At 60.0% G+C, this 104,258-nt stretch carries 97 protein-coding genes (1 of these 97 running past the window's edge); 53 read left to right on the forward strand and 44 right to left on the reverse strand.

What is annotated here, in order from left to right:
* Window positions 1–296, forward strand: partial view of an MltF family protein gene (locus CLV41_RS12245; RefSeq protein ID WP_103222639.1) — the end only. Its footprint begins 985 nt before the window's first position; only the last 296 of its 1,281 coding nucleotides appear in the window; its start codon lies beyond the left edge, outside the window; it ends in the stop codon at window positions 294–296.
* A 270-nt stretch (window positions 297–566) separates the two neighbouring features.
* Window positions 567–764, forward strand: a complete 198-nt coding sequence (locus tag CLV41_RS12250; RefSeq protein ID WP_103222642.1) for a lysozyme family protein — start codon at window positions 567–569, stop codon at window positions 762–764.
* 30 nt (window positions 765–794) lie between these two features.
* Here CLV41_RS12250 and CLV41_RS12255 read toward each other — a convergent pair whose 3' ends face one another.
* Window positions 795–1,376, reverse strand: coding sequence for an NAD(P)H-dependent oxidoreductase (locus tag CLV41_RS12255; protein ID WP_103222786.1), 582 nt, complete (start codon window positions 1,374–1,376; stop codon window positions 795–797).
* Window positions 1,377–1,485: 109 nt separating this feature from the next.
* Between CLV41_RS12255 and CLV41_RS12260 the strand changes: the two genes are divergently transcribed.
* Window positions 1,486–2,103 (forward strand): TetR/AcrR family transcriptional regulator, encoded by a 618-nt coding sequence (locus CLV41_RS12260; protein ID WP_103222644.1) that lies wholly within the window; start codon window positions 1,486–1,488, stop codon window positions 2,101–2,103.
* Between the two features lie 35 nt (window positions 2,104–2,138).
* On the opposite strand, the gene CLV41_RS12265 is transcribed toward CLV41_RS12260, so the two are convergent.
* Window positions 2,139–2,618 carry a YcgN family cysteine cluster protein gene (locus tag CLV41_RS12265; RefSeq protein ID WP_103222787.1) on the reverse strand — a complete coding sequence of 160 codons (480 nt, stop codon included), beginning with the start codon at window positions 2,616–2,618 and terminating at the stop codon, window positions 2,139–2,141.
* Between CLV41_RS12265 and CLV41_RS27535 the strand changes: the two genes are divergently transcribed.
* The 4 genes from CLV41_RS27535 to CLV41_RS12280 all read left to right on the forward strand — a co-directional run bounded on the left by CLV41_RS27535 (window position 2,592) and on the right by CLV41_RS12280 (window position 6,384).
* Window positions 2,592–2,912: a hypothetical protein gene (locus tag CLV41_RS27535; protein ID WP_146048559.1), complete on the forward strand. Its 321-nt coding sequence runs from the start codon at window positions 2,592–2,594 to the stop codon at window positions 2,910–2,912. The genes CLV41_RS12265 and CLV41_RS27535 overlap by 27 nt on opposite strands.
* A gap of 96 nt (window positions 2,913–3,008) precedes the next feature.
* On the forward strand, window positions 3,009–5,144 hold the full coding sequence (locus CLV41_RS12270; protein WP_235867125.1) for a transglycosylase domain-containing protein: 2,136 nt from the start codon (window positions 3,009–3,011) through the stop codon (window positions 5,142–5,144).
* Window positions 5,141–5,827, forward strand: a complete 687-nt coding sequence (locus tag CLV41_RS12275; RefSeq protein ID WP_103222649.1) for a DUF1214 domain-containing protein — start codon at window positions 5,141–5,143, stop codon at window positions 5,825–5,827. The genes CLV41_RS12270 and CLV41_RS12275 overlap by 4 nt, the downstream gene beginning before the upstream one ends.
* Window positions 5,824–6,384, forward strand: a complete 561-nt coding sequence (locus tag CLV41_RS12280) for a DUF1254 domain-containing protein (RefSeq protein ID WP_103222651.1) — start codon at window positions 5,824–5,826, stop codon at window positions 6,382–6,384. The genes CLV41_RS12275 and CLV41_RS12280 overlap by 4 nt, the downstream gene beginning before the upstream one ends.
* Before the next feature lie 147 nt (window positions 6,385–6,531).
* Here CLV41_RS12280 and CLV41_RS12285 read toward each other — a convergent pair whose 3' ends face one another.
* Complete coding sequence (locus tag CLV41_RS12285; protein ID WP_208987471.1) at window positions 6,532–7,323, reverse strand: hypothetical protein; 792 nt, start codon at window positions 7,321–7,323, stop codon at window positions 6,532–6,534.
* A 679-nt stretch (window positions 7,324–8,002) separates the two neighbouring features.
* Between CLV41_RS12285 and CLV41_RS12295 the strand changes: the two genes are divergently transcribed.
* Complete coding sequence (locus CLV41_RS12295) at window positions 8,003–8,989, forward strand: DUF2336 domain-containing protein (protein ID WP_170107175.1); 987 nt, start codon at window positions 8,003–8,005, stop codon at window positions 8,987–8,989.
* 69 nt (window positions 8,990–9,058) lie between these two features.
* Here CLV41_RS12295 and CLV41_RS12300 read toward each other — a convergent pair whose 3' ends face one another.
* The 3 genes from CLV41_RS12300 to CLV41_RS12310 form a co-directional block, all read right to left on the reverse strand.
* On the reverse strand, window positions 9,059–9,436 hold the full coding sequence (locus CLV41_RS12300; RefSeq protein ID WP_103222658.1) for a DUF1491 family protein: 378 nt from the start codon (window positions 9,434–9,436) through the stop codon (window positions 9,059–9,061).
* 90 nt (window positions 9,437–9,526) lie between these two features.
* Window positions 9,527–10,276 carry a peptidoglycan-binding domain-containing protein gene (locus CLV41_RS12305; RefSeq protein ID WP_103222660.1) on the reverse strand — a complete coding sequence of 250 codons (750 nt, stop codon included), beginning with the start codon at window positions 10,274–10,276 and terminating at the stop codon, window positions 9,527–9,529.
* A gap of 8 nt (window positions 10,277–10,284) precedes the next feature.
* Window positions 10,285–11,910 (reverse strand): ATP-binding protein, encoded by a 1,626-nt coding sequence (locus CLV41_RS12310; RefSeq protein ID WP_146048560.1) that lies wholly within the window; start codon window positions 11,908–11,910, stop codon window positions 10,285–10,287.
* A gap of 420 nt (window positions 11,911–12,330) precedes the next feature.
* Here CLV41_RS12310 and CLV41_RS12315 point away from each other — a divergent pair, with 420 nt between their 5' ends.
* Both CLV41_RS12315 and CLV41_RS12320 read left to right on the forward strand, forming a co-directional pair.
* Window positions 12,331–12,816: a DUF5330 domain-containing protein gene (locus CLV41_RS12315; RefSeq protein WP_235867119.1), complete on the forward strand. Its 486-nt coding sequence runs from the start codon at window positions 12,331–12,333 to the stop codon at window positions 12,814–12,816.
* 269 nt (window positions 12,817–13,085) lie between these two features.
* A complete protein-coding gene (locus CLV41_RS12320) occupies window positions 13,086–13,517 on the forward strand; it encodes a SufE family protein (protein ID WP_103222665.1) in 432 nt (143 codons plus the stop codon).
* Between the two features lie 127 nt (window positions 13,518–13,644).
* On the opposite strand, the gene CLV41_RS12325 is transcribed toward CLV41_RS12320, so the two are convergent.
* The 8 genes from CLV41_RS12325 to CLV41_RS12360 form a co-directional block, all read right to left on the reverse strand.
* Window positions 13,645–14,061, reverse strand: coding sequence for a MucR family transcriptional regulator (locus CLV41_RS12325; protein ID WP_103222666.1), 417 nt, complete (start codon window positions 14,059–14,061; stop codon window positions 13,645–13,647).
* 316 nt (window positions 14,062–14,377) lie between these two features.
* Window positions 14,378–14,728 carry a monovalent cation/H(+) antiporter subunit G gene (gene mnhG / locus CLV41_RS12330; protein WP_103222668.1) on the reverse strand — a complete coding sequence of 117 codons (351 nt, stop codon included), beginning with the start codon at window positions 14,726–14,728 and terminating at the stop codon, window positions 14,378–14,380.
* Entirely contained in the window at window positions 14,725–15,081 is a 357-nt protein-coding gene (locus CLV41_RS12335; protein WP_103222670.1) for a cation:proton antiporter, read from the reverse strand. Before CLV41_RS12335 ends, mnhG begins: the two co-directional genes overlap by 4 nt.
* A complete protein-coding gene (locus CLV41_RS12340; protein ID WP_103222672.1) occupies window positions 15,078–15,554 on the reverse strand; it encodes a Na+/H+ antiporter subunit E in 477 nt (158 codons plus the stop codon). The genes CLV41_RS12335 and CLV41_RS12340 overlap by 4 nt, the downstream gene beginning before the upstream one ends.
* The gene (locus tag CLV41_RS12345; RefSeq protein ID WP_103222673.1) at window positions 15,551–17,149 is read right to left on the reverse strand and encodes a Na+/H+ antiporter subunit D; all 1,599 of its coding nucleotides are present in this window, start codon (window positions 17,147–17,149) and stop codon (window positions 15,551–15,553) included. The genes CLV41_RS12340 and CLV41_RS12345 overlap by 4 nt, the downstream gene beginning before the upstream one ends.
* A 5-nt stretch (window positions 17,150–17,154) precedes the next feature.
* A complete protein-coding gene (locus CLV41_RS12350) occupies window positions 17,155–17,532 on the reverse strand; it encodes a Na+/H+ antiporter subunit C (protein WP_103222675.1) in 378 nt (125 codons plus the stop codon).
* Window positions 17,532–17,951: a Na(+)/H(+) antiporter subunit B gene (locus CLV41_RS12355; protein WP_103222677.1), complete on the reverse strand. Its 420-nt coding sequence runs from the start codon at window positions 17,949–17,951 to the stop codon at window positions 17,532–17,534. The genes CLV41_RS12350 and CLV41_RS12355 overlap by 1 nt, the downstream gene beginning before the upstream one ends.
* Window positions 17,951–20,335 carry a putative monovalent cation/H+ antiporter subunit A gene (locus CLV41_RS12360; RefSeq protein WP_103222679.1) on the reverse strand — a complete coding sequence of 795 codons (2,385 nt, stop codon included), beginning with the start codon at window positions 20,333–20,335 and terminating at the stop codon, window positions 17,951–17,953. Before CLV41_RS12360 ends, CLV41_RS12355 begins: the two co-directional genes overlap by 1 nt.
* 402 nt (window positions 20,336–20,737) lie before the next feature.
* Between CLV41_RS12360 and CLV41_RS12365 the strand changes: the two genes are divergently transcribed.
* The 3 genes from CLV41_RS12365 to CLV41_RS12375 all read left to right on the forward strand — a co-directional run bounded on the left by CLV41_RS12365 (window position 20,738) and on the right by CLV41_RS12375 (window position 23,269).
* A complete protein-coding gene (locus CLV41_RS12365; protein WP_103222680.1) occupies window positions 20,738–21,715 on the forward strand; it encodes a sensor domain-containing diguanylate cyclase in 978 nt (325 codons plus the stop codon).
* A gap of 171 nt (window positions 21,716–21,886) precedes the next feature.
* The gene (gene msrB, locus CLV41_RS12370; RefSeq protein WP_103222682.1) at window positions 21,887–22,357 is read left to right on the forward strand and encodes a peptide-methionine (R)-S-oxide reductase MsrB; all 471 of its coding nucleotides are present in this window, start codon (window positions 21,887–21,889) and stop codon (window positions 22,355–22,357) included.
* A gap of 162 nt (window positions 22,358–22,519) precedes the next feature.
* Window positions 22,520–23,269 carry a substrate-binding periplasmic protein gene (locus CLV41_RS12375; RefSeq protein ID WP_208987472.1) on the forward strand — a complete coding sequence of 250 codons (750 nt, stop codon included), beginning with the start codon at window positions 22,520–22,522 and terminating at the stop codon, window positions 23,267–23,269.
* A 37-nt stretch (window positions 23,270–23,306) separates the two neighbouring features.
* On the opposite strand, the gene CLV41_RS12380 is transcribed toward CLV41_RS12375, so the two are convergent.
* Window positions 23,307–23,726 carry a winged helix-turn-helix transcriptional regulator gene (locus tag CLV41_RS12380; RefSeq protein ID WP_103222684.1) on the reverse strand — a complete coding sequence of 140 codons (420 nt, stop codon included), beginning with the start codon at window positions 23,724–23,726 and terminating at the stop codon, window positions 23,307–23,309.
* A 162-nt stretch (window positions 23,727–23,888) separates the two neighbouring features.
* On the opposite strand from CLV41_RS12380, the gene CLV41_RS12385 reads away from it, so the two are divergent.
* Window positions 23,889–24,758, forward strand: a complete 870-nt coding sequence (locus CLV41_RS12385) for an SDR family oxidoreductase (protein WP_103222686.1) — start codon at window positions 23,889–23,891, stop codon at window positions 24,756–24,758.
* 155 nt (window positions 24,759–24,913) lie between these two features.
* Window positions 24,914–26,152, forward strand: coding sequence for an MFS transporter (locus tag CLV41_RS12390; RefSeq protein ID WP_103222688.1), 1,239 nt, complete (start codon window positions 24,914–24,916; stop codon window positions 26,150–26,152).
* A 427-nt stretch (window positions 26,153–26,579) separates the two neighbouring features.
* Here the strand turns inward: CLV41_RS12390 and CLV41_RS12395 are convergent, their stop codons facing one another.
* Window positions 26,580–28,451 carry a methyl-accepting chemotaxis protein gene (locus CLV41_RS12395; RefSeq protein WP_170107176.1) on the reverse strand — a complete coding sequence of 624 codons (1,872 nt, stop codon included), beginning with the start codon at window positions 28,449–28,451 and terminating at the stop codon, window positions 26,580–26,582.
* A 412-nt stretch (window positions 28,452–28,863) separates the two neighbouring features.
* Here CLV41_RS12395 and CLV41_RS12400 point away from each other — a divergent pair, with 412 nt between their 5' ends.
* From CLV41_RS12400 to CLV41_RS12410, 3 genes are all read left to right on the forward strand, one after another.
* A complete protein-coding gene (locus tag CLV41_RS12400; RefSeq protein WP_103222789.1) occupies window positions 28,864–30,948 on the forward strand; it encodes a S9 family peptidase in 2,085 nt (694 codons plus the stop codon).
* Between the two features lie 147 nt (window positions 30,949–31,095).
* Complete coding sequence (locus CLV41_RS12405; RefSeq protein ID WP_103222692.1) at window positions 31,096–32,670, forward strand: ABC transporter substrate-binding protein; 1,575 nt, start codon at window positions 31,096–31,098, stop codon at window positions 32,668–32,670.
* Between the two features lie 236 nt (window positions 32,671–32,906).
* Window positions 32,907–33,290, forward strand: a complete 384-nt coding sequence (locus tag CLV41_RS12410; RefSeq protein WP_103222694.1) for an ATP-binding protein — start codon at window positions 32,907–32,909, stop codon at window positions 33,288–33,290.
* Between the two features lie 272 nt (window positions 33,291–33,562).
* Here the strand turns inward: CLV41_RS12410 and CLV41_RS12415 are convergent, their stop codons facing one another.
* The 4 genes from CLV41_RS12415 to CLV41_RS12430 form a co-directional block, all read right to left on the reverse strand.
* Entirely contained in the window at window positions 33,563–34,060 is a 498-nt protein-coding gene (locus tag CLV41_RS12415) for a GNAT family N-acetyltransferase (protein ID WP_103222696.1), read from the reverse strand.
* Between the two features lie 30 nt (window positions 34,061–34,090).
* Window positions 34,091–35,023, reverse strand: coding sequence for a cytochrome c (locus CLV41_RS12420; RefSeq protein WP_103222699.1), 933 nt, complete (start codon window positions 35,021–35,023; stop codon window positions 34,091–34,093).
* Window positions 35,024–35,065: 42 nt separating this feature from the next.
* Window positions 35,066–35,527, reverse strand: coding sequence for a c-type cytochrome (locus CLV41_RS12425; RefSeq protein ID WP_103222702.1), 462 nt, complete (start codon window positions 35,525–35,527; stop codon window positions 35,066–35,068).
* A 266-nt stretch (window positions 35,528–35,793) separates the two neighbouring features.
* Window positions 35,794–36,396 carry a superoxide dismutase gene (locus tag CLV41_RS12430; protein ID WP_103222703.1) on the reverse strand — a complete coding sequence of 201 codons (603 nt, stop codon included), beginning with the start codon at window positions 36,394–36,396 and terminating at the stop codon, window positions 35,794–35,796.
* Window positions 36,397–36,841: 445 nt separating this feature from the next.
* Between CLV41_RS12430 and CLV41_RS12435 the strand changes: the two genes are divergently transcribed.
* Window positions 36,842–37,177, forward strand: coding sequence for a hypothetical protein (locus CLV41_RS12435; RefSeq protein ID WP_103222705.1), 336 nt, complete (start codon window positions 36,842–36,844; stop codon window positions 37,175–37,177).
* A gap of 207 nt (window positions 37,178–37,384) precedes the next feature.
* The gene (locus tag CLV41_RS12440) at window positions 37,385–38,560 is read left to right on the forward strand and encodes a YbfB/YjiJ family MFS transporter (RefSeq protein WP_103222790.1); all 1,176 of its coding nucleotides are present in this window, start codon (window positions 37,385–37,387) and stop codon (window positions 38,558–38,560) included.
* Between the two features lie 21 nt (window positions 38,561–38,581).
* Here the strand turns inward: CLV41_RS12440 and CLV41_RS12445 are convergent, their stop codons facing one another.
* Window positions 38,582–39,439, reverse strand: coding sequence for a branched-chain amino acid aminotransferase (locus CLV41_RS12445; RefSeq protein WP_103222791.1), 858 nt, complete (start codon window positions 39,437–39,439; stop codon window positions 38,582–38,584).
* Between the two features lie 269 nt (window positions 39,440–39,708).
* On the opposite strand from CLV41_RS12445, the gene CLV41_RS12450 reads away from it, so the two are divergent.
* From CLV41_RS12450 to CLV41_RS12475, 6 genes are all read left to right on the forward strand, one after another.
* Complete coding sequence (locus CLV41_RS12450) at window positions 39,709–40,143, forward strand: VOC family protein (protein WP_103222708.1); 435 nt, start codon at window positions 39,709–39,711, stop codon at window positions 40,141–40,143.
* 125 nt (window positions 40,144–40,268) lie between these two features.
* Window positions 40,269–40,931: a haloacid dehalogenase type II gene (locus CLV41_RS12455; RefSeq protein WP_103222709.1), complete on the forward strand. Its 663-nt coding sequence runs from the start codon at window positions 40,269–40,271 to the stop codon at window positions 40,929–40,931.
* 345 nt (window positions 40,932–41,276) lie between these two features.
* Window positions 41,277–42,383: a TRAP transporter substrate-binding protein DctP gene (gene dctP, locus CLV41_RS12460; protein WP_103222710.1), complete on the forward strand. Its 1,107-nt coding sequence runs from the start codon at window positions 41,277–41,279 to the stop codon at window positions 42,381–42,383.
* A gap of 223 nt (window positions 42,384–42,606) precedes the next feature.
* Complete coding sequence (locus tag CLV41_RS12465; RefSeq protein WP_103222711.1) at window positions 42,607–43,929, forward strand: TRAP transporter small permease subunit; 1,323 nt, start codon at window positions 42,607–42,609, stop codon at window positions 43,927–43,929.
* A gap of 4 nt (window positions 43,930–43,933) precedes the next feature.
* Window positions 43,934–45,289 (forward strand): TRAP transporter large permease, encoded by a 1,356-nt coding sequence (locus CLV41_RS12470; RefSeq protein WP_103222712.1) that lies wholly within the window; start codon window positions 43,934–43,936, stop codon window positions 45,287–45,289.
* Window positions 45,290–45,411: 122 nt separating this feature from the next.
* Window positions 45,412–45,717, forward strand: coding sequence for a hypothetical protein (locus tag CLV41_RS12475; protein ID WP_103222713.1), 306 nt, complete (start codon window positions 45,412–45,414; stop codon window positions 45,715–45,717).
* Window positions 45,718–45,738: 21 nt separating this feature from the next.
* Here CLV41_RS12475 and CLV41_RS12480 read toward each other — a convergent pair whose 3' ends face one another.
* From CLV41_RS12480 to CLV41_RS12490, 3 genes are read right to left on the reverse strand one after another with little or no spacing between them, the layout of a single operon-like run.
* The gene (locus CLV41_RS12480; RefSeq protein ID WP_208987473.1) at window positions 45,739–46,158 is read right to left on the reverse strand and encodes a GFA family protein; all 420 of its coding nucleotides are present in this window, start codon (window positions 46,156–46,158) and stop codon (window positions 45,739–45,741) included.
* A gap of 23 nt (window positions 46,159–46,181) precedes the next feature.
* Window positions 46,182–48,347, reverse strand: coding sequence for a methylmalonyl-CoA mutase (gene scpA, locus CLV41_RS12485; protein ID WP_103222714.1), 2,166 nt, complete (start codon window positions 48,345–48,347; stop codon window positions 46,182–46,184).
* Entirely contained in the window at window positions 48,344–50,365 is a 2,022-nt protein-coding gene (locus tag CLV41_RS12490; protein WP_103222715.1) for a methylmalonyl-CoA mutase family protein, read from the reverse strand. The genes scpA and CLV41_RS12490 overlap by 4 nt, the downstream gene beginning before the upstream one ends.
* A 500-nt stretch (window positions 50,366–50,865) precedes the next feature.
* On the opposite strand from CLV41_RS12490, the gene CLV41_RS12495 reads away from it, so the two are divergent.
* Window positions 50,866–51,576: a helix-turn-helix domain-containing protein gene (locus CLV41_RS12495; RefSeq protein ID WP_235867120.1), complete on the forward strand. Its 711-nt coding sequence runs from the start codon at window positions 50,866–50,868 to the stop codon at window positions 51,574–51,576.
* Window positions 51,577–51,730: 154 nt separating this feature from the next.
* Here the strand turns inward: CLV41_RS12495 and CLV41_RS12500 are convergent, their stop codons facing one another.
* Window positions 51,731–52,138, reverse strand: coding sequence for a DUF4332 domain-containing protein (locus CLV41_RS12500; protein ID WP_103222716.1), 408 nt, complete (start codon window positions 52,136–52,138; stop codon window positions 51,731–51,733).
* A gap of 45 nt (window positions 52,139–52,183) precedes the next feature.
* Window positions 52,184–52,576, reverse strand: coding sequence for a DUF2780 domain-containing protein (locus CLV41_RS12505; protein WP_103222717.1), 393 nt, complete (start codon window positions 52,574–52,576; stop codon window positions 52,184–52,186).
* 244 nt (window positions 52,577–52,820) lie between these two features.
* Here CLV41_RS12505 and CLV41_RS12510 point away from each other — a divergent pair, with 244 nt between their 5' ends.
* From CLV41_RS12510 to CLV41_RS12535, 6 genes are all read left to right on the forward strand, one after another.
* Entirely contained in the window at window positions 52,821–54,380 is a 1,560-nt protein-coding gene (locus tag CLV41_RS12510) for a helicase HerA-like domain-containing protein (protein ID WP_103222718.1), read from the forward strand.
* An 8-nt stretch (window positions 54,381–54,388) separates the two neighbouring features.
* The gene (locus CLV41_RS12515; protein WP_103222719.1) at window positions 54,389–55,357 is read left to right on the forward strand and encodes a cation transporter; all 969 of its coding nucleotides are present in this window, start codon (window positions 54,389–54,391) and stop codon (window positions 55,355–55,357) included.
* Window positions 55,358–55,514: 157 nt separating this feature from the next.
* Complete coding sequence (locus tag CLV41_RS12520) at window positions 55,515–57,368, forward strand: mechanosensitive ion channel family protein (RefSeq protein ID WP_208987474.1); 1,854 nt, start codon at window positions 55,515–55,517, stop codon at window positions 57,366–57,368.
* Window positions 57,369–57,518: 150 nt separating this feature from the next.
* Window positions 57,519–58,907, forward strand: a complete 1,389-nt coding sequence (locus CLV41_RS12525; protein WP_103222721.1) for a dipeptidase — start codon at window positions 57,519–57,521, stop codon at window positions 58,905–58,907.
* 148 nt (window positions 58,908–59,055) lie between these two features.
* Complete coding sequence (locus tag CLV41_RS12530) at window positions 59,056–59,637, forward strand: LOG family protein (protein WP_103222722.1); 582 nt, start codon at window positions 59,056–59,058, stop codon at window positions 59,635–59,637.
* A gap of 154 nt (window positions 59,638–59,791) precedes the next feature.
* Window positions 59,792–60,382: a DUF1131 family protein gene (locus CLV41_RS12535; protein ID WP_103222723.1), complete on the forward strand. Its 591-nt coding sequence runs from the start codon at window positions 59,792–59,794 to the stop codon at window positions 60,380–60,382.
* A 385-nt stretch (window positions 60,383–60,767) separates the two neighbouring features.
* Here the strand turns inward: CLV41_RS12535 and CLV41_RS12540 are convergent, their stop codons facing one another.
* Window positions 60,768–61,805 (reverse strand): phytanoyl-CoA dioxygenase family protein, encoded by a 1,038-nt coding sequence (locus tag CLV41_RS12540; protein ID WP_103222724.1) that lies wholly within the window; start codon window positions 61,803–61,805, stop codon window positions 60,768–60,770.
* A 178-nt stretch (window positions 61,806–61,983) separates the two neighbouring features.
* Between CLV41_RS12540 and meaB the strand changes: the two genes are divergently transcribed.
* From meaB to CLV41_RS12560, 4 genes are all read left to right on the forward strand, one after another.
* The gene (gene meaB, locus CLV41_RS12545) at window positions 61,984–62,982 is read left to right on the forward strand and encodes a methylmalonyl Co-A mutase-associated GTPase MeaB (protein ID WP_103222725.1); all 999 of its coding nucleotides are present in this window, start codon (window positions 61,984–61,986) and stop codon (window positions 62,980–62,982) included.
* A gap of 19 nt (window positions 62,983–63,001) precedes the next feature.
* Window positions 63,002–63,598: a pyroglutamyl-peptidase I family protein gene (locus CLV41_RS12550; protein WP_208987475.1), complete on the forward strand. Its 597-nt coding sequence runs from the start codon at window positions 63,002–63,004 to the stop codon at window positions 63,596–63,598.
* A gap of 100 nt (window positions 63,599–63,698) precedes the next feature.
* Entirely contained in the window at window positions 63,699–65,069 is a 1,371-nt protein-coding gene (locus CLV41_RS12555) for a TIGR03808 family TAT-translocated repetitive protein (protein ID WP_103222727.1), read from the forward strand.
* Window positions 65,070–65,214: 145 nt separating this feature from the next.
* Window positions 65,215–66,438, forward strand: coding sequence for a hypothetical protein (locus CLV41_RS12560; protein ID WP_103222728.1), 1,224 nt, complete (start codon window positions 65,215–65,217; stop codon window positions 66,436–66,438).
* Window positions 66,439–66,611: 173 nt separating this feature from the next.
* On the opposite strand, the gene CLV41_RS12565 is transcribed toward CLV41_RS12560, so the two are convergent.
* The 5 genes from CLV41_RS12565 to CLV41_RS12585 all read right to left on the reverse strand — a co-directional run bounded on the left by CLV41_RS12565 (window position 66,612) and on the right by CLV41_RS12585 (window position 71,637).
* Window positions 66,612–67,412 carry a dimethylarginine dimethylaminohydrolase family protein gene (locus CLV41_RS12565; RefSeq protein WP_103222729.1) on the reverse strand — a complete coding sequence of 267 codons (801 nt, stop codon included), beginning with the start codon at window positions 67,410–67,412 and terminating at the stop codon, window positions 66,612–66,614.
* Window positions 67,413–67,458: 46 nt separating this feature from the next.
* Complete coding sequence (locus CLV41_RS12570; RefSeq protein ID WP_103222730.1) at window positions 67,459–68,487, reverse strand: asparaginase; 1,029 nt, start codon at window positions 68,485–68,487, stop codon at window positions 67,459–67,461.
* Window positions 68,488–68,565: 78 nt separating this feature from the next.
* Window positions 68,566–69,744 carry an aminotransferase gene (locus tag CLV41_RS12575; RefSeq protein WP_103222731.1) on the reverse strand — a complete coding sequence of 393 codons (1,179 nt, stop codon included), beginning with the start codon at window positions 69,742–69,744 and terminating at the stop codon, window positions 68,566–68,568.
* Between the two features lie 162 nt (window positions 69,745–69,906).
* Entirely contained in the window at window positions 69,907–70,650 is a 744-nt protein-coding gene (locus CLV41_RS12580) for a type 2 periplasmic-binding domain-containing protein (RefSeq protein ID WP_103222732.1), read from the reverse strand.
* A gap of 234 nt (window positions 70,651–70,884) precedes the next feature.
* Complete coding sequence (locus CLV41_RS12585; RefSeq protein WP_103222733.1) at window positions 70,885–71,637, reverse strand: substrate-binding periplasmic protein; 753 nt, start codon at window positions 71,635–71,637, stop codon at window positions 70,885–70,887.
* Window positions 71,638–72,022: 385 nt separating this feature from the next.
* Between CLV41_RS12585 and CLV41_RS12590 the strand changes: the two genes are divergently transcribed.
* Window positions 72,023–73,837 carry an adenylate/guanylate cyclase domain-containing protein gene (locus tag CLV41_RS12590; RefSeq protein WP_103222734.1) on the forward strand — a complete coding sequence of 605 codons (1,815 nt, stop codon included), beginning with the start codon at window positions 72,023–72,025 and terminating at the stop codon, window positions 73,835–73,837.
* A 67-nt stretch (window positions 73,838–73,904) separates the two neighbouring features.
* Here CLV41_RS12590 and CLV41_RS12595 read toward each other — a convergent pair whose 3' ends face one another.
* Entirely contained in the window at window positions 73,905–77,732 is a 3,828-nt protein-coding gene (locus CLV41_RS12595) for an AAA family ATPase (protein WP_103222735.1), read from the reverse strand.
* Window positions 77,733–77,932: 200 nt separating this feature from the next.
* Here CLV41_RS12595 and CLV41_RS12600 point away from each other — a divergent pair, with 200 nt between their 5' ends.
* A complete protein-coding gene (locus CLV41_RS12600; RefSeq protein WP_103222736.1) occupies window positions 77,933–79,222 on the forward strand; it encodes a hypothetical protein in 1,290 nt (429 codons plus the stop codon).
* A 3-nt stretch (window positions 79,223–79,225) separates the two neighbouring features.
* Entirely contained in the window at window positions 79,226–80,125 is a 900-nt protein-coding gene (locus CLV41_RS12605; RefSeq protein ID WP_103222737.1) for a histidine decarboxylase, pyruvoyl type, read from the forward strand.
* A gap of 277 nt (window positions 80,126–80,402) precedes the next feature.
* Here CLV41_RS12605 and CLV41_RS12610 read toward each other — a convergent pair whose 3' ends face one another.
* The 3 genes from CLV41_RS12610 to CLV41_RS12620 all read right to left on the reverse strand — a co-directional run bounded on the left by CLV41_RS12610 (window position 80,403) and on the right by CLV41_RS12620 (window position 82,377).
* Window positions 80,403–80,849 carry a protein rhiC gene (locus CLV41_RS12610; protein ID WP_235867121.1) on the reverse strand — a complete coding sequence of 149 codons (447 nt, stop codon included), beginning with the start codon at window positions 80,847–80,849 and terminating at the stop codon, window positions 80,403–80,405.
* 94 nt (window positions 80,850–80,943) lie between these two features.
* The gene (locus CLV41_RS12615; protein WP_103222738.1) at window positions 80,944–81,531 is read right to left on the reverse strand and encodes a phage tail protein; all 588 of its coding nucleotides are present in this window, start codon (window positions 81,529–81,531) and stop codon (window positions 80,944–80,946) included.
* A gap of 156 nt (window positions 81,532–81,687) precedes the next feature.
* Entirely contained in the window at window positions 81,688–82,377 is a 690-nt protein-coding gene (locus tag CLV41_RS12620) for a protein rhiA (RefSeq protein ID WP_103222739.1), read from the reverse strand.
* A gap of 570 nt (window positions 82,378–82,947) precedes the next feature.
* Here CLV41_RS12620 and CLV41_RS12625 point away from each other — a divergent pair.
* Window positions 82,948–83,358: a hypothetical protein gene (locus CLV41_RS12625; protein ID WP_103222740.1), complete on the forward strand. Its 411-nt coding sequence runs from the start codon at window positions 82,948–82,950 to the stop codon at window positions 83,356–83,358.
* Window positions 83,359–83,394: 36 nt separating this feature from the next.
* Window positions 83,395–83,889, forward strand: coding sequence for a hypothetical protein (locus CLV41_RS12630; protein ID WP_103222794.1), 495 nt, complete (start codon window positions 83,395–83,397; stop codon window positions 83,887–83,889).
* A gap of 48 nt (window positions 83,890–83,937) precedes the next feature.
* Here the strand turns inward: CLV41_RS12630 and CLV41_RS12635 are convergent, their stop codons facing one another.
* Window positions 83,938–84,801 carry a MurR/RpiR family transcriptional regulator gene (locus CLV41_RS12635; protein ID WP_103222741.1) on the reverse strand — a complete coding sequence of 288 codons (864 nt, stop codon included), beginning with the start codon at window positions 84,799–84,801 and terminating at the stop codon, window positions 83,938–83,940.
* 276 nt (window positions 84,802–85,077) lie between these two features.
* Here CLV41_RS12635 and CLV41_RS12640 point away from each other — a divergent pair, with 276 nt between their 5' ends.
* Genes CLV41_RS12640 through CLV41_RS12655 form a run of 4 tightly spaced genes read left to right on the forward strand, consistent with a single transcriptional unit; the run spans window position 85,078 to window position 88,937 of the window.
* A complete protein-coding gene (locus CLV41_RS12640; RefSeq protein ID WP_103222742.1) occupies window positions 85,078–86,043 on the forward strand; it encodes a Bug family tripartite tricarboxylate transporter substrate binding protein in 966 nt (321 codons plus the stop codon).
* Window positions 86,040–87,017 carry a BMP family protein gene (locus CLV41_RS12645; RefSeq protein WP_103222743.1) on the forward strand — a complete coding sequence of 326 codons (978 nt, stop codon included), beginning with the start codon at window positions 86,040–86,042 and terminating at the stop codon, window positions 87,015–87,017. Before CLV41_RS12640 ends, CLV41_RS12645 begins: the two co-directional genes overlap by 4 nt.
* Entirely contained in the window at window positions 87,008–87,454 is a 447-nt protein-coding gene (locus CLV41_RS12650) for a tripartite tricarboxylate transporter TctB family protein (RefSeq protein ID WP_103222744.1), read from the forward strand. The genes CLV41_RS12645 and CLV41_RS12650 overlap by 10 nt, the downstream gene beginning before the upstream one ends.
* A 4-nt stretch (window positions 87,455–87,458) precedes the next feature.
* Window positions 87,459–88,937, forward strand: coding sequence for a tripartite tricarboxylate transporter permease (locus CLV41_RS12655; protein ID WP_103222745.1), 1,479 nt, complete (start codon window positions 87,459–87,461; stop codon window positions 88,935–88,937).
* A gap of 85 nt (window positions 88,938–89,022) precedes the next feature.
* On the opposite strand, the gene CLV41_RS12660 is transcribed toward CLV41_RS12655, so the two are convergent.
* Window positions 89,023–89,880: an SDR family oxidoreductase gene (locus tag CLV41_RS12660; protein WP_103222746.1), complete on the reverse strand. Its 858-nt coding sequence runs from the start codon at window positions 89,878–89,880 to the stop codon at window positions 89,023–89,025.
* 100 nt (window positions 89,881–89,980) lie between these two features.
* Between CLV41_RS12660 and CLV41_RS12665 the strand changes: the two genes are divergently transcribed.
* On the forward strand, window positions 89,981–90,880 hold the full coding sequence (locus CLV41_RS12665) for a LysR family transcriptional regulator (RefSeq protein WP_103222747.1): 900 nt from the start codon (window positions 89,981–89,983) through the stop codon (window positions 90,878–90,880).
* Between the two features lie 447 nt (window positions 90,881–91,327).
* On the opposite strand, the gene CLV41_RS12670 is transcribed toward CLV41_RS12665, so the two are convergent.
* Window positions 91,328–92,533: a hypothetical protein gene (locus CLV41_RS12670; RefSeq protein WP_103222748.1), complete on the reverse strand. Its 1,206-nt coding sequence runs from the start codon at window positions 92,531–92,533 to the stop codon at window positions 91,328–91,330.
* A gap of 576 nt (window positions 92,534–93,109) precedes the next feature.
* On the reverse strand, window positions 93,110–94,495 hold the full coding sequence (locus tag CLV41_RS12675) for a homospermidine synthase (protein ID WP_103222795.1): 1,386 nt from the start codon (window positions 94,493–94,495) through the stop codon (window positions 93,110–93,112).
* 214 nt (window positions 94,496–94,709) lie between these two features.
* On the opposite strand from CLV41_RS12675, the gene CLV41_RS27540 reads away from it, so the two are divergent.
* On the forward strand, window positions 94,710–95,372 hold the full coding sequence (locus tag CLV41_RS27540) for a hypothetical protein (protein WP_146048561.1): 663 nt from the start codon (window positions 94,710–94,712) through the stop codon (window positions 95,370–95,372).
* A gap of 85 nt (window positions 95,373–95,457) precedes the next feature.
* Here CLV41_RS27540 and CLV41_RS12685 read toward each other — a convergent pair whose 3' ends face one another.
* Window positions 95,458–96,009, reverse strand: a complete 552-nt coding sequence (locus tag CLV41_RS12685) for a GNAT family N-acetyltransferase (RefSeq protein WP_103222750.1) — start codon at window positions 96,007–96,009, stop codon at window positions 95,458–95,460.
* Between the two features lie 10 nt (window positions 96,010–96,019).
* A complete protein-coding gene (locus CLV41_RS12690; RefSeq protein ID WP_103222751.1) occupies window positions 96,020–97,150 on the reverse strand; it encodes a type III PLP-dependent enzyme in 1,131 nt (376 codons plus the stop codon).
* Between the two features lie 703 nt (window positions 97,151–97,853).
* Between CLV41_RS12690 and CLV41_RS12695 the strand changes: the two genes are divergently transcribed.
* The 3 genes from CLV41_RS12695 (at window position 97,854) to CLV41_RS12705 (ending at window position 99,314) form a co-directional block, all read left to right on the forward strand.
* The gene (locus tag CLV41_RS12695; RefSeq protein ID WP_103222752.1) at window positions 97,854–98,231 is read left to right on the forward strand and encodes a VOC family protein; all 378 of its coding nucleotides are present in this window, start codon (window positions 97,854–97,856) and stop codon (window positions 98,229–98,231) included.
* Between the two features lie 148 nt (window positions 98,232–98,379).
* The gene (locus CLV41_RS12700) at window positions 98,380–98,934 is read left to right on the forward strand and encodes a thioredoxin family protein (RefSeq protein WP_103222753.1); all 555 of its coding nucleotides are present in this window, start codon (window positions 98,380–98,382) and stop codon (window positions 98,932–98,934) included.
* The gene (locus CLV41_RS12705) at window positions 98,934–99,314 is read left to right on the forward strand and encodes a VOC family protein (RefSeq protein WP_103222754.1); all 381 of its coding nucleotides are present in this window, start codon (window positions 98,934–98,936) and stop codon (window positions 99,312–99,314) included. The genes CLV41_RS12700 and CLV41_RS12705 overlap by 1 nt, the downstream gene beginning before the upstream one ends.
* A 116-nt stretch (window positions 99,315–99,430) precedes the next feature.
* On the opposite strand, the gene CLV41_RS12710 is transcribed toward CLV41_RS12705, so the two are convergent.
* Window positions 99,431–101,083: a pyridoxamine 5'-phosphate oxidase family protein gene (locus CLV41_RS12710; RefSeq protein WP_103222755.1), complete on the reverse strand. Its 1,653-nt coding sequence runs from the start codon at window positions 101,081–101,083 to the stop codon at window positions 99,431–99,433.
* Between the two features lie 89 nt (window positions 101,084–101,172).
* Window positions 101,173–101,793 carry a glutathione S-transferase family protein gene (locus CLV41_RS12715; protein ID WP_103222796.1) on the reverse strand — a complete coding sequence of 207 codons (621 nt, stop codon included), beginning with the start codon at window positions 101,791–101,793 and terminating at the stop codon, window positions 101,173–101,175.
* A gap of 170 nt (window positions 101,794–101,963) precedes the next feature.
* Between CLV41_RS12715 and CLV41_RS12720 the strand changes: the two genes are divergently transcribed.
* Window positions 101,964–102,848: a LysR family transcriptional regulator gene (locus tag CLV41_RS12720; RefSeq protein ID WP_103222756.1), complete on the forward strand. Its 885-nt coding sequence runs from the start codon at window positions 101,964–101,966 to the stop codon at window positions 102,846–102,848.
* A gap of 203 nt (window positions 102,849–103,051) precedes the next feature.
* A complete protein-coding gene (locus CLV41_RS12725) occupies window positions 103,052–104,065 on the forward strand; it encodes a hypothetical protein (protein ID WP_146048562.1) in 1,014 nt (337 codons plus the stop codon).
* Window positions 104,066–104,258: the final 193 nt, after the last annotated feature.

Here is a 104,258-nt window from a genome sequence, read left to right on the forward strand (position 1 = left end):
CAAAATACAATTTCGACTGGCTGCTGATCGCCGCCCAGAGCTTCCAGGAATCCAGGTTCGACCCAAAGGCGCGCAGCCGGGCGGGGGCTGTCGGCCTCATGCAGATCAAGCCCTCCACGGCGACGCCCCCCCCGGTCGCAATTGAGGGCGTTGCGTCGGATCCCGATAAGAACGTGCAGGCCGGCGTCAAATATCTGCGCTATCTCGCCGACCGCTATTTTCCCGACCTTGCAGGGGATCGGGCGGTCCAGACGTTTTTTGCCCTCGCCGCCTATAATACCAACCTCCATAAATAGGAACCCATTTGATGGTCTTTTTCCTGTCTGCCGGCAAGGCGCGTTGCACAGAACGGCCTGCTTGGCCGTTCAAGCAGCGCAACGCTGTCCGGCGGGCTGGAAAAAGCCACCGAAGGCCGCGACTGGAGCCTGTTCCGCCACGTCGCGCGTCTTGGCCGATGTCCCACATCGCCCTGCAACACGCTCCTCGCGGAACAGGCTCCAGTCGCGGTCAAATAGGTTCTTATTTATGGAGGTTGGTATAATGCCGGCCCGAGCCGCTTCGACGCCATGCGCAGGAAAGCCGGGGACCGGGGCTATGACCCGGATAAATGGTTCGGCAATGTGGAGTGGGTCGTCGCGTCGGAAATCGGCCGGCAGCCGGTCGATTATGTCGGCAATATCTATCAGTACTACGTGGTCTTTCACAACGGCCTGCAGCAGCAAGACGCCGATGCCGCCGCCAGGAAGGCGGAGGCAGGCAAATGACCGTCACGACACTCGCAACAGGCGTGGTTCTCAGGCTGCTTTGCGGCCGAGGGCTCCGGCCCGCGCGAGCATTTTCGCCCGTTGGCGCTCCTGCGTTCCCCTGATCGGCGAAAACATGTGGTAGCCCTTTGGTTTCAGGCCGCAGAAACCGAGAATCTGCTTTTCGGTCTGCTTCCTGACGCCCGCACCGTAGATCCAGCGGAAATACCAGCCGGGCGTGTCCGAGGTAACCAGCACTTCGGCGGTGCGCCCCTTGAGCAGTTTTTCCGGCAAAGGCTTTCCGGCAACATACTGGAACGCCTTGCCCGGCAGCAGGATCCTGTCGAAAACGCCTTTCAGCTTCGCCGGCAACCCGCCCCACCACAGGGGGTGGGAAACGACAAAATGCTCGCACCAGACAATGTCGTCCCACAGCGCCTGAAGATCGGGTTCCAGCGGCGGTGCATCCTTGAACCGGGAAACGCCGAAATCCGGATTGAAGTCCGTCGCGCAAAGATGCCGCACGCGCACCTCATGTCCTCTCGTTTCGGCATTGCCGGCATATTCGCCCGCAAGGGCGCCGCAGAATGTGCCGCTGGCCGGATGTCCGTCGAGGATCAGAATACGTGTCATTTTAAGTCCGTTTCTGGCAGGAAGTGAAAATTGACCATGGTCATTTTTTGACATCTCCCTGTTGTTGGGTCAAGATATTTTTTGACCGTGGTCATTTTTCGGAGAATGCATGACACGCAAGCCGCAGCAGCGCAGCATTGCCACCCGGGCCCGCGTATTGCAGGCCGCAAGGGACCTGAGCCGGAAACACGGTCTGGAACTGGTCACGGCCGACGCCATCGCCCAGGAAGCCGGCGTTGCGAAAGGAACGGTTTTTTCTCATTTCGGCGACATGGACGGGCTGTTGTCCTATGTGCTTCTGGACAGGCTCAACGCGCTCCGCAGTCCTTCGCAAAATGAAGAGGTCCCGGCTGAAGACCTGTCGGATCCTGTCGGCACACTCCTTCGGCGGATGATGTCCCTTATTGCCGTGATCACCGACAATCCGACAATCCTGCGCCTGTTTCTCGACAATATCGGAGTGACCAAGCCGCATTGCGCTTCGGAGTTCGTCGAAACGCTCGATGCGCTTGACGCGGATCTCGCGGCTTTTCTGCAGGTCTGGCGGGACACCGAAGCCATCCGGCCGGCCTTGCGGCACGACAGGTCACCGGCGGAAATGGTCGACGGTCTGGTTGCTTTCATGGTGCATGGCGCGATCCTGCTGAAAAGTCATCAGCTTACGGATCGCGGGGTGCTGGAGGTCAGGCTTCGTCGCCACGTGGAAGCCTATTTGCTGACTGCCTGAGGACAGCCTCACGGGAGACAGGACGGCTGGGCCCGTCACCGGGTTTCAGGCAATTCCCCGGGCCAGGCGACGACGTGAAATTCGTATTCCTCCAGAGCCATCCCGTCCTCCGGCACGGATCTGCCACGCACGGAAATGCCGGCCTGATGCACCGTTTTCGGATCTTTCGACACAAGCGGATGCCACCAGTAGAGGTCCTCGCCATCGCGCACGAGCCGATAGGCGCAGGTGGGCGGCAGCCAGGTGAGCGTGCGCACCTCTTCCGGTGTCAGACGAATGCAATCGGGGACGGTTGCCGCGCGGTGTTCGTAATCCTTGCACCGGCAACTGTCGCCATCCAGAAGGGTGCAGGCGACATCGGTCCAGACGATTTCTCCCGTGTCCCAGTCTTCCAGCTTGTTGAGACAGCAGCGGGCGCAGCCGTCGCACAGCGATTCCCATTCCGGGCCGCTCATTTCCTCAAGCGTCTTGGTTTTCCAGAACGGAAGATGTCCCTCGGTATCTGCCGGTATCATATTGTCCGCGCCTGTCAGATCGATCTGCCGTTTTTCAATCCCCGCCAAGGCAGCTGGAAATGGAGCATCCTGACCGCAATTGGAAGCATGCGGAACCTCAGGGAAATCCGGGATCTGCCGGTGCGCCTAGCATGCCTTTGCTCCTCCGGCAAGCGCGGCCCGCCCGCCCGCCAGCCTAATTTGCGCAAGTATTACCATCAGGAAGCTGGTATTCAGGATCGATCGGCAAACTCAGAACTTCAAGGACAGCCGTTCGAGACTGGTTTTCACGCGGACAAAAAACCGGTAATTTGAATTGATCCATTTTGATCCGGAGAACCCGTTCGCGTGGCCGACGAACAGCATTCAAGTGACATCGACGGCAATGCGCCGCCGCGCAAGCGCCACCGTATTCGCCGGTTCTTTCTCGGCCTCGATGCGGCTGTCGACACCGCTTTGTGGAAAAGCGGCGCGGCGATACGCCGGACTTTCGAAGGCTATGACGCCTTTTTGCGCCGCTTTCGGGCGAAAGGCATCTGGCGGGCCCTGGCGGAGCTTTCCTCCGATTCCCTCACCTACGGTCTTGCGGGCTTCATCGTCGTCCTGGCCTTCGCCCAGCCGGCCTTCGAGGCCACCCGTTACGCCGATTGGAAAACCACCGACGATTTCGCCGTCACCTTCATGGACAGATTCGGCAATGAAATCGGCCGGCGCGGTATCGTGCTGAATGACAGTGTGCCTCTGGAGGAAATTCCGGATTCTCTCGTGAAAGCCACGCTGGCCACCGAGGACCGCCGGTTCTTCATCCATTTCGGTATCGATTTTGTCGGCACCTTCCGCGCAATGGTCGAAAACGCCCGGGCGGGCGGCGTCGTCCAGGGTGGCTCGACCCTCACCCAGCAGCTTGCCAAGAACCTCTTCCTGAGCAACGAACGCAGCCTGATCCGCAAGATCAAGGAAGCCTATCTGGCGCTGTGGCTTGAGGCCAATCTCTCCAAGCAGGAAATCCTCAAGCTCTATCTGGACCGGGCTTATATGGGGGGCGGCGTGTTCGGGGTAACCGCGGCGGCCGAATTCTATTTCAACAAGAATGTGCGCGAACTGACCCTCGCCGAAAGCGCCATGCTTGCCGGGCTCTACAAGGCGCCCACCAAATATGCCCCGCATATCAACCTGCCCGCCGCCCGCGCCCGCGCCAACGAGGTGCTGACCAACATGGTGCAGGCCGGTTTCCTGACCGAGGGCCAGGTCATCGGTGCCCGCCGCAATCCCGCGGTCGCAGTGGATCGTTCGCAGGAACAGCTGCCGGAATATTTCCTCGACTGGGCGCTTGAGGAAGTCAAAAAGCTCGCACGCCGAAATCCGGCTCTTGCCCGGGACCGCATCGTCACGGTGCGCACGACGCTTGACCCTGCCCTGCAGCGCCAGGCGGATCTGGCCGTGGAAACGATGCTGAGGGAAAACGGCAAGCTGCGCGACGCCAACGAAGCCGCTCTGGTGTCGATAGTACCCGATGGCGCCGTCGTCGCCATGGTCGGCGGCCGGTCTTATGGCGAAAGCCAGTTCAACCGCGCGGTCAATGCCCTGCGCCAGCCCGGCTCATCCTTCAAGCCCTTCGTCTATATCACCGCCTTCATGAACGGCTACGGCCCGGACAGCATCGTGCCGGACCGGCCTGTCTATATCGGCAACTGGACGCCGCGGAACTACGGCAGAAGCTATCGCGGCCCGGTGACGCTGAGAACGGCCCTCACCAAATCGATCAACACCATTCCCGTCCGGCTTTCGCTGGATTTCGGCCGGGAAAAGATCATCGAAACCGCATACGCCATGGGCATTACCCACGAACTTCAAAACGGGATTTCCCTGCCCATCGGTTCATCGGAAGTAACGGTGATCGACATGGCCTCCTCCTATTCCGTCTTCGCCAACGGCGGCCTCAAGGCCACCGCCTATGCCATCCTGGAGGTTCAAAACAGCGCCGGCGAGGTTCTCTACCGCCGGGAACGGGACGAACCGGCACCCAAACGGGTTCTGCCGGAAGACAAGGTGCATCAGATCAATGACATCCTGGTCAATGTGGTCGAGGCCGGCACCGGGAGGCGTGCCCGCATCGACGGCGTGGTCGCGGCCGGCAAGACCGGAACCACCAATGCCTACAGGGATGCGTGGTTCGTTGGGTATACGGGCAATTTCACCACCGCTGTCTGGTTCGGCAATGACGACTTCAGCTCCACCCGGCGCGTGACGGGCGGCAGCCTGCCCGCCATGACCTGGCAGAAATACATGGAATTTGCCCATAGCGGCATCGAGCTGGCCGCCATGCCCGGCGTCGATGCGGACAACCTGCCGAGGCTGGCACGCGCGAGCCCGGCCAAACCGGCGGCGCAGGACGCGCAAGCGCCGCAGCCGCGTGTCCTGAAACGGCGCACACAGGACCTGCTGCTGCGCATCGGCAAGGACTTCCGCCTGCTCCTGGAGCAATCCAACGCCAGCGCCGTCCCTTCACCGGCATCCGTCCCGGCCGACTACGCGGCCGCGCAATGAGTGAGACGTCCCTCAAGCCGCGCCTCACCAGCGGCGAAACCGACTGGTACGAGAACGAACTGCCAAGGGTGATCCGCCCCTATCGCAGCCACCCGCTGCGCACGCTGACGGCAATCGCCCTGGTACTGGTCCTGGCCTCGCTTCTGGGGATCAGTTCCGCCTATCTGGTCATCGAGCGCGAACAGCCACTCGATGCGGTCACGATCGGGCCCTGGCAGGCCTATCCCAAGGCGGGAACGGCGGAAGCGGACCCATATTCCGTGGCCATCTACACGCGCGGTGCGGTCATTCCGCTGGCAAGCGGTGAAGGCCTGGCGCTGGTCGCACGCCAGGACAGCAACGGCCACCAGCTCGACCCGACCTGCGTCTACCGGATAGCCGGACAGACCCCGTCCGCGCGCCTGTGGACCCTGACCGCCGTCAACGGCCGAGGCGACCTCGTTGAAACCCTGCCCGGCCGGGTTCATGTGGTCAGCCAGAACATTCTGCGCGCCCCGGACGGCACCTTCGAGATCGCGGCGGCGGCGGCACCGCACTCCGGCAACTGGCTGCCGCTGGCCGCCGGAGCCAGCGCCAGCGACGGTCTGCGTTTCGTCCTGCGGCTCTACGATGCGCCGGTCACCACAGGCGCGGCTCTGGACGGCGTCAGCATGCCGGTGATCGAAAGGACGGGCTGCCCGTGAGCCTTTCGCCCCGCTTCACCCTGACGGTCGGTATTCTGGCGACGCTCTGCCTTGCGGCCGTCATTCATATTCTGGTGGTGCTCAGCATTCCCCGCAATGTGCAGCATAGCGCCTATGACAACATCGCCACCTACGGCACCGACCGGAAGTTCAACCTGTTGCCCGACGTCAAACGCGGCCAGGAAGCCTTGCCGGATCTCGATCCGGCGATGAAACACGCCACCTGCCGTTTCCAGCTCGCCGACGGGCCGGTGCTTTTCGACGCCAGCATTCCCGTCTCTTTCTGGTCCATCGGATTGTTCAACGCCGCCGGCGAGGCCGTCTACAGCCTCAACAACCGCACCGCCGGCGCCGAACGCCTTTCGATGCTGGTTCTGACCACCCAGCAGCTCTCCATCCTGCGCGAGAACCCGCCGGAAAATCTTGAAGACCTGATCGTCATTGAAACCCCCGAGCCGATCAGCGGCTTTGCGCTTTTGAGGGCCTTTGTTCCGCACTCTTCGAAAGCCGATGAGGTCGACCTGGCACTGAGGGCGGCCCGTTGCGGGACGATTTGACGGCATTCGAATTCCGCCACTTGACCCTCTAAGGGCGAATTCCAGGCTGCCGAAACAGACCGGATGCCGTTGACCGGATGCTTGAAATCGGACCGGATAAGAGTGCTTTCAACTAATGGCTCGTGAAAATGTACAGAGTCGGCTGGCCTACTTCACCACCGGCGCGCGCTCGACTCCCCAGCCCGTGAATATCCGCGACCTTTTGGCAGGCGCCTCGCTGAGGTAGCCGCCGCCGCGTTCGCAGCTTTCCTCGGCCAGCTTCACCTGGCCCTCAAGTTCGCGGATGGCATTGTTGACCTTCCAGACCCTGTTCTGGGTCGGGGTTTCGATCTCCAGCCCCTCAAGCGCCTTCTTGTAGGCGATGATCCGGTAGCGCAGCGCCTGGCCGACCCATTTGGTCATCACCCGGTTTTCCCAGACCCGTGCCTTGGCGCCGTCATAGGTTTCCTCGGTGGTCACCGTCTTGTTGCGCAGAACCCTCAACCGTTCGTCATCCGCCTTCTGGACCCGGATCGCCACCGTGCAGAACGGCATGACCAGTTCCGCGTCGCCGGTGGCATCCGACGCGATCTTGTCGTAGCGGGCGTCTGAAGACTTGAATTTGTCGGAGCGCAGATAGATCAGGTAAAGATCGGGCGGCACCCGGCCTTCGGTTTCCGGCATGACACGCGTGCGCGCCAGTTCCACTATGGTTCCGCCGATCCAGTCCTTGGTCCAGGGCGGCCGGATCAGCGTCCAGCCGCGGTTGCGCAGCAGCTTTTCGTCATTGGTGTAATTGAATTTCGACACCGGATCGCCGCGCAGCCGCGCGGCCTCGTCGCCGGCCTTCGGCATCAGATCGTCATGGATCACGGACGGTCTGGCCCGGTCGAAGTCACCCGTCGGCCGCACGCAGGCGGCCAGGGTGGCTGTCGCGAGAAAAACGGCGGCCAGCGTCAAGGCGCGCCCCCGCCTGTGTCTCCCGCCCCGCGCGGAACCGGAATGTACCGCTTCACATTTGCCCATAGGGCGTTTCTCCAGACCGCTAAAGACGTCGGCAACACGGCTGGAGCGACACGACCGTCAGTCCTTGTCGGAACCGGCTGGTCCAGCAGCCTTCCCGATGGTCGCGATTCGTGCGGCAAGATCAAGGTCATGGCGCTCATACCGGACACCTGGGAAGAGGATAACTTCTCCATAGGCCTCCCGGCTGGTCGAGTGCCGGCTATTGGAATGACGACCCACGCGTGCAGTGGGCCGGTGTGCGGACGCAAAGTCCAACAAATTGCCCATCGTCTCCTCCTTCGGTTCCTGCTGTTCCGGCGGCGTATTACCGGCGGAACACGGTCAAACGGGCGACGCATTACTTCCTGCGAGCTTCATTAAGAAGCCGTCAGGGTTAACAGGATGCTAACGCTTTTAAGGCAATTTGAATGAAACAACTTCAGCCGGTGGTCCGGTCTTCTGTATCTTGTAGACAGGTGTCATGCGTCAAAGGCCTCACTTCAATCAACCCGTTGAGACTTCCGCACCAAGCCGGAAAAAGCCCCCGCAGGAGCGTTGCGTCCTGCTCGCGGCGACAGAACTATTCGTCGGAAAGTCCCGACATGACGTTGAAGAACAAAAGATATTTCTGGAATTGGCGCGCAATCTCCTGCCGGCAACCACACTTCCGGACCGCCGCCGGATTGCCTCCATGCTCGCAGCTCATCCGGAAATACCGGACGATCTGCTGGAAATTCTTGCCTCCGACGAGGACGAACTGACCGCCTATCCGGCGCTTCGTTACACTCAAAGGCTTTCTGTGGATCTCCTCTTACGCAAGGTTAAGTCAGGACCGGAGTCTCTCAGACGGGCAATTGCAAACCGCCCATCGCTGCGCGAATCGGTTCTCAGCGCCCTGTGCGAGCATGGCGGCGCCGACTCCATACGGATTCTCCTGCAAAGGGACGACATCCGCCTTGCGCCCATTCATCACGACAAGCTCAGCCGCCGGGGCGATATCGTCGCCGCGCTCGGCATGGAACTGGCCGGCCAGGACGCGCTGAGTCCCGACGGTCTCATGGGCCAGTACCTGCACCTTCCGGCCCCGCTCAAGGCAAAAGCCATTGCCGCGGCCGAGATGGCCAGCCTGGTCAAACAGGCCCGGACGCCCGGTCCCGTTGCGGTTCACCGCCAGGATAGCGCCGGCCTCCACCTTTGCGATGCCCTTGTGGCCGAAGCCCTTGTCAGCGACCGGCCGCGCTTCGCCGATCTCCTCTGTCAGGGCTTGAGCCTGCCGCAGCCGGTGTGCGACCTGCTGCTGCAGACGGACCAGAGTGACGGTCTGACGATTGCCCTGAAAGCTCTCGGCATGTCCGCCTCACAGACCGCCACGGTGTTGATCCGGCTGTTCGGAGAACATATGCCGTTGGCGGATCTGCGCGGTCTGCTGCGCCTCCACCGGACGCTGAGCGTCGGCGCCGCCGGGGTTCTGGCAGGTCAGTGGATGCTGCAGGACCAGACTACGGAAACCCCATCCCCCCGGCATGTGCCCCAGTATCAGGAGAGCAGGCGCCGCACGGAATCCGCACGGACAGCCACGAACAGCGAAATCAGCCCCGCGCGCCAGAAAACCGGCGGCTGACCCGGGAACCACCCGGTTTGCACCTCCTGTTCCAGGTCATGATGCTGAATTCCTGCGAACGCAAAACGCTTAAAAACGGAACACGCCCTTGCCGGGATCGGTTTCGGGCTCCTCCCCGGCGAGCGGCAGGTCCACCTGCCCGTCCCGCGCCTCAATCTCCACCAGCCAGTAATCCGGGTCCATCCGGCGTTCCTTTTGAAGGCGGTCGGCCAGCATGTCCCGGTCTGCCTGCAGGAGAACACGCTCGAACAGGCGTCCGTCAGGCAGGTCGCTGAACATGGATTGCGGTGCGGGGCCGTAAAAATCGTAGGTTCCATCCAGCCGGTCGACGCTTACGAAAACAGCACCCGCTTCCGGCGCTCCGCGTTTCGAAACAGCCGCGAAGCCACCGGCGTTGAAGATCCGGCGGACAAGCGCGCTGACAAAGAAATCGGACGTGACCCGCATTGATCGGTCCTCGACTGGAAACGGCGCAATTCACCGGCGGCATGATTGCGCCGCAGCTGAACTTTCAACGCAGCTGTCTCATATCAGAAATCAGCCGGAAAGCGAGCGGCCGCTGATCATTTCCAGGCGCTCGATCACTTCCGCGCCGGGTTCGCCCGTCAGCGGCAGACCGCGGTCGAGTTCGAACCGTTTGATGGCCATCGTCGTGTTCGCCCCTTTAAGCCCATCGGCTTTCAGCGGGCCGTAACCGAGTTCCGACAGCGCCTTTTGTATCTTCATCAGGCGGGGATCCGCATCGATGCCGGCAACGGTTTCGGTGCCGGCTTCCTGAACGGGCGTGCCGGAGAACCCCGGTTTGGCGCGCGGGACGGGCATCTGTCCGGCAACCGGTGCATCCCCTTGCATCAGGACGAGCGCCAGCAGGGCCTCACTGGCTTCTCCGGTTTCCTGCTGTCCGGCGCGGCGTTCGAAGGCGCGGATCGCGCGCTCCGTTGCCGGACCGTTCAGGCCGTCGAGCGGTCCTTCGTACAGCCCGATCTTCCTCAACGAGATCTGCAGATCAAGCACCAGCGTCGAGATCTCCTGGATCTGCAATCCGCCGCGGCGGTCTCCGGGTTCGGAAAGCTGTAAGGCATCGGAGCGATCGCGCGTGGCGAAGAGCGGTGCGGGGTGGCGGCCCGGCTGCAGTCCGACCGCGTTGGCGACGATCAGACAGGCTGTCAGCCCCATGACGACCGTACCGCCCGCTGCCACCGGATTGTCCAGCGCCACATGTCCCGCCCGCGTCATGAAAGAGTCGGGGGCCTTGGCCTGTTTTTTCTTTTTTACCGGTTTTGCCATGCCGCCGCCTATGCCGATTTCGCGACCGGCCCACCGGCCGGATCCGCATGGATAGGACCGGCGCGCCTGGCCGGGACGGGGCGAACGGGCAACCGTACGGCGACACTTTCACCATGCCCGAGCATGGTCTGAACCGAAACGCTTCCGCCGGTCCTTTCCAGCAATTCCCTGGCAAAATCAAGAACCGGCCGGGACGCATCCGAACTCCAGCTCAAACTGGAATGCCGGTTCTTGACGGACAACACGATTTCAAGATCGCCGCGATCCGTCTGTCCCGAAACCGTGACAACCGCCCCGCTTTCGGAGGTCTCGACCATATCGGACAGGATAAAGCACAGCGCCTGGCGAAGACATTTCCCGTCCGCGACCGCGGGTGGCAAATCGTCTGCTTCCTCTGTTTCGATCTCCACACCGCGCCGGTCGGCAATCGGCGTCACCAGTTTACGGCATTGCGCCAGACAGGCGAAAATGTCGATCGTGCCATAGTCCGGTTCAGGGACCGCGGACAGGCCCGGCCGGAAATCCAGAACGGCGTCGAGCTCTTCAAGGCCTGCCTCGCCGGCAGCCCTCAGCCGGCCGGCGGCGGCATGCGCGGCACTTCCTGGCCCCACCCCGCCAACCGTTTGCAACGCGACCGCCTGAGCGATGATGTCGGCAAAGACCTTGCGGGCATCCATTCCCGCGGTTTCAAGCAGTTTTCTGGAAATGCCGGCCGTCCGGCTTTCCTGCGGGGAGGCAATCGCTTCGGCCTCGTCCGATAAGAGGCGGTCATCCGTTTGCCGGATCAGAAGCAGCAGTTGCCGGTCCGCCGCTGACAGCGTCTGCCCCCCCTCATGCCCCTGAGCCTTGATATGCAATTGCAATTGCCGGTATTCCGCCTGACCGGTCTCGCCGGGAACGCTGGCGCCAACCCGAACGCGGACATCGAACACAGCCGGCGCACCGCTGTGCCGGACGTCGGACAATCTGGTCAGGTAGAGCGGCCTGTCCGCCACATGCAGCCGTTGAAACAGCCAGTCCTCCCCGCCTGCCACCGGCAGGCCACCGAAGATGCGCTTGACCGGTCCTCCCAGAACCCGGATCCGTCCGCCCGGATCGAGTTCGCAGAAAACCTCCGAGACACTCTGGCTCATCAGCTGCCGCCGGCTTTCGGATGCGAGCATGGCGTTCCGGGCACGCTTCCGGTCGACAGACAGACGGTACGCCAGCATTCCCGCATAGATCAGCGCAGCCAGGGTGGTGACGAACAGAGCCGGCCCCTGCAAGGGTTGGAACTGAAGCTGCGGAAGCGGCAAGAAGGTGATGGCTGCAAGCAGAACGGCGCAAAGCGTGGCGACAAGGACCGGTGTTTTCCGGCTGGTTGAAAAGGCTGCTTCCACCAGGGGAATCAGCAGCCAGATCGCCGCGAAGGAGGCATTTCCTCCAGTCAGGATGCAGATAGCCGCGACAGTACAGGCAAACAGCGAGGACGAAACACCGATCGCCCGGTTCAGCTTGCCAGATTGGGAGAGATACAGCGCCAGAGGCCACTGGCTCAGCATCCATGCCAGCACAAGAATTTCAGCCACGTGCGGCGGTCCGGCGAGCGCCAGATGCAGGGGCAAGACAAAAAGCGCGGCGGCGCCGCTCAACATGGAACTTATCAGGAAAGACCGGTGCAACGGCGCCAAAAAACTGTCCCCGGCGGCCTGGGGATGAATCATCCCGTCGACCCGCGAGGCCCAATGGCTCAGACAAACTCTCAGAAAACTCAAAAGGTTACGCACTCTACACTACCACACGACAGACGCAGGAATTCCCGCTCGCAGCTCCTGTAAACCATTCTGTCGCCGAGCACTTAAGGAACGATAAAGGATGAAATCGAAACGCGGAAAAAATCCCGAAATGTCACTATGTTCAAACGCTTGCCCGGAATTGACTAAAATTTGAATCAATTTTTCGGAAAAATCGCTTCAAATACCTGATTTGTTTTATAAAAATTCGACTTTCCGGTTCAACCGGCCATTCTCATGTCCTTGCTATGGTGCCTCCATAACACGCGTGCCGGCAGAAAAATGGCACGCAAGATCGAACAGACTATGGGTAGCGATATGTTCTTTCTCTTGAGGACGGCCTTCTGGCTAACCTTGGTGCTGGTTCTGATTCCCTTTGGATCGGATCAGGAAAACACCACCCCTACTGAAACTGTGGACCCGGTGTCCGCGTTTCTGGTGGCTCAGGCAACCGTTTCGGATATCGGCGGCTTCTGCGAGCGCAATCCGCAAGCCTGCGAGACCGGCGGAAACGCGCTGACCGTCATAGGCAGCCGCGCCCGCGACGGCGTCCGCATCGTCTATGAGTATCTCGACACGCAGGTTGAGGCCCGCCCCGAAAACGACGCCCTGGTGACAGGGTCGACCGCCGCGCCGCAATCCGGTGAAACGCATGAGATTTCCTCCGCCGGTGCTTTGTTGCAGCCGGTATTGGACAGCGTCTCCCCCGCGGAGACGGTATTTGGGCCGGTCCCCCGGCCCAAACCACGCTCAGGCCGCAAGACCTGAGTACGCAGGCCGTTTAGGGTCCTCTGCCCCGTTGGGCCCAAAACGGCCGATTGTGCCCCGCTGACGCGGTGCTGCATGGCAGCTCCGCCAAGACGGCTTCACTTCAGCGGGTCTATCCGCTGCGCCGCAGATGAGAAGCTGCCCACTTCATCTGCGGCGTTTCTTTTCCCAAAAAACCTCGCGCCGTTCCCTCTCCCATCCCGGATGAGTTTGCACTTTGCCGCCTGGGAGTTATATGAAGAACAACCACCTCTTCAAAGACCGGCGCAATGACGACAGACATAAGTGAAATCCTCGAGACTTTCGAATTTCTGGACGATTGGGAAGATCGTTACAAATACCTGATCGACATCGGCCGGGAACTTCCCGAGTTGTCCGCGGAAGAACGCACGGACGCCAACAAGGTTCGTGGCTGCGTCTCGCAAGTCTGGCTGATCACAACCATCGACACCGGTCCGGACGGCGTCCCGGTGCTGTCGTTCAAAGGCGACAGCGACGCCCTGATCGTGCAAGGGCTGGTGGCGGTGGTGACCGCTCTCTTCAACGGCAAGACCGCCCGGGAGATCCTGAATACGGATGTTGAGGGTTTGTTCGCCAAACTCGGACTGCAGGATCACCTGACGCCACAGCGTTCCAACGGTCTCAGATCCATGGTCGGACGGATCCGCGCGGATGCCGAAGCCGCCCTGGCCGCAGCATAGGGTTCGCACAACTTGCCATGTATTCGTGCCGGTAGATCTGAAAACAAATCGATCCTGTAAAACCTCAAAATGAAAAAGAGCCGCCCAATGAGCGGCTCTTTTTCAGTTTTACCGGATCTGTCAGGCTTTACTTGGCGCGCTTGCGCTGCTGGCCAAGGCCCATTTTCTTGGCCAGTTCGGACCGGGCGGCCGCATAATTCGGCGCGACCATCGGATAGTCCGTTCCAAGGTCCCACTTTTCCCGGTATTCTTCCGGGGTCATGTTGTAGTGGGTCCGCAGGTGGCGCTTGAGCGACTTGAACTTCTTGCCGTCTTCCAGACAAATAATGAAGTCCGGCATGACAGATTTCTTGACCGGTACCGCAGGCTTCAACGGCTCCGGCTCCGGTTCATTGGAAGCCGTCGCGGTCTTCTGCAAAGCGCCGTACACGTCGCTGATCAGGTTTGGCAGATCTGTAGACGCAACGGTGTTGTTGCTCACATAAGCTGAGACAATGTCTGCCGTTAGGTCAATCAAATTTGCATCCACCGGACTATCAGTCATATTTCACCCGCTCTTTACTGAATTCAATTCAAATTTCGGTGCTAACCTGCAAAATTCGGCACCGCAAGCATTTATAGATTTTCTGTTACTTGCGGATTTTAGAAATCAAAGCCGATTCTACTTTGCAGGTAATCGTCACAGCCTTATATCGCCGGGTTCCTGATACGGCAACCCCATAAATCAAATAAAAGGCAGATAGTGTCAATAAAAATCAAATTCTATAAATATTGGCTGTTCGGCATGCATCTAAACTGACAATGAAGTGATAGTATTGCCGCCTGTCCAGTCTTTATCCACAGCGATGCATAATCTGTGATCACCCCTGCCCCTTTGGCCTGATTGTTCCGGCCAGGGCATCTTCTTTTGTATCGGCACACGGGCGATATCCAGCCGCATAAGCAGCTTTCGCCAATAAATGAGCCGAAATTGGGGCGGTCAGCAAGAAGAAAACAACGCCGGCAAGCGCCCGTGTTACCACGGCAAGGTCACTCGAATGCACAGCCATGGCCAGCAGCATGACGCCGGACCCGAGTGTTCCCGCTTTCGACGCCGCGTGCATGCGCATATAGACGTCCTTCAACCGGATAAGACCGATTGACGCCACCAGCGCGAACAGCGCTCCAATGATAAGCATAATGCCGGAAACGATCTCCACGACAGCGGTCATTGCCCCGCCTTTCTGCGTTTGATGCTTTCTTCGACTTCCGCCATGATCGTCTTGTCGCCGGCCCGCCCCCGGTTGAGGACGAAACGCGCGAAGGCGACCGTTGCCAGGAACCCGACGAGGCCGAGGGTGATGGCGATGTCGATGTAAAGGTAATAACCGGTCAGAATCCCGATGGCCGAGATAAACCCGATACCGACGGCGACCAGCATGTCCAGTGCGACGACGCGGTCCGGAAGGCTCGGCCCCTTCACGGTGCGGACCACGATGATGATGAAGGAAATCGTCAGGATCGCCAGCGAGATCCTGACGGCGACATCCAGAAACGCCGATGAGAAGGCTTCAAGAGAAGTCATCTGAACACCTCCAGGATTTTGCGCTCGAAACCGTTCTTGATGTCGTCGATCGTCGCCTGTGGATCCGGCACGTCGATGCAATGCACATAGAGCGTCTTGCGGTCCTCGGAAACATCGACGGAGAGCGTACCTGGCGTCAGGGTGATCAGATTGGCCAGCATGGTGATCTCGAAGTCCCTGTCCACGGTCAGCGGGAAAGCGATGATCCCCGGTTGAAGCCTGATCTGGGGCTGCAGCACGATGACCGCGACGCGCCAGGCGGACAGGACCAGTTCGTAGACAAACAGGGCCGCCAGTCCGATGCCTCTGGCGAAACGCTGGAAATAGGTCGTCGTGCCCACCTGTTCTCGGATCAGGTAGAGTGCCCCCAGGCCGAGCACGAAGCCGAAGGCGAGATTGACTTCCGAGAAGCTGCCCGTGACCGCGCCCCAGGCGAGCGCCAGAAGAATGTTGATGAGAAATAGACTTGTCATCCCTGGTCTCCAAAGACCGACCGCAGGTAATCGAGCGGTTCAACGAGACCGCTCGCGCCCTGTGTTGAAAGTTCCAGCATCCATTCCGGCTGCAGTCCGAAATAGATGACAAGGGCGGTAAGAATGCCCAGCGGCAGCCAGACCGCACCGCCTGAAAGCTGTGCTTCCGATACAGCCGTACCGGCGGTGACCGGCGCGGTCTGCCCGTCGGGCGTTCCTTCGGGACCGCCGCGCCAGAAGGCGAATATCCAGATCCGGCCCATCGCCAGCGTCGTCAGGAAGCCGCTGACAAGGATAGCCGCTCCGAGCCATGCCCGGCCATCGGAAAAGGCGGCGTCGACCAGAATGACCTTGGGCCAGAAGCCGGAAAAGGGTGGCAGACCTGACACGGCGAACGCCAGCACCAGGAACACCGCCGCGAAAGCCGCGCTCTTCTGGTAAAGCCCGCCTAGTTTGCGAAGGTCGTAGGAACCTCCCATCATCGCCATGACGCCGGCCGCCATGTAAAGCGCCGTCATCACGATGATCGAGTGCACGGCGTAGAAGATTGCGCCGGAGATCGCCAGCGTCGATCCGACCGCGAGCCCGGCCAGCATCGAACCGATACCGGCAATCACCAAATATCCGAGAAGACGCCGGACCTCGCTTTGCGCGAGCGCGCCAAGGGCGCCGGTGAGCAGCGTCGCGATCGCCACCAGGGCGATCACATCCGAAAGATAGCCGCGCGAGGCCGGCAGGATCATGACAAAGACCCGGATCAGCGCGTAAACGCCGACCTTGGTCAACAGCCCGGCGAAAACCGCAGAGACCACGACATTGGGCGTGTGATAGGAGGCAGGCAGCCAGAAATTGACAGGAAAGGCCGCCGCCTTCATGGCGAATGCGAGAAAATACAGAGCCGCGACCGTCGCAAGCGTACCGGAAGCGGGATTTTCCAGCGCCGCCACCTGTTGGGTCAGATCGGCCATGTTGAGCGTGCCGAATATGCCGTAAAGCAGGCCGGTTCCGATCAGAAAGAGGTTGGTCCCCACCAGGTTGAGCACACCGTATTTAACCGCCCCGTCCAGCTGGATCCGGTCATTGCCCAAAACCAGCAGCCCGTAGGAAGAGATCAAGAGAACCTCGAACCAGACATAAAGGTTGAAGATGTCGCCGGTCAGGAAGGCACCGCATACGCCCGTCATCAGGAGCAGCAGAAACGGATAGAACCCGTAACGGCGGCCCGTACTGTCCACGGTCGCCGCGCCGAACACGCCTGCGCAGAACGCCACAATTGAGCCGATGAGCGACAGCGTCGCTCCGAGCGTATCGACGGTGAAGGCGATCCCGAACGGCGGCAGCCAGCTGCCCATGACCATGGTGATGACGCCATGATCGAGCACGCGGATCAGCAGGGCCAGGTTGGCCAGCACAAGCACCGCCAGAAACCCGATGCCGATCCTGGGCTGGAGATCGGTGTTCTTGCGCAGCATCAGGCACAACGACCCGCCCAGTATCGTTATGAGAGTCGGTGCGACCACGAGCCAGTCGCCGGCAGCGACATGTGCCGTCGCCATGGCTTCGGTGAGATCAACGGAAACGGAAGAACCGGCCATAAAGTCTAGTATCCCTGCGGCGGAGTTTGGTCGTCTTCAGGTTCGGCGAGACGCATTTCATTGACACCGTCTGTCCCCAGTTCCTGATAGGCCCGGAAGGCGAGCACCAGAAGAAAGGCGAAAAACGAGAACGAGATCACAATCGCGGTCAGCACCAGCGCTTGCGGCAGCGGATTGGCGGTGACCACATCCGGCGAATACAGGTGTTCGGGGATGAGAGGCGGCACCTCACGGGTCAGCCGGCCATTGGTGAAGATGAGCATGTTCACCGCATTGCCCAAAATGGCGATGCCAAGCAGCATCCGCACAAGCTGCTGAGAGAGCATCAGGTAAACGGCCACGGTAAAAAACAGGCCGATCAGGATGACAACACCGGTCTCCATCAGTCGATCTCCCTTTCTTCCAGGGCAAGGGCGATGGAACCGATCGCTCCGACCACGACGAGATAGACGCCGATGTCGAAAACCATCGGCGTGGACAGGGCGACCTCCACGTCGAACAGGTCGAAAATCAGCCACTGGCTGGTCATGAAGGCCTGCGCCTTGAAAAAGGAGAGCATTCCGGCAAGCGCCGCAAGGAAGAGCCCGAAGGCGGCAATCCCCATGGGATGAAAGTAGATGGCGCGGCGCACGGAGGCGACACCGCAGGCGATACCGAAAATAGCAAGGGCCGAGGCCGCGATCAGGCCGCCGATAAAACCGCCGCCCGGGTCGTTGTGGCCGCGCAGCAGCACGAACACCGAAAACAGGACCATGAGCGCCGTCAGATAGGGCGCGATGGTGCGGAAGATGATCGTGCGCATCAGCGGGCCTCCGAGGCTTGGGCTTGAACGGCATCCGTGGTGGAGGCCTCGACGGTCTTGTCCGGTTTCGTCCGCACCCGGATCAGAGCCAGCACGCACAGGCCCGCCAGCACCACCACCGCGATTTCACCGAGCGTATCGAAACCGCGGAAGTCGACGATGATCACGTTGACGATGTTGCGCCCGTGAGCGATCGACCGGCTGAACTGGGCGAAGAAATCCGACAGGCGGGTGTCGAACGGCTGCTGGGTGATGGCAAGCAGGGTCAGTGTCAGCCCGAGACCGACGGCACAGGCAACAATCCCTGTCAGAAGCGCGGCGGGCGCCGCGCGGTGGTCGCTCGGCATCAGGTTGAGCCGCGTCATGACCAGTGCCAGGATGACGACGGAAAGCGTTTCGACCATGAACTGGGTGAAGGAAAGGTCGGGCGCTCCGAACATCATGAAGATCAGCGCCACGGCAAACCCCTGGATGCCCAGCGAGACGATGGCGGTCAGGCGGGTTTTCGCGATCAGCACCGCGATCAGGCCCAGCACCGCGATGAACAAAATGCCCCATTCGTAAAAACGGTACTTCGGCATTTCCGGCATCGCCGGAAAACTGCCGGTCAGATAGCCCGGCAGCAGAACGGCAATCGCGGTGAACACGAAGATCACGATCATGTAGGTCTGCATCTTGCCGGTCTGGACCAGTCGGGAGAACCGGCCGGAGAAGCCGACTACGCCGGATACGAACTGATCGAACCCCTTGTCCGGTCCCCAGCCGATGGCCTCCAGAACCGCGGCGATCAGCCCGCGCAGCCTGTCGAGCTGCGTGAACAGCACAATGCCCAGGCCGATGGTGATGAGGGACAGGATCAGCGGCGCGTTGACCGATGTAGGCAGCAGATGAAGTTCGACATGCGTGAACTCGCCGGTCAGGGACGAAAGCGTGGGTCCCACAAAGAGTTCGCCGGTCGTATGCGCCATCAGCGCGAGAACGAGTCCCGTCAGGGCAAGGACCACCGGTCCGGCGATGAGCAGCACCGGCCCCTCATGGGCGTGTTTCGGCGTTTCGACCTTCAGCCCGAGAAACGGCTTGAGGGCGACGGCGGCGGCAATCACCAGCATCAGGGCGTTTCCGGCCACCGCGGTGAGCGTGACGGCCAGCCCCGCTCCCGGCCAGCCCCAGGTGCCGTAATAAAGGACTTCCTTGGCGATGAACCCGATGAAAGGCGGCAACCCGGCCATGGACAGTGCCGCGAGACAGGCGGCGGCGAAGGTGATCGGCATTGCCGATCTCAGCCCCCCGAGTTTTGTGACGTCCCGCGTTCCGGCCTCGTGATCGATTGTTCCGGCAACCATGAAGAGCCCGCCCTTGAAGAGCGAATGCGCCAGAAGATAAAGCACCGCTCCTTCCAGGGCCTTTTCGTTGCTGGTGCCGGTCAGCATGACCAGCAGACCGAGCGAGGCAACGGTCGTATAAGCCAGCATCAGCTTCAGGTCGGTCTGGCGCACCGCAAGCAGCGTCCCCACAAGCAGCGTCACCCCTCCGAAAAGCGGCAGAACGGTCGTCCAGAGCACGGTGTCGCCCAGAAGCGGATGCATGCGCATGAGCAGATAGACGCCTGCTTTCACCATCGTGGCGGAATGCAGATAGGCCGACACCGGCGTCGGCGCTTCCATGGCGTTCGGCAGCCAGAAATGAAAGGGAAACTGCGCCGACTTTGTAAACGCCCCGCCAAGCACCAGTATAAAGATCGGCAGGTAAAGCCCTGTGTCCTTGATGATGTCCGGCGATCCCAGAAGAACGGACATTTCGATCTCGCCCGTCGCGGAGATGATCAGGATGAAGGCCGCAAGGAGGGCGAGGCCGCCTCCCCCCGTCACCAGCAGCGCCTGTAACGCTGCGCGCCGTGAGGCGGCGCGCAGGTTGTCGAAACCGATCAGCAGGAAGGACGTCACCGACGTGAGTTCCCAGAAAATAAACAGCGAGATCAGATTGTTGCCCAGCACCAGACCGAGCATCGATCCCATGAACAGGAACAGGAACGAAAAGAACCGCCCCTGCTGCGCATGGCCCTTCATGTACCCGCCCGCATAAAGGATGATCAGCGTGCCGATGCCGGAAATCAGCAGCGCGAACAGCGTCGACAATCCATCCACATAGACGGAAAAATTGACGCCGTAGCTTGGCGCCCAGGCTTTTGCCGCGACAAAGGTCTCACCTTCGGAAACCGGCCCGATGAAGCCGGTGAAATGCAGGAAGATCAGCGCCGGCACCAGCGCCAGGGGCCAGGCTGCATTATGCTTGAACCAGCGTGTCAGGGCAGGCGCGACGACAGCTGCCGCGAAGGGCGCCAGAACGGCGAGAAGAGTGGTGTCGTCGATCACTGCTGGCGTCATACTGATCTTTCGTCACGTTTTGCTAGAAACCGCCGGTGCCGATTACTGCGAATCAGCACCTTTCCGCCGGATAATAGCGGCCTGGAAATTTTATGACATGTCTTAGGCAAGTGAATTTGCCTGTTCAAGCTCCCGCCAGACGATATCCGGTAATTTCACATTCCCATATCGGTGCATTTGCCGAGGGGAATTCATTCCGCCGGTCTGTTTCTTTAAGGACTGCCAAAAGCTGCTACAATGGAGGATTGCAAACAACGGTGAATTTCCAGTCCTTTCCAACAAACTTCCGACTTTGAAAGCCGTATTCCGGCGGCACGGCCTTGTGTAAACATCTTGATTTCTCGACGTAAATACCGTTCAGTTTTCATCAGGACTGCCACCGGCATTCTGAGTGAGGCAAAGATGGCTTTGGACTCCAGCAAGGACATTCCCTCCGGCCGGGAACCGCTCCGCCCGTCGGGCATCGACTTTGAATCGCTCGTGAGACTCAGCAACGAAGCCGTTATACTTCTCGACCTGCGCGGAACGCCCTTGTTCATCTCACCGGCAGCGGAACGTCTGTTCGGGTGGCGCGCGGAAAAGCTCGCCGGCCATCTGGGCAGCCTCGTCCAGGTGAGCGGATCGAACGCAAACGCGGAACTGTTGCAGCGGATTCTGTCCGGCAACGGCGACACCGCACGCCCCCTGCCCCACGCGGACCTTCAGTTCAGTTCCGCTTTTGGACCGGTGATCTGGGCCGAGGTCAGGACACATCTTCTGGAAAACGCCGCCGGAGCGCCTTATGCATTCGCGGTTTATCTGCGCGACATCGCAAAGCGCAAGGAGCTGGAATCCCAACTGGAGGCGGCCACCCAGACGGATCCCGTGACCGGGCTCTTCAACCGGCGTGCTTTTGAAGACAACCTGAAGCGGGAATGGGCAATCGCCCTGCGCGAGAAAACCCACACCAGCCTGATAAGGGTCTCGCTCGACCGGTTCGATGCACTGGCCGAGCACAACGGTCCCGCCGCCGCAGAAGACTGCCTCACCAGGGTTGCCGAAACCCTGAAGGATATTGCCCGGCGCCCGGCGGATATCACCGCTCGCACGGCCACCTCGGAATTTTCCATCCTGCTGCCCCGAACCCATGAACAGGGAGCGGAAACCATCGGCGCCTATATACACCTCGCGATCCGCGATCTTGGAATTCCCAATCCGGACAATGGCCGCGGCGCCGGGGTTGTAACGGCTTCCGTCGGCGCGGCCTGTGCGGTGGCTGAACAGACCGGTGTCAGCGAAAGTCCCGAATTCATCCTTGCAGCGGCGGAAAACTGTGTCTTCCAGGCGCGTCAGGAGGGCGGCAACCGGATCAAGACGGTGATGAACGTTCTGGCGCGCTGATCGGGCGTGGAAACAGCCACCGCGACTTCACAGTTTACCGCCCAGGTTCCTTGCATTCCCTGCCCTCGCCTCGTTACAATTGCACCGATGCACCGGCGGCCTTGCCGGGCACCTTGCCTCCAATGCTTCTTCTCCCTATTTCTTGGTCGAAAAGAAAACAGGAAATTCCCCATGAGCGATGACACCGTCCGGCAGGATGACGATGCCCCGAAGGTGAGAAAAACCACTGCCGAATGGATGAAACAGCTGACCCCGGAGCAGTTTTACGTGGCACGGCAGTCCGGTACCGAGCGGCCGTTTACGGGTCCTTACTGGGACAACAAGCTGATCGGGCGATATGACTGCGTATGCTGCGGGGCGCCGCTGTTCATGTCGGACAGCAAATTCGATGCCGGATGCGGCTGGCCGAGTTTCTTCCAGGCCATCGGTCCCGATTCAGTCCGGGAACTGGACGATAGTTCCCACGGCATGGTCCGCACGGAGATCCGCTGCAAAAGCTGCGACGCCCATCTCGGTCATGTTTTTCCCGACGGCCCGCCCCCGACCGGTCTGCGGTACTGTCTCAATGGCCACGCCATGAACTTCGTCCATGGCGGGCGCCCGCCCGCGGGATCCGACGGCAACAGCTCCGGCGAGACCTGACGTCAGGATTTCGGCCGTGCAGTCCGATCTCACGGCCATGGCGGAATGTGAAATCCAAATCCTCAGCGAGATTAATATCATAACAGGAAATCGTTTAGATTTCGGTTACTTAAGCCTGTTAAAAATCCCGATAACATGTACAGGAATTGTGGGAGCGGGCTCTTGTCTGTATTGCGTGGAAGGATGACGGCAGGCTTCCCGGCCATGGTGTGCGCTTTCGGTGTGCTGCTGTCTCTTGCCCTGCCCGGGCAGGCGGCGGACCGCATCATCGCCTATACCGGTTATCTTCCGCCGCTTTCAATCAATGAGCAGCGGAAAGGCATCGCCGTCGAACTGATGGAACTCGTCGCCGAGGCGTCCGGACTTGACATCGACATCCGTTTCGCGCCCTGGAAACGCGCCCAGGTTTTGGCGGAAACCACCCCGGGATCCCTGCTTTTCACCATCGCCAGGTCTCAGGAGAGACGGGAGAAATTCGAGTATATAGCACCCCTGCTCTACACCGAGAGCGCCCTTGTGACACTCGACCAGCCACTCGATTCCTTTGAAAAGGCGATCGAAACCGGCAAGCTCGTCGGTGTTCATCTCGGCAGCTTGCGAAGCCGTATCCTCAAACAGGCAGGCACCACCAATTATGCCGAAATCCCGAGCGCCGACCAGATGACCACCATGCTTCAGACCGGCCGGATCGATGCCTGGTACACCATGCCCATGAGGGCCAACTACATGTTCAGGCAACTCGGGTACGACCCAAAACGCCTGGTCGTTGGCGCTCCTGTGAGCCACGGAATTCAGTGGCTGGCCGCCAACAAGTCCATCGACCCGCGGATCCGGGCGCGCCTTGCCAAAGCGGTATCTGAAGTCTGGCGGGATCCCCGCTACTGGAAGATCGTGGATCGCTACGCCGGCTGAAAGGCCCAGCGCCTTGACCCGGACATCCGGGAAAGGGTCACGCCTCAGCCGGTGATTCCCCGGTCAGGATCCGGCCGATATTGATTTCTATCCAGTCGGCGAATTCACGCACCTTCAGGGCTGCCTCGCGCCCGATCGGCGTCAGGCTGTAGTCGACATGCGGCGGCACGACCGGATGGGAGAACCGGTTGACGAACCCGTCCGCCTCCAGGGTCTGCAGGGTTTGGGACAGCATCTTCTCGCTGACACCGCCGATCTTCCGCCGCAGATCTGAAAACCGGTGGTCTTCTTCCAGGAGCGCAATCAGCACCAGAACGCCCCACCGGCTGGTCAGGTGCTTGAGAATTTCGCGCGACGGGCAATCCGTGCTGAAAAGTTCTCCCCGCCGCAGGAGGGAAGACAGGGTCGTTTCGTCTTGCCCCCGATGACCGCATTCGCGAGCGTTTCTTCCGGTCATTGCCTCTCCGCCTCTCTCTGTGTGTGAACTTTCAACTGAATGATCAGATCGGAATATATCTCAAAACTAACCTTTTTGTATGTACTAACAAAAAGAAAGTTATGGATTTATATGGTGTCCACCCGGTGGAATTTCACCGATTAACCTGCAAGGAGTGGATCAATGATCGCAATCACGGGTGCCAATGGTCAGCTGGGCCGTCTTGTTCTCGAGCATCTCGCCTCACTCACGGATGACCCCATCCGGGCGCTGGCGCGTTCCCCGGACAAAGCCCGGGATCTGGCTTCCGCACAGATCACTGTCGTGAAGGCTGACTATGACGACCCGGCGAGCCTTCCCGCAGCTCTTCAAGGTGTGGACCGGCTGCTGCTTATCTCCGGCTCGGAAGTCGGCAAGCGCACGCCTCAGCACGTTGCCGTTATTGACGCGGCCAAAGCATCCGGCGTCGGCTTCATAGCATACACCAGCCTCCTGAACGCGCCGGGATCGAGCCTCATGCTGGCGAAGGAGCATATCGCAACAGAGCGGCATTTGCGCGGATGCGGCATTCCCCATGCGATCCTGCGCAACGGCTGGTATGTCGAAAACTTCGTCGGCACCATCGCCGCCGCTCTGGCCCATGGCGCAGTCGTGGGCGCGAGCGGCAACGGCAAGTTCTCCGCAGCCGGACGCAAGGACTACGCGCAGGCCGCCGCCCGGATCGTTTCCGGCAGCGACCTTTCCACAAGAACGCTGGAACTGGCAGGCCACCCCGCCTTCAGTCTGGATGATCTGGCCGCGGAAATCTCCCGGCAGAGCGGCCGTGAAATCCCGTTCACCAATCTGCCCGAAGAGACCTATGCCGGCGTACTTATCCAGGCTGGTCTTCCGGAAGGGTTTGCCGCGGTTCTGGCCGATTCCGACCGCGGCGCTTCTCAAGGCGAACTCTTCAGCGCCTCCACCGCGCTTCAGGAGCTGATCGGTCACCCCACCAGGGCGCTCGGTGATTTCGTGGCCGAAGCTCTTGAAAATTCGCAACCCGCTCCTGCATGATCCGCCGGTGAACTCCAATGACGGACGGCTCGGGGGCGCAAGAGCGCCTCCGGGCTTTCATTCCGAAAACTTCTGAATAGCTTCACGGATATTCATTGGTGCCGATTTCGAGAAGCTGATAGGCCATGGGTCACGCAAGATACCGAGCGCTGACAATGTCCGTAACCGCTGCCCCAGACCCTTATATCCAGGACGGACCCTATGCCTGGTTCCGTCTGGCGATTTCCATCCTGCTCAGCACGCTCGGCGGAGCGGGCATGTGGGCCGTGGTCATCGTGCTTCCGGCCGTGCAGGCGGATTTCGGTGTCGACCGGGCGGATGCCTCCCTTCCCTATACAGCGACCATGCTCGGATTTGCGGCCGGAAATTATATTCTCGGCCGTTTCGCCGACCGCTTCGGCATCGTGCCGCCGGTCATTGCATCGGCCTTCTGCCTGAGCGCCGGATTTGCCCTTGCGGCGATTGCTCCGGATATCTGGCTCTTCTCGCTTGCGCAGGGCGTCCTGATCGGACTTGGCACCGCGGCCACATTCGGTCCGCTGATCGCCGATATTTCCCACTGGTTCGTGAAGCGCCGCGGTCTTGCCGTCGGCAGTGTCGCCTGCGGCAATTATCTCGCCGGGGTGCTGTGGCCCTCGCTCATCCAGTGGAGCCTTGCCACCACGGACTGGCGCGAGACCTATCTCATGATCGCGGTCATCTGTCTTGTGGCCATGCTGCCGCTGTCGCTGATCCTGCGCCGCCCGCCACCGGAAAACGCGATGGCTGCAAGCCCCGGCACCAGAGCCTTCGGCGGCCAGACGACCGGACTGTCCCCGGCCACGCTGCAGATACTTCTGGTGATCGCCGGTCTGGGCTGCTGCGTCGCCATGTCCATGCCGCAGGTTCACATCGTCGCCTATTGCGTCGATCTCGGCTACGGCGTGGCGCCCGGCGCGGACATGATCGCCCTCATGACCGGCGCCGGCGTCATCAGCCGACTGACTTCCGGCTACCTCGCCGACAAGATCGGCGGCGTCAAAACGCTGCTGATCGGCGCGGTCCTGCAATGCGCGGCCCTGTTCCTCTTCATCCCCGTATCCGGCCTGACCTCGCTGTATCTGGTATCGCTGGTGTTCGGCCTCGCCCAGGGCGGCATCGTTCCCAGCTATGCCGTGATCGTGCGCGAATACCTGCCCGCGCGCGAAGCCGGCCAGCGTGTCGGGCTGGTGATCATGGCCACCATTTTAGGCATGGCGCTCGGCGGCTGGCTCTCGGGATGGATCTACGACCTGACCGGCTCCTATGAGATGGCCTTCCTTAACGGCATCGCCTGGAACTTCGTCACAATCGCGATCATGGTCTTCATTCTCATCAGCGGCCGCCCCCGACCCGCGGTCGCGGTAGGAAGATAAAGAACACCCACCCGATCAGCCCGTGAGGATTCCGATAGGCATGTCCTAAAGCGCCATCAGTGCGCGCCAGTATATCGGCCCAGATCAGGAAAACCGCTCCGAGCAGCAGCGCGGCAGGAAGGGCCAGGCCAGGGCCAGCTGTTTTATGAGATTTCTCCGTAATTTAAAGATGAAATTTTAAAAGCGGCCGTTCACAGGGAGTGAGCTTTCTCAACCACACAGGAACCCGGCGAATTTCCTCGATACGCGCTCAGGTCAGACGCGGATGTTGAGCCTTCCGGCAAAACCACCCTGTGTGCCCCTTTAATTTCGATCCAGAGCCGGGTTCCGGAAAGCATCACCATCAAGTGAACAAATTAAAACGGGAGGACCGTCAACAAACGGCCCTCCCGGACAATATTGTTCCCGGCACAAATGAGCCGCGGTGTCAGGCTGCGTCGAGTTTCCCCAGGAAATCGGAAAGCGCCTTGCGGAGGTTGCCACAATGCTGATCGACATCCGAGGAACAGACGCCGAGTTGCTCCGAGGTCTCGCTCACCGTGCGCACCGCCAGATTCATCTGCTCCATGTTTTCTGAAACCCGTGTGGTCTGGGAAGCGGTTACCTGCGTGTTCTCCGCGATTTGCCGGGTTGCCGTACCCTGCTGCTCTACGGCTGCGGAAATGGACGCGGTGTTGGTGTCAACCTCCGTCATGGTGGTCGAAATCTGCTCGATTGCCGAAACCGCTTCTGTAGTCGAGGCCTGAATGGCGGCGATATGACCGCCGATCTCGTCGGTTGCCTTGGCGGTCTGGGTCGCCAGTTCCTTTACCTCGGCTGCCACCACAGCAAACCCCTTGCCCATCTCCCCGGCACGGGCCGCCTCGATGGTGGCATTGAGTGCAAGGAGATTTGTCTGCTCCGCGATTTCCTGAATGAGGGTGACCACCTGGCCGATCTTGTCGACTGCGTCGGCAAGGCCAGCAATCTTGTCGTTTGTCAGCGCCGCCTGGCTGCTTGCTGTGGCGACGACACCGGCCGTGGTGCTCACTTGGCGGCTGATCTCGGCGATCGAGGCAGTCAGTTCTTCGGCAGCCGTCGCGACGGTTTCAACATTGCGGGAAGCGCTGTCGGCCGCATCCGCCGTGGACCCGACCATGGATTCGGAATTTCCCGCCGCTTCCGCCATGGTGTTTACAGCAGCGTGAAGAACCTGTGTCGAGCTTTCCAGTTCCACGAAATAGCTTTCCGTGCTCACCTTGAATTCCTCCGACAGGCCTAGCAGCATGCTGCGGCGGTCTTCCGCTTGAGCCTCTTTCTGCCGGTCCATCTCTTCGGCCATCTGGCGCTGCTCGATGAGAGAGGTCCTAAAACTGCCAAGAGCATCCCGCAGACGCCCGAGTTCATCTTTTGACGTCCACCCTGGAACGTCGGCTTCTAAATCACCGTCAGCAAGCCTTTTTGCGCATTCGGAAAGCTGCCCTGCCCGTCCGGCAAGCGTCCGGTTGAAATACAACCATCCGCCAATGGCAAGCACGATCATGACAAGTGTACCTGTGACCTGCATCAGTGTCGCCGACGAGCGCAAACTGTCGAGAGTGGCGATCCCTGCCTCCATGTCGGCGTGAATCAGCTCCTCTACCTCGTCCGCAAGCTGGATGAAGGAGTCAAAAGTTTCGTCAAAGGCGATATCCGCGCCGGAACCGGCCGTTTCCATGGACAGTGATTTTTCGCGCCGCTGATAGGCCAAGGCGATCAGCCGGTCGATATCGTCCAGGATAGCGGCATCTGCGGACAGGTCTGTCACACCGACCAAGGCTTCCTTGGCCTTCGCGAAACTGTCCGTCGCCTCGGCAAAGTCTTCGCCCTCATCGCCACCAAGAATTTCCGCTACAAGCAGATGCCCGTGTGCAAGACGGTATCTGGCTTCGCCCGCGAGCCGTTGTGTCCGGGCGTCATCCGTCGCTGTGCTGGCAACGGTGGAAATCCTGTCAACCAGCTGATCATACAGTCCGTCGAATTCTTCATCCGCGCCTGACCCCACACCCTGCGCCTCCGACAGAGACGCATAACGGGATTGGGTGGCAGCAATGAACTCGTCGACCGCCTCCTGTACGCGCTTGATCTTTTTGCGCGCCTCTTCCGACTGCGTCGGGAAAAATACACCCTCATCATTCTTGCCGCCGTTCAGGATGGCATCTGTGTAGAATCTGGTTTCTTCCAGAAGATGCCAGACCTCGTCGATGCTTTCCCCGTCATCCCCCGACATGATCTCCTCAAACAGCAAATGTGCGTGCGTTGCGGTGAGCTTTATCTCCATGGCCGCATCCCCGAGCGGCGCTAGCTCTTCTCCGAGCGCGCGTCCTTCCTCTCCGACTTTTCTCTGTAGATTGTGTGTCAGATAACCAGCCAAAATCGACACAAACAACAGCATACAAAATACAGAAATCAATTTACCGGATATACTATGCCTTAACATTCCCAGCAGCCTCAAAGTTGAACATGATGAGATCCAACCTAAAGCACTAAAATTAATCATAAATTACTTAGCTTAACATCATTAATATTGATAATTATCAGAATAGAAAAGATTACATTGATGAAATTTACAAAATACACTGCAGATAAATGCTGACCATTCTTTCGAAATTTCCCCGCACGAGGCGAATGAAAAACAACTCTCCTCCTCTCAACCCTTGCCATCCCTTTCCAAAAATCCTACCTCCGGGACCATGAAACAGGATGCTTTTCCCCCGCGCGCCGACGCGCGCCCCCTCACCCATCAGACCCACGGCATTTCCCGTCAGGACGATTATGACTGGCTCCGCGCCGAAAACTGGCAGGAGGTCATGCGGGATCCATCCGTTCTGGCTGAGGATATCCGCGCCTATCTGGAGGCCGAAAACGCCTATCAGGACGCGCAGATGGCCCCGACAGGCAAACTGCAGGAACAGCTCTTTGCGGAGATGCGCGGCCGCATCAAGGAGGACGACAGTTCCGTTCCGTCCCCCGACGGGCCCTATGCATATGGCCTGAGGTTCGAAACAGGCGGCCAGCAGCCGATTTTCTTCCGCACACCGCGAGACGGTGGCGAGGAGACGGTGCTGCTGCACGGTGACCGGGAAGCCGAAGGCAGACCCTATTTCAAGCTTGGCGGCGCCGGCCAGTCTCCGGATCACAAGCTGCTTGCCTGGGCTTATGACGACAAGGGCTCGGAATTCTATTCCCTGCGGATCCGCGACACCGCCACCGGCAAGGACATGGACTACCTGATCGAGGACACCGCAGGCGGCGGCGTGTTCTCCACCGACGGCAAATTCGTCTTCTATATCCGCCTCGACGCCAACCATCGGCCCTCGAAGCTCTTCCGCCATGAAATCGGCACGGACCCGGCAAAGGACGTGCTGGTTTACGAGGAACAGGACGCCGGCTTCTTCATGAGCGTGGGCAAGACCCAGTCGGGCGAGACGATCGTGATCGAGATCCACGACCACGAAACCTCCGAAGTCTGGATGATCCCGGCTAACTTGCCGGCATCGGATCCGGTGCTGATCGCGCCGCGCGAGACCGGCATCGAATATTCCGTCGATGACAATGGCGGCATGCTCTACATACTCACCAATGCCGGGGATGCGGAAGACTTCAAGATCGTCACCGCGCCGAAAGACAATCCGGGCCGGGACAACTGGACGGACCTGGTGGACCACAAGCCCGGCTGCCTGATCCTGTCCCATTGTGTCTACAAGTCGTTCATGACCCGGCTGGAGCGCGAGGACGGTCTGCCGCGCATCGTCATCCGCCGGCTGGCGGACAATATCGAGCATTCCATCGCCTTCGACGAGGAGGCCTATTCGCTGGGCCTCGGTGGTGGCTACGAGTTCGATACGGCGACCATCCGCTTTACCTATTCATCCATGACCACCCCGTCGCAGACCTTCGACTACAATGTCGAAACCCGCGAACGGGTACTCAGGAAGGAACAGGAAGTCCCCTCCGGTCACAAGGCCGCGGATTACGTTACCCGCCGCCTGATGGCCCCGGCGGCGGATGGCGAGACCGTGCCAATCTCCGTTCTTTACCGCAAGGACACCAGGCTCGACGGCTCCGCCCCGCTTCTGCTTTACGGGTATGGCTCCTATGGTATGACCATTCCGGCGAGCTTCAACACCAACAGCCTTTCGCTGGTGGACCGGGGTTTCGTCTATGCCATAGCCCATATCCGAGGCGGCAAGGACAAGGGCTTCCGCTGGTACAAGGACGGCCGCCGGGAGACAAAGAAGAACACCTTCACGGATTTCATCGCCGCGGCCGATCATCTGGTGGCGGAGAATTTCACCGCCCACGACAGGATCGTCGCCCAGGGCGGCTCCGCCGGCGGCATGCTGATGGGCGCCATCGCCAATCTCGCGCCAACGAAATTCGGCGGCATCCTCGCAGAGGTTCCCTTTGTCGACGTGCTGAACACCATGCTGGACGACACCCTGCCGCTGACCCCGCCGGAATGGCCGGAATGGGGCAATCCGGTCACCGACAAGGACGCCTACGAATATATCGCGTCCTATTCCCCTTACGACAATGTCGTGGCGCAGGACTATCCGGCGATCCTGGCGGTCGCGGGCCTCACCGACCCGCGCGTCACCTATTGGGAACCCGCCAAATGGGTGGCTAAACTGCGCACACTCAAAACCGGCGACAGCCTGCTGATGCTGAAGACCAACATGGAAGCCGGCCACGGCGGCGCCTCCGGCCGCTTCGACCGGCTGAAGGAAGTCGCCCTCAACCAGGCTTTCGCCCTGATGGTGGCCGGCAAGGCATAGGCGCCCGGGCCCTCGTCCGCGAAAAGCCGCTCACGCATATGTGAGACCCGGACCGGACCCGACAGCGGGTCCGGTATTTCCTTTGATCTCAAATCGCTTAGGTTGTTTTGCCACGACGAAGAAAGCAAAACGCCTGAGGATTGAGCCATGACGAAGCCGCCACGCCGCGAGGTCCTGTTTGCCGCCGCCCTGTTCGCATCGGCCACGCTTGCCGAAGCCGCCGAGTTGCGCTGGTCGTCGCCGACCGATCCGCAGACCATGGATCCGCATGCCGTCAGCTCCGCTCCCGTGCTCGGATTTCTGAACAATGTCTATGAGGGTCTGGTCCGGCGCGACAAGGACATGGCGATCGAGGGGTCATTGGCCGAAAGCTGGGAGCCGCTCGGCGGCGCTGGCTGGCGCTTTCATCTGCGTGAGGGTGTGAAGTTTCACGACGGTGCGGACTTCACCGCCGAGGACGTACTGTTTTCCTATGAGCGTGCCTCATCCGAAGCCTCGGATGTGAGCTCCTGGTTCGCTCCCGTCAGGGAGGTCAGGGCCGTCGACGATTACACGGTCGACTTTCTGACCAACGCTCCCGATCCGATCTTTCCCGATTCCATCGCCAATTTCATGATCCTGGACAAGGACTGGGCAAAGGCCAACGGGGCGGAGCTGCCGGCGAAGGAAACGCAAACCCACGCGACACTCAACGCCAATGGCACCGGCCCCTTCAAACTGGTCGCGCGGGAGCCGGGTGTCGAGACTGTCCTTGAGGCGAATAATAGCTGGTGGGACGAGCCGCGGCATAATCTCACCAGGGCAACCTTCATTCCCATTGCCAACCCGGCAACGGCGGTTGCAGCTCTTTTGAGCGGCCAGGTCGACCTGATCGATCCGGTGCCGGTTCAGGATGTCGACCGTATCAGGCGCAATGACGGCCTGACCCTGCATCAGGGCATCGAGGCCCGCGTCATCATGCTGGGTTTCGGCCATCAGCACGACGGGTTGACCTCATCGAAGGGAACGGTCGGTAAAAATCCATTTCAGGATGTCAGGGTCCGCAAGGCCGTGCAGAAAGCCATCAATGCGGAGGCGCTGGTCGACAAGATCATGCGCGGCAACGCGGAAGTCGCCAGCCAGCTCGTCAGTGCACAGATGAAGGGCTACAGCAAAGCGGCGAGCGAACGGCTCGGATATGATCCGCAAGGCGCCAGGGCGCTGCTGGCGGAAGCCGGCTACCCGGACGGCTTTTCATTCGGTCTGAAATGCACCAATGACCGCTACATCAACGATGAGGCCCTGTGCAGGGCGATTGCGGCGATGCTGAGCCAGGCTGGAATGAAGGCCGAGCTCACCACCATTCCGGTGCGCAATTACTGGCCGGAATTGCGGGCGGGCAATTTCGACATGTATCTGCTCGGCTGGTCGCCGGGAACCTTCGACGCCGAACATCCGATCCGTTTCCTGGTTACGACCAGGGACGATGACAAGAAGCTCGGAAGCTGGAATTTCGGCGGGTATTCCAATGCACGGGTGGATGAATTGCTGCCGCGGATTCAGCAGGAAATCGACCCGGACAGCCGCCAGGCAATGCTGGACGAAGTTGCCGGGATCGTCCGCGACGACGTGGTCTATGTTCCCCTGCACATCCAGCCGCTGCTCTGGGGATCTAAATCCAATATCGACCTGACCCAGCGCGCGGACAATTTCCTGATGCTGCGCTGGGTTTCGGTCAACTAAGACGGGTCGCGTTCAAGCGGATTCATGGATTCAGGAAGACGCCCGAGGCGGCGTTTGCATTGCAAATGCGTTCGGGCGATTTCCTGAATTCAATTTGACGCGGCACGCTTTGGAGCGCAGAAGCGGATCGTGACTTGATTTTGTCCAGGTCTTCGGATCAAGTCCAGGGTATTGCAAATCAGTCGTTTGACTTGCCTGATTTGCACTCCCCAACGCGCAGATCACTGGAGTTCACCATGCACCGCATAACCCGCAGTTCCCTGCCAGCGGCCCGTGGTCTGAAGACCGGCCTGCGCCTTGCCGCGATCCTCACGAGCGCGCTCGGGCTGGCCGCCTGCCAGCAGTATCAGACACCCTCCGATCTGCTCTTTGCCCCCGGATTCAGCACGACCCGGCAGAACATCCCCTATACCTACAACACACCGTATGACTGCCGGAACTTCAGCGGCTCCGGCTGGAAGGCGATCGCCAGCGGGCTGGTGCACAACTTCGGTGACCAATACCGGATTTCGCAAGCCGGGTGCTTCAAGACCAGGTCGGAATGCCAGGCTTATCTCACCGTCATGCACAGCTATATCGACGTTCCGCGCTTCATGCGCTGCAACCCCTATACAGCGTGAGACCGGTTACACTCCGGCACCTGGAATACCAACCTCAATAAATAGGAACCCATTTGATGGCCTTTTTCCTGTCTGCCGGCAAGGCGCGTTGCACAGAACGGCCTGCTTGGCCGTTCAAGCAGCGCAACGCTGTCCGGCGGGCTGGAAAAAGCCACCGAAGGCCGCGACTGGAACCTGTTCCGCCACGTCGCGCGTCTTGGCCGATGTCCCACATCGCCCTGCAACACGCTCCTCGCGGAACAGGATCCAGTCGCGGTCAAATAGGTTCTTATTTATTGAGGTTGGTATAACGCCTTGCGAAAAAAGACCGTCTCGCTGATCGGCGTCTCATAATAGGCCGGGATTTCCTCGAACCCCGCGGCCCTGTAGAGCTTGATGGCCCCTGTCATCGACGGCAGTGTATCCAGAAGCATCTCGCGATACCCGGCGTGTGTGGCGGTTGCCAGAACCCGGTCGATCAGGGCCCCGCCAACGCCGCGTCCGCGCCCGGCAGGCAGGACGTAGAGCCGCTTCATTTCGCAGGCGCCCTTGTCCGCGAACGGGCGCAACCCCACGCAGCCAAGGCTGCTGCCATCCGGATCTTTCGCCAGGTAAAGGCCCCCGGACGGCCGGGAATATTTGCCCGGCATGCCGGCCAGTTCTTCCTCGAAGCCCTGATAGGAGAGATCGATCCCCAGCCAGTCCACATAGGCCCGGAACAGGGATTTGACCACGTCCAGATCTTCAGCCGTTTCAACCGAAGATATTGCAAAGTGATTGAGGGGCACCATTGGACTGCATCTTGTGAGGAGAATCGCCGGTCAGTTTGAGGTGGTTCCAACCGGCGGAAGGGCTTTCAGATAGGCGGCGATTGCCTCCCGGTCGCTGGCTGGAAGCCTGGCCATATTTTCCTGAACATGAACCATTTCGCCGCCGACAGAATCATATTCTGGGGTAAAGCCGCTTTCAAGATAATAGGCAATGTCGGCGGCGCTCCAACTGCCGAAGCCGCCTTCAACCGGCGTGATGTTGGGGATCTTTCCCTCGCCCGTCGGCGCGGGTGCGCCGCCCAGCCAGTCGGCAAGAACCAGCCCGCCGGCAAAATCGCGCGGAGTGTGGCACTCGCCGCAATGGCCGGGACCTTCGGCAAGATAGCGGCCGCGCTCCCACAGGGTCCGGTCGGCTTCAACCCCGCTTTCCGGCGCGGCAATCACCGGCGCGGGGTCCAGATAAAGGCGCTTCCACAGCCCCAAGCCACGGCGGATATTGAACGGAAATCCGAGTTCGTGCGGCGCGGCCTTTCCTTCGACGGCCGGCAGAGAATTCAGAAAAGCGAAGAGATCGCCCAGATCGGTTCCGCTCATTCTGGCATAAGAGGTGTAGGGAAATGCCGGGTACAGATTTTCGCCGTCCGGTGACGTGCCGTGGGTCATCGCGTTGGCGAAATCGACAAGCGACCATGCGCCGATACCGTCAGCCTGGCTCGGGGAAATATTGGGCGCGACAAAAACGCCGAACGGCGTTTCCAGTCTCAGCCCGCCACCCAGCCTGAACAGATCCTCACCATTGGCGCTCTTCGCGGCGTGGCACGAGGCGCAGCCGCCCGCCCAGAAGACCAGTTCGCCCCTCGCCGCATCCCCTACCTTCAGGAGGGCGGCGTCTTGCGCACTCATGCGAGTCGGTGCGGAAAGGCCCCATCCAATGCCCGCCCCGGCCAGGACGAGCACAAGAGCGGCGATCACAGCCTTTTTCATCGGGCCTCTCCGACCATTTTTGAATACCCGGTTCGCGTCCGGTCAGTTCTGCTTACGGTAAGTCTCGTGGCAGGATTTGCAAGTGCCCAGAACAGGACCGAACACCGCCTTGAAGGCGTCGATATCCGCCGGACCCGACTTGCCCGATGCCTCGGCCGCAGCTGCGGCGGCTACCGCGAATTTGGCGAGCTGGGCCGCAAATCCCTCGGCATCGTTCCAGACCGCATCCGCCGCATCGCTGCTGGCATGGTCCGATCCGGCCGGAAAGAAGTTGCCGTAGGAAAGCGAGGCCGCCCTCATCGTGGTGATGGCCGCCTTGCCGGCAGCCGGGGTATAGGCGATTTCGCCTTTCATCATTCCGCCGCCGAGCCCGGCCGCCGCCCCGACGGAGGACATGATCGCCTGTCGGGTTGCGATCGGATCGGCAGCCGCCTGGGCTACTGCTCCCGCCAGGCCAAGCCCGGCAATCAGGCTCAAAGCCACGGCTTTTCGCAAAATATGCATTTTATTCTCCCTCTCGATACAAAGAGTCTGGCGGCACAAGACACACCAGCACTTCAAAAACTTCAACCTTCCCGCTTCCCCGCGCGTCTTCGGGGAACCAAACGGTCCTGGTGAATTACAGCCCGATTAAGATAAAGGGCAAAATCACGCTCCCGTGAGATGGGAGCAGATTGGTGTGCAATCCGTCAATTGACAAGTAACCGGCGGACAACAAAAAACCCCGGTCCGCGCGGACCGGGGTCTGACGAAACGAATGTGTACCCGTCTTATTTCGTCGCGGCTTCATACATCTCCAGGACGTAGTCCCAGTTGATCATGTTGTCGATGAAGGCTTCCAGATACTTCGGACGCGCATTGCGGTAGTCGATGTAATAGGAGTGCTCCCAGACATCGCAGCCAAGAACCGGTGCGGCGCCATGGACCAGCGGATTTTCACCGTTCGGTGTCTTCATGATTTCCAGTTTGCCGTTCTTGACGGCAAGCCATGCCCAGCCGGAACCGAACTGGCCGACACCGGCCGCGATGAAGTCGGCGCGGAACTTGTCGAAACCGCCGAGATCGCTGTCCATTGCGGATGCGAGCGCACCCGGCAAAGACGAACCACCGCCGTCCTTTTTCATCCATTTCCAGAAATGGATGTGGTTGTAATGCTGGCCGGCATTGTTGAACAGGCCGGCGTTCTTGCCGTAACTTCCCTTGACGATCTCTTCCAGGGACTTGCCTTCCAGGCCGCTGCCCGCGAGCAGCTCGTTGCCCTTGGTGACATACGCCTGGTGGTGCTTGTCGTGGTGAAACTCGAGGGTCTCGGCGGACATGTAAGGGGCCAGTGCATCATATGCATACGGCAGATCAGGCAATTCGAAAGACATGACAAACTCCTCAAAAAGGTCGGTGACCGGCAGCCCCGGGGGCGTCCTGCATGCGGATAAAACCCCGACGACGTTCCAACACCTCAAGATCGTACAACGCCCCTGCTTTCAGGTGGTTCCACTCGAAAGCAGGCAGATCCGGAGCCTGAAGGGCTGCGTCGAGCGGCAAAATAGAATTGCTGAGCGTGGACGGCAAGCGCGGATCTCAAAATAAAATAAAAAATTCTTTTTAATTTGCGCCGAGACCGGCGATAGGCCGATAAATGACGAGCGGCTGCAGGTGGATCGGATGTATTCAAGGACTTCCGTCACAAGACTTCACCCCGAAATGGGCAACATTTCCTTAAACTCAATAAGTGTGATTTTCAGCACGACGTGTTTAGAAAATAAACCTTATCTCTTGTCTCACAGCCAAATACGGCTGCAACGCGAACAGGAGATAGTTATGAAAATCAATAATACTTATTCAATAGCACTCATTGTTTCCGGCGGCATCCTTCTTGCCTCCACCATGACTTCGATGGCTGGCCCGAGCAACGGAAGTAACCTCAGAGAATGCTATAACAACTGGATTTCCTGGTGCAATGAACATACGGCAGGTTTTCCGAACAGCTGTTACGGCGAAAGCATGGACCGTTGCGACGGTATTCACAAAGCCTCGGTGTCGGGACTTACAGGCTTGAAGGTCAATTCCATGAAGTCTACCGCCCTGCGCAAGGCCAAGCGCGCGAACACCCCTCTGGTCGCCCCGACCGTTCAGCCGGTCCGCCGCGCGAACTGATCTTCGCGCCGCTTTACTGCAAAAAGCCCTGCAATGGACGCATTGCGGGGCTTTTGCGTTTCCGCCATTCCGTAACCGGCCGGACCGTCTCTCCCGGTCTGCGACGCTGCGCATGACCGGTGACTTTCAAATTCAGACATGGCAGGTTCGAAACGCTCCGGCCCGGGCTTTCCCACCGCTCCCTCACCTGCTTTTCACGAGGTCTACATGCCATCACAAGACCGCGCAGCCGCCGCGCTTGCCTTTGGCGGATTGTTTTCCCTGGCGGCGGCCATGGGCATCGGCCGGTTTGTCTACACGCCAATCCTGCCCTTCATGAGCGCCGGGCTGAACCTGCCCGCGGAAGATGCCGGACTGATCGCCTCGGCGAATTTTCTCGGCTATCTTGTCGGTGCTGTTGCGGCGGCCTCGAAATCCCTGCCGGGAAACCCGCGCTTCTGGTTCCTTGGCGGCCTTCTTGTCAGTGCTCTGACCAGCGCGGCCATGGCAACAACCACCGCACTGCCTGCCTTTCTGCTCATCCGCTTTGCCGGCGGTGCCGCCAGCGCATTCGTCCTCGTCTTTTCGACAACCCTGGTTCTGGAGCGCCTGAATACAGCCGGGCGCGGTGACCTGTCGGCACTGCATTTTGCCGGTGTGGGATGTGGCATCGCGTTTTCCGCCCTGCTGGTTGCCGGGCTTGGTCAGACCGGCGCGGACTGGCGTGTCCTGTGGCTGGCAAGCGGAGCCGCCACCCTTGTGTTTCTGCTGATCGCGGCCAGGCTGGTTCCGGGAGAACCGGCCGGCTCCGTCTTGGCCGCTCGCGAGATCGGCTCGGATTCCGGCACAACAGCACCCTATTTGAGCGGTGGCGTATTGCGCCTGATCCTCGCCTACGGCCTGTTCGGGTTCGGTTACGTGATCACGGCAACCTTCGTCTCGGTGATCGCGCGCACGACGCCTGCGTTGCAGTCCACTGAACCGTTTGTCTGGCTCGCAGTGGGTCTGTGCGCCGCGCCATCCATCTACGTGTGGAACAGGATTGCGGCTCGCATCGGCGCCCGCCGGGCCTTCGCGCTCGCCTGCTTTCTGGAAGCCTGCGGCGTCGCCCTGACGGCGATCGCCGCCGCGCCCGTCCTGTTTCTTCTGGGAGCCGCCCTTCTGGGCGCAACCTTCATGGGCATCACGGCTCTCGGCCTCATCGAGGCCCGGCATCAGGCAAGTCCCGCGGGGCCCGCCGCGATCCGGCGGATGCTCGCCATCCTGACGGTCAGTTTCGGGGTCGGGCAGATCGTCGGCCCCTGGTTCGCCGGTCAACTGCACGATCTGACCGGTTCATTTCAGGCGCCTTCGCTTGCCGCCGCCGCGGTGCTGCTCGTCGCGGCCGTTCTGATGCTGCGCTAGGCTTCTATTGAAAACGGCAACTTATGCGTGGGAAAATTCCCAGTAGAGCTCCCGTGCCCGCGCCGCGATCGGTCCGGGTTGCAGGTCCCGGTCCTCGATGCGCTTGACCGGTGTCACCTTGTTGTAGTTTCCGGTCGAAAAGATCTCATCGGCTTCCAGGAATTCGTCATAGCCCATGGTCCGCTCGAACACCTCGTAGCCCGCCGATGACAACAGCCGGATCACCCTTTGCCGCGTGATCCCGTTGAGGAAGGTTCCGTTCGGCGCCGGCGTGTGCACCTTGCCCTCCTTGGCCATGAAAATATTAGCGGATGTCAGCTCGGCGACATTCCCGAGCATGTCGCGCACGACCGCATTGTCGAAACCGCGGTTCCTGGCCTCCAGCATCGCCCTTGCGTTGTTGGGATAAAGACAGCCCGCCTTGGCGTTGACCGGCATGGTCTCCATCGTCGGACGCCGGAACGGCGACAGCGTGATGCTGACGGACGCATCCTTCGCGGCCATCGGCGCATCGAAGAGACACAGGCAGAATCGGGTGCTCTGCGGGTCGGCGGCAATGACCCCCACCCCGTCGTTTTCAGCCCAGTACATCGGTTTGATGTAGATCTGCTGATCGCTTTTGAATTTGGCACAGCCTTCGCGGGTCAGCTCGGCCATCTCGCCGGTCCGCATGGTCGGATTAATGCCCAGAGCTTGTGCGGAATCGTTGACGCGTTTGCAGTGCAGATCGATATCCGGCATCACCCCTTCGAAAAACCGCGCGCCGTCGAACACACTGGACCCCAGCCAGGAAGCGTGGGTGCGCGGTCCCATGATCGGTGGATTGCCTTCATGCCAGGTCCCGTCGATCCAGGTCCAGGTGTCGCTCCATCCGCTCATGTTTCTTCCCTTTTCAAGGCCGTTGATCCGCTGGGTGATATGCCGAAACAACACCTGCCTTCCGATCACGTCAATAGCTTGCCAGAATTTTCCGGAAACTCGCCGAGTTTATTCCGCGGTGTATTTTCAAGAGGAATAAAATAAACAAAAATATTGAAAGGGCGAACAGTTCATTCCTGAACTCTTCGCCATGTCCGACACGCGCCTGTTGACAATCCGATGCCAATGTTCTCTATATGTTCTGATATTTTCCGAGGAGGCGTTTTGCCATGGAACAGCGTATCTCGATGACGACACTCGCGGTCCCCGATGTTTCCGAGGCCCGTCGGTTCTTCGAGGAGGGATTGGGATGGAAGGTCAATGCGGCCCCGTCTCCCGAAGTCGTGTTTTTCCAGGTTCCCGGCTGCGCCTTCGCGCTTTACAGCCGGGCGGCACTTGCGGCTGAAATCGGTCGCGAGGTGACCGACAACACGACCGGCGCCATCACTCTGGCCTGGAATGCCCGCTCCGACGCCGAAGTCGACGAAGCTTTCAAAACCGCTCTGGCGGCAGGCGCCAAGCCTGTGAAGCAGCCGGAAAAAGCCTTCTGGGGCGGATATTCCTCCTATGTGGAGATTCCCGGCGGCCACCTTCTGGAAATTGCCCATAATCCCTTCTGGACCATTGAGGCCGATGGCACCCTCACGCTACCCCCTCCACAATGAAAGCCTGAGCACCCCCCACATCATTCCTCCGATTACGACTATTGTCGCAACGCTCGTGCTTGACGCGGGAAGTGTCTCGCTGTTCTCTTCCGCGGTTCTTGAAATCAGGCGTTGGAGTTCCAGCCATGGCACATGCCGCTTTTGTATTTGATGCATACGGCACCTTGTTTGACGTACATGCCGCTGTGCGCAAGCATGCCGCCAAACTGGGCCCCGATGCGCAGAAGCTCTCCGCACTCTGGCGTGAAAAGCAGCTCGAATATTCCTGGGTCCGCGCGCTGATGGGCCAATACAAGGACTTTTGGGAATTGACTCAGCAGGGTCTGGACACGGCGTTCGCGCTGGTTCCTTCCGCCGACAAATCCCTGCGGGACGAGCTTCTGAGCGCTTATTGGGAACTGGATTGTTATCCGGAAGTCCCGCAAGTGCTGACGGACCTGAAGGCAAGCGGTGCCAAGGTCGCTATTCTGTCCAACGGTTCGCCCGCCATGCTGGAAGCCGCGGCTAGGGCGGCCGGACTGACGGAGCTTTTCGACGAGATCTTCTCCGTCGACGAGTTGAAGACCTTCAAGACCGATCCGCAGGTCTATGAGATGGTCACCACCCATTTCCGCATTTATCCGGAAGAAGTCTCCTTCCAGTCCTCGAACCGCTGGGACATCGCCGGAGCGACCGCATTCGGGTTCCGGTCCGTTTGGATGAACCGGATGGCAATGCCGGACGAATATCTGGATCTTGCGCCCAAGGCCGTTCTCGCCGATCTGACCGGACTCATGACCCTGGGTTGAGAACTCCATATCCGAGACTTTTTCGAGCCGGAGGCAGGTCCTGCCTGCGCCCGAAACGGGTCACCGGGTTTATCCATTTTTTTGACAGTCAAAACTATTGTTTCCATTTTGGAAAAGATGTTTTGAAATCACGGCAAGGTTGCAGGATTTCGAAACTGTAATATCCTTCTTGCGGTCGGGAGGAAAAGAAGAGCGGTGCGCTTCTGCTGGATCACTCCAAAATCGCTGAAAGAACAACGACTTAAAAACACGGGCGACTGGTTTGATATCGTTGGGAAGACAAGGGCGTTTCTAGAAAGGCCCTGCGTTCGCTCATTTTCTCCCGGACCGAATTGGGAGGAAACCATGAAACAACTGAACACACGCAGGCAGGCACTTCGCAAGATAGCCGGTGTCGGCGCGGCCGGAGCGGCGACCCTCGCAGCCCCGCATATCGCATCGGCTCAGGGACAGACCACCACCTGGAAAATCCAGTCGTCCTGGCCCGGTGGCGCGGGTCTCCAGATCTTCAAGGACTGGTGTGCGACCATCGAGGAAAAAACAGGCGGCGAACTGGCTTTCCAGGCGTTCGGCGCCAATGACGTCGTCGGCGATTTCCAGCTCTTCGACGCCGTGAAAAACGGCGTTCTGGATGCGGTCAATCCGTTCACCATCTATGCCCAGGGCATCATTCCGGCGGCGACGTTCCTGACCAGCTACCCGCTGGGCATGCGCAACCCGCATGAATGGGACGTCTTCTACTATTCGCTCGGCGGTCTTGAAATCGCCCGTGAACTCTATGCCGCGCAGAACATGATGTTCGTCGGACCGGTGCATCACGGCCCGAACATCATCCACTCCAAGGTACCGATCCGCTCCATCGACGATTTCCGCGGCCGCAAGATGCGCCTGCCGGGCGGCATGGTCGCCGAGGTCTTCACCGAAATCGGAGCGGAAACCACCGTTCTGCCGGGCTCGGAAATCTTCCCGGCGCTTGAAAAAGGCACGATCGACGTGGCCGACTATGTCGGCCCGGCCGTCAACTACTCGCTCGGCTTCAGCCAGGTGACCAAATACATCTCCATGGGCCCTCCGGGCTTCATGTCCCTGTACCAGCCGGTCGACCTTATGGACATCACCGTCGGCATGGACGCCTGGAACGCGCTCAGCCCGCAAATGCGGCAGTTCGTGGAAATGGAAACGCACGTCTATTCCGACATGCACCACGCGGCCATCCAGAAGGCCGACCAGGACGCCTGGGCGAAATTCGAGGCCGACGGCACCGAAATCACCCGGTTGAGCCAGGACGACGTGGAACTGATGACGGAAGTTGCCGTGCCGATCTGGTTCAACTACGCGAACCGCGACAAGGACAGCGCCCGTATCTTCAAGATCCAGCTCGACTACATGATGTCCGGCTCGCTCGGATACGTGACGCCGGAGCAGATCGAGGGCCTGGAGCTCGACCTCTAGATCAACGGACGTTCAATCGGAGACGATTGGAGCTCTGAAAGCTGGTCGGCTCCGATCGGCCTAAAGTGTCAGAACATCCCGCGTTCATCCGGACGCGGGGTGTTCTGGCCTCTTCAAGACACCTTGAGACCCGGACCCGTGCAGCCTTCTGCGCGGGCCCGCTTGAATTCGACTGGGGCCAGGACAAGACCAACGATCCGGCGCCCCTGGGGAAAGGTGAGGCATGCCTCAATTGGACTTCACGTTGCCGCATTGGGCCTACTGGGTCGGACTGATCGTATTTCCGGTCATTGCGACAATTCTCGCGAAACGGCCAAAGCCGGAACAGCGGCAATATTCGCTGGTGCTCGCCTATTTCATTCTTGTCACAGGCGGGATACTCGGCCTGCACAGGCTCTATCTGAAACGCCTGCTGGGGCTTGTCTATATTCCCGTTTTCATCTGCATCCTGTTCGCCAATGCGCAGAGCCACGACGCAAGGTCGGTCGTTTCCGACATGGACAACCTGGTGCGTCAGTCCGAGCGGACACTCGAGCGGGAAACGGAGCGCGTCAGGTCGGCGGAAACCGCCCTGCCGTCCATGCAGCGGGCGCTTGCCTCTTCCGAGGAAGGCAGTATGGCCCTGCGCCGCGCGCAGCGCGACGTCCGCCGGGCGGAACAACGGATCGACCAGGGACGCGAGCGCATCGCCGAAGCGGAAACCGCCCTGGTGACGGCCAGGCCGGCGGCGGACGAAGCCCGCGAGACCCTCGATTTCTGGGGCAGCTTTGCGAAATACGCCTTCTGGCTGCTGCTGGCAGGCGTTCTGATCGACGCGGTCCTGCTGCCCGTTCTGGTGCGCAAGGCCAATGCCAATCTGCCGCCCGATCCCGAACTCAGCGAGGCGGAGAAGAAACTCAAGGCCCTGGAGGAAGCGGAGCGCAAGGACGATGCCAGTCACGTCTCCTCCGGCTGGACCGGGTGGATCGACCGGCTGTCGCTCTTTTGCGGCGAATTCGTCAGCTACTGGGCCGTCATCGCGGTGATCGTCTATTATTTCGAGGTAATGAGCCGCTACGTCTTCGGCAGCCCGACCAACTGGGCTCACGAGGCGATGTATCTCATGTTCGGCATGCAGTACCTGATCGCCGGGTCCTACGCGATGCTGACCGAGTCCCATGTGCGCGTCGACGTCTTCTACGCACCCCTGTCACGGCGCCGCAAGGCGGTCGTCGATCTGCTGACCTCGGTCTTCTTCTTCATCTTCGCCGGCACCTTGCTTTACACGTCCTGGATCTTTGCCTTCGACGCGATCGCCGTTCCCTCGGGCAACGCGCTTGTCTCCGACTGGGCGCGCGGCCAGATCGGTCTTGGCGAGGCGTTGAACGGCCTGACCCTCTCCCAATGGACGGATCCAAACGTCCGCTGGGGCGAAATCAGCTTCAACGAGTGGGAGGTGCCGCTGTGGCCGATGAAATGGGTCATGGTGCTCGGAGGCCTGCTCCTGGTGCTTCAGGGAATATCGAAATTCGCGCAGGACATCCGCGCGCTAATGGGCAGGGCTTGACTCCATGGGACTTGAAATCGGAATTGAGTGGCTGACACTCATCATGTTCGGCTCGCTGCTGGTCCTGCTCATGGCCGGCCTGCCGCTTGCCTTCGTTACCGGAGGCCTCGCCTGCGTCTTCCTGTTCGTGCTGGGCGATGAGCGGGCGCTCAACATCGTGCCGTCACGCATCTTCCCGCTGATGACCAATTACCAGCTCTCGGCGATCCCGCTGTTCATCTTCATGGCGTCGATGCTGGAACGGGCGGGCATCATCAACGAAATGTTCGACGTCATCTACAAGGTGCTCGGCGGCGTCAAGGGCGGCCTGGCGGCGGCCACAATCATCGCCTCCACCATACTTGCCGCCATGGTCGGCGTCATCGGCGCGGCTGTCGTGACCATGGGCATCATCGCGCTCCCCGCCATGCTGAAACGCGACTACGATCCCAAGATCGCCATGGGCTCGATCATGGCCGGCGGCACGCTCGGCATCCTGATCCCCCCGTCGATCCTGGCGATCATCTATGCCGTGGTGGCCGAGCAGTCGGTGGGCGAACTCTTCATCGGCGCGGTTGTCCCCGGCCTCATGCTGTCGGGCCTCTACATTCTCTACGTCATCCTGAGCTGCGTGATAGACCCCAAGAAAGGCCCGCCGATTCCCGTTGAAGAACGGATCCCCTTCAGGGAAAAGATGCGGCTCCTGTCCAACATGTCGGCTCCGATCGTGCTGATCGTCATCGTCCTCGGCGTGATCTTCACCGGCGTGGCGACCCCGGTCGAAGCGGCCGGGATCGGCACGTTCGGCGCCATCATCGTCGCCGCCATTCACCGCAATCTCGACTGGCAGACCCTGCGCGAGGCCTCCCTGACCACCCTCAAGGCGTCCGCCATGGTGATCTGGATCATGTTCGGGGCGACGATCTTCGTCGGTCTCTATGTGCTCGAAGGCGGTCAGCAATTCGTGCAGGGCGCGCTTGAAGCCACCGGTCTCGGCCCCTGGGGCATCTTGATCATCATGCAGGTCGTCCTGGTCGTGCTCGGCATGTTCCTCGACTGGGTCGGAATTCTTCTCCTCTGCGTGCCGATCTTCGTGCCGATCATCAAGGCACTGGGCGCGGCCTCCTTCGGTCTCGACAGTCCGGACGATCTGGTGCTGTGGTTCGGGGTTCTTTATCTGGTCAACATGCAGATGAGCTTCCTGTCGCCTCCCTTCGGCTATGCGCTCTTCTATCTGCGCGGCGTCGCGCCGAAAGAAATTCCGATGACGGATATCTTCAAATCCGCCCTGCCCTTTCTGGCGCTGCAGATCGTCGGGCTTGTGCTGTGCATGCTGTTCCCGGAACTGATCACCTGGTTGCCGAACATGGTCTACGGCTGACCGAAAAGGGCTGCGCTCCACATACGAGCGCAGCCCTCCAATGCGAAACACCAGTCAGGCACAAGCTTCGTTAATTATTCCAGTGTAAGAAACAACGGTTGAGACAGCGAAGGTCCACTGGAATGTCACAGACCCATTTTCACTCGGAAGACCGGCCCACGCCTGCGACGAGGACCCGTCTGCGTTCGGGCAAGCTGTTCGACCTGGACAAAAAGCCGATCTGCGAATGCACCTTGTACGATCTGGAAGACGGCGATATCGGCATCGTCGTTGCGGAAACCGAGTTGTCCGTACCGGACCGGGTGCTCATTCAGGATGACAAGGATCTGACGCTGGCATTCACACAGATCCGCTGGCGCATGGGCCCCTATCTTTTCGGCGCCTATCTGGAGCCGCCGATACCGCTCGGCATGACCGCACGCTCCTGAAAGAATTTTCCAACCAGCCGTCTACTTTACCTGCGGCGTCATTTCCTCAAAACAGACCAGCTCCGGATCGACAGGATCCCAGGAGACCGCGCGCGACACGTAAATCGCCCGTTCCGGCGTGACGCTTTCCGGATCGTCCAGCGAAGACGCCCTGACGACCACGAGCCCCTTCATGCCGCCGCGCGTATGATAGATCGCGCTGCCGCACACGGGACAGAACCGCCTGTTGATGGTCCGGCCGCTGTCGGCGGTCTTCTCATATTCGGTAAGCGCGCCCGTCAGCGAGAAGGCTTCTTGCGCAAAGACGGTGTGCGTCGCATGCCCGGTGCCGCCGATCTTGCGGCAGTCCCGGCAATAGCATTGCACCGTGAGCTTCGGCGGGGCCTGGCAGACATAGCGCACCGCCTCGCACAGGCATCCACCGGTCAGTTTTCGGGTCACCTACCTGCTCCTGCGGCCTGTTGTTACTCGGCCGCCTCGGCGGTTCCATAGCCGAGCTGCTCGTTCAGCTTGCCGATCAGACCGACGGCGGCTTCCGCGATCACCGTTCCCGGCGGGAAGATCGCCGCCGCGCCGGCTTTATACAGGGCGTCGTAATCCTGCGGGGGCACCACACCGCCAACGACGATCATGATGTCCTCCCGGCCTTCCTCGGCCAGCGCCTTCTTCAGGGCAGGCACCAGCGTCAGGTGACCGGCGGCAAGCGAGGACACGCCGACGACATGCACGTCATTTTCCACCGCCTGCCGGGCGGCTTCCTCGGGTGTCTGGAACAGCGGGCCGATATCGACATCGAAACCGAGATCGGCAAAGGCGGAAGCGATCACCTTCTGGCCGCGGTCATGGCCGTCCTGCCCCATCTTGGCGACCAGAATGCGCGGCCGGCGCCCGTCATTGTCCTCAAAGGCCTCGACCAGCTTCTGCACTTTTTCAATGGTCCCGGACATGGCGCCCGCCTCCCGCTTGTAGACCCCGGAAATCGATTTGATCTCGGCCTTGTGCCGGTCGAAGACCTTTTCCATTGCCAGCGAAATTTCCCCGACCGTCGCCATGGACCGGGCCGCCTTGACCGAGAGATCCAGCAGATTGCCCTCCCCGGTTTCGGCGCATGTCGTCAGCGCATCGAGCGCTGACTGGGTTTCCGCCTCATCGCGCTCCGCGCGCAGCCGCTTCAGCTTGTCTATCTGGGCGGCGCGCACCTGCGCGTTATCGACCTTCAGGACGTCAATTTCCTGCTCGCTCTCCGGCTTGTATTTATTGACGCCGACCACCGTCTGGGCACCGCCGTCGATCCGCGCCTGGGTCTTGGCGGCGGCTTCCTCGATGCGCAGTTTCGGAATGCCTTTCTCGATGGCCTTGGCCATGCCGCCGAGCTCTTCCACTTCACGGATATGCGCCATCGCCTTTTCGGCAAGATCGGCGGTCAGCTTCTCGACATAATACGAACCGCCCCAGGGATCGATCACCTGGGTGGTGCCGCTTTCCTGCTGAAGAAAAAGCTGGGTGTTGCGGGCGATGCGGGCGGAAAAGTCCGTCGGCAGGGCGAGCGCCTCGTCGAGGGCGTTGGTGTGCAGGGACTGGGTGTGCCCTTGCGTTGCCGCCATCGCCTCGACACAGGTGCGGATCACGTTGTTGAAGACGTCCTGAGCGGTCAGCGACCAGCCGGAGGTCTGGGAATGGGTGCGCAGGGACAGGGATTTCGGATTCTTCGGCTGGAAGTTTTCCTCCATCAGCGTCGCCCAGATCAGCCGCGCCGCGCGCAGCTTGGCGACTTCCATGAAGAAGTTCATGCCTATTGCCCAGAAGAAGGACAGCCTCGGCGCGAACTGATCGATATCCATACCGGCTGCCACCCCGGCGCGGGCATATTCGATACCGTCGGCTATCGTATAGGCAAGTTCCAGATCCGCCGTCGCCCCCGCTTCCTGCATGTGATAGCCGGAAATCGAGATCGAGTTGAAACGCGGCATGTTCTGCGACGTGAACTGGAAGATGTCGGAAATGATCCGCATCGAATGTCCGGGCGGATAGATATAGGTGTTGCGGACCATGAACTCCTTGAGAATGTCGTTCTGGATGGTTCCGGAAAGGTCCTTCCAGGCAACGCCCTGCTCTTCCGCGGCAACGATATAAAGCGCCAGAACAGGCAGGACCGCACCGTTCATGGTCATGGAGACGCTCATCTTGTCCAGCGGAATGCCGGAAAACAGCGTGCGCATGTCATAGATGGAATCGATCGCCACACCCGCCATGCCGACATCGCCCGAAACACGCGGATGGTCGCTGTCATAGCCCCGGTGGGTGGCCAGATCGAAGGCCACCGACAGGCCTTTCTGGCCGGCAGCCAGATTGCGCCGGTAAAAGGCGTTCGAATCCTCCGCCGTGGAAAATCCGGCATATTGGCGCACGGTCCAGGGCTGCTGGACATACATGGTCGGATAGGGTCCGCGCAGGAAAGGCGGCAGGCCAGGCCAGGTATCGACATGCTTCAGCCCGTCAAGGTCTGCGGCCTGATAGACCGGCGGAACCTCGATATCTTCAGGCGTCCGCCAACCCGGCCGCGATCCGGCTTCCGCTTTCTTGAGGAAATTGCCGAACGGCTTTCCGGCATAATTCGGGATCCTGCTCATTTTAGGACCTCCAGATCCGATTGCCCGCCATCATAAACCGATTTCAGACGCGCATGCGCGTCTTTCAGCAATCCCAGCAGATCGCAGCCGGCATAAAGGAATGTGCCGATGCCCGCCCCCGCAAAATCCGCCTCGCGCGCACCCGGCCTGCCCGCCAGATATAGATGCACGGCACCGGCCGCCTTGAGCGCACGCGCAGCGGATTCCGCTTCATCTTCGTAGACATCGTCGCAGGAGACAAGACAGGCGAGTGTGGCGCCACTCTCCTTGAACGCGGCAAGAAGCTCTTCCAGCGAAGCGTGGACCGCCGGACCGGCCACCCTTATGCCGCCTGCCGCAAAGGCATTCGCCGTCCAGCTGGCTCTTGGCGTGAATTGCGCAGGCGTGCCGAGACTTGCCAGAAAGATTTTTGGCGGCGCACCGGTTGCCGCCTCGAAGCTTGCTGCGGCTGCGCGCAGCTCTTCGAAGGGCTCAGCGATCCGGCCACCTTGCAGCACGGGAAAGGAAGGATCGCGTTTCTCTGGGTCCTTGCGGGAGGAAGGATCGACCAACGAAACGCCCTCAAGAGCCAGCGCTCGCAACGCAGCGAACCACCGGCCGTCGCCCGGCGGCGGCAGTGCCGTCAGATCCGGCAGCTCCGGCCGCAGCGCCTGCCGGGCGCCCCCGCCGTCCCGAAGCACGTGGACCGCGGTCTCCGAGAGATCCGGGAACTCGCTCACTCCGGTGATCGGACGCTTCCTGCGGGCGACTTTGCTGTCCAGTTCGGCCTTCGCCGCGCCTATGTGTTTTTGAACCAGCCCCTGGCTCAGGGCGTCCGGCAGTCCGCCCGCCGCCTCGATCTCCTGAAACAGCTCCCAGGCAGCCACGCAAAGCTTCTCGGTCCTGTCTTCCATCGCCCCGGAGCCCGCCGCCGGATCCGTCACCTTCGCCAGATTGCTCTCTTCCAGAAGAATGGACTGGGTGTTGCGCGCAAGCCTGCGTGCAAAACCGTCCGGCAGACCGACGGCAAGTGTGTGCGGCAGAACGCAGACACTATCGGCACCGCCGATACCGGACGAAAAGGCCGCGACGGTGTTGCGCAGCAGATTGACCCATGGATCGCGCTCGGTAAGCATCCGGTAGGACGTCGTCATATGCAGCGCCGCCGGGGATTGCGGCAGTCCCGCCGCCTCCAGGACACAGGACCAGAGTGCCCGTATGGCTCTTGCCTTGGCAATTGTGCCGAACTGGTCGGCATCCGCCACCAGGCACATGGATATCCGCTCCGCCCACTCCTGCGGAGCCAGCCCGGCGTCTTCAAGCTGGCGCAGATGGGCGACAGCTGCCGCCAGCACAAAAGCCAGTTCCTGCGCCGGAGTCGCACCGGCATTGTGCCAGACAGAACCATCGGCATTCATGGCCCGCATCGCACTGCCGGTGTCCCGGACGGACAGGACAAGGTCCTGCATCCGCTTTGTGATGACTTCGAAATCCTGACGTGCCGTTGCGTTCACGGCCATCCAGCCATAGGGGTCGAAACCCGCGGTTATCGCCACCAGGGACGGGTCGAGCTTTCGCCTTTCCAGAAGCGCCAGCATCAGCGCCAGAAACTCAGGTGTCCGCGGCCCCGCGTCGATCCGTATATCTATAAGGTCTGGCTGAACGTCACTCAGGAGAGCTTCCATGCCGGCCAGGTCGCTCACACCGATAGCGTGACCATTCGACGAGAGCGCGCCGGGCAGAACCAGCTCAAGGCCGCTTGCGCCGGATTGGAGATCGTCAAGGAGTTGTGCATTCGCCTCATCCGGATCCGCGATGTCGATCCTTTGCACGACCCGCCAGTCGCCTGCGTCGGAGCGGAGCGATCGCGCAGGCGTATCCGGCCGCCGAGCGTAAAGCGGCGCGATCTCCAGACCGTCTTCCGTCGAGCTGAACAGCTTCTCCCTGGGCGCTCCTTTCAGTGCCCTGTCGACAGACGCCCACCACGCCTCCTCGTCGGAGGAAAAGAAACTGTCGGGTCCGGTAAAGCTGCTCGGCATTGCAATCATCTCCCTTGGTACCGTTTTAGTCCCCGGCCTCGAAACTTGGCAACTCAGCAGAAAGGGTAAGGTTCGCCCGCTCAGGACATTCCCTAGGGTAATGTTTGCGAATTCCGACAAGACTGTGAATGCAGGAAGTGCTTAATTCGTCGCACGAATTAAATTTATAGCGGAAATTGTGCACCTGTTCTTCCACAATCGAAGACTATGCGCATGTAGAAAGAAGGCAAAATTTGCGCAAGATGACAAGAAACTGTCAAATTTTTGGCGTATTAAGCCAAATTCACCACTTTTCCCTATTGGTACGATCATCAATTGTATTGTAGCTTATGGCTGTTGACGCATGGGAATTTCTACCGCCCAATAATGAAGTGCGCGACATTCGGGTTCGGTCTCACCTGCAAGGGTTGGACAGGACACGTGACTAACCCATCAGCGGACACACCCTCGGAAAATTTCGGGGTGTCTGCAAAAAAGCGGCAAAAAACAGGCCGCAAAGGATGTGCACAGTGCTTGATCAAACGGAATTGAAAAGCAAACTCAGAGCAATCTCGGAAGCGAACGCAGCCCACCACGTGCTGGATATTCTTGAATCCAACCTTCGGCGCATGGGCGCAACCCATATTCTCATCACTGGCCTGCCGATGCCGAACCGTCCGATCGACAATCTCGTTCAGCGGTTTCGTTGGCCCGACCAGCGCAATGACGGCATTGAAAGCACCTCGCTTTCCGCGAACGACAGCGCACTGATGCTTGGCCTCGGCTCCAACAGAGCCCGGATCTGGACAATAACCGCAGGCGACATGGAGCATTCAGATCTTCTGGCTTCCGCCGGCGAAGGCAGTCAGATCGTGGTCGTTCCGGTTACGGAACTCTATCCGTTCCAGGCATTCGTCTTTGCCAGCGGCCCCGCGCTGCAAGTCAACAAATACGATCTCGCCAACCTCGAAGTTCTGTCGGCAGCGGCCTTCTCGCGCCTGCGCGAACTCGGCGTGATTTCCGGCCAGCGCCCGGGCGCCCTGTCGACCCGCGAGCGCAGGGTCCTCGAACTCACGGCCTATGGCAAGACAGCCGGCCAGATTGCCGACGTGCTCGACATCTCCCAGCGGACTGTCCATGCGCATCTGCAAAACGCCAGTGTCAAGCTGAACGCTTCCAACAAGACGCACACCGTCGTCGAGGCGCTTCGCTACGGCCAGATCAGCGTTTAATTTCGGGAATACCGTGAGCTGAAAGGCTGTGAGGTTTTAACCGGAACAAGTAATCAAGGCGCGCCGGTGGCGCGCCTTTTTTAATTCCGGTCCATGTTAATGTCATCAGCCGTATCTGAGCGGCGCGCCACGCCGGGCGGCGGCGCCAATCGTCTCAGTAGGTCATCATCGGCGGCAGTTCCTTGGCCTGATCGACCCACTTGGTCACCTGGCTTTCGCTGGGAACCTGGCGCACGAGTTTCTTTTCCTCGTTCACCTCTTTCATCTTTGCCGCGAGATTGGCCGCATTGCGATTTCTGAGTTCCTTCACCGTATCGACACCGGCCGCTTCCAGGAGTTCGGAATATTCCTCCCCGACACCGCTGATGCGCATCAGGTCGGCCATATTGGCCCATTTCAAAAGGCGCTTGCCTTCAATACCGGTTTCGTCCTCAAGAGCCTTGCGCCCCTTCGGGTCCTTGGCACGCTCCAGATACGCTCCCGTCGTCTTGATGCCAATTTTACCCAGCTTGGCAGCATAGGTCGGGCCGATGCCCTCGATTTCGGCGATGGAATAAGACATCCGCACAGAACTCCCTTCAAGACCGGTAACCGAACGCTGGGGCAGTCAGACGATTTGGCTCAGTCCCGGAATTTGTGAAACCACTTCATCCACAACGTCTTCCCCTGCTTTTTCCTTAGCATAGGAGATGAGTTCTTTGACAACACTTTGAACCCCGTTCATGTCGAGTCCGGCATTTGTCAACTCATTTAGCGCCGCCATGGCGCCCATTCCGCCACCCATCATGCTTCCCAGGCCGCCCAGAAGGCCGCCGCCGGAAGACTGCTGCGCGCGCGCGGCAACCAGCTCCGTGGCTCCCGGAAGAGCGTCGAAGATAAGCTGCATCTTGTCGTCGGGGCCTTCCTTGTTCAAAAAACCCAGAATGATGCCGATGGCATTCTTGGCGACATCTTCATCGATCCCCGCCGCTGTCATAATCCGGTTGACGAGTTCTTCCATACCGTTCTCCCAATTCAATAAGCTGGCGCTGCATCCGCCTGGCGCTTCAGGTGCCGGCGCTTCAGGTCCCCGCGCTTTAGTTTATGGACTCAAAATAAGCTGGCCCTCTATACAGGGCCGGACGCAGGTCCGTCGATGGGTCATAATCACCGATCCCTGGTATTAAGTCGGGGACGCGCATTTTTTCCCGGGCTGGGTTAGGCTGCCGCAACGACGACCGGATTCGGAGGGAGACAGCTAAATCGTGACGGCAAAAGACAGCATATTTATCGGTGCCAGTACCAGGGACGAGACGCTCGCCCTCAAGCTCGCCAACCGCCATGGCCTCATTGCGGGCGCGACCGGCACCGGCAAAACCGTTTCCCTGCAGATACTGGCGGAGGGCTTTTCCAGGGCCGGCGTTCCGGTTTTCTGTGCCGATATCAAGGGCGACCTGTCGGGACTGGCCGCGGAAGGCGTTTCCAAGGACTTTCTGGAAAAACGGGCAAAGGATGTCGGCCTCGAAAAGACCTACTCCTACCATGCCTTTCCTGCCGTCCTCTGGGATCTTTTCGGCGAACAGGGTCATCCGATCCGCACCACGGTGTCGGAAATCGGTCCGCTGCTGCTGGCCCGCCTGCTGGAACTCAATGACACCCAGGAAGGCGTGCTCAACGTCCTGTTCGAACTGGCCGACGATGAAGGTCTCCTGCTTCTGGATCTGAAGGACCTGCGCGCCATGCTGGCTCATGTGGCCGAGCGCGCGTCCGAGCTTTCAACCCTTTATGGCAATGTCTCGAAAGCCTCGGTCGGCGCGATCCAGCGAAGGCTTCTGGTGCTTGAGCGCCAGGGCGGCGAAAACTTCTTCGGCGAACCGGCGCTCGACATCCGCGATTTCATCCGAACCGCGCCGGACGGCCGGGGCGTCGTCAACATTCTGGCCGCCGACAAGCTGATGACCTCACCACGGCTTTACGGTGTGTTCCTGCTCTGGCTCCTGTCCGAACTCTTCGAGGAACTGCCTGAAATCGGCGATCCGGAAAAACCGAAGCTCGTGTTCTTCTTCGATGAGGCCCATCTTCTGTTCACCGATGCCCCCAAAGCGCTGATCGAAAAGGTGGAACAGGTCGTGCGCCTGATCCGCTCGAAGGGTGTCGGGGTTTATTTTGTCACCCAGAACCCGCTCGATGTGCCCGAAACCGTGCTGTCCCAGCTTGGTAACCGCATTCAGCATGCCCTGCGGGCCTTCACGCCGCGTGACCAGAAAGCCGTCCGGGCCGCCGCTGAAACCTTCCGCCCGAATCCGGACCTCGACACCGAGCGCGTCATCACCGAGCTGGGCGTCGGGGAGGCCCTGGTTTCCACGCTGGAAGGAAAGGGAATTCCCTCGGTCGTGGAACGCACGCTGATCCGTCCTCCCTCCTCCCGGCTTGGCCCGATCACACAGGCCGAGCGGCGCACTCTCATCCAGTCCGGCCCTGTTTTCGGCATATACGACCGCACCAAGGACAGGAAATCCGCTTATGAAATCCTGACCGGCCGCGCGGAGGAAACGCAGCGCCAGGAAGAGCGGCGCAGGGAAAAGGAAGAAACCCAGGCCCGCAAGCACGGCGAACCGCGCCGCACCCGTTCCGGATTCCAGTTGCCGGATTTCGGCCGGGACGATCGCCCTCGCCGGGACAGTGTGCAACGCCGCTCGAACCGCCGCAGCCAGCGGGACAACGTGCTGGAGGCCGGGCTCAAATCCGCCGCGCGCAGCCTCGGCACCTCGCTGGGGCGGGCCCTGGTCCGCGGTCTTCTGGGCTCGCTGAAACGCGGCAACTGAGCGACCGTATGGCCGGCGACAGGGCACGATATCTGGCGGTTGAGCGCAAGGCTCTGGCCTGGGGCAAATGGGCTAATCTCTTCATGGCTTTCGCCGGCATAGCAACGGCCTGGGCCTCGCAATCCGATGCCATGCTGGTCGACGGGCTGTATTCGGCTGTGAATTTCGTCTCCGCGATCGCCGCGGCCCGAATAGGTGCGCGCGTCGGCCTGCCCCCTACCCGCACCCGGCCCTGGGGACACGATTTCGACGAAGTGCTCTACGTGACGTTCCGCAGCCTGATCCTGATCGGCGTGCTGGTGTTCGCCGCCTTCGTTGCCGGGACGAAGATCTGGACGTTCTTCTCCGGCGGCAGCGTACCCGAACTGGTTTTCGGTCCGATCGCGGTCTACGCCGTGGTGATCGTTGCCATCTGCCTGGGTCTGGCCTTGAACTACTACCGCGCCTACCGCCGGACGGGAAAACGCAGCTCCATCCTGAAGATGGAAACCCGCGCGGCGCTGATCGACGGTGCGCTCAGCCTCGGCTCGGGAGCCGCGCTGCTGTCCCTGCCTTTTCTGGAAGGAACGGTTCTGGGGCCATATGTTCCCATCGGCGACGCCGTGATCGTGCTTGTGCTGATCCTGGCCATCATCTGGCAACCCCTCGCCACCTTCCGCACAACCCTTGCCGACCTTGCCGGCATCAGCGCGCCGAGCGGCACCCATGCCAAGGCCGCGCGGGCGGCACGCGATGTTGCCCGGGAGAAAGGCTACAAGTTTCACCGCGCCGCCGTTCTGCAGGCGGGACGCATGCATTGGGTCGTGGTCTATCTCGATCCGGAACAGCCTGTCCGGGCAGCAGAAGTGGATGCATTCCGGGACACCCTGGCGGCCCGCCTGGAGGACAGGATCGGGCCGACCCGGCTGGAAGTCGTTGTGACCGCGTCCGATGGTCTGTCGCATTCCCGGCCATGCCCCGGCGCTGCAACACGTTAAAAATTCCGATGGTAATAAGATCGTTACCCCTATGCGTTACTCTTTCCGGGCAAACAATCGCAGGTAGGCCGTTATGCGCAACCGGGGCAATGACAGACTCTTTTCAGGCAGCAGCAGCTGTTTGAAATCCCCGCTTTCAGCCATGAGAGCGGTATCTTTGTGCTGGCTGCTCCTGATCGTGCTCATTCCCGGCCTGCCGGCGAGCTCCCGGGCCCAGGATACGGCCATGCCGGACACTGCGACCAGGCAAGAGCCAGGAGCACTTGATCCCGACAGGGTCGAACAGGCCCAGCTGTATCTGCGTGACAATCCCATTTCTCCTCCGGACACCACAAGTCCCCGCGCGACACTCGAAAGCTTCGTCTTCGTCATGCGCGAGGCAAGCCAGTTGTGGAACGCCGTGCGGCAGGATTACGAAAACAGCAACCGGATCTTCCTGACCGAGGAACAACGCGCGAAACAGGTGATGATCACGGCGCTACTGGAAAAGGCGGCGCAAACCTTTGACTTGTCGGAAATACCGGTAACCTCCCGTGAGCGGGCCGGCATCGAGATCGCCCTGCAGCTTCAGGAAATTCTCGACCGTATCCCGGCGCACGACTTTTCCGCCATTCCCGGTTTTCCCGCAGGCCGCTTCGTGCATTCAGCCGGCAACGCGGACCTGCCCGAGCGGTGGATGCTGCCGAGCACCAGCATCAGCATCTTACGCCAGGAGACCGGCGAACAGCGGGGAAATTTTCTGTTCTCGGCAGACTCTGTCGGCAGGATCCCCGACGACTATGCCGTCGTGAGCGTGCTGCCCCTGCGCGCGGACCGCGGCGAGGACCTGTTTCAATATTACATCTACACGCCCGGCAATCTCATTGCCCCGCGCTGGTATGAATTCATCGAGGCCGGTCCGGGCTGGCTCCATCGAAATTTCGCCGACCAAGCCTACTGGCAGTGGCTTGCGCTCGCCATCCTGCTCGCAGCCTATGCGGCCTGCATCGGATTTTTCGTTCGCTGGCGCAGGTGGCGCGCTGTTTCCGTCAACGAACGCACCCGGGTCGGCCACTCGATCCTCAACCCCGTTCTCGTGATCCTGAGCGCGGTGGTTTTCCGCTATCTGTGTGAGGACCATATCAACATCACCGGCGCGGTGCTCGTCGCAATCGCGACCATCACGACGGCGGTGATCTGGTCCGCGACCGCATGGCTGGTCTATCACCTGCTGCAACTGATCTATCTCTGGTTCGTGCGCGGCCCGGGCACGGCCCGGCAAGGTCTTGACGCCAGCCTGCTGCGGACCGGCTTCCGGGTTTTTTCCCTGGCGATCGCCCTGATCGTTCTCGGATACGGAGCCACTCAGATCGGCATTCCGATCTACGGCGTCATCGCGGGTCTGGGTGTCGGCGGTCTCGCCATCGCGCTCGCGGCCCAGCCGACGATTGAAAACCTGATCGGAGGCGTCATCCTCTATGCGGACCGGATGGTCCGTGTCGGCGAGTTCTGCCAGTTCGACGAACTCGCGGGCACCATCGAATCCATCGGCATCAGGTCGACGCGTATCCGCGCGCTCGACCGCACGGTCATCACCATCGCCAATGCAGACCTCGCCAGACGCAAGATCATCAACTTCAGCGAGCGTGACCAGTTTCATTTCCGGCACACACTCGGGCTTCGATATGAGACGGAACCGGAAAACCTGAAAAGGATTCTTGCCGCGATCCGCGACTATCTGACCGCTCACGAAAAGGTTCTCGCCGAAACGACGCGTGTCCGGATGATCGGTTTCAACGACTATGCGGTCCCGGTCGAGACCAATGCCTATGTGCTCGCTCCCGACTATACCGGGTTCCTCGAAATACAGGAACAGATGCTCTTTGACATCCGCGCCATCATCGAGGCCAACGGTTCGAGCTTCGCGTATCCTTCCTCCACCGTCTACCTGTCCAAAGACAGCGAACCGTCCGCGGTAGACCCGGCCAAAGATACCGGTCAGCACCCCGGAAAGGACCGGCAGGTCGCCTGACGGCAAGACGGTTGCAAGCAGCGGAAGCAAACAAAAAAGAGCGGAATATCCATTTGCGCTCGTTGCTCTGTTGTGGCCTTTTAGGGTCCTTCTGAAAGGGGCCGAGTCTGTTCGACCCGATCGAATCCGTTTAAATTTCAAGGATCCGTCATGCGTTCCATCGATAAGGTCTTGTCGCATATTGATGCCAATCTCGAGTCCAGCCTCGAGCGACTGTTTCATCTCCTTAAAATCAAGAGTATTTCCACAGACCCGGCCTTTGCCGGGCCCTGCCGCGAAGCCGCCGTCTGGCTTGCCGGTGAGTTGAACGCTATCGGAATTGCTGCATCGGTCCGCAGCACCAGCGGTCATCCGATGGTTGTCGGCCACCGCCAGTCCGGCAAATCGGGACCGCATGTGCTGTTTTACGGCCATTATGACGTTCAACCGGTCGATCCGCTGGACCTATGGGACAGAGACCCTTTCGATCCCGCCATCGTCACGCGTGAGGACGGCACCAAGGTAATCGTCGCCCGCGGCGCATCCGACGACAAGGGCCAGCTCATGACATTCGTGGAAGCCGCCCGCGCTTTCATCGCCGAAACCGGCGATCTGCCCGTCGACGTCACAATCCTGTTCGAGGGAGAAGAGGAATCCGGCTCGCCTTCCCTTCATCCCTTTCTGGAAGCCAACAAGGACGAACTGTCCTGCGATTTCGCACTCGTCTGCGACACCGGCATGTGGGACGCCTCGACCCCGGCGATCTCCGTCATGCTGCGCGGCATGGTCGGCGACGAGATCATCGTCAGGGCGGCCAGCCGGGACCTGCATTCGGGCATGTATGGCGGATCGGCGCAGAACCCGAACCACATTGTGGCGGACATCATCGCCGGCCTGCATGATGAAAACGGCCGGGTCACGCTGCCCGGGTTCTACGACGGCGTCATCGAAGTGCCGGATCAGGTAAAGGAATTGTGGCAGAAGCTCGGGTTTTCCGCCGAGGAATTCCTCGGGGAGGTCGGACTGAAATTCCCCCGGGGAGAAAAGGACCGCTCGGCGCTTGAGCATATATGGACCCGTCCGACCGCGGAAGTGAACGGCATGTGGGGCGGCTATCAGGGCGCGGGATCCAAGACCGTCATCCCGGCCGAAGCCCATGCCAAATTCACGTTCCGGCTGGTCGGCGATCAGGATCCGGATAAGGTGCAGGAAAGTTTCCGGGCCTATGTGCGCTCGAAGCTTCCCCCCGATTGCACGGTTGAATTCATTGCCAAGAAAGGCAGCCCCGCGCTGCGACTCGATTTCGGCATGCCGGCGCTGGAAAAAGGCAAGAAAGCGCTCAAGGATGAATGGGGCAAGGACGCGGTGCTCTCCGGCATGGGCGGTTCCATACCGATCGTCGGCGATTTCAAACGCATGCTTGGTATGGATTCCCTGCTCATCGGCTTCGGCCAGGATGATGACCAGATCCATTCACCGAACGAAAAATACAATCTGACCAGCTTCCACAAGGGCATCCGGTCCTGGGCGCGCGTCCTGAACGAACTGGCGGATGACTGAATTGAGACGGAATCTCCCGCGTCAAGAACAACGCGGCCTATTCCGATATTTAGAAATGGAAACTTTTCCCGCTTTCCTTTGAGATCTGTGAAAGCGGCGGATACCGGCGGGCGGCGGAAACGTACGCCTGTTCCACAGGAGGACACTCATGAAATCCATCTGCGTCTTTTGCGGATCCAGCCACGGCGCCATTGAAGCTTATGGCCAGGCGGCGGCGGCAACCGGCCGTGCCATTGCCGAACAGGGCTACCGGCTTGTCTACGGCGGCGCCAAGGTCGGCCTCATGGGCACGATCGCGGACGCGGCCCTTGCAGCCGGCGGCGAAGTGATCGGCGTTCTGCCCAAATCCCTTCAGGAAAAGGAGATCGGGCACCAGGGCCTGAGCGAACTCCACCTGGTCGGCTCGATGCACGAGCGCAAGGCGCTGATGGCCGATCTCTCCGATGGATTTGTCGCCCTGCCGGGTGGTGTCGGCACGCTGGAAGAAATTTTCGAGGTCTGGACCTGGGGCCAGCTCGGGTATCACCGCAAGCCCTGCGGCTTCCTGAATGTCGAAGGCTATTACGACCACCTGATCGCCTTCCTGGATCACCAGACCCGGGAAGGCTTCACTAAGAAGGCGATGCGTGACATGGCGATGTTCTCCGACACGCCGGAAGACCTGATCGGACAGTTCAAGTCCTACACCCCGCCCTCTTCTCCCAAATGGATCACCAAGGAGGAAACCTGAGCGTTTGCGGGCTAAATTCGCCTGGGCGCCCCCTGGATCCGGTTCGATTGTCCACAGGGTAAGCTGCTCCCTTTGCAAACAACACGTTAGTTGGTAAGTCCGTTGTCCAGTCCGCGCGCAAGAGCGTGGCCGAAACTCCTTCCGAGATATTTTTATGCGTACAAGAGCTATCGGTTTTGCATGTCTACTTGCTCTTACAGGAGCCGCGTGTTCTCCCACCGGCGATTATGACGGCACATCGGGCCGCCTGGTCAGGACCTCCGATCTGACGCTGGTACAGATCACCGAGGACAGTATCGGCGGGATCACCAGCGAGACCCCCTACGGCTCGAAGGCGATAGAAGCCGCCCTGCCCGGCTTCACCACGGAAGGCATTCAGACCGCCGAGGAAAACAACACTGAATGGGCGCTGGCCGCCTTCAACAGCGACGGCTTTCAGGTTCTTCAGATTTTCAAGGGCCAGAACGGCAAGGTCCGCTCGGTTCACGGCGTGACTCATCATCTCAAGGGCCCGAACGGCGAACGCATCGGCATGACCTTCGGAGAAGTCGGCTCGGCGCGGGTCGACTGCCGTGTCGGCAACAACCTTTGGCGCGGCATGGCGATCTGCAAATCGCAGGGTCATCCGAATGTCGAACTGGTCTACGCCATCCCCGGATACCAGGGTCCGTTCGACCAACTGCCGGCGTCCAACGACCTGTTCGACGCGGAACTCCAGCGCATTCTCTGGACGCCGAAGAGCTAGGGCGTAAACTCATAAATGAAGATGAAATGGTTTGAGGCGAATTGGTCTTCATCAAGGAGCGAAAGCGCAGGAAATGTGGTTCATTTTCAAGCCTTTTGCGACGCTCGAGCATCCCGTGTTCACTCGAACACGGACAAGATGCTCGACCACTTGGCATGCGATCAACTTGTCTGCTTTCGTGTTCACACGAAAGCAGGTTGATCTTTGGAGGACCAATTCGGTCAAATCCGAAGGACATGAAAATGGCTTCACCCCGTGTCGTCAGCGTGCTTGACCGGGCAGTAAGCCCGCTCATCGCGCGCTTCCTAACGGGGTTTCGCCATTTCCCATGCCATTTCGTCTTCATTTATGAGTTTACGCCCTAGGCTACCAACCCTGGTTCGGCCTAGACATGCGGCTCCGAGCGCACCGTCACGTCGCCGACCGGCCGCCAGATGTTGCGCTGCTTCAGGGTCTTTTCGGCGAAATCGGCCAGCGACATCAGCATCGGCATCTCCCGATCCTTCAGGAAGGGCAGTGACTTGATGTCGAGCCCGGTCCAGGGCAGGAACGGATTGCGCCGCATGTGCCAGTGGATTTCCGAACGGACCGTCGGCTTGTCCGACGGCGTGCGGCCATGAAAGGCGAAAGTGTCGGCGACGATAAGCGTGTTCTCCGGCACCGCCATCCTGACCGGCTGCGGCAGCCCCAGCGCTGCCAGCTCATCGGCCCTGATCCGGAACGAACCGCTGGCGTGATGGGAGCGCGGGTCCTTGGAGGCTGACAGGGAACACTGGTATTCCCATTCAAGCCGCTCCGGCGTCAGCTTGTGCGAGCCCGGCACGAAGAAGAACGGTCCGTCCTCCTCGCCCACATCCTGCAGGAACAGCCAGGCCTTGGAGGTGGCGTGGAAGGTGTCTGAATGGGCGTCCGACTGCGGATCCTTCTTCTTGACCTTCAGCGGCTCGACAAGCACGGTCTGCAGGAAGTTGAGCGGCTGTCCTCCGTGGGAAGCCGCGTAACGGATCATGGCGAGCGCGCGCGGATCGTGTACGGCCGCTGCCAGGGCGGCATTCCTTTGCAGGACCTCCGGTGGCAGCAGCGTCATGCGGGTCACCGCCTGCCCCTGGCGCATTTCCCGGGTCTCGAACGGCTGGCTGAAAGCCTCTTCCTTCAACTGCCTGAAAACCTCGTCCGGCAGGAAGTCCTTGACCAGGAAATAGCCGTTCTCGTCGAAAAACGCGCGGTGTTCGCGATCGACACTATCCGCCAGACGCGCACGCCGCTGCGATGCCAGTTTCGCCGCGATCGTCACCCGCTTCCGGTGCAGGCCCCAGGTGTTCAGCCGTTCGCTGCCGAGGAAGGGATTTTTGCGCGGGGACTTGTCCGTCCCGGCAAGACCAATGAGCCAGAGAGGCGCTTTCAGATAGGATAAGGGCGTCATGCTGTACCGGTAAATGCAGGAAAAATCATGTGCCCGTATCTATCAGATTTATGCGGCTTTTCACAATGGAGATAGCCGTCCGGAGAAAGCTGTCCGGCGCCGGCAGGCCAGGCGGGGTTTCATGTTCACCATTTTGCGGCCGTGACCTTTGCCGATTCCTGCGGTAAAGGCTTGATGCATGATGACCAAGGCACGATCCATCGATCCCGGGCAGCTTGCCGCGGATCTGAAGGCAGGAAAGCGCGCTGCGCTGGCGCGGGCGATCACGCTGGTGGAATCAAGGAAAACCGATCACCGGCGCCTGGCGCACCAGTTGATTCAGGATCTCCTGCCGCTGACGGGAAACGCGCTGCGCGTCGGCATCACCGGCGTGCCGGGCGTCGGCAAATCCACGACGATCGACACGCTCGGCTCCAACCTGACCGCCGCCGGGCACAAGGTTGCGGTTCTTGCCGTCGATCCGTCCTCGACCCGCACCGGCGGATCGATCCTCGGCGACAAGACCCGCATGGCAAGGCTGGCGGTCGATCCCAATGCCTTCATCCGTCCGTCCCCCTCCGCCGGCACGCTCGGAGGCGTGGCCGCCAAGACCCGCGAAACCATGCTTTTATGCGAAGCCGCCGGTTTCGACGTGATCCTTGTGGAAACCGTCGGCATCGGTCAGTCGGAAACGACGGTCGCCGATATGGTCGACTTCTTTCTCGTGCTGATGCTCCCCGGCGCCGGCGACGAGCTTCAGGGGATCAAGAAGGGCGTTCTGGAAATCGCCGATATGATCGCGGTCAACAAGGCCGAGGGAGACGGTCTGACAAGCGCCAGATCCGCCGCCTCGAACTACCGCGCCGCGCTGCATATTCTTGCACCGAGATCTCCCACATGGACGCCTCCGGTAATCACGATTTCGGGCCTCGCCAACGAGGGCCTGGAGCATCTGTGGGAGCAGATCGGCATCTACCGGGAACGCACGCAGGCCAGCGGCGAGTGGCAGGAAAAACGCAGCCGGCAACAGGTTGCCTGGATGTGGGACATGCTGCGCCAGCGGATGATGGAAGCGCTCAAGACCAACCGGCAAACCGCCGACCGGCTGAAAACGCTTGAGGCCAGCGTCCGCGACGGCACAACGGCGGTCTCCTTCGCCGTGGATGAGTTGGCGGGGCTGATGGGCCTGGAGGAATGAACGGCGGATGAGGCACACTGTGAAAACCATTCTGGTTACAGGCTTTTCGCCGTTTCCGGGCGCTCCGGTAAACCCCACCGAAAAGCTGATGCGCCGTCTGCCGAAACGGCTGGGCAGGAACCGCTCCGGCGCCTGCTTCGTGTTTCATGTCCTGCCGACCACCTGGGCGGGCCGGTGGCAGGTGACGGAAAAGCTGCGCCTTGAGATCCGGCCCGACGCCATCGTCCATTTCGGCGTCGACGGCACCCGCCGCACGCTCAATATCGAAACCCGCGCGGTCAACCGGGCGACCCGCGTGCGCCCCGATGCGGAGGGCCATTCGCCCGGCCGGCCGGAACTCGGCAGCGGCCAGCAACGGGCGCGAAGCGCCACCCTGCCCGGCCGCGCGCTCTTGCGGGCAGCCGGGACGGCAGGCGCGCCGGCGGCATTGTCCACCGATGCCGGCACCTATCTTTGCAACGCCACGCTCTGGGATTCCCTCGGCTCCGGCATTCCGAGCATCTTCGTTCATGTTCCCTCGCTCCCCAGGGGCCGCCGCGACAGGCGTCCGCCCTTTCATGTCATTGAAGACGCGGCTGTCCGTCTGCTTCAGGAAACCGCCAGGCGTTTGCGGTAGAGACGCATCCGACACTCAACCGGCACAGCTTTTGCTCCCTCTGAAATGGAAACGGGATCGCTTCCCATTCCGGGACGCTTGAAGCAACTGGCCGGAGCCCATGACACGAGAATTTTCAAAACTGAACCGCCGCGCGTTTCTTGCCGGGACAGCTTTGTGCCTTTCCGGGACAGTGGCCTCGGCGCAAATGAAGGTCGCCGACCTCAGGGGCTCCATAGATTCCGCGGAACTCGGGCTGGTTCCGAACGCCGCGGACGATCAGACCGCCCAGTTCCAGAACGCCGTCAATCGTGCCGTTGAACGCGGACGGGCGCTGTTTCTGCCCGCCGGCACCTATCCGGTCGCCAATCTGCGGCTGCCCTCCGGCACGCTCATCGTCGGCGTTCCGGGCCGCACGCGGCTTGTCTATCAGGGCGGCGGCGGACAGCTCATCCGCGCGGAAGGGGTCAGCAATATCGGCCTCAACGGGGTCACCTTCGACGGTGCCAACCGCTCCATAGGCGACTTCACCGAAGGCCTGCTGCACTTCATCGGCGTGCGCAATGCCGTGCTCGACAATTGCGAGATTACCGGTTCGTCGAAAATGGGCCTCGTCATGGACCGCTGCTCGGGCCGGGTGGAAAACTGCCGCATCTCCGGCGCCGCTGAAGCCGGCATTCGCTCCAATGAGGCCGATGGCCTCGCGATCACCGGCAACACGGTCACCGATTGCGCCAACGGCGGCATCTGGGTGCACCGCTGGCGCGAGGGAGAGGACGGCACCATCGTCTCCGGCAACCGGGTGGAGCGCATCGGCGCCCGCTACGGCGGCACGGGTCAGTTCGGCAACGGCATCAACGTGTTCCGCGCCCACGGTGTGATGGTGTCCAACAACCGGATCGCCGATTGCGCCTTTTCCGCCATCCGCTCCAACACCGGATCGAATGTGCAAATCATCGGCAACTCCTGCCAGCGCTCCGGTGAGACCGGGATCTATTCCGAATTCGGCTTCCAGGGCGCGATCATTTCGGACAACATCGTCGATGGCGGCACGACGGGAATTTCCATCGCCAACTTCATGGACGGCGGCCGCATGGCGGTGTGCTCCGGAAACCTCGTCCGCAACATCTCCGACGTCGGCCCCTACCCTTCTGAAGTCGCCGGTTTCGGCATCGGTATTTCCGCGGAAGCTGACACCGCCCTGACCGGCAACGTGATCGAGGGCGCGCCGAAATTCGGCATGCTGCTCGGTTGGGGACCCTACATGCGCAACATCGCCGCCTCCCAGAACATTATCCGGGACTGCGGCACGGGCATTGCTGTCACCGTGGTGGAGGGCGCCGGGCCGGCCGTCATCACCAACAATATCGTCCAGGGCGCAAAATCAGGGTCCATCAACGGCTTCCGCTGGCTGGACAAGGTCACCGGTGAGCTCAACAACGCGTCGGACTTCGCCAACCTGACCATAGAAGGCAATCAGATCGCCGCCTGAGCGGATACTCAAAGCTGAAAGAACAGGTTTCTGACGCGGAGGCTTACTTTAATTGGCAATTATAACAATTATGATTTCTCTTTTTATGATATGTTATTGTTTTTTACGTAATTTCTAGTTGCATTCACTCTGACAGGGGGCAACTATGGCCGACTTTATAACAACTGAAAGCGGAATTTACGTAGTTTCGAACGAGACAGAATTCAATCAAGCAATTGATAAAGTAAATGCGGGAGGGCACGACAAGATCAATATCGTCGCGCCCTTTACATTGACAGATAACACCCGCCCGTTCACGAAATCCGCAGAAGTCACAAGCTCAACGGACAGTGAGATCCACGACGGCGGTTTTTCGGTCGTGACGGTCAAAAACAGCGCAATCGTAAAGTTCGGCGTCCGATCGAAAGGGACAGGGACCAGCTACGTCATTGGACCGAACGGTTCGGCGCTCGTCGGCGTCTCGGGTGGCTCTCTGGCGAATTTGGCTGTCCTTGAAAGTGGCAAGTTCAAGGTTCCCTCGGGAGAAAAATTTTCCATCGGTGGCGCTTTGTCACTTGGCCACTACTCGGAACTGACGCTTGGCGGCATTCTTTACAACAACCAACCCGTCACCACCGACCGATCTTTGGTTACAGTGGAAGGCAGTCTGGGAAGCGCCTCCAACCAGGACCATGAGGGCGAAGGAATTCTGCAGGCGGAGCCCGCGATGGGCCCGTTGATCCTGGCAGGCGAGACGTTTATGACAATCGCGCCCGACACTGTCGTCATTCTCGGAAAGACGAAGGTCGACACGATTTGCCAGATAAAGTCCGATGGGACAGGGAGCGTCTGGAGCGCCGACACGATTGAAGTTGTCGGCAATAATCTTCAGGACCCGGGTCAGATTGCAGGAACCAATGTTTCCACGATCGAACTGAAAAACGGCGGCCTTTTTTGCGGAAGAGTGAGCGACGGCGTCTTTGACGGGAATACCGCGGACACGATCATAAACACGAGCGGTGATTTTCAGATGGGTGCCAAGGGGTCCTGCACCGTCAAAGATTACAAGCAGACCGGCGGTCACCTGAAGTTCCAAATTGACAATTTCGAGGGGCACACGGCCCATTTGTCGCTTTCGGAGACTGTAGACGTATCGGGAGGCAATCTCGAAATAGAGGCACGCCTTTATCATATACCCGACAGCACCAAGTCCACGGTTTCGACACTTATCACTGCGCCAGGATCATCCGCAGGACTGCAAGAGCTCGCCCACCGTGTCGAGTTCAAGGGCTTTCACGCAATTGAACCTAATAAAAAACTGACCCTTACACCTTCTGTTGAAGTCGTCGGCGACAAACTCAATCTCGTCTTGACGGTAATTGACCACTAAAAGATCCGAACTGACAAAAGCCCAAATGCTTGTCGGTTCTTGTGATGGGACCAAACCCGTCCCCATGCCAGCTTCGAAAGAGGTTCGCATGGGGACGCGCTCCAGGTAAGCAGACCTCCAACCGGAACCGATTGAAGGTCTAAAAACTTATCGATTTCAAAAGGTTTGCGCCATCAGGCGAGAGAAAACCTCAAGGACAGGCAGGATAAGCCGCCATCGACCTTGCGCGCCTCGTGGGTCGGCAGCACCACCGTGTCGAACCCGGCGTCCCTTATGACGGCAAGTGTCTTCGGGAAGCCCTCCGGGACGAGCACCACGTCGTTCACACGGATGACGTTGGCCGCATAATCCTCGCCCTCCGGCACCTCGATCACCCGGCGCCCTTCAAAAATACCACTTTCCGCCATGACCCTCGTTGCCAGAATGACGCCGTCTCCCAGCGTCGAGCAGGCCGTCTTGAAATGCAGCACCCCTTCCGGCGTGTCGCGGACCTCAGCCCTGTAGCCCCATGCGTCCAGCAGGTCCGCTAAGGCCAGCGCCCCGTCCCGGTCGGTGCGGGCCGACAGGCCGATCAGGATGACATCGTCCAGCATCAGGATATCGCCGCCATCGACATGACCGGCGCCCGGCAGGTCGACGACCTTGTCGAAATGCTTTTCAAGCGCGGCGCGCATTTCCCGGCCCTCCCCCAGACGGCTTTCCGCCCCGGGCCTAAGCTGGATAGCGCCTTCCGGAAGGCAGAAGGCCGGGTCTTCGACAAAACAGCTGTCCGGAAAGGCCTCCAGCGGCGGCAGGACATCGACGGTGAAGCCGGCATCCCGCAAGGCCTTGACGTAAAGACCGTGTTCCTCCCTAAACGTCTCGCTACTCGGATCGCCCGCATCGACCGCGCGCAGCCCCTCGGCAACACTGTCGGCGGGGGTTCTGGTGATCGCGTGAGTGAAACGGAAGGACAGTCCGGCCCGGTGCGGCATGAGAAGTCTCCAGACGGAATGATATATGGAAAGCGGGGATCGGAGCTCAGTTCAGCGCCGTTTTCAGGGTCGATAGAAATTCCGGCCTAGGCCTGATATGCCCGGCCTGGATCCCGCGCCGCGTCAGAACCGGTGGATTGACGAGCCCGTCCAGAAGCACGGATTCGTCGTCATTGAGGTCGAGCATCGTCTCAATGACCGTCGCCATCATCACTTCGGCCGCGCGCGTTGCTCCGTCGTCGCATTTGAGCGTCACACCGAAGCCGAGTTCGGGGATGGACGCGCAGAAGACCCCTTCCGCCCCTGTCTTGACGAACACCCGGCCCCGGAAGCCTTCCATCACCTTCGTGCAGAAACGGTCCGCGCCGGCAACCATATAGGGCTCGTTGATGCAGGCATCGAACAGCCGCTGCGCGGCATCCGCCCGCAGCAGTTCCAGGCCCTCCCCGGTCCCGAAAGCGGCGAACGCCCGGGCAAAGCTCCTGAGCGGCGACGCATAGGTCGGGATGGAGCAGCCATCCGTGCCGCAGACGTCCTCGGACAGCGTGTCGCCGGTCAGTTGTTCCATCACCAGCCGGATTTCCCGCTGGACAGGATGGAAAGGTTCGACATACCCGCGTGTTTCAACGCCCATGACCTTCGCGAGCCCCAGGAACCCGGCGTGCTTGCCCGAACAATTGTTGTGCAGGCCGCAGGGCGTTTCGTTGGCGAGGATCAGCTTGGCCGCATCCTCCATGCGCTGCGGCCATTGCGGTCCGCATTCCAGCGCGTCTTCGGTCAGGCCGGCCTTCAGCAGCATGACCCGGGCCGCGTTCGCATGCATTTCCTCGCCGTTGTGGGAGGCGCAGGCGAGCGCCAGTTCGGCATCCGTCAGCGCCAGCGCTTCCGCGGCGCCCGATTCCACCAGTGGCAGAGCCTGCATCGCCTTGATGGCGGACCTTGGAAACACCCGGGCGTCCACATTGCCGATCCCGCAAACGAGTTTGCCGGCGGCATCGCAAATCGCCACGCTGCCGCGGTGAAGACTTTCGGTCAGGCTGCCACGGGTAACGTCCACGAGTGCGGGATTGTCCATGAAGTTTCTCATCCGGAACGGGTTCACTTTTTTCCGCGTCCAGCTGAACGCGGAATATTTCAAGCAGGCAGTGGAAGGCTAAGCGGATTCGGCCCGCCCTGCAGTCAAAAAGGCCGAGAGCCGCGCCAGAGCCTCGTCGATCACTTGCTCCCGCTTGCAGAAACAGAAGCGGATATAGCCCGTGGGGGCGTCAGATCCGTAAAAGGCGGAAACGGGCACTGCGGCAACGCCTGCCTGTCTCACCAGGGTCTCGCAGGCTTCGATGTCTGTTCTGCCCAGTCCAAGCCCCTCAATGCCGCAGGTCAGGAAATAGGTCGCCGCGCAAGGCAAAACCGCGAAGCCGAGCGCTGACAGCCCCTGCGCCATCCGGTCGCGCTTCGCCATAAGGTCCCGCGCGAGGCCGTGATAGTAACCGTCGTCCTTGCGCAGGCCGAAGGCAACCGCCTTTTGCAGGGCCGGCGGCGTCGTGAAGGTCACCCATTGATGCGCTTTGGCGATCGGGTCGAGCAGACTGGCCGGGCCGGTGACATAGCCGACCTTCCATCCGGTCAAAGAGAAGGTCTTGCCGGCCGAACCGATCCTGACCGTGCGCTCCCGCATACCCTCAAGGACCATGAGAGGCCTGTGCGCCTTGCCGTCGAACACCAGATGCTCATAGACCTCGTCGCAGATCGCATAGGCGTCATGCCTGAGGCAAAGATCCGCGATGAACTGTAGTTCGTCCTCCGTGAACACCTTGGCGGTCGGGTTCATCGGATTGTTGAGGAGAATGGCCTTGGTCTTGTCGGAAAAGGCATTCCGCAGGGCCTGCCTGTCGAGGTTCCAGTCCGGCGGCGTGACCCGCACCCGGACAGGAACCCCGCCTGCCCGCTTCACAAGGGGTAGATAGCAGTCATACAGCGGTTCGATCAGCACCACTTCATCGCCGGGAGACACAAGTGCGAGAATGCAGTCGGCCAGCGCCTCCGTCGCGCCCGACGTCACCAGAACCTCATTCAGAGGATCGATATCGAGGCCGTAAAACCGATTGTTCGCATCCGCGACCGCCTGGCGCAATTCCGGCACTCCAAGCATCGGCGGATACTGGTTCGGGCCCTCCAGCAGCGCTCTTGCCGCAGCCTGGAGGATATCTTCCGGGCCGTCCACATCGGGAAATCCCTGTCCCAGATTGACCGCACCATGGGTCATGGCGAGACGGGACATGGTCTCGAACACGGTTGTATCGATGCCGGTAAAGACCGGATTGGTCGGCTTCATGGCTCCTCCCGGAAGGCTTTTCCGCCGGTTTTAATCCTCCAGAAGATGTGCGTCGAGCTTTTTCCTGACGACCGGAAGGTCACCAGACACCTGTCAGGGCAGGACCGGAATGAACCGGTCTCCCCCTCGTCCGTCCGAAAGCAGATTGGGGCAATTAAAATACTAGCTCATTCCAAGCTTGAGCCTGGTCAGCTCATTGAGCGACGGTTCGCGCCGGGTTGAATCTTCCTGTTCATCCCCTTCAGCGTCCTCCAACCGGCGCCTGAGGACGTCCTCTATCAAGGGGACCAGATCGGCGTGTTTGACATGCAGAAAATGATAGAAGGCGATTTCTCCCAGCGAGGGTTGAAGCGGGTAGACATCCGTCAATCCCATTTCCCTGATCAGCCGATTGCCGGTGTCCTCGCCGACAACAACCACGTCGATGCGGTCCCGGAGCAGCATTTCAAAAAGCTGCTCGGGTTCCTCCGCTGTCCAGACTTCCAAAAAACCCTCGGCCAGCTCACCGGCGAAACGGGCACCGCCAACGTGCCCGGCCCTGAGATATTTGAGTTCCGAGAGGGATTTTCCCTGCAATTGCGGATTGCGGGTAAAGGCGAAAATGCGCGCGACCACGACGGGCACGTCGACCCGGATCAGTGTCTTGTGGCGATCGCTGACACCTTCCACCCGCACGAGTTCGCCGTCGGTTTTTCCCGAGGCGGCATCAAGAAGGGCCCGGCGCGGGTTTGAAATCACCGTCTCGATCTGAATGCCCAGTTCCGCGTAGGCCTGGGAAAGGATCTTTTCGGCGACCGGTGTCAAACCTGGCGCCACAAAACTTGAAAACCGCAGCTTTTCTTGCGCGGATACACAGCCCGCGGATGTCAGGATGCCCCACAAGGCACAGACCAGCAGCCGCTGCATTTACTCTCCCTATGATCCGAACTGTCTGTATTTTCGAAATCATGACAGTTTCCGGCTGAATATCGGAAGCCGTCGCGTCATAACTTTACGGGAAGCTACCGGAAAAATGCAACCTGTCGGCATTGCGCCTGAAGCTAACGACAATGATTGAATTTGCACCCCAACCGGACGGCTGTCTCATCAGTTGAAGAGATAAACGCACCTGGTGCGAAAGACAGGAACAGGCAGGTTTCGCTATGACGGTGTGCGGTAGTATTCCCGGGCAATCCTGTCGACATAGCCTTCATCGACAAGATCCCTGATGATCCTGTTCAGCGCACCGATCCGGTGGGCCCACGCAGACTTTTTCGAGACCCCGAGAAAAAGATCGACGGAGCTGCCGGGGCTGTAGGGAGCTTTTTCAACTGTGGAAGCCAATCCCTGCCGCCTGATATAATAATCGAACTGGCAGTCCGTCCCGATAATGACTGCAATTCTGCGCTTCAACAGCATGTCCATAAGGGTTTGCTCCTCAGGCACGCCGATCTTGTTCAAGGTCGCGTCCTTGTCGAACCGGTCGAAATAGGCCGAATGCAGCACGTAACCGATCTGATGTCCGGAAAGGTCCGGATAGCCGCGAATATCCTTTGACAGTCCACGCAGTGTGTAGAACGCCGTCCTGCATTTGAAATAGGGCGTATCCGTATAGACGATGTATTTGGCCTGTTCGTCCCGGTAGGCCAGGCCGGTCATGACATCGACGGCTCCGCTCTGCATCGAGGCCAGTCCCCGTCCCAAGGGCATCTGGGCGACCTTCAGATCCGCATCGCTTCGGCGGGCAATCTCCTTGATGAGATCGACATCCGGACCCGCTTCGCTCTCGGATGTCGAAATCCGCTTTGGGGACCATGCATCCGTTGCCAGCAGCATCTCGGCCGACTTCGCCGGTAGAGTTGCGGCCGCAAATACGAGAAGCGGCAACAGGCACCGGAGGTGAACAAGCGACATATGGCAACCCTGGATTTCAAAAAAAGCTCACCCCCATTGGAGCGGATATAAATTAATAATATCAGAAAGTTAGCAATAATTGAATCCAGCCAGGGAAATCTCCGCACAAGAAGCTGAAAACGCTAGGTCAGATTGACAATGGCTAGAATGAACCTGTGGGAATTCGCCTTCAAATAGGGGACCAGGCTTAACCGGGCGTTGAGTCACTGCCATGGGATTCCGGCTGTGCGGAAACCGCTCGACCACATTGCCGGTCCTGTTTCCGGACTTTGCCTGCCCCGCGCATACCCGCATTGCGCTTAAGTCCTGAATTTGAAGGAGATTGAGATATAGTCGGATTTTGCCAGGGCCGTGCCCTACGGCAGCTGAAACGCGGAAAGAGAACGTGCCACAGCGTAAAAAACTCTTCATCACGCCGACGCTGGCAACCGTCATCGGAAGTTTCGTGCTGATTACCGCCGCGGCGATCCTGATCATTCAGGCAATCACCTCGCAACAGATCATCCGCCAGTTGGGTGGGGACCTTGTCGATCTCGGCATGGAGTCCGCGCAAACCGCCTTTGCCGAACAGCTTCACGCGGTCACGGAAACCGGCGAATACACAAAGCTCGCCTGGCAAAAGGGTGAACTTGCCTTCGATGATCCGGACCTGTTGGTCAGCTTTCTTTATGGCGCCCTCGCCCCGACGGAGCAGGTCTCCTTTCTGGTGCTGGTCGATGAAACCGGCAAAGGGGTGGATGTGGACCGCGGCGATGCCGACGGCACCCTTATCGGCGGCGACGTGGATATTGCGACCGACATCCCCATCCTCCTGGCGCTGACGGAACAGGCAGCCGGGAAACCCGAGCCTTTCTGGAGCGACGCCCTTTTCATGCCGGAACGCGATCACACGTATTTCGTCCATGTACAGCCGCTTTATGAAGGGGAGGATTATCGGGGCAGTCTGCTGGTCGGCATGTCTCTCGACAGGATGTCCGAGATCGCCTGGTATATTTCGACCGATGATATCTCTGTCTTCCTGATGAAGGACGGCAGCCACGAAATCATTGCTCATGAGGATCTGCATGAAAAATTCGATCACCTGAGCGCGGCAACACCCCTTCTCCATATCAGCCGGATACCGGACGACTTCCTGGCGACGTTCGAAGACATGAAGAAGCTCGACAATACCGCCTTCGACATCGCGGAGGCGCTTGACCTTCACTACGGCTACGACGAGACAGGCGACAAGCGCTTCGTCGTCCTTGAACAGAAGAACGAAAACCTCGAGGGCCTGCCCGCGCGTATCGGCGTGCATTTTCCCGCCGCCTATCTTGACCAGCCGCTTCGGGAACTGATGGTTGCGATCGTCGTCGGCGCCGGCCTTCTTTTGCTGTCCCTGCTCGGTGCCGTGCTACTGGCCCAGCGCATCGCCCGGCCGATGCAACGGGCGTCGATGGCGGCCATGCAGGTTGCCAATCTCGATCTGGAGGCCGTTGAACCGCTTCCCGGCAGCGTCATCCGCGAACTGGACGACCTTTCCGGCGGTTTCAATTCGATGGTCGCCGGACTGAAGGCGTTCAGCCGCTATGTCCCCAGGACCCTCGTTCAAAAGCTCCTGCGCGAGGGCCGCGCCGACGCACCGCCGGAAGCGCGCGAAGTGGCGGTGCTGTTCACCGACATTGCCGGCTTCACGTCCGCGTCCGAAGGCATGTCGGCGACGCAGACCGCCGACTTCGTGAACCATCACCTGTCCCTGCTCGGCGCGGAGATCACCAGGGAGGGCGGCACGATCGACAAATATATCGGCGACAGCATCATGGCCTTCTGGGGCGCGCCGGAACGGCTCGACAACCCGGCCGCACCGGCCGCCCGCGCGGCCCTTGCCATGGCGAGGGCCATCCACGCGGACAACGAGGCCCGCATCGCCCGTGGCGAGGCCCCGGTCCGCATCCGCATCGGCCTCCACATCGGGCCTCTCGTCGTCGGCGACATCGGCGCCCCGGAGCGGGTCAACTACACGGTCATCGGCGACACGGTGAACGCCACCTCAAGACTGGAAAGCCTCGGCAAGGACATCGATCCGGATGCGGAGGTGATCATCCTGGCTTCGAGAGAAGTCGCCGAAAGGCTGGACGGGGGAATCCGGCAGAAGCCTATCGGCGCGCACACGGTCAAGGGCCGCGTCGAGCCGATGGAGGTCGTCCGGCTGGGAGAATAGGTCCCCGGGCCAGGCATGGCCCTCGGTGCAAGCCGGTCGGATTGGCAAACAAGGTCCGGCGGTGGCCTCAGCTTGAACCGGACAGCACTTCGTGGACATTCTCCGAAATCGGCGCTGAACCTGTTACGGCGTTGGTTTCCAGGGTTTCGACTGCAATCTTGCTGGCCGCTTCGTGATAGCCGCGGCGCTTGAGAAAACTGAACAGGCTGCCGGAAGCCTGGGTGTGGAGGGCGCGGGCTCCGACCTTGTTCGAGGCCGCGAGCGACTGCTCGTAGATATCAATGATTTCCTCGTCCGGTGACGGGCCGAACCGGTCCAGAATGATTGCCTTGATGCGCAGGAGTTCGGCGTCGAAATATTGCACGCCGGAGCGTGCCGAAAAGTCCAGTCCGATGGAAATTGCTTCCTGTGCCTGTGTCAGTTTCCCCTGATCCAGCAAGGCTTCGGCCAGCCAGGCTTGCGCGTAAGGCAGGGCGAGCCGGGCACCTGTGTCGACGTATTCGGCAAGCCCCTGCCTGAGCATTTCCAGCCCCTGCGCCTGACAGAGCCGGTCTTGAGCCCGGCCCAGATTAATCCGGGCCTGCGCGCGAAACTGGGCAAATCCCTGGCCGTCCGAGAGGACTTCGGCCACCTTCGCATGGTGCTCTGCCTGAGCGTGGTTGCCCATGAAATTATGCATGCCGGAAATGAAATTGTGGGCAAATCCTGTGCTGGCATCGTGATTGCAGACTTCCGTTTCACTGATCAGCGAAGCAGCGGACCTGACGGCCCTGTCAAAGTTGCCGGACAGGCTATGGATCCAGAGCAGATAAGCATTCGCGGTAACACGCAGGTTGACCCCGAACCGCAGGGCCATTTCCTCGTCGAACGGAGCCTCGTAGGCGGCCACGGCGGTAGTCAGGTCCTGTTCCGCCTGTGCGAACGCCCCCTTGTAGTAACTGGAGATGCCGCGCGCATAAAATCCGGCGATCTTGTTGAGAGGATCCCCTGTTTCCGGTGCCAGGCTTAGAAAATCTTCCGCCAGTTCGACGGCGGTATGGAGTTCTGCGCGAACGATGCAATTGCTCCAGAGTCCCCACAGGATCTCGCTGTTCTGAGACTTGTCCACGCAGATATTCGACAGGGATTTCGCCCGCCGGTAGACTGATTTGACTTCCGCGGAGGCAAATCCGTTTTCAGCCAGCAACTGAGGTCCAAGAAGCAGGAGAAACTGCTTGATCCTTTCATTGTATTTGCCCGACGCATTGTTTCTGTTGGCCAGGTCCAGAGCCCGGCGGAAGTGCTGAGCGGCTTCGTGATGTGCCGACACCCCCACCGCCTGCCGGCCCGCGATCTCCAGAAAATCGATTGCCTTGTCAGAAACTCCGGCCTTTTCCAAATGCCACGCGATAAGTTCCGGCTCGATGGAACTGGTCGCCATGATCTCGGTTTGAAGGGCTTCGGCGATGCGCCGGTGATAGCTCTTGCAGGTGCTGCGCAGGATCGAGATGTAGGTCAGCTCCTGAACCAAAGCATGTTTGAATTCGTAGCGGGCATATGGGATCTGTCCTATTCGAAACACCAGATCCTGATCCTGCAGCTGTTGCAGATAGTCCTGAAGCTGCGTCTCCCCGCAGTCGGTGACCACCTTCAGCAAGGCGTAGTCGAACACCTTGCCGATCGCAGCTGCGATATGCAGAATTTCTTTTTCGTCACCCATCCGGTCAATGCGAGCCATCAGGGTTTCCTGCAAACTCGCCGGAACGATCGGGGATTTGGCAAATTGCGCCGTAGCTTCCAGCGGCAGACCGTTCATCAGTTCTTCGAGAAAAAGCGGAATGCCGTCCGATCGCCGGGCAACTTCCGCCGTATCGGCCTCAGTGAGATAACTGGGCCGGATGTGTCGCGCCAGGGAGCTAATCTGCTGCTTGCTCAACCGGCTAAGCTCCAGTTGGCATACTGTTTCAGGCGGCGAATATTCGGGTTCCAAAACCGGCCGCGTGACTGAAACCAGCAGGATACGCGTGGCGGCAATGCTGATTTGCAGCGCATGCAGCAGATCCGATGAGCTGGAATCCATCCAGTGCACATCCTCGAAAACCAGTATGACCGGCGCCTGTTCGGCCATCTGCAACAAACAGCCGAGGATAGTGCCAACAAGCCCCGCGGCGTCCGCCTCATGTTCCGGGGACCTGATATCCGGTTCCAGCAGCGTCCAAAGGTGATTCAGGTCGTGTTCCGAGCTGCGGCCAAGGTCCGCGAGCCAGGAGGACAGAACCTTTGCCTGCGTGTCTCTGTCATCCGATGGCTTGAATCCGATAACCCGCCTCAGTTCCTGGATGAGCGGATAAAAAGCCGTGTTCCTATGGTGTAGCGAACCGCTGAAATTGAGGCGCGTCGCAACTTCCACCACCTTGTTGCGCAGGAAATGATGGACCAGCCTCGATTTGCCGATGCCCGGTTCGCCCACGATCGAAACGGCCTGCCCTCCGCCCTCAAGCACCTTGTGCCAAAGAGTGGCAAGCGTCTTCAGCTCTTCGTCCCGGCCGGTGAAGGAAGATAGAGTGTTCTGCCGTTCGCCGATGTCGAAACGGTTGGCCGCAACCCGTTCGCTGCCGATACGGTAGGCACCGGTCGCGTGTCCGGGGATGGGGACGAAACTGGTCTTGAAGGCGCGACGCATCAGGGCGAGCGTCGCTCCGCACACCAGGACACCGATGCCGGTAGCCGTGAAACTCAGCGTGGTGGCCTGTGTGATCAGCCCTCCGGACAGATGTCCGGGCGTCAAATTATCCGCCTGCCCGATCTGAACCAGAGCTTCTCCGCTGGCGATACCGCAGCAGATCTGCACCTCGTCTCCGGTCGTTGTGTCAACACCTTTGCCGTGCAGATCCGTTGCTGCGAAAACCGCTCTTTCAGCGTCGAGTTCACCCACCGCCGGATATCCGAAAATCGCCAGACACCGGTCTCCGGAGCGGCCCAGGAACCGGCCTCCGAATTTCGGAACAGTGTCGCGGCACAAGGCTTCCATCGTTTCCATCAGCTCACTGCTGTCTTCGGCATCAAGCTGCTGACCGGTCGTGGTTTGGAAGGAAACACCGAACGCCGCGATTGTGACCAGACGCTTCTCAGGTTTGCCTCCCGCCACTGCATTGCTGCGTTCCAGCCGGTGAACGGCTGAGTCTCCTCCTTGCTGGCGAAGCCGGTTGAACACTTCGACAGTTTCCGCGGACGGGTCCGTATTGAGCTCCTGCCGCAGAATTTGTTCCAGCCGGTTGAACTGCATGACGGCATCCGCGCGCCGCCCGAGGGCGTCCAGGCTTCTCATCGCCCTCCGGTGTGCGGCTTCGTGGGAGGGATCCAGAGCGATTATGGCCTGTGCGGTCTTTAGCGAAATATGCGGTTCACCGTGTTTCTCGTCGTACGTCAAAACGGTTTCGAGCGCGGAAATCGCGATATCACAGAGACGGTATCGCTCGCTCTGCAGCCAATCCGCGAAAGGGGCCGAGCGAATGTTTAATCCTTCCGCGAACTCCCCCTTGAAGATATGCGGAATGTGCCGAATGCGCTCGATGTCGCCCGAAAGGGCGATCCTCTCCAACTCCTGAGTGTCGACGGAGACGATATCGCTCCGCAGGGCCAGGTTATCCTGGTGGGTCTCGAATGGGTCCGGGCTTCCGCCTTCCTTCAGGATTTTACGCAGAGCGGCCAATTCCTGACGCAGGCTGGCGCGTGCCTGCTCTTCCCCGCTGCGCGGCCAAAGACAGGCAGCGACGCTCTCGCGCGTGCAATCTCCGCCGCGGCTTTGCGCCAGCCTGGCGAGAAGAGCCCAGGACTTTCGGGTTCCAAGCCGGAATTGGTGTCCTTCTTTACTGCTGAGAACACAGCCGTCCAGCAGAGTGAGTTGCAGTTCCAAACGTGCCCCCTCCAGCTGGAGTGCGGAAAGACATCATAGAAAGTTGCATTATACATAATTACAATTACGGAACTCATTATTTGCGTATTTTTTACGCCAGCAAACGGGTTGAGTGATTAATAATTGACAAGCGGAGACTGTACTGAGCAGACGGACAAATTGCCGGCTGCATAGTTTTCAGACTTGGAAGGAACGGGTCAATGGATCAGCTGGTAACGGAAAACACCGGTCTCTCGGTGGCGGGGCAAACGCTTTTCAATCACGACGAGACTTTTCACGAAATCGAGAAGCACATTACGGTTCCCGAAGAACTGCAGGACACCCCGATCTTCAAAAGCGGATTGGTGCTCGAGATACGCAATTTGGAAAACCCGATCGCCCGGCAAATTGTCGAGGCGATGAAGGCATCCTCCTCCGCTCACGCTTTCGCCTCGGTTCAAGACCTCAGGGACAACATCGCCTTTCGTCTCCATGCCATCGATGCGATGACATTCTGCAATACCGGCAAGTATGACATGGATTACTTCAATCCCTCGATCGATCTGCAGCCGCGTATTGGCAGTACCGATGCGTCGCGGCTCAGCAGGTTCTGGGCTTTTTTGCATCCCCATGCGCAGGACAACGCGGAATTCAGCCAGGTTCGGGGCACACTCGCCTCGGAAGCCATTGCGCCGATGGCCAACGCGACCTTTCCCTTCCGCGGAGAATGCGCCGGCGCGTTCCAGATGGCCGTCTATTTCGGCTTGCTGACGGGCCTGGGGCAGAAAAGATTTGACGCGATGGCGTCCGATTTCGGCACCATGTATATCGGTCCCTGGAGCCTGGTCAGAGGCACGCCAAATCCAGCGACCCTGTTCATGAAATCCGCTTCGCTGAAGGACCCGCCCATCCCCGGCGACTACATGTATTTCAAAAACAAGGATGACTATCTCACATGGGCGCCGGACGGATTCTGGACCGGCCTCAATGCGATGTATATGGGCAAGGACGAGATGGGAACCCGTCACTATTCCGGTATGGGTGCCTCCTGGCTTAGCGAGACAAACCTGAGGGCATCCCTGATTAACGCCTATTATCACGACTGCTTCCCGCATACGATTTCCAACCCTGTGAAGGAAGTGCGTTTCACGGAGCGAAATTTGTTGACCATCCCGGCCCAACTGCAGGCGGCATCCGTCCCCTCCACACCGGCGCGCGATGTTCAGCGCGGTCCCGCCTTCGACACGACCCGCCTGCGCAAGGCAGGATTTGCCATGGATGATGCCGGTATCTGGGTGCACCCGGGCACGACACTCGGGCAAATGTGCAAGGATCTGGAAATTTCACCGGACGACCTTCATCAGGTGGCAAGCGCCGGCATAAAAAATCCGCCCCATCGGTACACGCGCGACGGCATATCGGTCATAATTCACTATGCGGATCCGGCAACGGACCGCAGGGATACCGATGCGCCGGTCACCGCTCATGTCAACCCCAAGCAGGGTTCGTGAACCATGAGCATCTACCCGGAACGGACATCCCATGACCTTCATCTGAAACACGTGGTCAACAACGCGGTGGGTCCGTTCCCGGCCAATTGCGCGGGTTACATGAACCCGCCGGCGGCGGGATGGGGTTACATCGCCGCCCTGAAACTGTCCATCGGCACGGTCGCGGCGGACATGGACACGGGCCTTGACGGCATCGTGTCCTATGACCGGGCGGAGTGCGAGGACGCCTATATCGGCCAGATCAACATGCTCACCGCGTCCTCGTTTTGCGGCGTCAATGGCGCGGTCTGGGGATATGATCTGGCCCGGCACGACGACCTGGCCGCCGGTCTGGTCAAACCGCTGATGATGCTGCCCCGTCACGATGGCGTGGAAATTCCCGTCATGCCGATGGCTCCCCTGCTGGACGCGGCTTACCGGTTGTTCGGCTCGCGCAACCAGCGGCGGTTCCCGCCATTGCCGGGATCCATGGTGGTGTGCGCCAACAAATCCCGGACCATAAACCCGGAGCGGGAAACAACGGTCTGGTGCGCCCTTGCGATCGCCATCGCTCAGGACCGGCTCACGACCGCCAATCTTTTCATCGAAGACAGCTCGGACACGGAAACCACGGGCGAGGCTCCGCTTGTCGATATCGATCGCAACATCGCACGATCGATCCTGCTGTGCGGTGCAGATCAGGGCGTTGCCTACCAGCAGATTTTCATCGGCCACAAGGCCTTGAAAATCAAGAAAGGGACGGTCGGCTGTGCTTTGGCCTGCGTGCCGTATGTCACCCTGCCACACGACGCCATTCCCCGGAATATGCATCCGGAAGTGCTGGTGGACCTCACTCTCAGTCAATGGGAACAGGCCCTGGATCTCGATCCCATGGCGCCCTACCCCGGAAACTATCGCGGCTGAGTCATATCGCGCCCTACCGTCGAACCCCGGCCCGTCGCCCCCTGAACGCGACAGGAACCGATCATGAAATACTGCATGTGAGTCCCATCCACGTGAGCCCCATCGTTGACCGTTACACGCCGAACGGGATTTCAGGACGCTCATCCCGCCCTTTAAAAAGAAGTGGAATGCCCCGGTCAGGCTGTTTGCCAGGGAGCTTGGAAGTGGAAAAGAGCAACGGTCTCAAAGTGCCGCAGCCTCCCGCTCTCAGATGAACGCGGGAGGCTGCGGGAGATTTCTACCGCCAGATCGCGCCCTTGAACTGGCCCGTGGCGTCCTTCGGCGTGATACCGGAAAGATCGCAATGGTTGGCGTTGCCGGGAACGGCCGCCTGGATCAGCCGCGCGCTTTTGACCGGAGCGTTGATGGCACAATAGGCGTCAAAACGTGCGGGCAGACCCGCCAGCGTGTTTGCGAGATTGCCCCCGGGCCGGCAATTGACGCTTGCCCCGGTCATGCGGCCGCTCTGGTTGACTTCTTCGCCGCTGAAGTCGCATTGCTTCCCGGTCGACGTACCTGCCACGCCCCGGGGGCCTCCCAAGGTTACGCCGCGAATGACCACGCCAGAGGTCACCGGTTTCGTCCCGGCCTGGGCGGTGTCGTCCTGAGCGGCGGCAGGCAGGGCGACGGCGCAAGCCATGCCGAGAGCCAGCAGGCAGGCGAGCGATATTGATCTGGAAGTCATTGATATTCTCCTGTTCTTTAAAGTCGATCGGATGGATTTGCGGGCAAGCCTCGCTGACGGGAGGAAAAAGGGATCGAGCGGTCCCGGTCACCTGTCAGCGAAACTTGATGATGTAGTTGACGGCGACATTCTTCGGCCGTGTCTCGGGGGCGGTCCTTGCCGGAGAATCCGGTGAACCTGTCGGTTTGCTCGAAATAGACGTTCCCGCCGCACTGCCCTGCTGCGAGATGGCTGCCGGCTGGGTGATGTCATACGAGTGCGTGTGATCCTGCAGAGCATCGCACTGGAGAGAGCCGACGACATTCGCCACGTTGTTCCCGGTCGGGTCGAGACGATGTCCCGCGTCCGGGTCCATACCGGCTCCGGCATCGGCACCGCGCAGGAACAGGCCGCGGTAGTCCGGAAGGCGGAACTCCAGGTCCGCCCCGGAATTCTGCTTCCCGTAAAGCTCACCCAGGACAGCGTGGAGTTCCGGATAAGCGGCCGCATTAAGGTAACGACCGTCGCAAAGCATCCAGCCTTGCGATTCCACGTGACTTAGCGGCGAGTCGGCCAGCGTTCCTTGCGCCGCCCCCGTGCTGGCGCAGGGCGCGTTCGCCCAGGTCGTATTTGGAGACCCCGAGACCGGGTCGACCTGTCCTGCAAAAGGGCACACGGTGCCAACGGGCGGTCCAGAAAACATGGTTCATCCCCTTTCAATGTTACGTGTTGAGGAAGGGACCGGAGGCATTGTCTCAGACGCGTATGCGCTGCCGGGAGGTGCAGCCATCGGCAAGGCGCGCTCCGATCCCACCGGCGCCGCGCGGTTGGCGCGGAGCCGGATCTGGGCGATGGCCGATCAGGCCGGTGAAATGTCCCAGGTATTGTCAGCCTGGAGTACACAATTGAGATCGTAGACCGCGGGCGGGAACTTGGCTTCGGCGGTCTGGGCGATCGTATCGATATTCAGAACCGTGCCGATTTTCACGTTCGTTCCCGCGGCGAGCCAGTAGCTCGGGGTCGGCGTGAAAGTGTGCGTCAGATTGGTCCCGGCCTGAACACAGTAGGTACCGGTTCCCGACATGCCGATGCCGACGGAATACCGGTTGTTCGGAACGTCTGCGGCATCCTTGATGACCAGAGATCCGGTCGGAGGACCCTTGACCGGCGTGCTGAGTCCGGGCCCCGGTGTCAGCGAAAACTCGGTCGTGTTGTTTCCAGCGGGACTGCAGTCCACTTCGCCCGAAGCGTAGAAATCGACGCCCGGCATCAACTGGCCCGTATCGCTCCAGACGAAATTGTAGTCGATTTCCCAGGTGAACCTGATCCTGTTGCCGACCCGGATCTCATAAGGCGAACAGAACCAGGCCATCGAGAACACATCTGCAACCTGCTGCGGCATCTTCTGATAGACGTAAAAGGTCCAGGGCTGAGCGGCTTCGTTGATGAGCGTCATGGAATATTTGGTTCCCTGGGCTGCCACCGCTTCCTGAGATGCGAGCAGTTCATGGCTCAACGATTGCCTTGCATAACTGATTTCAAGTGTCATTTGACTTTCCTCTCGTGAAGGTTCGATCCCTCGGCCATCGGTGTGGCCTGTGGACCGCTTCAACGTAGTCGGGACCTTCAGATTTCAGTCAGTCAAAAATACGTAAATTATTGATTTCATGCGATAATTTTTTATCCAGATTTTTTACGGCCATCATTTATCCGTAAAATCCAGACATGTGACAGCAACCCGAAAAGCTGCGCGGGTTGTCGTCAGGTCCCGGGTTTCATTTCAAGAAGCAATCGGAGGATAAACAAAGCGGCGCCTTGCACGCGCCCGGGTACGCGTGCAAGGCGCGCTCCGGAACTATCTCCAATAAAGTATGCCATAGAATTACTGCATACATTATTTAAGAAGTATAATTTATGCATGACACGAGAGATGATTTAATAGTCTAGACGAATTGAATATTAGCAATGAAATACCATCATCGGAGGATTGCTATTTTTTACGTATTTTTTACTGACAGAAAACATTCGGCTCGCATACCCTGATGCCGCTGGAAGCCAGAGCCGAGAGCATCAAGACCTGCAACCGTCGTTGCATAGAGCCAAATGGAAAGGAAGTCTTATGGCCGTCATTCAACCGGGCATTTGCTCCTGCTTCATCCAGATCTGGGTGAATTCGAATGCACTTCTCAACAGCAAGGCCACGGGCATCTATCTCGTAGACAACACGCTTCACGACGGAGGATCGAACGAAGGCTCCGCAAATCTCCTTACCGTCGTAAACACAGGCACATATATCTGCTGGTCGCTGCTGAATATCGACCCGGTTTCCGGGATGCAACTGCGGATCCGGAGTTTCGGCGATGCCGGTATCTTCGGCGCCGGTGGAGCCCCGCAAATGGTCAATGCGACAACATGGACCGGACAGGCGCAGGCCGAGGGGACAGATCGTTACGCAATCAATTTCAGTGCGTTCAACTCCTGCTCTACACCCATTTTGACCAGAGTTACCCCGAGCCTGAAAGCCGGCTGATCGGACGACATGTCCAATGCCCCCAAGGAACCCACAATGACCACTCCCGAAATCGTGGCCGAAGTCTCACTTGTTCCATCGACAAAAATTCAACCGCAAACCAGCATCACTATTGCGGTGGACACTGCCTATGTCGCCGGGCAGCAGAGCGGTAATATCGTCCAGGGTATTTACATGATGGACAATCGTGTTGCCAACGGCACAACCGGCGAAGGGACACTTGAACTCAGCACCGTTTGCAACATCGGAGACCTTGTCGGTTTCAACGCGGTCCCCATTAACGCACTGGGCTCTTCTGAAGACGAAGTGGAGATCACGGCAATCAATGTCTCTTACGGCAGCGTTTTCAGCGCTGCCGGCATGCCGCGCCCGCAACCGGCTCTTCCCGGAGAACCCGCCGGGGCCTACTGGATCGGCCAGGCATTCAACAAGGGAACGCAGACCTATCAGATCCAGATCAAGGTGACCGTCGGCAAGCTCCAGCCGATTTCGTATTTCGTAAGCTGGAACCCGTTCATAACCTGCAAGTGATATTTCCCGGATGACCTGTCCGTCTCGGCGCAGCGCCACCTGTTGTTTCTATTCGTACTGCAACAGCTTTTCATTGACGGCATCGACGGCGCGCAGCCGCTCTCTGCCCTCGCGGCCGCTGAGCAAGGTGGCACGCACGACGATCTGGTGGCAAAGCGCCAGCACGGCGGCATGATTGAACTGCGGACCTTCCGAATGGGTGCGGCAATGGAAATGCCAGCGTGCGCTGGAATGGCGCGGCATGCTCTCGTCGGAGATCAGCGCAAGGTCACCGCCGGCTTCCGTCACCGCGTCCAGGAGGCGGCTGGTGCCCGCCATCCGGCGCCGGAGCACAATCGCGATCACCAGATCGCCCTTTTCGATCCGCGCCACATGCTCGCCGAGGGTCTCGCCGCCTTGCGGAAAGACCACCACCTCGGGAACGATTTTGGTGAGCTGCCAATAGAGATACTGCGCGAAGGAATGACTTATGCGCTGCCCGGCGATCCAGACCTTGCGTGTCGAAATCACGGCCCGCGAGAGCGCGTCGAGATCGGCCGCGCTGAGCTTGCTGAAGGTCCAGTCGAGATTGTCCTTGTCCTCGCGCATGTCCATGGCGAGCGCGGCGGCGTTCGCTTCCGGCTCGGCGTGGGCGAAGAACAGCCGTGATCCGGTCTCGCGTTCGTCGCGCACGGCCTTCTTCGCCTTGTCGTAGCTTTCAAAACCGATGCGCCGTACAAAGCGTGACACCGTAGCCTTGGAAACCTCGCACAGCCGTGCCAGCTCCTGGGCGTCATAGCTGCCGAGCTCCCCCGGAAAGTCGAGAAGGAATTCGGCAAGGCGCCGCTCCGCCGGACTGAGCACCGGCAGAACGCGTTGCACCCTGCCCAGGAACGGCTCGTCATCACTGTGATTTTGAAACTCTGATTTCATCTCTCCAATTAACGATTTCACTGATGAAATTGCAAGTCCTCTCCGATTATCGCTGCGGGAATTGGAATGTTCCCGCACCGCAATCCGCTGAACTCGACGATAAACACGGCATTTCCGGGACTTTTTCCGCCTAGGACTTCATCAGCCTGACCAAATATATTGCACTTGCCCGATTTGCCTGTTTTTCCGCTTGCGGCAAATATGAAACTGTAATTTCATTTTCTGGAAATTGAATTTCGTATTCGCCGTCCCGTATCCTTACCCAGGAGTTCCGCCATGCCTGCTACTTCCAGATTGACGATTGCCATCCTTGCCGCCGGCCTTGCCATGACCGGACCCGCGGCGTTTGCCGCTGATTATCCCGAACGTCCGGTGCGCATCCTCGTTTCGTTCCCGCCGGGTGGATCGAGCGATCTCGTCGCCCGTCTCCTGGCGGAAAAGCTGAGTGGCGAACTCGGCCAGCAGTTTGTCGTCGAGAACAAGCCGGGGGCCGCCGGCACGGTTGCCGCGACAGAGCTCAAGAATGCGGCCAATGACGGCTACACCTTGATGCTGTCCAACCTCACCCCGTTCAGCGTCGCGCCGACCCGGTTTCCCGACACGCCTTATGACCCGGTCGAGGATTTCACCCATATCGCCTATATCGGCGCGGTTCACCTGGGCATGTTCGCGTCACCCGAACTCGGTACTCCCGACATGGCAGCCTTCACGGAAAAGGCCAAAGCCGAGCCGGGCGTGCTGGACTTCGGCTCCTCCGGGGTCGGTTCCTGGGGCCATGTCTTCGCCGTCGCTTTCGCCAACGAGGCCGGCGTCGAACTGTCCCACATACCCTACAAGGGCTCCGGGCCCATGCGTCTCGACTTCCGTGCCGGCGTGATCCCTGTGATATTCGACGCCGTGCCGCAGAACCTGCCCAATGTCGCGGAAGGCAATGCCATCCCGCTCGCCGTCAGCGCCACGGAACGCCTCGCGACGCTGCCCGACACACCCACCTTTGTCGAACTCGGCTATGACATCGTCGCGGAAAACTGGCTGGGCATCTCGGCTCCCGCCGGCATCGACGCGAAGATAACCGGGACATTGCAGGAAGCCCTTGCAACCGCGCTGCAATCCGACGACGTCGTCAAACAGTTCGACACCTGGGGTATCGTCCGGTCGGACATGTCGAGTGAAGCCTTCGCCGATTATGTCGCGGCTTCTGCCGAAAGCTGGGCGCCGCTCGTCAAGCAGGCGAGTGAATGATGCGTATCCGCCCGCTTTCCCCCTCCGGGAAAGATCTGCCGGAAATCGCCGTCGTTGTCGTCGGCGAGGCAAATGACGACGGCTTCAACGCCAGCGGTCTGGCGGGTGCGCGGGCGGCGAAAGACGCCGGCATTGCCAGGATCAGCATCATCGACGGCCTTGCCTATGATGCGCGCGCCATTACCGAAAGCCTTCTGGCCGCCATGGCGGATTTTGACGGGCTGGTGTTCATTGGCGGCCAGGGGGACAGTGTGATGCCGCACATCGCCCGCGCCTTTGGCCGCAAGCGGTTTGCGATCGTTCAGGGCGAGAGCCGTTTGGCGAACCTCGCATGCTACGATGTTGCCCAGGAGCAATCGGCGTTTCTCGCCGGTTGCCTCGCCGCCTGGATGACACGCACCGGCACGGTCGGCCATTTGTCCGGCCACCGCGTGCGGCCGGGACTGAAGGCACGCGCCGCCTTTGTAGAGGGCGTGCGCCACGCGGCCCCGGACGTTGCGGTCCTGACCTCGTTCTGCGGTTCTCAGGACGACAACCAGGTGACCCGCCAATGGGCGGATGCGCAGATAGAAGCGGGAGCGGATATCATTTTCACGATGTTGAACGGCGCCCGCTCCGGAGCGATCGACGCCTGCCGCGCCGGGGAAGCCTGGCAGATCGGCAACGCGCTCGACTGGGTCGCGCTTCATCCGGACGTCTTCCTCGCCTCCGCGCTTGCCCGCATCGACCGGGGCGTCGAACGCGCGATTGCCGATGTCGCCGCAGGCAATATGCCTGTCGCCAGCGTCTCGCTTGGTCTGGCGGAGGGCGATTATGTCGGACTCAGTCTTGGCGGAGAAGTCCCCGATGACGTCGCAGAACGTCTTCAGCCGGTCGTTCGGGCCCTCAAGGGCGGTGATCTTGCGCTTGGCGGTGACTTCGACGGTCCGGAGTTCGTTCCCGGTGTGGCAGCGGAGGCAAGGGAATGCTCCTGAAACGGCTCAAGGAACAGTTCGGAACGCTTTTGCTTCTGGCCATCGGGCTGTTCTTCGTGATCGGCGCACTGTCGTTCCTGGATCCCGGCACGCCGCGGCGCATGGGACCGGGCGCCTTCCCGATGATCGCCGGCCTCGTCCTTGTCGCCCTTGCCTGTATCGCGCTCGTCAGGGATCTGCGGCAAGCAGCCGATTATACGCCTGCCGACTGGCGGTCCGTCGGCGCTGTCGCCGTGGCCGTCGCGCTGTTTGCCATCGTCACGCCTTCCTTTGGCGTCCTGCCGGCGGCGGGCGCATGCGCGTTCGCGGCAAGCTTTGCCGTCGGCCGTCTGTCGCACCAGCGGCGGGCCGCGCTCGTGGCAGGCGCCATTGCAGGTGTCTGGCTGATTTTCATTGTCGGGCTGAAACTGCCGCTCGAAGCGTTCAAGGGGTTCTGATCCGATGCTGGACAATCTCGCGCTCGGCTTTGCCACCGCCACCACGCTTCCGAACCTTCTCTACTGTTTTCTCGGTACATTTCTGGGAACGTTCATCGGCGTCCTGCCGGGGCTCGGCCCGCTTGCGGCGGTCGCCATGCTGCTGCCGGTGTCGTTCTATCTGCCGCCCGAGACCGCGCTGGTCATGCTGGCCGGAGTTTATTACGGCGCCGAATATGGCGGTTCCATCGCCTCGATCCTGCTCAACATTCCCGGAACGCCATCTTCGTCGATCACCTGCCTTGACGGCTATCCCATGGCCCGCCAAGGCCGCGCCGGCGTGGCGCTTTTGATGACCGCACTCGCCTCGTTCTTCGGCGGCGTGTTCGGAATTCTCGTGATGGCCGGGCTTGCGCCCGTGCTCGCGGAGTTCGCACTGCTGCTTCAGCCGGCGGATTATTTCGCCGTGATGCTGCTCGGACTGGTGGCCGCATCGGTGGTCAGCAATTCAGGCACCTTGCGTGGCGTCATGATGGTCTGCCTCGGAGTGCTTCTCGGCACGGTCGGCGTCGACGTCAACAGCGGCGTCACGCGCTTTACCGGCGGGGTTCAGGACCTGCGCGACGGCGTAGGCCTGGTGGTCGTCGCCATGGGTCTCTTCGGTGTCTCCGAGGCAATGACCTCGGCGCGCGGCGCGACCCCGTCCTACGCCACGGAAAAAGTCTCCTGGCGGCGTTTTCTGCCACAGGCGGACGAATGGCTGCGCGCGCTCGCACCGGCACTGCGCGGCAGCCTCATCGGCAGTTTCTTCGGAACGCTGCCCGGCACCGGCCAGACGGTCGCCTCGTCCATCGCCTATGCTCTCGAAAAGCGCGTCTCCCCCAATCGTGCCCAGTTCGGCAAGGGGGCGATAGAGGGCGTCGTGGTGCCTGAATCCGCCAACAACGCCGCCGCCCAGACCGCCTTCATCCCGACGTTGACGCTCGGCATCCCCGGCAGCACGACCATGGCGCTGATGATCGGTGCCCTGATGATCCACGGCGTTACCCCGGGCCCGCGGCTGATTTCCGAACACCCTGCCCTCTTCTGGGGCTTGATCGTCTCATTCCTGTTCGGCAATCTGTTTTTGCTCGTGCTCAACATTCCGCTGATCGGCATCTGGGTGCGGCTGTTGCAGATCCCGCATTATTTTCTCTATCCTGCGGTCGTCGTCCTCATCTCCATCGGTGTCTACAGTATCGATCACAACCTGTTCGACGTCTGGACGATGCTCGCCTTCGGCTTTCTCGGATATGTGCTGCGGCTCTATCGCTATGAACCCGCACCGCTTCTCATCGGCTTCATTCTCGGCCCGATGATGGAAGAATATCTCAGGCGCGCCATGCTGCTGTCGCGCGGAGACCCGATGGTCTTCTTCGAGCGGCCTGGCAGTGCGGTCCTGATCGGGATTTCGATTGTCCTTCTCGTCCTCACCGCCTTGCCACGACGCAAACAGAAAGCGTGATGCGCCGTTTTCAGGAGACTCCCGGAAACGTCTCCTGCGGGACAGGCCCCTCCGGCGGCGCATCTGTTTCGGGTCCGCCGGTTCCTTAACCGCCCTGGCTGCCGGATACGGCGCTGTCCACCTTCCCCAGACCGACCTGGCTTCGCATCAGGGCCATATAATCCTCCTCGGACGTCTCCCGCCGGGCCTCGACCCAGGGCCTGATCCCGTCGGTGGCGATATAGCGAAGCCGGTCGGTGCCGTCGGTGGCGGCGTTGAACGTGACATCGGCCACTTCCTCCGACGTGCCGCCACTGCGCCCGGAAGCAATTTTTCCAAAGACCTTTTGCGCCGAGGCGATCACCGGCTGGTAGTCCTCTATCCCGGAAAAAGCCGTAGCCTCTTCGGCGCCGCGCCGCATGAACCCCGTCGAGGTCACGCCGCCCGGCTCGATCAGCTTGACCGCGATTCCGAACGGGGCGACTTCGTGATGAAGCGACTCGGAAAATCCCTCGACCGCGAACTTGGAGGCCGCGTAAAGCGAAATGAACGGCAGGCCGAACACGCCCGCCCCGGAGGTGACGTTCAAAATGACACCGGACCGCCGCGCCCGGAAATGGGGAAGAAGCGCGCGCACCACATCCATCAGGCCAAACACATTCACCTCGAACTGCTCCAGCACCTTCTCGCGCGGGGTGGCCTCGAACGGGCCGTGTAGCCCGAACCCCGCATTGTTGACGACAGCATCGATCGCGTCGAAGCGTTCGATCCCCTCCGCAACCGCCGCTCCGATACTCTTGCGGTCCTGCACGTCCAGCTTCACGACATGCACGCCACCGGGAAACTCCGGCTTGCGGGCCGGATTGCGCATTGTGGCGACCACATTCCATCCGCCATCCGCGAAACGATGCACCATCGCCTCGCCGAAGCCGCTTGAACATCCGGTAATCAGAACTGTTTTCATCGTCTTGCATTCCTTTTTCAGTCGACAACCGCAAGATAGACATCCTAATTGACAAAATAATCAGGATAATATCGGACAACTTATTGAAGGATTTCGCACAATGGTCGATCTCTCCCTGGCTGACATCCGGGCCTTGTCCGAAGTCGCGTCCTGCCGGAATTTCCGGGAGGCCGCCAAGCGGCTCGACGTCTCCCCATCCGCGTTGAGCCATACGATCGCGAGCATCGAACGCCGGCTTGGCCTGCGCTTCTTCAACAGGACGACGCGCAGTGTGGCGCTGACGGAGGGTGGAGCCGCGTTTCTTCGCCGCGCCGCTCCCTCGATGCGCGACATCGAGGCGGCCATTCACGAGGCAAAGGGCTACGGGACGGAACCCGGCGGACTGCTGCGCATCAACGGGTCGGAGGGCGGGCTGGCGCTGCTTATACCGCTTATCTCCACTTTCCTGCGCGATTATCCCGATGTCGAGATGGACCTGGTGATTGACGGCGAGCTGTCCGACATCGTCGGCCTCGGCTTCGACGCCGGACTGCGCAGCGCGGAATATGTACCGCAGGACATGATCGCCATTCCCGTCGGACCCGATCAGCGCTTTGTCGTGGTCGGCTCCCCGGACTATTTCTCGTCCAATCCGCCGCCTGAAAACCCGGCGGACCTTGCACGCCACAACTGCGTGCGGGCGCGCCTGCCGAGCGGCCGTCTCATCAGGTGGGAGTTTGAAAGACTGGGCGAGAGCCTTGCCGTGCCTGTCACCGGCAACATGATCGCGGGCAGTCCGGATCTTTCACAGATAGCGGCCCGCAATTCGCTGGGCCTTGCCTATGTCTCGCAAAACGCCGCACGCGCCGATCTCACCGGGGGCCGTCTCGTTCAGGTTCTCGATGACTGGACACCGTCCTATCCGGGTCTGCGCCTCTATTACCCCCGGCACCGGTTGCCCTCGGCAACGCTGCGCGCCTTTGCGGCCCATGTCAGATCGGCCAACAGGAAGGGAGTGTAAATTTTCGGCAAACGCGGTCATATTCCGCCAGGTCTACTGGCGGCGCTTTCTGTTTCTGGGACTTCCGCTCCGGCCTGCCGGCCGGGGCCTTTTCTGGCCCGGATCATGACCCCGGTTTCATACCGGGACGGCAGATTTCATCTCGATTGGAAACTCACCGCACCAGAATGTTCCGGAACTGTCAGGGATCCCTGGTATCGATGTCTTCCTTGCAGAAGCCCGGGCAGCCCAGTCGGAGTAAGTGCCCTTGACCAGTCCGAGACAGGGACGCTGGATTTCCAGGCAGCGGCGAATTGTCAGACTGAGGCTGCTTGTTGTTGATTGCATCGTCCCGAAACCACTCACCCCCCTCCTCAAAACCGCCAAACCGCGCTGCAATTACAGCGCGGCCTGATCCTCCGGCGGAAACCGGGAGTGATATTCCGAAGCGTTGGCGGTTAGAGCCGGCTAATCCCTGGCGGGTCGCAGCCAGGCATTGGCGACGCTCTTGTAGTTCAGCTTCGGCACCTGCTGTTCGACCGGGTAGGTTCCCTCCTTGCCCCAAAACCAACCACCGTTATCCCACACCGGAAATATCGTCTTCGCCTCGCCGTTCTTCTGCGGGCGGCCCCAGGTCGCATCCGGTCCGAAGCGCGTGATGCCGAAGGTCAATTCTCCGCCCGTTTCCCAAACGCGTTCCTCGTTCAGGAAGATGCAGGCCCCGAGCATGTTGCCCCCCGAACTTCCGGGGCTGGATGCCTCGATCTGCTGGGTCATCCACTCAGCCTGTTTTTCCTCGCTGCCCGTCTGCTCGATATTGGACCCGAGCTCCGTGAACATCACGGGCGGAGCCGGAATATTGTTCTTTTTCCAATAAGCCGGCAGGCGGTTTTCAAGGTAGTCCTTGATGACAAAGCCTTCACGCTGAGGGTTTGTCGCAAACACCATTCTCGTTCGCCAAACTTTTTCAGCTATTGGATTCAGGCCCGAGCTGAGCTTCATTGCCAGAAACACATCCTTCATGTAGCCGGCACCTTCGATGTCGTCTTTCATGCCAAAGGATGTGCACACCATGATCGGAAGGCAAAATTTGTCTTCCAGGTTTTCTTCCCACTCGAGGATCCAGGATATCACCTGGGCCACATGTTCCGGTTTAGGATGTTCGACGAGCTCGTATTCATTAAAGATCTTGATCATGCCCGCGGCGGGGTGCGGAGGCCGCTGGCCGACCTCGCCCAAAATGGCCCGGATCAGTTTGTGCGCTTCCGCCATATCTCCGCTGGCCATCAGTCTCATGATATGATTGCTGATGGGAATGGTGACCTTCATTCCCAGATCATGACAAGCATCGAAAAAGGGTTTGTGAACCAGGAATTTTAGATCCTTGCCGTGTTGATCTCTTTGGATGATCGGTTCGGACCAGTCATAGCAATGGATGAAATTTACCCCGAGCTGGTCCTTGAACCGCTTGAGATCTCCACGTCCCTGCACGCCGGTTTCGTTGTCTTCCTCCGACCAGAGTTGCGTGAAGATATTGTTGTAGAAATCCGACCGGTGATAGATTGAATCGTATGGAGCACTTTTCTTGTAGTTGCTTGGCCCTGGGTGGTAGGCCATGCCCTGAATGTTGCTGACACCGAAATACTTGCAGCGTTCCAAAGCCGTCATCACCATGATGTTATCCCCTCTAGCAAAATGAAATCTCAGCGCATGTTGCGCCTGCGCAGAAGCTGCGAACACAAACAACCCAACAATTGCTAAATCACGAATCACAACCTCTAGCAATCACTCTATAGGTCGGCACTAATTCCAAAGTAATTTATATCGAGACTAAAATTATAACTTGTATATTTTTCAATTTTAACAAATTAAAATTGTCTAAATATATGTAATATTATCAAATAACATAACTTTGAAAGCAATTAATCTTACTATATTATATATATTTAAATATATTAGTTATAATAAGTTAGTATATCTAAATTTATACATAAAATTGGATATATTCGATAAAATCAACTTCATAAAACCAAGGGAGGTTATTTACAGGTCAGGATCGGATTGTCACAGCCGGAGAGTGATCCATGACCTCAACCAGCCCGATCCGGCCGCTAGCAGAAAGAATGGCAAAAGACGGCTTGGTCGCTCTCCACCCATTCTCCTCGCCCGCCCCTGACGAAAACGCCGCCGGAACCTTCCAGCGGCGTTTCTGCCAAATCAGATGAGATCACTTGGTTCCCATCAGCCCCCTCACCGCACCAGAATGTTCCGGAACTGCCAGGGATCCCTGGTGTCGATGTCTTCCTTGTAGAAGCCGGGACGGCCTTCCAGCGGGGTCCAGTCGGTGTAGATGCCCTTGACCGGCCCGAGATAGGGCCGTTGGATTTCCAGGCAGCGGCGATAGTCCATCTCGTCGGTCTCCACGATGCCCGCTTCCGGGTTTTCCAGAGCCCAGACCATGCCGGCGATGACGGCGGAAGTCACCTGAAGGCCGGTGGCGTTCTGGTAGGGGGCGAGCTTGCGGGCTTCCGCCACCGAAAGCTGGGAGCCGTACCAGTAGGCGTTTTTCTTGTGGCCGTAGAGCAGCACACCCAGTTCGTCGGTGCCGTCCTGGAGTTCGTTCTCCTCCAGAACATGCAGCTTGTCCTGCACCTTGCCGGCGGAGCCGAAGAGTTCGTGCAGGGACAGCACCGCCACATTGGCCGGGTGATAGGCATAATGGCATGTCGGCCGGTAGGTGACCTTCTTGCCGTCATCGACCGTGAAATAGTCGGCGATGGAAATCGCCTCGTTGTGGGTCACCAGGAAACCGTACTGGGCGCCCGGTGTCGGGCACCAGGTTCTGACGCGGGTGTTGGCGCCGGGCTGCTCCAGATAGATAGCCGCCTTGCAGCCCTTCTTTTGTTGCCGGGCGTTGGCCGGTTTCCATTTTTCGTGGGTGCCCCAGCCAAGTTCGGCCGGCTGGAAACCTTCTGACAAAAAACCTTCCACGGACCAGGTGTTCCAGAATTCGCCCGCCGGTTTCGGTTCCTTGGCAAGCTGGGTGTCGCGCTCGGCAATGTGGATGCCCTTGACCCCGGCCTTCTTCATCAGCCTGGCCCAGTCCTTCCGGGACTTCGGTTCCTTGAACTTCACCCCGGTATCGGTGGCGATGTCGACCAGCGCCTGCTTGACGAACCAGGACACCATGCCCGGATTGGCGCCGCAGCAGGAGACCGCCGTCGTGCCGCCCGGCTTTCTCTTCTTTTCCCTGCGCACGGTTTCGCGCAGCGCGTAGTTGGTGCGGTCTGCGGCCGATGCCTTGTCGTCGAAATAAAAGCCCGGCCACGGCTCGATTACCGTGTCGATATAAAGAACGCCGAGCTTGCGGCAGAGTTTCATCAGCTCGAGCGACGACGTATCGACGGACAGGTTGACGACAAAGCCCTGGCCTTCGCCTTCGGTGAGAAGCGGCGTCAGCACATCCTTGTAGTTCTCGGGCGTCAGAGCGACTTTCTCAAACCTGTAGCCCCGGTCCGTCACCAGCTTGGCGTCCGTATCGACCGGGTCGATCACGGTAAAGCGGCTCTTGTCGAAATTGAAATGGCGCTCGATCAGCGGCAGCGTGCCCTTGCCGATGGAACCGAGCCCGATCATCACCACAGGGCCGGATATCGTGCCATGGACCTGCGAGGCCTTGGAAGAAGCCGGGGCGGTTGCGTCAAGCCCAGCCTTCGGAGCGGCGGCTTTCTTTACGGCCACTGTTGGGGTGACGGTTTTTTTCGCGGGTACCGGTTTTGCGGCGGCTTTAGGAGCCTTCGTCTGGGAAGGCTGGGCTTTGGTGGATTGAACCTTTGGAGAGGCAGCTTTTTTGGCGGCAGCCCGTTTGACCGCAGCCTTGGGTGCCGGTTTTGCAGGAGCCGGCTTTACCGCTGCGGGCTTGCCGGCAGCCACGGCAGCAGGCTTAACAGCGGCAGGTTTGCTCGCGCCCGATTTGATCGCCCCGGATTTTCTTGCAGCCGGTTTGGTCGCAGACGTTTTGCTTCCAGCCGACTTGCTCGCAGCCGGCTTTGCCGCAGCAGCTTTTGCTGTGGCCGGCTTGGCTGCGGGCTTTCTTCCAGCGGGCTTGGCCACCACCGCTTTCGTCGCGCTTTTCGTCGCAGCTTCTGCGGGTTTTGCGGAAGTCGATCTGGAGGTTGCCGGCTTGGTAGCCGCAGGTTTTGCTGCCGTCTTGCCAGCCGGTTTGCGAGTTGGTTTGGGGATCGTCGTTTTCGCCGGTTGTTTCGGCGCGCCGCCGTTGGTGTCGTCGGTCATGTTGTTCTCTCCGATCAATTCCTGTTCCACCGCCAGACACCTTAAACACGGGTCCGGTCCGGTAGGAATATTTGCCTGTATAAAAAGTGCACTTATTGCGCCTGAAGACAGGTTTGACTGCTTTTCACGGGAATTTCAAGCCTGGCGTCATTGTTCCCGGAAGCTTTCGGTTTTCCCCGACAAGCGCTTCCTTCAATCTGCGACGCGTCAGGTCCGATAAATCCACCGCAGCCGCCCCGGCCTGGAGCCGGGGCCTCGCGACAGGTTCCGGCTCAAGGCCGGGACAGCACGGTGCTGGAAAGGTCTCAGGCTGCTTTCGGCATGGAAAAGCCGTTCGAAAGCGGCGCGGCGGAGACTGCCGGGTCAAGACTGCCCGCAGCCGCCAGCAGGCCGCCGAGGCCGGTGAGATGGCCGGCGGCCATTTCAAGTCCAAGGAACCGGTCCTGATCGACCGGTCCCGGAAGCGCGACGTCATCCAGCAGGCCCGCGGCGAAGCCGAAGCGGGCGTAATAGGGCAGATCGCCGACCAGGATCACCGATCCGTGGCCGTGCATAGCCGCCTGGTTGAGCGCATGGCGCATCAGCCGGTCGCCAACCTTGTTGCCCCGGCACTCGGGGTCGACGGCCAGTGGTCCGAGCAGCAGGCTTTGAAACCCGCCGCAGTCCGCCACGGACCACAGACGCACCGTCCCGACCAGTTTGCCTGATTCGTCCAAAGCCACAAAAGCGAATACAGGCAGACGGCCCTCGCGCAGGCGTTCCGAGGTTTTGGCAAAGCGCGCCTCGCCGAAGCTGAGGTCGAGCAAAGCCTCACGGGCGCCGGTATGGACCGGCGCCTCCTCCACAATATCGATCATGGCCGACGCCTCAGATAACGAAAGATGCCAGCGGCGCGAAGCCGTTGAAGCCGACCGTCGAATAGGTGGTGGTGTAGGCCCCGCAGGCCTCGATCAGCACCTTGTCGCCGATCGACAGGCTGACCGGCAGTTCGTACGGCGTCTTTTCGTAAAGAACGTCGACACTGTCGCAGGTCGGCCCGGCCAGGACACAGGGAGCGGTCCGGTCGCCGTCGCGCGGGGTGCGGATCGGATACCGGATCGCCTCGTCCATTGTTTCGGCAAGGCCCTGGAACTTGCCGATGTCCAGATAGACCCAGCGGATTTCGTCTTCGGCGGATTTCCTGGAAATCAGCACCACTTCGGCTTCGATGATGCCGGCATTGCCGACCATGCCGCGGCCGGGCTCGATGATCGTGGATGGCAGACGGTTACCGAAATGCTTGGTGAGCGCGTGGAAAATGGCTTCGCCGTAGCTCGGCACGCCCGGAACGTCCTTCAGATAGCGTGTCGGGAAGCCGCCACCCATGTTGACCATTTTCAGATCGATGCCACGCAGCGCCATTTCCTGAAAGACGCCTGCCGCCATGGAAAGAGCAAAATCCCAGGCTTCCAGGTTGGCCTGCTGCGAGCCGACGTGGAAAGAGACCCCATAGGCGGTCAGACCGAGACGGTGGGCGTGCTCCAGGACGTTGGGCGCCATTTCAGGAGCGCATCCGAACTTGCGGGACAGCGGCCATTCGGCGCCGGCGCCGTCGCACAGGACACGGCAGTAGACTTTCGAGTCCGGGGCGACGCGGGCGATCTTCTCGACTTCCTCGACACAGTCCACCGCGAAGAGACGGACGCCGTGCTGATAGGCCCGCGCGATGTCCTTTTCCTTCTTGATGGTGTTGCCGTAGGAAATGCGTTCGGCGGCAGCGCCTGTGGCCAGCACCATTTCGATTTCGCCGACGGAGGCGCAATCGAAGGAGGAGCCGAGGTTTTCCAGCAGCGAGAGGATCTCCGGAGCCGGGTTGGCCTTCACCGCGTAATAGACGGACGTGTCCGGCAGCGATTTTGCAAAGGCTTCGAAATTGTCGCGCACGATGTCGAGGTCGACAACAACACACGGGCTGTCGTCTTCGCGGCGGCGCAGGAATTCGCGGATACGATCGGTCATCGGGATATCCCTTTTCTCAAATCAGTCCGCAGTCGCGCGTTGGCTCGGGTGGGCGCGCTGCAGGTTCTCGTCGCAGGTGCCGCAATACGCACCGGGCCTCCCCCGGGATGGAACCGGAGGCCGGGTTGACTGCGGCGACGGTTCGGCAAAGCGGCTGATGATCAGCGAGCGCGATGCTTTCCCGCGTCGGGAATGTCGTTGATTGGATCGGGAGAACCGAACCGCACGTCGGACAATGATGTAACAAGTGCCTCTTCAGTGACGCCGGAGGTTGGAGACCCCGGCAGAGACCAAAAAAGCCCTCTTACGTCGTTGCTTTAAGCCGTCCGGATGATACTGCCCCGCCCCTTGGCGGATTGTCTGGCAGCGGTCCCTTAAGAAGCGTTTCATCAACACTCCATGGACGACCACGGGCACGTGCGAATTTGGGCGAGGCGTATATGCGACGGTTTGCGGTTCGATGCAAGCGGAAATTTTCGCATGGCTGCCCCCAAGATATCGCGGGGCCTCTCGGAAATAAATCCGAGGTTACGGTTGGTTCCCGCAGCCCGTTGCGGCACGGCGGGCCCTGATGTATCAAACCTACAGGCACCGCCCTGACACTTTTGCATCGGTCATCCGTTGATCCGGCCGGCTCTGGCTGGCCGCCCGGCACCGACCGGGAGCGATGCATTTCGCTTCAAAGAGCTCAAAAGGACAAGGCATGCCTTCAGACAATCCAACCAGCCAGCGGCTTGGCCGCATTGCCGCGACCCTGGGGGTCACGGACATCGACCGCTCCTTGCGGATCTTTCAATCTGTCTTCGGTCTCGAAAAGGTTTTCGAGAACGGCGATCCCGTCGGCTTCATGATCCTGAAGAAGGACGACGCGGAACTTCACCTGACCTTGCAGAAGGCCTACAGGGCGCCGGCCTTCAATCAAGCGCATATGCTTGTCGGCGATGCGGATGCGGCCTTGAGAGCCTGTGAGCGGCACAAATTGAGAATCATCCGGCACATTCAGGACAAGGACTATGGACTTCGCGCATTCGTCTTTGCCGATCCTGACGGAAATCGTATCGATGTCGGGCAGGTCATATGATCCGCCCGAAAAGGACAATCTGCATTGATACACGCTGAGCTTGCATGACCGGCACAGCGGGGGCAGATTTGTCACGCAGAAAACTCACAGTCGTCTGGCAGGTGCACCCCGCACCTGCCTTTCGACTTGCAGACCGGGAGATTTTTCAATGGCAACCACACCGCCTGTTTGCGATTTCGGATGGAAGGCGCCCGATTTCACCCTGCCCGCCACCGACGGCGACACTTACGCCCTGGATGACCTGAAGGGCGACAACGGCCTGCTGGTGATGTTCATCTGCAATCATTGCCCCTACGTTCTTGCCGTGCTCGACAGGATCATCCGTGACGCGGCCGATCTGAAGGCCCTCGGCATCGGCGTCGCGGCCATCTGCTCGAACGATCCGCAAGCCTATCCGGCGGACAATTTCGACAACATGCGCAAGTTGGCGGAAGAGAAAGCTTTCCCGTTCCCTTATCTGCATGATGCCGGTCAGAGCGTCGCCAAAGCCTATGATGCCGTCTGCACGCCAGACTTCTTCGGCTTCAACCGCGGCCTGGGTCTGCAATATCGCGGACGCATCGATGCCACGCGCCCGAACGCGAAGGCACCGGGCTCCCGCCGCGAACTCTTCGAGGCGATGAAGCAGGTCGCCGAGACCGGTCATGGCCCCGCCGAGCAGATCCCGTCGATGGGTTGCTCCATCAAGTGGAAGGCTGCGTGATGCGGATCGGCAAACTCGACCACGTCAACCTGCGCACGACGCGGCTCGACGACATGATCGCCTGGTATGCGGACGTTCTGGGGATGAGGGCCGGTCCACGGCCCGATTTCCCCTTCCCCGGCGCCTGGCTTTATGCCGGCGACGCGGCCGCGGTCCATCTTGTGGGTATCGAAGGCGCTGAAGCCGCGGGGTCGGAGGAGCAACTCAAGCTGGAGCATTTCGCCTTCACGGCCTCGGGCGCGGAAGACTTTGAAGCCCTGCTGAAGCAACGCGGCGAAAAGTACCGCCGTTCGGTGCAGACCGGCACCGGCACCATCGCGTTCAACGTCTGGGACCCGGACGGCAACCACATTCACGTGGATTTTCCGCCCGGCGAATGATGACGTATCAGACGTGAAGCGATAACTGCTTCTCTCACCAATGTCTCCGCTTGCACCCGTCTCCCCCTCTTGCGGGTGAGACGGGTGCAAGCGGCGGCGCCAACCTTGTCATTGCCTCAAAAGGCTTCATGCCTGATCCTGCTTTCGGGCACTCCCGCGGCTTCCAGTTCCGATTTCACTTTCGCCAGAAAGGCCGCGGGACCGCACAGGTAATAGCGGGTCTCCGGCCTCTGCGTGAGAGCGGCCAGAAATGCGCCCGTGATGTGACCCTGAGTGTCAAAGTCCCTGCCCGGAACGTCCGAAGCCAGCGGCCGGCTGTAGAATGTGTGCGTCCGGATATCGGACCTGCCCTCCACCAGCGATGTGACTTCGTTCCGCAACGGGTGATGCTCGCCGTTGCGGGCGCCATGCACGAACCAGACCAGGCGCCGACCGCCATCAAGCGTGACGGAATGCAGCATGCTCAGCATCGGTGTGAGACCGATCCCCGCGCTGACCAGCACCAGCGGGTCCGCATCGTCGGGCAACACGAAATCCCCGGCCGGATTCCCGCTTTCCAGCACGGCGCCGACCTCCAGGACGTCATGCAGAAAAGTCGATACCAGTCCGCCGGTCTCACGCTTGACAGAAATCCGGTAGCGCTGATCGAAGGGTGAGCCGGACAGGGAATAGGTCCTTTGAACCGTGCCGCTCAGGCCTGGAATTTTCAGTTCGACCGGCAGGTGCTGCCCCGCCTTGAAAGCCGGAAGAGCCCCCCTGTCGCGCGCCTCGAAAATGAAGGAGGTCACGTCGGCGCTCTCGCGTTTCTTTTCGACCAGCCGCAGCGAGCGGGCGGACGCAGCATCCTCCTGCCATCGCAATTGCAGGGCGGAGCCGAGCTCGACGATTTCTTCGATTTCGAACGTGACGAGCTGCTGCGCACCCGGAAACTTCCGCAATTCGCCCGGGTCCCGCCCGATCCTGGCCCGGCCGGTAAGCTGCAACAGGCTGCCGGTGGAAAAATCGACGAACAGCAGTCCGGCACGTGGATCAAGCGCGATGTTGCCCAGCGTGTTGTAATACCTGTTACCGGCATAATCCGGGAACCGGATCGTCCTGCCGTCCAGTAATTCGACAAAACCGCTTTCGCCGCCCCGATGCGAAACGTCCATGCCATAGGCCGGGTTGTCGTCTTCGCCGCGATACCCGCTGGCGATGAAAAACGTATCGGCGCACCCGATCCAGGACATCTGTGACGCCGTCAGCCGCTTGCGGCGTACGGCTGTCGCATCCGGCTCCTCCGGGACCCGCCACCAGTTCCGTTCGCGTATGTATTGCGGGCAATTACCGAAAGACTGGTCGATCGCGACTGCAATCGCCCCCTCGCCCGCTGACCGGATGCGGCCATTCGCCCGGTTCCGGCGCCGGGTGGCAAGCTCGATGCCGAGAATGCCGATATCGGCACCTTCCACCAGAGCAGTATCCAGCGCATCCCCCCTGACAGGTCCGCCGCCGATATGAAGGAGCGTGTCTTCCGGCGAGGAAACGAACTCTTCTTCTCCCTCCAGCAGCGTCGCCCAGGGACGCCCCATGGCGTCACGCGCCGAGACGATCAGGAACGGCAGACCTGCAAAGAACTCCCGGTGCTGGTCCGGCATGAAACCGCGGATCGCCTCGCGCGCCCAGATCGCGACGCCATGCGCGCCCATCTGTTCCTGGAGGACCTGTTCACCCTCGTGAAAGGGCGAAGCAGGCAAATTGCCGGTGTCTTCGAATATGGTCACGGTCATGGCAACAGCTCCGGTAGTAGCAATCGGAAGGATGCGTTTCCAAAGAGGTGCCTTCCCGGCAGCTTGGCCGGGAAGGCGACAGACGCCGCTCAAGCGGCAAGGCCTGCCTTTGTCGCCGGCATTGCCACGAAACCCGGCAGGGCTTCGACACGCGCCAGAAACGCCCGGATATTCGGATAGGGCTCCAGGGAAACATTCCCCTCCGGCGCGTGGGCGGTGTAGCTGTAGATCGCCACGTCGGCGATCGTGACGCGGTCACCGACTAGCCAGTCCCGGCTCCTCAGATGACCTTCCAGCAGATCGAATGCGTAAGTTGCGGTGGCTTTTGCCCGCTCCGCATCGAGCTGCGCTCCGAAAACGGTCACCAGGCGCGCGGCGGCCGGGCCGTTGGCGATTTCATTGGCGGCCAGCGACAGGAACCTTTGAACCTGCGCTTGCGCCAGAGCATCGGCCGGCAGCCAGTCCGGGGCGTATTTGCGCGCCAGATACACCAGAATGGCATTTGAATCGGCGATCACGACGCCACCGTCCTCGATGACCGGTACCTTGCCGGCCGGGTTGAGCGTCAGGAAAGGCTCTTTCTTGTGTTCCCCCGTAGCCAGATCGACAAGGACAAGCTCGTGATTGATGCCCGTGAGGCTGGCGAAAAGTTCGATCCGGTGGCAGTGACCGGAGAGCGGGAAGCTATGGATGCGGATGGCTTGAGACATGGCGGTTTCCTCGTGGACCCAGATTTTCGAACGGGCGCCGGATCCCTCGATCGTGCCCGCTGACTGCAATATGCCCTCGCATCGAAATGGATATAATCTCCTGATTTATTCAAAAATTATGTACATTACATGGATAATAATATCGAGATATCAGTGCGGAAGTGAGCCCGATGGACAAGATTGAAACCATGCGCGCCTTCGTGGCGGTTGCTCAGGAACACTCCTTCACGGCGGCCGGGCGGCGGCTCGGGGTGTCGACAAAACTGGTCAGCAAATATGTCCAGCAGCTCGAAGGCACGCTCCAGACCCAGCTCTTCAACCGCACGACCCGCAGTGTTTCGCTGACGGATGTCGGTTCCGCCTATCTGGAGCGCTGCCGTCCGATCCTGGAACAGCTGGACGAACTGGAATCCCTGGTGCGCGAGCGCCAGGGTGCGCTTGCGGGACAGATCCGGCTCACCGCACCCACGGGCTTCGGCAGCACACGGCTGCCCTCAGCGCTCCTGCCTTTTCTGAAACGGCATCCGGATGTCGAAGTCGACATGAAGCTCACCGACAACCGGATCGCCATCGTCGAGGAAGGTTTCGACCTGGCCATCCGCATCGGATCCTTGAGAGATTCCACGCTGATCGCACGCAAGCTCGTGGATATGCCGCTCGTCGTGTGCGCCGCGCCCGAGTATCTGAACGCACACGGACGTCCGCAGGACCCAGGCGCGCTCGCCACCCATGTGTGCCTCGTCGACAACAACCAGGTCGAGCTCAATGTCTGGCGGCTGCGCGCAGGCGGCCGCGAGCATGTGATCCGCCCGAGCGGCGCCGTGCAGGCAAATTCTCCCGGCGCTCTTGCCCGGCTGGCGAAAGGCGGGCTCGGAATTACAAGGGCGCCGCTTTATGCCGTGGAGGCGGCGCTCGAGAACGGTAAACTGGAGAGAGTGCTCCCGGATTACGAAACCGATGTCTTCGGCGTCTACGCGCTCTATCCGCCCAACCGCCACCTGACCCGCCGGGTTCGCGCGCTGATCGATCATCTGGCTGAAGAATTCAGCCGGTAGCGCCGGGAACTGACGAAATCGAGCTGCTGGGCAGATCGCGCACGCACCCGGCATTTCATTCTCCGGTGGTTTCAATAGACTTCCCATTGAATGGATGCCACCGGTTGGGGCAAGAACACAGGTTGAAAATACCTCCGTATAAACTATAAATTGAACTATTATGGATTTTTATTTTTTAATCTGAGATTGTGGATTTAGCGACCATGGCCAACGTTACAAATCAGAGTCCAAATGGCTCCGGAAAATCTCGAACACCATCTGAAAACCAGAGCATGCTGGAGCAATTCAGGCAAAACCTGAGAGTTATTCTCGACGTTTCGAATATTCAGCCGAATGGGTTGCCGGAGCAGCTTTACACATACAAGGATGCCGTTGCGGACCTGCTCGGCAAAACGGATTTCGGCTGGAACGATGCATACGAGGCTGAAAAACGCCTGGCGCATATTCGGCCGGCGGCTTCCCTGCGGTTCGAGTTGGACACCCAGATCGCTTCCCTGCAAAAGGTAGCACCGGAAAGTTTCAAGTTGTTCACACAGATGAAGACCAAACTGGCGGAGGACTTCAAAGACGCCAAAGTCGAATGGGAAGCGCCTTCCGCGTGGTCCGCACCTTATGTCGTCGCTCTCAGAAACCTACTGGAACGGGTTCTGAACGAGGTGCACTGGAAGTACGCACAGCGTTACCATAGCCGCAAGATCAAGGAGCGCTATACCACGAATGTATCCAAAATCAGCGGCGCTCTGCTCGGCGCGTTTTTGTTCGTAATTTATGTAGTTGCGCAGCACGGCATTGCATTTACGTCATATGCCGGGCTCGAAACAGCATTTACCGCGGGACTGCTCGGAGCAAGTTTCAGCATTCTGACCGGAACGCATAATTACACGGCCGGTACGTCGATAGAGGATATGCTCAGGGAAACCGGTTTTCCATCCACGCTGGTCAGGATCATCGTTGGAGGTATCGCGGCGGTCATGCTTTACTTCTTCTTTGAAACTTCTCTTCTCGACGGTGCCATCATTCCTGAGCTTTCAAAGGTCGGTTTCACCAAGACGAGTTTTTTCGACCAACCACTGAATCCGGATACCAGCGCCAAACAATGGCTCGTTCCGAATTCCGACCTGTGCAAGCTGTTGGTCTGGAGCTTTACCGCAGGCTTCTCGGAAAAACTTGTCCCCTCCGTTCTCGGTCAGGTCAGGCCTGCTGAAAAGAAAGGCTGACGTCTTTGCTTTGTGACCTGCCCTGCAGGTTTGGGCTTGCTGCCCTAAACAAATAAAAAGGAGCCGCTTTCGCGGCCCCAGACCGCTGACAAACCTGTCGATTTCGGCGGGTTTGTTTTTTTGATGGTTTTATATCGGGATTTCGGGCGTTTTTTTGTTTCCGGTGTATTGGCCTTGTCGGCCTCAAGCTTGC

This window comes from Roseibium marinum (assembly GCF_002906165.1).
GTDB lineage: Bacteria > Pseudomonadota > Alphaproteobacteria > Rhizobiales > Stappiaceae > Roseibium > Roseibium marinum.

What these genes read in the sequence shown, in the direction of transcription:
- CLV41_RS12250 (WP_103222642.1), top strand. Translation starts at nt 567, where the DNA reads ATGCGCAGGAAAGCCGGGGACCGGGGCTATGACCCGGATAAATGGTTC.
- CLV41_RS12255 (WP_103222786.1), bottom strand. Translation starts at nt 1,376, where the DNA reads ATGACACGTATTCTGATCCTCGACGGACATCCGGCCAGCGGCACATTC.
- CLV41_RS12260 (WP_103222644.1), top strand. Translation starts at nt 1,486, where the DNA reads ATGACACGCAAGCCGCAGCAGCGCAGCATTGCCACCCGGGCCCGCGTA.
- CLV41_RS27535 (WP_146048559.1), top strand. Translation starts at nt 2,592, where the DNA reads ATGTCCCTCGGTATCTGCCGGTATCATATTGTCCGCGCCTGTCAGATC.
- CLV41_RS12265 (WP_103222787.1), bottom strand. Translation starts at nt 2,618, where the DNA reads ATGATACCGGCAGATACCGAGGGACATCTTCCGTTCTGGAAAACCAAG.
- CLV41_RS12275 (WP_103222649.1), top strand. Translation starts at nt 5,141, where the DNA reads ATGAGTGAGACGTCCCTCAAGCCGCGCCTCACCAGCGGCGAAACCGAC.
- CLV41_RS12300 (WP_103222658.1), bottom strand. Translation starts at nt 9,436, where the DNA reads ATGCGGGTCACGTCCGATTTCTTTGTCAGCGCGCTTGTCCGCCGGATC.
- CLV41_RS12305 (WP_103222660.1), bottom strand. Translation starts at nt 10,276, where the DNA reads ATGGCAAAACCGGTAAAAAAGAAAAAACAGGCCAAGGCCCCCGACTCT.
- CLV41_RS12310 (WP_146048560.1), bottom strand. Translation starts at nt 11,910, where the DNA reads ATGTTGAGCGGCGCCGCCGCGCTTTTTGTCTTGCCCCTGCATCTGGCG.
- CLV41_RS12315 (WP_235867119.1), top strand. Translation starts at nt 12,331, where the DNA reads ATGGCACGCAAGATCGAACAGACTATGGGTAGCGATATGTTCTTTCTC.
- CLV41_RS12320 (WP_103222665.1), top strand. Translation starts at nt 13,086, where the DNA reads ATGACGACAGACATAAGTGAAATCCTCGAGACTTTCGAATTTCTGGAC.
- CLV41_RS12325 (WP_103222666.1), bottom strand. Translation starts at nt 14,061, where the DNA reads ATGACTGATAGTCCGGTGGATGCAAATTTGATTGACCTAACGGCAGAC.
- mnhG (WP_103222668.1), bottom strand. Translation starts at nt 14,728, where the DNA reads ATGACCGCTGTCGTGGAGATCGTTTCCGGCATTATGCTTATCATTGGA.
- CLV41_RS12335 (WP_103222670.1), bottom strand. Translation starts at nt 15,081, where the DNA reads ATGACTTCTCTTGAAGCCTTCTCATCGGCGTTTCTGGATGTCGCCGTC.
- CLV41_RS12340 (WP_103222672.1), bottom strand. Translation starts at nt 15,554, where the DNA reads ATGACAAGTCTATTTCTCATCAACATTCTTCTGGCGCTCGCCTGGGGC.
- CLV41_RS12345 (WP_103222673.1), bottom strand. Translation starts at nt 17,149, where the DNA reads ATGGCCGGTTCTTCCGTTTCCGTTGATCTCACCGAAGCCATGGCGACG.
- CLV41_RS12350 (WP_103222675.1), bottom strand. Translation starts at nt 17,532, where the DNA reads ATGGAGACCGGTGTTGTCATCCTGATCGGCCTGTTTTTTACCGTGGCC.
- CLV41_RS12355 (WP_103222677.1), bottom strand. Translation starts at nt 17,951, where the DNA reads ATGCGCACGATCATCTTCCGCACCATCGCGCCCTATCTGACGGCGCTC.
- CLV41_RS12360 (WP_103222679.1), bottom strand. Translation starts at nt 20,335, where the DNA reads ATGACGCCAGCAGTGATCGACGACACCACTCTTCTCGCCGTTCTGGCG.
- CLV41_RS12365 (WP_103222680.1), top strand. Translation starts at nt 20,738, where the DNA reads ATGGCTTTGGACTCCAGCAAGGACATTCCCTCCGGCCGGGAACCGCTC.
- msrB (WP_103222682.1), top strand. Translation starts at nt 21,887, where the DNA reads ATGAGCGATGACACCGTCCGGCAGGATGACGATGCCCCGAAGGTGAGA.
- CLV41_RS12380 (WP_103222684.1), bottom strand. Translation starts at nt 23,726, where the DNA reads ATGACCGGAAGAAACGCTCGCGAATGCGGTCATCGGGGGCAAGACGAA.
- CLV41_RS12385 (WP_103222686.1), top strand. Translation starts at nt 23,889, where the DNA reads ATGATCGCAATCACGGGTGCCAATGGTCAGCTGGGCCGTCTTGTTCTC.
- CLV41_RS12390 (WP_103222688.1), top strand. Translation starts at nt 24,914, where the DNA reads ATGTCCGTAACCGCTGCCCCAGACCCTTATATCCAGGACGGACCCTAT.
- CLV41_RS12395 (WP_170107176.1), bottom strand. Translation starts at nt 28,451, where the DNA reads ATGGAGATAAAGCTCACCGCAACGCACGCACATTTGCTGTTTGAGGAG.
- CLV41_RS12400 (WP_103222789.1), top strand. Translation starts at nt 28,864, where the DNA reads ATGAAACAGGATGCTTTTCCCCCGCGCGCCGACGCGCGCCCCCTCACC.
- CLV41_RS12405 (WP_103222692.1), top strand. Translation starts at nt 31,096, where the DNA reads ATGACGAAGCCGCCACGCCGCGAGGTCCTGTTTGCCGCCGCCCTGTTC.
- CLV41_RS12410 (WP_103222694.1), top strand. Translation starts at nt 32,907, where the DNA reads ATGCACCGCATAACCCGCAGTTCCCTGCCAGCGGCCCGTGGTCTGAAG.
- CLV41_RS12415 (WP_103222696.1), bottom strand. Translation starts at nt 34,060, where the DNA reads ATGGTGCCCCTCAATCACTTTGCAATATCTTCGGTTGAAACGGCTGAA.
- CLV41_RS12420 (WP_103222699.1), bottom strand. Translation starts at nt 35,023, where the DNA reads ATGAAAAAGGCTGTGATCGCCGCTCTTGTGCTCGTCCTGGCCGGGGCG.
- CLV41_RS12425 (WP_103222702.1), bottom strand. Translation starts at nt 35,527, where the DNA reads ATGCATATTTTGCGAAAAGCCGTGGCTTTGAGCCTGATTGCCGGGCTT.
- CLV41_RS12430 (WP_103222703.1), bottom strand. Translation starts at nt 36,396, where the DNA reads ATGTCTTTCGAATTGCCTGATCTGCCGTATGCATATGATGCACTGGCC.
- CLV41_RS12435 (WP_103222705.1), top strand. Translation starts at nt 36,842, where the DNA reads ATGAAAATCAATAATACTTATTCAATAGCACTCATTGTTTCCGGCGGC.
- CLV41_RS12440 (WP_103222790.1), top strand. Translation starts at nt 37,385, where the DNA reads ATGCCATCACAAGACCGCGCAGCCGCCGCGCTTGCCTTTGGCGGATTG.
- CLV41_RS12445 (WP_103222791.1), bottom strand. Translation starts at nt 39,439, where the DNA reads ATGAGCGGATGGAGCGACACCTGGACCTGGATCGACGGGACCTGGCAT.
- CLV41_RS12450 (WP_103222708.1), top strand. Translation starts at nt 39,709, where the DNA reads ATGGAACAGCGTATCTCGATGACGACACTCGCGGTCCCCGATGTTTCC.
- CLV41_RS12455 (WP_103222709.1), top strand. Translation starts at nt 40,269, where the DNA reads ATGGCACATGCCGCTTTTGTATTTGATGCATACGGCACCTTGTTTGAC.
- dctP (WP_103222710.1), top strand. Translation starts at nt 41,277, where the DNA reads ATGAAACAACTGAACACACGCAGGCAGGCACTTCGCAAGATAGCCGGT.
- CLV41_RS12465 (WP_103222711.1), top strand. Translation starts at nt 42,607, where the DNA reads ATGCCTCAATTGGACTTCACGTTGCCGCATTGGGCCTACTGGGTCGGA.
- CLV41_RS12470 (WP_103222712.1), top strand. Translation starts at nt 43,934, where the DNA reads ATGGGACTTGAAATCGGAATTGAGTGGCTGACACTCATCATGTTCGGC.
- CLV41_RS12475 (WP_103222713.1), top strand. Translation starts at nt 45,412, where the DNA reads ATGTCACAGACCCATTTTCACTCGGAAGACCGGCCCACGCCTGCGACG.
- scpA (WP_103222714.1), bottom strand. Translation starts at nt 48,347, where the DNA reads ATGAGCAGGATCCCGAATTATGCCGGAAAGCCGTTCGGCAATTTCCTC.
- CLV41_RS12490 (WP_103222715.1), bottom strand. Translation starts at nt 50,365, where the DNA reads ATGCCGAGCAGCTTTACCGGACCCGACAGTTTCTTTTCCTCCGACGAG.
- CLV41_RS12495 (WP_235867120.1), top strand. Translation starts at nt 50,866, where the DNA reads ATGTGCACAGTGCTTGATCAAACGGAATTGAAAAGCAAACTCAGAGCA.
- CLV41_RS12500 (WP_103222716.1), bottom strand. Translation starts at nt 52,138, where the DNA reads ATGTCTTATTCCATCGCCGAAATCGAGGGCATCGGCCCGACCTATGCT.
- CLV41_RS12505 (WP_103222717.1), bottom strand. Translation starts at nt 52,576, where the DNA reads ATGGAAGAACTCGTCAACCGGATTATGACAGCGGCGGGGATCGATGAA.
- CLV41_RS12515 (WP_103222719.1), top strand. Translation starts at nt 54,389, where the DNA reads ATGGCCGGCGACAGGGCACGATATCTGGCGGTTGAGCGCAAGGCTCTG.
- CLV41_RS12525 (WP_103222721.1), top strand. Translation starts at nt 57,519, where the DNA reads ATGCGTTCCATCGATAAGGTCTTGTCGCATATTGATGCCAATCTCGAG.
- CLV41_RS12530 (WP_103222722.1), top strand. Translation starts at nt 59,056, where the DNA reads ATGAAATCCATCTGCGTCTTTTGCGGATCCAGCCACGGCGCCATTGAA.
- CLV41_RS12535 (WP_103222723.1), top strand. Translation starts at nt 59,792, where the DNA reads ATGCGTACAAGAGCTATCGGTTTTGCATGTCTACTTGCTCTTACAGGA.
- CLV41_RS12540 (WP_103222724.1), bottom strand. Translation starts at nt 61,805, where the DNA reads ATGACGCCCTTATCCTATCTGAAAGCGCCTCTCTGGCTCATTGGTCTT.
- meaB (WP_103222725.1), top strand. Translation starts at nt 61,984, where the DNA reads ATGATGACCAAGGCACGATCCATCGATCCCGGGCAGCTTGCCGCGGAT.
- CLV41_RS12555 (WP_103222727.1), top strand. Translation starts at nt 63,699, where the DNA reads ATGACACGAGAATTTTCAAAACTGAACCGCCGCGCGTTTCTTGCCGGG.
- CLV41_RS12560 (WP_103222728.1), top strand. Translation starts at nt 65,215, where the DNA reads ATGGCCGACTTTATAACAACTGAAAGCGGAATTTACGTAGTTTCGAAC.
- CLV41_RS12565 (WP_103222729.1), bottom strand. Translation starts at nt 67,412, where the DNA reads ATGCCGCACCGGGCCGGACTGTCCTTCCGTTTCACTCACGCGATCACC.
- CLV41_RS12570 (WP_103222730.1), bottom strand. Translation starts at nt 68,487, where the DNA reads ATGGACAATCCCGCACTCGTGGACGTTACCCGTGGCAGCCTGACCGAA.
- CLV41_RS12575 (WP_103222731.1), bottom strand. Translation starts at nt 69,744, where the DNA reads ATGAAGCCGACCAATCCGGTCTTTACCGGCATCGATACAACCGTGTTC.
- CLV41_RS12580 (WP_103222732.1), bottom strand. Translation starts at nt 70,650, where the DNA reads ATGCAGCGGCTGCTGGTCTGTGCCTTGTGGGGCATCCTGACATCCGCG.
- CLV41_RS12585 (WP_103222733.1), bottom strand. Translation starts at nt 71,637, where the DNA reads ATGTCGCTTGTTCACCTCCGGTGCCTGTTGCCGCTTCTCGTATTTGCG.
- CLV41_RS12600 (WP_103222736.1), top strand. Translation starts at nt 77,933, where the DNA reads ATGGATCAGCTGGTAACGGAAAACACCGGTCTCTCGGTGGCGGGGCAA.
- CLV41_RS12605 (WP_103222737.1), top strand. Translation starts at nt 79,226, where the DNA reads ATGAGCATCTACCCGGAACGGACATCCCATGACCTTCATCTGAAACAC.
- CLV41_RS12610 (WP_235867121.1), bottom strand. Translation starts at nt 80,849, where the DNA reads ATGACTTCCAGATCAATATCGCTCGCCTGCCTGCTGGCTCTCGGCATG.
- CLV41_RS12615 (WP_103222738.1), bottom strand. Translation starts at nt 81,531, where the DNA reads ATGTTTTCTGGACCGCCCGTTGGCACCGTGTGCCCTTTTGCAGGACAG.
- CLV41_RS12620 (WP_103222739.1), bottom strand. Translation starts at nt 82,377, where the DNA reads ATGACACTTGAAATCAGTTATGCAAGGCAATCGTTGAGCCATGAACTG.
- CLV41_RS12625 (WP_103222740.1), top strand. Translation starts at nt 82,948, where the DNA reads ATGGCCGTCATTCAACCGGGCATTTGCTCCTGCTTCATCCAGATCTGG.
- CLV41_RS12630 (WP_103222794.1), top strand. Translation starts at nt 83,395, where the DNA reads ATGACCACTCCCGAAATCGTGGCCGAAGTCTCACTTGTTCCATCGACA.
- CLV41_RS12635 (WP_103222741.1), bottom strand. Translation starts at nt 84,801, where the DNA reads ATGAAATCAGAGTTTCAAAATCACAGTGATGACGAGCCGTTCCTGGGC.
- CLV41_RS12640 (WP_103222742.1), top strand. Translation starts at nt 85,078, where the DNA reads ATGCCTGCTACTTCCAGATTGACGATTGCCATCCTTGCCGCCGGCCTT.
- CLV41_RS12645 (WP_103222743.1), top strand. Translation starts at nt 86,040, where the DNA reads ATGATGCGTATCCGCCCGCTTTCCCCCTCCGGGAAAGATCTGCCGGAA.
- CLV41_RS12650 (WP_103222744.1), top strand. Translation starts at nt 87,008, where the DNA reads ATGCTCCTGAAACGGCTCAAGGAACAGTTCGGAACGCTTTTGCTTCTG.
- CLV41_RS12655 (WP_103222745.1), top strand. Translation starts at nt 87,459, where the DNA reads ATGCTGGACAATCTCGCGCTCGGCTTTGCCACCGCCACCACGCTTCCG.
- CLV41_RS12660 (WP_103222746.1), bottom strand. Translation starts at nt 89,880, where the DNA reads ATGAAAACAGTTCTGATTACCGGATGTTCAAGCGGCTTCGGCGAGGCG.
- CLV41_RS12665 (WP_103222747.1), top strand. Translation starts at nt 89,981, where the DNA reads ATGGTCGATCTCTCCCTGGCTGACATCCGGGCCTTGTCCGAAGTCGCG.
- CLV41_RS12670 (WP_103222748.1), bottom strand. Translation starts at nt 92,533, where the DNA reads ATGGTGATGACGGCTTTGGAACGCTGCAAGTATTTCGGTGTCAGCAAC.
- CLV41_RS12675 (WP_103222795.1), bottom strand. Translation starts at nt 94,495, where the DNA reads ATGATCGGGCTCGGTTCCATCGGCAAGGGCACGCTGCCGCTGATCGAG.
- CLV41_RS12685 (WP_103222750.1), bottom strand. Translation starts at nt 96,009, where the DNA reads ATGATCGATATTGTGGAGGAGGCGCCGGTCCATACCGGCGCCCGTGAG.
- CLV41_RS12690 (WP_103222751.1), bottom strand. Translation starts at nt 97,150, where the DNA reads ATGACCGATCGTATCCGCGAATTCCTGCGCCGCCGCGAAGACGACAGC.
- CLV41_RS12695 (WP_103222752.1), top strand. Translation starts at nt 97,854, where the DNA reads ATGCCTTCAGACAATCCAACCAGCCAGCGGCTTGGCCGCATTGCCGCG.
- CLV41_RS12700 (WP_103222753.1), top strand. Translation starts at nt 98,380, where the DNA reads ATGGCAACCACACCGCCTGTTTGCGATTTCGGATGGAAGGCGCCCGAT.
- CLV41_RS12705 (WP_103222754.1), top strand. Translation starts at nt 98,934, where the DNA reads ATGCGGATCGGCAAACTCGACCACGTCAACCTGCGCACGACGCGGCTC.
- CLV41_RS12710 (WP_103222755.1), bottom strand. Translation starts at nt 101,083, where the DNA reads ATGACCGTGACCATATTCGAAGACACCGGCAATTTGCCTGCTTCGCCC.
- CLV41_RS12715 (WP_103222796.1), bottom strand. Translation starts at nt 101,793, where the DNA reads ATGTCTCAAGCCATCCGCATCCATAGCTTCCCGCTCTCCGGTCACTGC.
- CLV41_RS12720 (WP_103222756.1), top strand. Translation starts at nt 101,964, where the DNA reads ATGGACAAGATTGAAACCATGCGCGCCTTCGTGGCGGTTGCTCAGGAA.
- CLV41_RS12725 (WP_146048562.1), top strand. Translation starts at nt 103,052, where the DNA reads ATGGCCAACGTTACAAATCAGAGTCCAAATGGCTCCGGAAAATCTCGA.